The organism is Pseudomonas macauensis (assembly GCF_047902425.1).
Taxonomy (GTDB): Bacteria; Pseudomonadota; Gammaproteobacteria; order Pseudomonadales; family Pseudomonadaceae; genus Pseudomonas.
Window position 1 is genome coordinate 1293034 of record NZ_CP138377.1, and the last position, 112141, is coordinate 1405174.

Genomic DNA, 112141 nt, shown 5'->3' on the forward strand with positions numbered 1-112141 from the left:
ATGGTGGTCGGCACCATCCTGGCCGAGTTGCCGTCGTCCTTCCTCGACTCGCTGTTGAGCGAGATCGAAGTGCCAGCGAGGTTCTGATATGCGTGCGGGAAATCTGCGCTACCGGGCGGCTGTGCTGGACCTGTCGGACACCCTGCAGGCGGTGGAGGTTTGCCGCCGCTGGGTTGGAATCCGCAGCAAGGAAGGCACCGCGGCTCCGCCTGCCGTCGGCTTGCGGGCCAGCGTGCGAGTCGAGGTGCGGGCGCGGTTCAGCCCGGAGTTGGTTGCCGGGCGCTACCTGAAGCACGGCGGCCGACTGCTGTACATCAACGACGCCCGCGACTTCACCGGGGAGCGCGCAGAGCTGCTGATGAGCTGCGACGAGCTGGTAGGAGTGCCGGCGATGTTGAAAGCGGCACCAGCGGCAGCGCAGGTGCCTTGCCGGGTGTTCCTCGCCCACGGTGTCAAGCGTGTCGGTGACAACCTCGGGTTGAACGCCTACAGCACGCAGCTGGAGGCGGCGGTGATCGAAGTCGGCCGTCCCCAGCCGGGGGCGGAGTTCGTGGTGGGTGGTGCGACCTGGCGCGTCACCGGCCTGGTCGAAGATGACGACGACCGCATCGTGCGGCGGATGTGGGTGAGGCGCGTATGAGCATGACTGTCTCCATGCAGGGCTTCGAGGGTGGCGCCGAGCGTTTCGGCATCGACCCGAAGAAGTACCTGCGCATTGAGATCAACGCGATCAACCGCGCCGGCCGACGGATCCGGCGTGTCCTGCTGGTCGAGCCTATCTCGGCCGCCACCGGGATCCGCCAGGCGATTCTGCACGACCGCATCAGCTTCCGGACTGCGACCAGCAACGTGCCGCAGGGTCGCATCGTCCCGTCGTCGCATGGGATTCCCGCTCGTTGCTACAAGCACCGGGCAGCGGATCCTGACGGCACCGGGACGCGGGCGCGGATTCTCGTCGCCTGGTGGCAGGGAGAGAAGGTCGCCGCCGGCTTCATCAACCCGCGCAGCAAGCGGCGCCTGCCGCTGGCAACGCGAAGCGAGAAGGTCCGGAACATCGGGCCGAAGACCCGGAACAAGCACATCAAGACCTATCGGTACTCGTGGGGCCCGGTCCCGCAGAACGCGCAGGGGCCGTCCGCTGCTGCACTGATGGGGGCCGCAGTCGACGACGCGCGCCACGCTCTCGCCTCGGAGATCCTGGCCGAGGAATTCAACCTTGGACTCGATGGGGTGCTTTTCTGATGGCCGTCATCATTCACGCCACTGCCATCACGGATGAGCTGGTGGAGCGCCTGCGGTCGATCACCCTGGCCAACGGCTACCCGATTGAGATCCGCACGATCCTGCGCGGTAAGTCCATGGAGGACTGCCCGGACTCGGTTCCGCTGCCGACGGTCTCCGTGCTGCTGGCGGCGAGCAGTCAGGCGAACTCCGATAGCCCGGCGCCGACCATGCCGGGGCGTCGGGAGCGACAGCTGGTGCTGGAGCTGATCCTGGATTTCGCCGACTACGCAGACCGGGAACGGGATGTCGTGTTCGACCAGGCGGAGTGGTCAGTGACCAAGGCTGTTGGTGGCTTCGTTCATGGCCGCGCTCTGGCTGGCAAAGTCTTCTCGATGTCTGTCGCGGATGTCGAGTTCGACTATCCGACCCCGGCCCACACCCTCGGCGCCATGCGCCTCACCGTCGCGGTGGGGTACGTCGAGCGCTACTGATTCACCACCGACCCACCAGGCCGCCTACGGGCGGCCTTTCTTTTGGAGGCACCCATGCCGGAAGTCAACGTGATCAAACCCTTTGCCTATCAGGAGCCCGGTGCCAAGGCCCGCGTGGTCGAGGTGGGCAAGCAGCCGCTGTCCGAGGCCTGCGCTGCGCATGCTCGCAGCATCGGTGCCCTGGAGAAGGAGCCCGAGCCCGCTGCCGTGGCGCCCGCCACCGAAGGGATCAGCGCCGAAGAGCCCGCCGCCGAGGTCGCCCACGAAGAGCGCTCGGCCAAGCCGCGCAAGTAAACCCACCCATCCATAGGAGATCCACATGATTCTCACCCCGGACCGCTCTCTGATCGGCTACGGCCCGCTGGAGTCGAAGCGCTACCAGGCGCAATCGGGTTACAACGAGATCGGCAACAGCTCCGATCTGAAACTCGCGCACGCCACGGAAAAGAAGTCGCTGCCGAACTACCGCACCGGTGTCGGCAACAACAACAGCAAGACCCGCATCACTGCGGTGACCGGCAGCTTCACCCTGTACGACTGGACCCCATCCGCCCTGGCCTTCGCGCTGAACTCCGCAGTGCGTGGTGTCACCGCCGGCACCGTAACGGATGAGGTACACCCCACGGCAGGCACGGCAGGCGAGCACATCGTGCTGAACGATCTGCCGGATCCCACCCAGTCGTTCACCGTGAAGACCGCTGCGGATCTCGCGTTGGTTGCTGGCGAGGACTACCTGGTGACGCCATACGGCCTGCAGGTCACCAGTGGCAGCAAGATCGACGAGACCGGCATCAAGGTGACCTACACCAAGATCAAGGCCGATGTCATCGAGGTGTTCGCGGGCGCAAGCCTGGAGCATTCGTTGCACTTCTCCGGCCTCAACGACGCTCAGGACGGCAAGCCCTACGACGTGACGCTATATCGCGCCAAGTTCGACGTGGTGCAGGAGCTGCCCATCTCGGGTACTGGCGATTACCACCCGCTGGCGATCACCTTCGAGGCACTGGCGGACATCACTCGCGTCGGCGCTGGCCTGTCGCAGTTCTACACCATTCGCCAGGTCTGATGGCCTGGCAGGGCCAGGGAAGGCCCACCCCTGAATTCTCAGGCCTCGCGGATCGCGGGGCCTTTTTGTTTGTGAGGCCGCTATGGCAATCAAGGATCGCCTGATTCAGATCACCCTTGCCGCGCGCAACCTGTTCAGCGGCGAAGTCGAAAAGAGCAGCGCCGATGTCAGAGAGCTGCGGGAAGAGACCGAGCGGCTGAAGAAGTCCCTGGAGGATGACAGCCGCAGCCGGTCCATGGTGCGCAATCTCCGCGACACCCGCACCGCCTCGGCGGATCTGGAGCGCGCGATGCGCGATACCCAGGCCACCGTCGACGATCTGACCCGCGAGTTTGGCGACAATGAGCACGCCACGGCGGGCCAGCGCATCGCTCTGCGGGAGGCGCGCAAGGCTGCGGATGACGCGGCTCGCGCCTACAGGACCAACCAGACGGCTGTCCGCAACCTCACCGGCGCCCTGACGGCGGCCGGTATCAGTACCGAGGATCTGCAGGGCGAGGAGCAGCGTCTGACCCAGGCCATTGACCAGGGCAAGACGGCGCTCGGCGAGAAGCGCACCCAGCTGCGTGATGTGATTGCGGCAGAGAGAGCCGCAGGCCAGGCCGCCGACGAGCATCGCTCGCGGGTCGATGCCGTTCGCACGGCGATGGTCTCGGGGGTGCGTCAGGCGGCCCTGTACGCAGCCGGCTTCATCGGCGTCGAGGCTGCTATTGGCCTGGTGCGCAGTGGCATCGATGCGGTTCGCGGTGGCATCGCGTCGATGCTGCAGACCGGCGACCGCTTCGAGAACCTGCAGAATCGACTGGCCGCCCTCATGGGGTCAGTGGAAGGGGGGCAGAAGGCGACGGCCTGGATCAAGGCCTTTGCGAAGGACACGCCGCTGCAGCTCAGCGATGTGACCGATGCGTTTGCCTTGCTCAAGGCCTACGGCATTGACCCCATGAACGGGTCGCTGAAGGCCATTGAAGACCAGTCCGAGAAGCTGGGCGGTGGCATGGAGCGCCTGGAGGGCATCTCCTCCGCTCTCGGTCAGGCCTGGGCCAAAGAGAAGCTGCAGACCGAGGAGATCCTGCAGCTCGTTGAGCGTGGCGTGCCGGTATGGGACATGCTCGCCAAGGTGACCGGAAAGAACACGGCGCAGCTGCAGGACCTGGCCACCAAGGGCAAGCTCGGTCGTGACGTGATCAAGGCCCTCATCGATGAGATGGGGCGCAGTTCCGAAGGTGCCGCTGCCAAGGCCATGGGCACGCTGACTGGCCTGCTGAGCAACCTGAGCGACACCGCGACCGACTTCCTTGATCGGATCTCCAAGTCCGGAGCCCTGGAGTACGCCAAGACCCGGCTGAAGGATCTGTCCACGACCATCGCTCAGATGGATGGAGACGGCCGTCTGGATCGCTTGGCGCGGGCGCTGTCGGATGCCTTCGTGGTGGGCAGCCAGAAGATCCTTGAGTACATCGGCAAGCTCGGGGATGTTGATTTCACAAGCCTGGTGAAGAAGGCGGAGAACGTCGCCAAGTCCATCGGTCCTGCTGTTGATACGGTGGCCACCACCGGAAAAGTGGTAGTCGGCACGCTGACGACGGTATGGAACGGGTTTTCCCTGTTGGTCAGCTCCACCGCTGCGGCGCTGACGAAGGCGCTGCAGGTCACTATCGGCAACCTTGCACTCGGTGCCGGGCAGATCGCCGGGTTCTTTGGCGGGTCCGAGATCCAGGGCAAGGCAGAGGGGCTTTACACATTCCTTGGCGACCTGAGCCAAGGCTATGTCGATCAGGCAAAAACGGACCTCGGGCAGATCCAGGAAGCCTGGGATTTTCTCAATGACAAGGTGGAGTCCTCGGCAAAGGAGCAGACCACGACCACCAGCACCGAGCTGACTGCGCAGCAGCAGCTGTGGCAGGCACATGCGGATCACCTAGTTGCCAATCAAGGGAAGATCGCCGGCGGCTTCAAGGATGTGGCGGGGGCTATCGCGGCCATCGGTGCGGCAAAGTCGGTGCAGGAGCTGGAAGCCTTGCGTGCCAAGCTGCTGGAGTCGAGCCAGGCGGGCACGCTCAGTCAGCAGGACTATGCGAATGCCACGGGCTTGCTGAATACCAAGCTGAAGGAGCTGAAGGGGGCGGCAGGGTCTGCCGCTCTCGGTGTCTCCGATCTCAGCACCGGGCTGGAATCGCTCAAGGATGTGCAGGACGCCATCAGCAACGCCAAGACCTCGGTGGACATTCAGAACATCCGTACCGCCCTGAGCAAGCTCTACAACGATGGAACGATCAAGGCGCGGGAGTTCAACCAGGAACAGACCAGGCTGGCGGAGAAGGTCAAGGAACTCCGGCAGGCCGGTGCCGACGGTGGCCAGGGGATGGAGGACCTGGCCGAGAGCACCGACAAGGCCACCAAGTCCCTTGAGGAGCAGCGTAAGGAAATCGGCGCCAATATGGAGGCCAGCCGTAAGGGCTCTAAGGATGCCAAGGCGGATATGGAGGCCTTCGCTGGCTTCTTCGGCAGTGTGATGACCCAGGCGCGGCAGCCCCTGGCACAGCTCAGCGCTGAGGCCTTGGCGGCGTTCGACGCCCTGCGCGGCATTTCCAGCACGGACATCGCTATCGACACGAGCAGCCTGGATGCGACCAGCGCATCCATTGGGCGCGTGATCAAACAGTTGGAGGGGGTAAAGGCGTCGCTGAACCAGGTGGGGCTCGACGGCCTCTCGAAGTGGGCGTTGCAGCAGCAGCGGGACAGCCTTGAAATTCAGGCCGGCTACCTTGGCCAGAAGGCCGCCCTGCAGCGCCTGCTTGATGGCGTCGACAGCGGCAAGATGAAGCTGAAGGACTTCCTCTCTTCGGCCAAGGCGGCCCGCCAGGGGATGAGCCTGCTCAACGATTCGGACATGCGCACGTTGGAGAGTGCCATCGCTTCGGCCGAGGAGAAGGTCAAGCAGTTGGGCGAAGGGTCAAAGACCACCCTGGCCAGCTTGCGCGAGGAGTTGGCGGGGCTGCGCGGCGAGCAGGAAGCGGTGGATCGGTCCCGGTTTGCCAGTCGTCGCTCGGAGCTGCAGCAGCAGTATGCCGAAGCCCAGGGTAGCGGCGACCTGAACGCGGTGAAGAACCTCGCCGATGCCCTGGCCACGCTGCGCCAGATCGAGGTAGAGACCAATGTGAAGCGGCAGCAGGAGGAGCAGCAGAAGCGCGTCGACGCGCAGACCGCTGCTCGGGATGCTGAGGCCAAGCCGGCGGGATCTGCTGCCAGCCCGGCGGCCGAGCCAATGAAGATCATTCGTCTGGAGACGCCTCGCGGGCCGGTCAACGTGGGTGTGGAAGACGATGGCACGGCGCTGCTGGGCACCCTTGAACAATTCGGATTCAGGACGACGACACGATGATGCTCGATTCCGTAGCGCTGGATGACCAGTTCGAGTGGGTGGACGAATTCGACTGGGACCCGGTCGCCCAGGTGCAGGAGCGCTCCGTCACCGGCGTGCTGCTGGTGCAGGAGGGCGTCAAGGTCCATGGCCGGCCAATCACCCTGCAGTCGAATGATGGGGTCTGGACGCCACTGTCTGTGGTCCGGCAGCTGGAGATCCTGCGGGATCAACCAGGCCGCGTGATGCCGCTGGTGCTGCCGGATGGCCGGGAATTCTCGGTGATCTTCGACCGTACCAACGGTGCGCCGCTGTCGGCCAAGCAGGTGTGGCGCAAAGTGAACCCTGGTCCTGATGATGACTACGACGTGAACCTGCGGCTGATCACGGTGGCGCCGCCACCGCCAGCCCCCTGACGGGAGAACCCCATGCAACTGATCGCCTACTGGGTTGGCGGCAACGTAGTCGCCGCCGGCTCGTCGGAGGGCGCCGTCGCGGTGATGGACCAGCACGAAGCGCCGGGCCGCTGGAGCATCGATAACGTCCAGCCTCTGACGCCGGAGGAGCTGGGGCTGCCCGTCGAGGAGGGCGGAGGGGAAACCTTCGCCGAGGCCCTGGCGCGCTGTCAGGCCGAATCGCCTGCCGGTCGCCCTGGCTCGCGGCTGGCTCAGGTCCGCGCTGGCGAGGGCCGCGCCCAGCTGATCCTCTGGGACTACCCCGGCGCCTGACGGCGCCACACCTTCACCACACCCCGCTTCGGCGGGGTTTTTCGTTTCTGGCTGGAGCATTCCATGACCATCAGCGTCAACGACATCAAGCTGCTCAAGAGCCAACGGCTCACAGACGAGACTGACGGCGGCGGTCGCGCCACCGGCCAGGCCGTGGTCGACAGCGAAGTGAACAACGTCTTCCCCGACATCTCGCGTCTGGACCGCACCATCGGTCGCATCAGCTTGCGCAAGGTCTTCGCGGGCGTGATGTCGACCAACTCCGACGCCTACCTGGGCGCTCACGCGATCCTGACCGAGGCGCCGCAGGACCCGAACGTCTCGGTACTGCTGTTCAACACCGGCAGCCAGACCGATGAGCGCGCCGACGCGCGCAACGCCATCGAGTCGTTCGTGGTGCCGGCGGTGGCTGCGCAGTTCGAGCTGCTGGGCAACCAGCTGCAGGGCCAGCGCGCTATCGCCTGCATCCAGCGCGAGGAACAGCGGCAGCCGGAGATCGGCCAGGTGTACCAGCTGGTCAACGGCTCGCTGTCGCAGTACCTGCGCATCACCAATGTGGAGGCGCGGCTGGAGCAGTTCACCTACGACTACGGCAACGGCAACTTCGTGACCTTCACTCGCCGCCGTCTCGACCTGTCGATCTCTTCGCCGCTTCTCAACACCTTCGCCGGCGGCCAGCCGACTCCGGCCGGCACTGCGATGCCCGCCGGCAGCACCGGGGTAAAGAGCGCAGTCCTTACGACCCAGGTCGCGGACGCGGCGCATTACTTCGGTATCAGCCCGCTATCCCAGGGGGTCACCATGGGCGCCCTGAGCCTGCGAGTGAAGTCGGTCTATTCGCACCTGGTGCCGAGCACCACGCGCGAGAATGCGCTGATCGATCAACTGGCCGGCTATCAGCGGCGCCTGGTGCTGGCGGCTGGCCCGACCCGTAGCGTGACCCTGACCTTCGCGGCGGTCACCGGCGGGCAGTCTCGGGCCTTCCTCGGTACCGGCTGTGCGCCGGGGTCGCTGAGCCTCACCGTCAACGGCGGGACGTTCACCGACGACAGCGTGGGGGGCCTGCGCTTTGTCAGCGGCAGCAACTGGATCACCAGTGGGGCAATCGACTACGAAACCGGCGAGGTCAATGTCAGCCGCACCGGCGCGGCCTACACCGGCGCCGCAACCAGTACCTACCAGCCGGGCGCGCCTGCCACCGGTGAGACGGTCACCGGGGAGATCCCGATTGACCTGTCCAACCGTGGCTACGTGTACACCCTGAGCCTGGCCGACGCACCGCCCATGCCGGGCACGCTGGAGGTCAGCTACCTGGCGTTGGGCAAGTGGCAAGTGCTGCGTGACTGGGGCAACGGCGACCTGGTGGGCGAGGGGACCGGCACCATCGCGTTTGCCACCGGCTCGGTGTCGATCACCCTGAACGCCCTGCCGGATGTGGGCAGCTCGGTGATCTGGGCCTACGTCGGGCAGAACGCCGCCGCGCTGACCCAGCGCACCGGGGCGAGTGTGCCGGCGAAGGCGAAGATCGCCCGAGAGCTGCCCCACCAGGGGCTGCTGCCGGGCAGCTACTCGGCCACCTTCAAGGTGGGCGGGGTAACCAAGACCATCACCGACAACGGCAACGGCACCCTGTCTGGCTCGGGCGGGAACGGGGTCATCAACTACGCGGCGGGCAAGGTCAGCTTGGAGCTGTCGGCCACGCCGGATGCGGGCTCGGGTATCACCCACACCTACCAGCAGGGCAGCTTCACCGACACCCCCTTGGCTGTGACCTCCGACAGCAGCGGCATGTGCAGCGGAACCATCCCAGGGGCGCCGCTGAAACCGGGCAGCGTCCAGATCAACTGGGTGACCCGCCAGCGCGCGCCGGTGCCGGCGCTGAGCAAAGGCGTCATCGACGGTGGCAACACGCTGCCGGTGTATGAGTCGGAGGTGCTGGTTGAGAACTCCGTCACCGACAACGGTTCGGGCGCCTGGATCGGCCGCATTGGCAACCTCAACTATCAGACGGGCGCCTTCAGTCTGCAGGTGGCGCGGACCTACACCTTCAAGGAATACACCTACGCCACGAAGAAGAGTGAAAGCCAGTTCAGGCCTGACGAACTGATCCTGGTGGCCACCAACACGAGCGTGATGGAGTCGTTCGGCGGCACGCTGGCGATTCGCGCCCAATCCAACGGGCTGACCTATGGCAGCCAGACCGACAGCCAGACGGTGGCGCCGGTGACGCTGGACCTGCTGCCGGGCATCGCGGAGCCAATCCTGCCGGGTTCGCTGGTATTCACCTGGGCGGGGGAGACCTATGTCGACCGTTCGGGCGTGCTGTACAAGAACATCAACAGCCAGACCAATGCCGGCATCGCCGTCGGCTCCGTCGACTACGCCGGCCGGACTGCCACGCTCAGCACCTATAACGCGGGTGCGGCGGCAGCGGTGACGCTGCTGGCCTGCCTCACTACCAACGCTGGCTTCAGCGTCAACGCCATGGTGTTCCGCACGCCGGGTGCGCCGTTGCGGCCAGGAAGCATGCAGGTGACTGCCGTGCGCGTTGACACCGCGCAGATCGTCGTCGCCACGGCGGATGCCAACGGGGTCTTCAACCATGCGGTGATCAAGGGCACGGTGGATGCTTCCACCGGCATCGCGCGCCTGCGCTTTACCAGTGACCAGGCCGACCAGACCGGGGCGAGCGACATTCCGGTCATCCCGCTGCTGCTGCGCTACAACGCGGTGGTGTTTTCCAGCTTGCCCCTGGATGCCAGCCTTATCGGGCTAGACCCGGTGCGGCTGCCGGCGGACGGCCGGGTGCCGATCTACCGCGAAGCCGACGTGCTGGTGATCCACCACACGGCGGAGACCACGGTGGCCAGCCCGCAGCCGGGCGGGGTGCTGCAGCTCGGCCGGATGCAGCAGGCGGAGATTGCGGTGGTCGACGTGAACGGGGTGTCGATGAAGGCCGCCGGCTATGTCGCTGACCGGGCGCAGGGGCGCGTGACCTGGGCCAATCCGCTAGTGCTGCAGGATGCGGCCGGCAATCCGCTGACCTTGCCGTTGGTGGTGCGGGATCGGGTTGAGCACATGACGCAGTGCACGGAAGTGCAGGTCAGCGGTGAGCTGGCGATCAGTTCGCCAATGCCGTGGGATCTCCCGGCCGACGAGACCATGGTCTCCAGTGCGGTGAGCTGGGGCGATTTGCAGTCGCGGTATCACCACTGGTTCACCCAGAAGACCTGGAACCAGGGCGTGCCGAACTGGACCAGTGCGCCCATCGGTGAGACGACCACGGCCAACTACAACCTGCTCAGCTACCCGCCGCTGATCACCAACATGGGCGCCATCGACGGCAAGTGGGCGTTGGTATTCACCAGCGCCTCGGCGTTCCAGGTGGTCGAGGAAAAGCTGGGGGTGATCTCCACCGGCAACACGGCTGCCGACTGCGCGCCAGTCAACCCGGAGACCGGCACGCCCTACTTCACCATCCGCAAGGAAGGGTGGGGCGTCGGCTGGGCTGCGGGTAACGCGGTGCGCTTCAACACCGACTCCGCGCTGGGTCCGCTCTGGATCACTCGCACGGTGCTCAGTGGCCAGGGCGCGGTCGCGGACGATCAGTTCCGCCTGCAGATTCGAGGAGATGCTGACTGATGGCCACGATGTACTTGAACACCGATACAGGCGCGCCGGGATTGACGCTTGGGAATGGCGCGTCATTCTCGTTCAACGCCTTCAAGCTGATCCTGAAGGCAGTCCTGGTCAGCGGTTACGGCAGCAAGCCTGCGGCGGGGTGGGTGCTGGTTGCGGAGGGAACCAACTACTTGGTGCTGCGCAATGGCCCCGGCAGTGGCTACATCTGTTTCACCTTGACCGGAACGTCATTCGCGGTGCGGGTAACGATGGCGGCCACCTTTGATGGGGTGGTCAGCGACATCATCACTGGCCAGGGCGTGAAAACCGGCACGGCAGCGAACAATGCCGTGCCGCACTACCTTGCTCTCACCAGCCTCGCTCTTAATGCCCAGTACTCTTGGGCCTTTGTCGCCGATGCGCGGTCGGTTCTTATGACCGTGTACTGCTGGGGTGGCAACTCCAACGCGCAGTACGCAAACCTAACTGGTCAGGCTGATCAAGGCCTTACCCTGGCGTTCGGTGAGGACAGTGGTGGCAACTTCATGGCGTTGGGGGGAGTGAACACGACGAACTTCTCCTCGGCCACCAACGATCTTGGCAGCGGTGGCTTGACGGCACTGCGTGATCCAGCCACAGGGCTCCTCGTGGATACGGGAAGCATTGCACCCGTTACGCCGTTGTCGCAGGGCCAGGATACGGGGCAGACGGTCTACCCACTGGAGCAGGTTGACCTTGTGCGCTTCCCCTGGATGGTTGCCACCAAGGCGGCCGGCTTCATCCGTGGCCTGGCCAGGCAGCCGGCTTCCGTTGGATATCTGAATTACGCGCTCCGATCAGTGGGGCGCGGTTCGGTGTACACGGATATCACGAACGCCAATGCTGCTACCCCGTTTGACTTGGGGCCGGGCTTGTCGGTCGTGCCGCTCAAGGTCCGCTGGACGGTGGGCGGCCTCTACATGACCCTTGATGCGAGGTTCTGGTGATGGCGCTGACGGTAACGCATCTCCCGCGTGACCTCGGTCGGCTGCTGCCGCCCTGGGTGTCGTTCCGCTTCCGGATCCTGCTCGACGGCGAGGTTACGTCGACCAGGAAGTGGGTGGCCTTCTATCGTAGTGCGAGCCAGCTCAATCAGGTGTGCCTCGCGGTTGAGGCCCTGGACGGCGAATTCACCCGCTATGAGCGCGTCCTGCAGCAGGTCCTGACCGACCAGGGCAGTTGGATGGTTTTGGGTTGCGACGAGACGCCGCCGAAGAAAGTGCGGGCAGCGTATCTGACCATCTCCGCCGATGGCACCTACACCTTCAACATTACCTCCGGGGACGGCGGCGCGACCGGTGATCCTGGCACGCTGGCGGCGCGGGTGCGTGTGGAGGGCGCCCCGGTGACCGGGGAAGTGCTGGTGGTGGAAAAGCCCAGTAGCGGCCAATGGCGAATCGCTGGTTACGGCGAGGCACTGGGTGGCGACGGGGTGATCAACGTCCGCGTCACGGACGGCGATTGTTACGCCGTCGGCCTGGATGCCTGGGGTTTGACCTTCGCGCCGAACCTGCCCGTCACCATTGGCCAGGTCATCCGCCCGACGCTGTTTGTTGGGTGGGTGTACCACATCACCGAATCCGGTGTGCTCCCTGCCAGCGAGCCGGTCTGGTGGGATGAGAGCGTCGAAGGCCCCCAGCAGCTTGGCACGGCCCGCGCCGTGGTCGCCCGTTATCACCAGCCTCTGGCACATGGTCCGCTCCGCATCGAGGGCATCTGAATGCTGACTCTGGAAACGTCGTCGCGCTGGCAACCGGCGCGGCGCTGGCTGGATGGCCGGCGTGCTGCTGCCTGGAGGTTGACGACTGACTGCGAACAGGAAGTGTCCGGCCTCTGGGGCGCGGGCGAGGCGGTTGACCCGGCGACGCGGGTAGGCTGGGAGACGGTGCCGCAGGTCGACCTTCAGCCAGCCTCGGCTTGGAGTGAAGGCGCGGCGCAGGACGCGGGCGCCGGCAGCGCATGGAGCCTGGTATCGGAGAAGGACGGCACGCTGCGGTTGGCGTGGGACCGGTCGATCCGCCAGCAGGACGTTCGCCTGCGGCTGATCTACAACCCCCTGCCGCCGCGCGTGGACCTCGGCAACGGGCAGGGCTGGTATCGCTGCGACGAGCTCGGCCCGCGCCTGGATGTGGAGGCCGAGCGGCTTGCCAGCCTGTACATCCCGCCGGCCGGCATCGTGTCGTTCAACTTCGCCGGGCGCTACGTGCCGCCCGGTGCCGGTGTGTTCTTCAACTTCCGCTACGTGCCGCCGTCGCGTGCGATCCAGCCGGTGGATAGCGGCGCCGCTGTCCGCTTCACCCCGGCGCGCATCTTGGAGCAGATGCGCACCATGCCATGGGGTTGGGGCACTCCGGCCGATCCGACGCCGACCGGCATCGTTTACCCCGACTACCCGGGCCCCGTGGTGGTGATCGATCCACCGGACGAGCCCGACATTCTGGAGACTTACATGATCGCCAACACGGTGACCTTGGTGGTGCTCCCCAGCGGAGTCCCGGTGGACGCCACCAACATCCGCGTGGGGCTGGATATCGACTCCTTCGCTTGGACGTTCAGCGCTGAGCTGTTCGGGCGCACCTCGCTCAACCAGGTGGTGCCCGATGCGTCCGGCCCGAAGACGGTCGAGCTGACCATCAACGGTTGGACGTGGCGCTTCCTGGTGGAGCGCTGGAGCGGCAGCGGCAAGCATCCGGCGGAGACCTTCTCCATCAGCGGGGCCAGCCGAACCCAGCTGCTGGCGGCGCCGTATGCGCCCAAGCGCAGCGCAGTGAACTCGGTGTCGATCAACGCCCGCCAGGTGGTCGACGATCTGCTGCAGAGCACCGGCTTCACCGCGTCCTGGGACATCGTGGGCCTGGGGCCGCCGGACTGGACCTTGCCGACGGGCTCCATGAGCTACCAGGACCAGACGCCCATGGAGGTGATCCACCGGCTGGCCGAGGTGGTGGGCGGGGTGGTGCGGCCCGACGCGGCTGGCGATGGACTGACAGTGTTGCCGCGCTACCGCGAGGCGGTGTGGAACTGGGGCGCGGCGGTGCCGGATCGCATCATCGCCGGGGAGGTGGTGGCCGAGTGGGGCAGTGAGTGGAGCCCGCAGCCCAACTGGAATTTCGTGTACGTCAGTGGCACCAACCACGGCGTCGGCGTCCAGGTACGGCGCGCCGGCACTGCGGGCGATGAGCCGGCTGCGGATGTGCTGGACGACTGGATGACCAGCCCCGATGCGGCCCGCGCTCGCGGGATCTGCGAGCTGTCCAAGGGCGGTGGCCAGAGCATCGAGACCCGCCGTATTCCGCTATTCCACGTTGGCGACAGCGCGCCCGGGTTGGTACTACCGGCGATGCTGGCCGAGGTCCGGGACGAAGCCACGCCGTGGCGCGGCCTCGTCCTGGGTGTGGAGATCGCCGCCAGTGGCGTCGGGGCCAGCACGGTTTGGCAGACTCTCAAGATCGAACGGCACTACGGGAGCAGCTGATGGCGACAGTCAATCCATGGCGGCGCTTCATCGGGCTGCTGCCCGGTGGGCACAAGACGGTCGCGGAGGTGCTCAACGTCGACACCATCGCCGGCACCAGCCGCGTGCAGTTGCGCACCGGTGCCGAGCTGGTGGTGGCTGGCACGTCGGTCTCTGCCGGAAACAACGCCTTTCTGGCCGACGGCCAGGTGATCGGGCAGGCGCCGAACCTTCCGCAGTACGACATCGAGGTCTGAGGCCATCGGTCCGGACTGTAACCAAGCCCGCCGCCCGGCGGGCTTTTCATTTGGGAGATACCTATGACCATGCTGACGGCTGCCGTCGCTGGCGGCCAGAACGTGCGCGCCTTTCTCGATATGCTCGCCTGGGCGGAGGGGACCAGTATCAGCCCGGCAACCAAGAATGACGGCTACGACGTGATCGTGACTGGCATCAACGGATTGCCGGAGATCTTCACCGACTACAGCGATCACCCGTTTGCCAAGGGCCGCCCGAGCAAGCAGATCAACCGCCGTGGCCTGAAGTCCAGTGCTTCCGGGCGTTACCAGTTCATGCTCAAGGACTGGGCGCATTACCGGGCGCAGCTTGACCTGCCTGACTTCGGGCCGGGCTCGCAGGACCGCTGGGCAATCCAGCTGATCCGCGAGTTCAGGGCGCTTGATGATGTGAAGTCGGGTCGGATCCGCCAGGCCATTGCGCGGGTCGCTCCCCTGTGGGCCAGTCTCCCTGGCTCGAACCAACAGGACCAGCGTATGCGCTCGCTGGATGACTGCGTGCGGGTCTACCGGCTGGCTGGTGGAGTGGTGTCGGGATGACCCGCGCTCGCCTGGTGGCGGCCCTGGTGCTGGCGGTGGCGGTCTTCGCCGCCGGCTTCGGCTCGGCCTGGACCTGGAGATCCGCGCAAGCCGACGCGGATCTGGCGAGCCTTGGGCTGGCTCACGAAAAGGAGCGGGGCGAGATCAGCCAGGCGGTCGCCGCCGAGCTGCAGCGCCGCGCCAAGGACCGTCAGGAGCTGCAGGCGCAGTACGACGGCATCGACCAACAGCGCTACGGAGAATTGCGACGTGCTCAGAAAGTCAACGATCAGCTTGCTTTGGACCTTGCTACTACTCGTCGGAGGATGTACGCCGCCACTATCGCCAGTAGTGGCACCTCCGGTAGCGTGCGAGCCGGCTCCGGCTGTGCCAGCTTGGATGATGCAAACGGTTGCGCCGAACTTCAGGCAGAGACTGCAGCAGATCTTGCCCGTCTCGCCGCAGACGCTGATGCCTGTGCAATAGCTCTCTCAGCCTTTCAGGCCCGCGAAATCGCTCGCTGAAAAGCCAACGGAATCACGCATTTTTTCGGTGATTCGTCATGACGACTCCGTCATGACGCTAGAAAGCCTTGACAGGATTTGGTATCCTGCATTTCGAGAAATATATTTCCGCACTTGGCTCACAGGAGCGCGGAAACGGATACATCCGTTTCCGCGCTCCTGTGAGCGAAGATGCGCTAGGTGCAGGCACATTGAAATTTTCAATGCTACAACGTCCGAGAGACGGTGTTTAATGACTGTGCAGTTTTTCTGTTTTTTGCCGATGTAGAGTGGTGAGGCAAACGGCTGAACCATGCTGTTCTGACGCAATCAAAGCAACACACACCGTTTTGTTTCACCCTGAAAGCTTCGCTTTAGGCGCCTGAATCGCTCGCGCAACGATTGTTTACGCTTGTGAATAAGGCGAATCGCCCCTATGGAAAGGGGAGTAGCTCATAGACTGAGCTGTGGAGGTAGATATGTCTCAAGCCCTGCGTAAAGACACCAAACTGGTCATCCCGCGTCGCAACAAAGACGAAGTCGTGCGTGCGCGTCCGGCTATGGGCGATCATCAGCAGCAGGTAGACAACGCCTTCGCCATCGCTTTTGAGCGGTATGAAAAAGCCTTCGAGGATCTCGCTAAGGTTTGATCATGTCGGAAGAGTGCGAAGGGATCCGCTACCTATCTGTTGACGACCTCGTAAAACTCAACGAAAGGCTCATCCGGGCGCAAACCCCGTGTGAGCCTATCGGCATTCTGAAGCCCCATGAATTGGCGACTGCTCAGCAGCGGCCTGCCAATTACCGCTACTATCAGAAAACAGACGATGTGATCACTCTTGCTGCTGTCTTCGCAGACGGACTGGCGGTGGCTCACTGTTTCCTGAATGCGAACAAGCGCACAGCAGCTGCCGCTGCGATTACGTTCTTGCTGCTGAACGGGATCGAGGTCACTGGTCCTGACCAAGATCTCGTTGATCTCATGGTCGATTTAGTAAACCGTGACTGCACTGTCGAAGACGTAGAGGACTGGCTCGCTTATTGGGCAAGGCCGTTCGATGCCTACGAGCTTGTCGATAGTGACGCTTTTGAGCGTATGGCTGCGCGGATGGGCATCTGACTCACTGGTTCGAAGCTGCAGAAATTCTGAAAGGTTTAAAGCCGCTTCACTAAATGCGCGCCTTGGTTCTTCACGTTGCCAACGTCGGTGCTGACCCGGAACCATTCGAACGCCTCCGGTGGCTCGCTCTGCTGGAGTAGCATCTGCTCGGCGCGTTCCTTCGGTGTGGCCGGGTCCAACCATTCGGCCGCTAGCTCCGGAGTCAGCACCACCGGGCGGCGGTCGTGTACATCCACAAGCCCTCCGCGTGCCTCGTCAGTAATGATCGCGCATCCGTCGTGCGGGTTCTGCTCCTGCTCTCCGATGGGGAATTGGCCGATGGCGGCGGCCAGGCACGGCAAGCCGTCACGTCTCCGGATGTAGAAGGGAAGCTTCTTCTTCGGGTCAGCCTCGGCCGGAATCCACTCGAACCATCCATTGATTGGCGCGATTGCCCTGTGTGGCCAGATCGCCCTCCAATAGGCGCTGTGCGCCACCTTCTCCACGCGTGCATTGGACGGCAGCTTATTGTCTGTCGCCCAATGCGGGCGCCATCCCCAGCGCACCAGGTCACCGACCAGGGTGTCGCCCTCCATGTGCAGCAACATCAGCGGCTTTGATGGTGGAATGTTGTAGCGCGCCTCGATCTGCTGCCGTGCCATAGAAGGCCCTGGCAGGCGCATGATCGCCACCAGGTCAGCCCAGCTATCGAACTGCGTCACTCTTCCGCACATCATCAGTCTCCTGAATATGGCCAGCGCCTATCCCCGGCGCCCTTCGGCACAAACTCCCTTAGTTGGAACAGCTCCTGCCCATCACAGATGATCTTCAATCCTTCGACTACGCCGGCGACCTCTCGGTCAAATTGATTCACCCAGGCATAGAGCTTTGGTGGCTTCTCATCCTCGATGTTTCCGAGCAGCTTCTGGTCCAGGCCTCGGTAATGCCCTTCCGGGCCAACCTCTCCGACTACTTCGCCTTTGGCCAGTACTTGGTAGTAGCAACCGCGACACCAGTGCGACTCCCGCCGGATGTTGTGTTCCACCGCCCAGGAGTATTGGGTTAAGGCTCTGGTGAGCATGTCCTTGCGCTCGGCCAGAGAGATCAATCCTAGCTGGTAGATCTCATTGGCTTGGGCCAGCAGGTAGTGATAGTGCTCGTCGGCGTAGTAGAGGAAAGCAGTCGGGTCGCTCAGCGCGGCCTCCCAATAGGCCTTTGCGCGCCGGCGTTCTTGGTCGTGTTGGGTGTGGTACATGATGTGCCTCCCTTGGTGGCTGGAAGGCAATAATACTGTTTATTTGTACAGTATATGCGCTGCATGACCAGCGGTAGGGAGTGTCTGCAGAACGGGCGTAGAATGCGCGCCTTCAAATTGCAGGAGGTCACCTGATGAGCCGTTGGAATCTGGCACAGCGTCCCACCGAGGAGCGGCAGGCGATGGAGGATGAGAAGGCCCGTCTGTTCGAGTTCTGGCAGCAGAACCTAGACCGCGCGAAGGCTGATGCCGCCAAGATCCTGGCCGAGCGGGATCGGCGCAAGTCGAAGTGGAAGGACTGGGCGCACGACCAGATTGTGGCGATGTCGCCGCCGGAGTATCAGGAGCTGGTTAGAAGGGAAGTTGAGCGCTGATCTTGGCGTGTTTGGCTGCGGAAACAGGAGCGAGGGTTAGAGCCCTTTACCTACTGTTTCCTTTGCTTCTTGGTCAGCTGCAGTGCAAATCACACCCGCGACGATTGACGCGACGTTCCCCGAGTCCAGCATAAAATCGCTATCGAATTGAAATTCGCCACGGGTATCTAGGCTGACCAGCTTGCCCATCTTCGCGGCGCAGTCTTCTGCCGCCACATACCATTGGTAGATTTCGATACGCGAACTTTTTGTGTCGACCATCCTGCCGTTGATCACGGCAATAGCCTTGCCAGAGCGGTTGGTGGTGATTCGAAAGGATCCAGGTTGCGCGTCAAACTTCGTAGCTCCGCGATCGGAGCTGGCGAGGTTAACCCACTCTTCTGCTGTGGCGCTGAAAGGCGTGGACAGCGATACGCATAGGAGGGGCCAGGCCAGATGACGCATTTCGTAACCTCCATGTTGTTACGCCAGAATCAGGCCGAAGCCGATGCCTTTGCCCATCTGAAGTTTGGTCGAGAGATGGGGTGACTGATGACAGTTGACCCTGCTAACTGTCACCAAAACTGTCACTAGAAAATCGGGTGGCTTGAGAGAACCACCGTGGAATCTGGAGCGGGCGAAGGGAATCGAACCCTCGTCATGAGCTTGGGAAGCTCAGGTAATGCCATTATACGACGCCCGCTTGGGGGTGCCTTTTTACCAGAAGGCGGGGGCTTAGTGAAGCCTTGGGTAGCGAGCTGTGCCGGGGACGCTGCTTTCGTGCAGTGCCGGGTGCAATGAAAAACCGGGGGCGGTGGGTGGTGTCCGGCCCCCGGTGTCGTGCGCTGGCTGCATCAGCCCACCATGGCGGCAATCGGTACGCCCTGGGAGGTGGGCAGGTAGGCCGGGGCGAGCATGGGCTTGCGCTGGGGTTGGAGGAAGGCGAGGAGATGGTCGCGGGTTTCCTGCCAGCCTTGCTTGTGTTCCACGTCGATGAAGTGACCGACGTTGCGGATGGTGCGGAATTCGCAATCGCGGATCAGTTGCTGGAACAGGCGCGCGTCGGCCGGGCTGGTGTAGATGTCCAGTTCGCCGTTGAGGAACAGCAGCGGGATGTCGATGGACGAGAAGTTCTCCATGTAGCTTTCCGCGCTGAGCTGGAGCACCTGGCAGATGTGGAAGTGCATCTGCTGGTATTCGTGCTCGTCGAGGCTGCTGACGTGGCGGAAGTTGTAGCGCTTGAACAGATGCGGCAGGTAGCGGCCGATGGTTTCGTTGACCAGGTTGCCGACGTTGGGGCGGTCGCACGCGGAGAGGTAGTCCAGACCGCGGTGCAGGTAGTCGAGCATCGACGCGTTGAGCAGCGGCGAGAACGAGTTGATGACCGCCTTCTTGATGCGAGCCGGGCGCTGGGCCAGGGCGAGCAGGGTGGCGACGCCGCCCCAGGAGAAGGACATCACGACGTCGGCCTGGTAGTGCTCGATCAACCCCAGCAGCAGGGCTGCCTCGTATTCCTTGGTGATCGGTTCGCGGCAGTCGTTGTGGGGCTTGGAGCGGCCCGAGTACGGCTGGTCGTAGCAGACCACGTTGAAGTGGGGCTGCAGGTATTTCACCGTTTGCGCGAAGGAGGCAGTGGTCGCCAGCGAGCCATTGACCAGGATGATGGTCTGGCGCGCTTCCCTGTTGGCGTGGAACTCCGTGTGTACCCGATGTTGCTGAATCTCGACGACGGCGGTTTCCGGCCTCATGTCGTTTTCCTCCAGACGCAGGTCATAGGAACGCACCCACGATCGGATGCGAAGAAAGTACCCAGGCAGAGGAAAGCGCCTTGACGTGACAGCTTCGTGTCAAACGGCGAAAGTTAATATTTTCTTAATTTTCAATCAGTTACAGCGCCAACAGACAGCGTTCCGACACCGTTTCCAGTGCGGAATGAGGGCTCTTGACCAGGCAGGGAAGGGGCGGCGTGGGGAACGGCTGCCGCTGATGAAGCGTTCTTGGACGTTGTGCGTGACTCATTGGTCACGCTTGAGCCAGAGTTAAGCAGGCGGGGTTGCGCGATGCAACAGCCGGTACGTGATTGTTCGCAATCGCCGGCCGGGAATCCGACGAAGTGACATTTATCTTTGTGACTCGCCGGCGCTTTGGAGAAGGCCGATTACACTCTTTGTGTTAATCACTTCTTCCCGCCCGCAGATGAGCGTCGTTGACGTGCTCCTCTCAAGGCCGATACCGCGGACGGAGCGGGTCAATGGCACTGCACCCCATGCTGCGCAATCTGCAGGTCTTGCCGGCTGCCTGGCTGTGTGCGGTAGCCATGGCCGCGGATCGCTTCGGTTGCGAGGTGCCGATCCGCGTCGCTTATACCCGCAACCTGGTGTTCTTCCACGATGACGGTGGAGGCATCGACGCTGACCTGATCGCCGAGCTGGCGCGGCGCAGTGGTTGTCGGTTCGAGGCTTCGGTGCGGCCGCGCGACGAGATCTGGCGGATGCTGGAGAGCGGCGACCTGGAGATGGGCACCAGCGGGGTTGCCACGCCGCAGCGGCGCGCCTTCACTTACCTGCTGCCGTACGTCTACCTGCGCAACAAGCTGATCGTGCCGGCGGAGCTGGGCAACCTGCAGTCGCTGGAGGACTTCCACGATATGCCCGGTGCGCGCATCGGTGTGATCGCCGGCTACCGCCATGGCCCCTATATCGACGCCATGCTGCGCATCCTGCGGGGCGAGGGGCGGGTGGTGGAGTTTCGTGATGATACGGCGCGCTTCACCGCCTTGCTCAACGGTGGTGTGGAAGGGGTGATCGGCCATGAGCTGAACCTGGAGGGCGCCCTCGTCAATCGCCCTGAGCGCGAACGGTTCCGGGTGGTGGATGTGATGAGTGGGCCGGCCACGCCGCACCACCTGATGCTCTCGCGCAAGCGCTTCACCCCGGCGCAGAGCGCCGAATGGATGCGGTTGATGGAGGCGCTGTGGCTGGATGGCAGCCTGGCCAGGATCATGCAACGCAACACGTCGCCGGCCATGGCGACCGAACTTCTCGATAGCGGATATCGCTACGGCTCAACGGACAGAGGCTGGTGATGATGAAGGCATTCAAACGGGGCGTTCCGCTGCAGCTGCTGGTGGCCGGGGCCATCATCGTCAGCATGCTGGCGCTGGCGGGCGCGTTGCTGATACAGGGCTACCGGGGCGTGGAAGGTGCGCTGGTGTCGGCGGCGGGCGAGTCGGCCAGCCAGCTGGGGGCGACCATCAACGAGCGCATCCGCCGGCTGATCGACCCGGCGGAGAGCGCGCTGCGGCTGATGACCCATGACCCCATTTCGCAGACCGACAACCTGCCGGCGCGCCTGGAGCGCCTGCCGATGCTGGTGGAGAACCTGCGCGCCAACCGCACACTGAGCGCGGTGTACATCGGCTACCCGAACGGCGAGTTCATGCTGATCCGCGCGCTGCGCGTGCCCGAGGTGCGCCGCATCCTGCAGGCGCCGGATGAGTCGAAGTACCTGGTGCAGAGCCTGACCCTGGATGACCAGGGCGCACTGCGCGGCGAATGGCGCTTCTACGACAAGGACCTGCAGCTGTTGCGGGTGCAGGAGCGGCCGGACTACCAGTTCGATCCCCGGCAGCGGCCGTGGTATCAGGAGTCGCTCAACACCAGCAAGACGGTACTGACCCAGCCCTATGTGTTCTTCACCACCCGCGAGATCGGCCTGACCCTGGCGCACCGCAGTGTCGACGGTGCAGCGGTGATCGGCATGGACGCCTCGGTCAACGACCTCGGCGGCGAGATGGGCGACCTGCGCCAGACGGCCCACACCGAGCTGGCGGTGGTGGATGGCAAGGGCACGGTGATCGCCTATCCGGACCTGTCCAGACTGTTGATCCATCAGGGCGAGGACTTGCGCCTGGCGACCCTGGACGAATTGGGCGTGCCCAGCCTGACCCAGCTGAATGCCGCGTCGATCCCGGCCAGTACGCCCCAGGCTTTCGAGGCGGGCGACGAGGCCTGGTACGGCATCTGGGTACCGCTGTCGAACTTCACCAGCAGCGAGGTGCGTGTGCTGATCGCCATTCCGTCCGTCGAACTGCTGGCCGGCGCTCGACAACTGATGTTCAACCAGGCCCTGTGGAGTGCTGCGCTGCTGTCGGTGCTGCTGCTGATCGGCTGGTATCTGGGGCGCCGCATCGCCCGTCCGCTGACGGCGTTGGCCGACCAGGTGGGGGCGTTGGCCGCCTTCGATTTCGCCCGTCCCATCGGGGTGAAGTCGAAGATTGCCGAGGTTCGCGACCTGAGTCGGGTGATGGGCAGCATGTCGCGCACCATCCACAACTTCCAGGCCATTACCCTGACCCTGAGTCGGGAGACCCACCTGGACAGCATGCTCGAAGGGGTACTCTCGCGCCTGGTGGAGGCCACCGGCGTCATGGGCGGTGCCGTGTACCTGCTGGAGGACGAAGACTGCCGCTTGCGCCTGGCCTGCGCGGTGAACGGTGAGCAGTACCCGCAGTCGATGCTCATCGAAGGTTTCACCGAGGCACAGCTGGCCGAGCGGGTGGGGCAGGCGCTGGCCAATCGCGGGCAGTACATGGAGGTGTCGCTGCGCAATCGCAGCGATGAACTGCTGGGTGTCCTCGTCCTGCAACTGGCCGGGGAGGGCGCTCGCAGCCGCCAGCCGCGCCCGCAATTCAAACGCTTCGTCGAGGAGCTCTCCGGCGCCGCGGCTGTGGCCATCGAGACCCGCCAGTTGATCGAGGCCCAGCAACGCTTGCTGGACGCGATCATCAAGCTGCTGGCCGACGCGATCGACGCCAAGAGCCCCTACACAGGCGGCCACTGCGAACGGGTGCCGCAATTGGCGGACCTGCTGCTGCAGAAGGTGATCGACGCCCGCGATGGCGAGTACGCCAGTTTCACCATGAGCGACGCGGAGCGCTACGAGTTTCAGATCGCCGCCTGGCTGCACGACTGCGGGAAGATCACCAGCCCGGAGTACGTGGTGGACAAGGCCACCAAGCTGGAGACGCTGTACAACCGCCTGCACGAGGTCCGCACGCGCTTCGAAGTGATCTGGCGCGATATCGAGCTGGACTACTGGCGCGGCCTGGCGGCGGGGGACGACATCGGCCCGCTGGCGGCACGGCGGGACGCGCTGCATGAGGCGCTGCGCGAGGATTACGCCTTCGTCGCCCAGGCCAATATCGGCGGCGAATTCATGAAGGACGAGGATATCGAGCGCCTGAAGCGCATCGGCGAACGCCGCTGGCTGCGTCATTTCGACGATCGCCTGGGCATCTCCCGCGATGAGCTGGAACGCTTGCACGGCCGCCCGGAGCCCACCTTGCCGGTGGAAGAGTTCCTGCTCGCCGACAAGCCCGAGCACCGCGAGCACTGGGGCGAGCGCAAGCCACCGGTGGACCGGGACGACCCGCGCAACGTCTGGGGCTTCGACATGCGCCTGCCGCCCTATGCGAGCAACCAAGGCGAGTTGTACAACCTGGGAATTCGGCGTGGCACGCTCAACGAGGAGGAGCGCTTTAAGATCAACGAGCACATCGTCCAGACCTTGATGATGCTCACCACCCTGCCGCTGCCGCGCCACCTGCGCCGGGTGCCGACCATCGCCGCCAACCACCACGAGAAGGTGGATGGCACCGGCTACCCGCGCAAGTTGTCGAGGGAGCAGATGAGCATTCCCGAGCGGGTGATGGCGATCGCCGACATCTTCGAAGCGCTGACCGCCGCCGACCGCCCGTACAAGGCGCCGAAGACGCTGTCGGAATCGCTGAAGATCCTGGCCTTCATGGCCCGCGACCAGCATATCGATGCGGAGCTGTTCCGGGTGTTCCTGATCCAGGGGGTGTACCTGGAGTACGGCGCACGCTTCCTGCGGCCGGAGCAGATGGATGAGGTGGATGTGCAGGCGATGCTGCAGGTGCTGGAGGGGGTGAAGGCGTAGGGCGTACAACCGTTCGCGGTTGTACGCCGATACACCGAGCGCATCGTTGGCTCCATGGCAGAGCCCGGAGAGGTATGGCGCGTGGCTCCGTGGTCGGATTCGGAGTGCCCTGAACCCAAGGTCAAACGGCGTATAACGCCGAACGTTATACGCCCTACGCTCCCGGGAGAGGGGACTGTTCGGTGCAGGATGAAACCGTAGTGTCAGCCGGCACGGACGGCTCCCTCTCCCTGAGGGAGAGGGCTGGGGTGAGGGGGAAGCGCAGGCAGGGATTAACCCGGTAGAAGACAGTTGCTCCTACGCAAGCGTCACCTTCCGCAGCGACGCCTTGCAGGAGTGAGCTTGCTCGCGAACCGCCACTCAGCGCTTGGCGAGGTTCTGCGCGTAGCGGTTGATCTGCGGGTTCTTAGCCACGGTGCAGCTTTGCCCGGCGAGGAACTGTGAGGTCTTCAGCCATTGCTGCTGCGGGTAGTAGGCGAACACGTAGCTGCCGTTCTTCACCGTATCGATCAGCTTCTGCGCGACCTGCGGGCGTACCGCCGGGCAGCCCAGGCTGCGGCCCAGGCGACCGAGGCCGGGGACGACCTTCGGGTCGGCGTAGGCGGCGGCGTGCATGACGATGGCGCGTTCTTCGCTGTTGTCATTGAAGCCCGGCTCCAGGCCCAGCAGGCGCAGGGAGCGGCCGTGCTTGCCGGTGTAGGTCTGGCCGGTCTGGTAGAGGCCGATGGAGGACTGGTTGCTCTCCGGAAGGTTGGAGAAGGAGGTGGCCATGTCGTCACCACTCTTCTTGCCGTGGGCGACCCACTCCTCGAACAGCAGCTTGCGTTGCTTGAGGTCGAATACCCACAGGCGCTTGTCGCGGGATGGCTTGGAGTAGTCGATGACGGTCAGCAGCTGGTTGTCGCCGCCCAGCTGGGTGCTGGCGCACTGCAGGGCGTTGAGCGCCAGGCGCAGCGTTTCGGTGTTGGTGGCGGGCGCGAGGCGGTGGAGTTCCTCGGCCGTCGGCAGGCGGGCGGCGGACGCACTCTGCCAGCTACCGAACGCGAAGAGCGCGGCACTGGCGACAGTGATCCGGAAGATCCCCCGTAACTTCGAAAAAGTCAGCATGAATACGACATTCCCGTTGAATCGATATGGTTTTTTCTGGGAAACGCCGCATTGTGCGTGATTTTTGACCAGTGGTGTGGTTGTTTTTTAACCATTTACTAGCCCGCCTGTCGGTAAATGCGCGTGCTTGACGCTGTCGAACCCCGTCTGCTGCAGGAATGCCGGGCTGCGAAGTCGGCCTGTGGGCATTTCGGGAGCGGGTGCTGTTTCGAATTTCTTCGGCCACGGCGGCGGGCGCATGAGTGCCGTTGATCCGGACATTGGGGCATGGCCAGCATCAAGGCTGGCCTCCTGCTATCAAGCATAGCGGACGCGCGCCGCCACGGAGCTGTGGACGCTGAAGGCGATGCAAGGGAAATCCGGAGCGGTGCGCGGTGAAGGCTGCGCCGCTCCATGGCTTCAGTTGACCGGCTGGTTCTTGACCGGCTTCTGTTCCGCCGGCCGGTCGTTGGTGGTGATGACGGTGAAGTCCGGGTTGCTGCGCATGCTGCGGGTGGACGGCAGGTCGGTGATGATCAGGGTGCTGCCGACATCCATGCTCGCCATCAGGTTGCGCAGGAACTCGCGGTCCATACTGAACCTGCCCAGTTGCTCGGCGGGCGTCAGGCCTTTCTGCGGGTCGCTGACCTGCACGGTGGTCCAGCGCAGGCTGGGGTTCAGGCTGTCGATGTCGCTCTGGGTGGGCTTGGTCATCAGCGAGAAGGCGGCGACGCCGGTCTTTTCCTCCGGATGCTCGAAGGCCACCGGCGCGGTGCCGATCTGCAGGCCGCCACGGTAGACGTAGGCGCGTCGGTCGGCGCGGCTGATCAGTACGGAGAGCGGGCCTTTCTCCGCCCCCGGATCGCTCCAGAACGGTATCACCATGCCGCTGTCGTCATGCGGGCCGGCGGGGCGCCCGTCGCTGACGATGGGGGCGAGCAGGCCGGGATGGTAGACCTCCACCGGCGAGCTCTTGGCGTCGGAGATGATCACAGTGGTGGTGCTGAAACCGGTGACCTCGTAGAGCTTCTTGGCGAAGGCCATGGGCAGGCGAATGCAGCCGTGGGAGGCCGGGTAGCCGGGCAGGTTGCCGGCGTGCAGGGCGATGCCGTCCCAGGTCAGGCGCTGCATGTAGGGCATGGGCGCGCTGTTGTAGAGGTCGGAATGGTATTCGACCTTCTTCTGCAGGATGGTGAACACGCCGGTGGGGGTTTCCTTGCCTTTCTTGCCGGTGCTGACGGTGGCCACGCCGATGGCGATGCCGTTGCGGTACACGTAGGCGCGCTGTTCGGTGAGGCTGACCACCAGCGTGACCGGTCCGGCCGGGGAGATTTCCGGGTACCAGAGGAACTGCCCGGGCTTGAGCGTCTTCAGCGCCGCCTGCAGGTCGGACAGTGGCGAGGGCTTGCTCGGGGTTGCAACGGCGAAGCTGGCGCTCAGGGCGAGCAGCAGAGCGACCGACAGTTTCTTCATCACCTTTCCTTGGGACGCGGATTTTGCTGGAGCTTAGCCAAGCCGTGGCGGCGGCTGCAAACCGCCGGGCTGAACGGTCTGCGGGGCGATTGGCCGGGATTGCTGCTCAGGTGATCGTGGGGCGTACAAGCGTTTGCGGTGGTACGCCGATACTCCATACGTACCGTCCCGGGTCGGGTCAGGTGCGGAGCGAGTGTTGGTAGGAGTGAGCTTGCTCGCGAACAGGGTCAGCTCGCCGCTCAAATGTCAGCAGGTTCGCGAGCAAGCCCGCTCCTACGAGGTACATCTGCGCTTGGGTCGGCCCTCACCCTAACCCTCTCCCACGGGGAGAGGGGACCGTTCGGTGCAGGATGAAACCTTCGCGTCAGCCGGGGCGGACTGCCCCCTCTCCCTGAGGGAGAGGGCTGGGATGAGGGGAATGCGCAGGCACGGACTCCCCGGAGGGAGACAGTTGCTCCTAGAGGTGGCCGTTGGCGTGGGATCACCCCAGCTCGGCAATCTCCTGCGCCGTCAGCGCGCGGTACTGACCGGGCTGCAGTGCCGGATCGAGTCTGAGGCTGCCCATGCTCTCGCGGTGCAGGCGGGTCACCTTGTTCTGGAAGTGGCCGAACATGCGCTTGACCTGGTGGTAGCGGCCTTCGTGCAAGGTCAGGCGTGCCGCGCGCGGGGCGAGGATTTCCAGTTGGGCGGGCAGGGTGGTGAGGTCTTCGAAGGCGAAGTACAGCCCTTGCTCGAAGGTCTGAGCGTAGTGCGCTTCGATGGGGTCTTCAGTCTCGACGTAATAGACCTTGGGCAGCTTGCGTCCCGGCAGGGTCATGCGCCGGGACCACTGGCCGTCGTTGGTGATCAGCAGCAGGCCGGTGGTGTTGTAGTCCAGGCGGCCGCCGATGTGCAGTTCGTGCTTGTCCGGCTCGTCCAGCAGGTCGAGCACGGTGCGGTGCTCGGCGTCGCGGGTGGCGCTGACGCAGCCGGCGGGCTTGTGCAGCATGAAGTAGCGAGCGGGCTTGCCGGCTTGCAGCAGCTCCTCGTCCAGCTCCACCCGGCTGAACTCGCGGACTTCATGTTGGCCGTCGCGCACCACCTGACCATCGACGCGCAAGCGGCCTTCGGCGAGTAGTTGGCGGGCCTGCTGGCGGTTGAAGCGGGGCAGGTTGGCGATGAAACGGTCCAGGCGCATCAGCGGTTCTCGTCGGCGTCCTGGCCCTGCGGGGCGAGCCCGACGGCGCAGCGCGGGCAGAGGCAGGCGCGGTCGACCAGTTCGGGCGGGATGCGCTCCAGGGCGTTGCGCTCGATGCGCTCGCTGAAACACCAGCACGCCTGGCCTTCCAGCGCCGGGTCGGCCTGGGTGCAGCGGTTGGACTGGCCGCAGAGCGGGCAGCGGCTGGGATCGGGAGTGACGTCGTTCATGACCGGGTGGTGCGAGGCAAGACGGTGCGATGCGGGCGCACAGGGTGCAGCGCCCGTGCGCCTTGCGCAAGCGGATTCGGATCGGCGCGGCGGGCGCCGGTCAGGAGCCGCTCGGCGCGACCTCGATGCGTTCGATCCAGGGCTCCAGGCGCTGGCCGAAGGCGATCTGCGCGTTGAAGCGCTGCATCCGCTCGCGCTCTTCGTCCGCCTGCCAGCTCTCCTCTTCCAGCACCTGCCGCCAGCGATGCGGCACGTTGATGCTGTCCACGCCCAGGGCGCTGGCGGTGCCGCCGAGGGTCCAGATGTGCTCGTGGAACAGCGAGATCGGCCGCACCCGCCCATGCACGATCAGGTAGCGCTGGCGGTCCGGGTAGCGCTGGCGCAGGGCCTGCAGGTCGAGCCCGACGTCTTTCAGCAGCAGGCGGGTGGCGAACTTCTCCTCGCTCCTGAGGGCGTTCTGGCTGTCCTTGAGTTCATAGGCCCGCTTCGGGTTGCCCGGCGCCGCGGCAGCGGCCTGTTGCGCGGCATCCAGGCGTTTGCGCGCCAGTTGCAGTTCGCGCTGGTACAGCGGGCCGTCCAGTTCCAGCACCAGCAGGGCGGCGCGCGATTGCTGGCGGTCGAACTGGCGGGCGCTGTCGTCGTCCACCTGTGCGGGCATGCGGAAGCCGAGTCCGGCCATCTGTTTGGCCGTGATGCGTGGCTCCCAGGCGCGGCTGTGCGGGCCGGCGCTTTCGACTTCACTGGGGAAGCGCCAGTTCAGGCGCAGGCTCAGGCCACTGTTTTCGTTATGCCAGGTGCTGTTGTGCGCCAGTTCGCGCTGGCTCAGGTGCGACTGGCTGTCCGGCGTGCCGGTGCGGTTCCAGGCCACGCCGCCCAGGGCCACGGCGTTGACCAGCAGGATCAGCGAGACGCCGCCGAGCAGCGCATGGGTGCGGGTCCAGTTCATGGCTGATTCCCTCCCAGCAGCCCGTGGACATTACGCAGGCGGCGCAGCACGAGCAGGATCAGCACCGCACACAGGCCGAGCACGAGGAAGAACAGGTACTTGGGTATCACCGCCCACCACCAGTCGAAGAACTTGGTGTAGAGGAACACCACGAAGAAGGTCAGCCCGGTGTTCACCACCTCCGGCCATTCGCGACGCGCGCCGAGCCAGATGACCAGCGCCGAGGCGACGAAGCCGAGCACCTGGTAGAGGTTTTCCACCGTGCTGAAGCCCAGCGGCAGGTAGCTGCCGCCCCCCCAGTTGGCCAGCACCAGCATCGGCAGGAACAGCCCGAGCAGGCCGAACACCCGGTAGATCGCGGCGAAGCCATCGAAGCGCCCCTGGCCGATCAGCGAGGGCACGAGGAAGATCAGCAGGGCGGCGGGGAAGAAGTTTTCCGGGCGCTCGCCCACGTCCAGCCAGTAAACGCCGCTCCAGGTGCCGACCCGTGCGGCGACATAGCCCATCACGCAGATCAGCGCGGCGGCCAGCAACAGGCGGGCGTTGCAGGTGTAGGCCAGCAGCAGGGCGTAGGCGGCCCAGGGCAGCAGGGCCTTGTCCGAGGGGGTGATGTTGAAGATCTGCCCGATCATCACCACGTTCAGCACCAGGCAGGCGAAGGCCAGCATGGCGGCGAGCCTGGCGAAGTAGCCGGAGGCGTCGCGGCGCTGCAACGCCAGGGTCAGCAGCAGGCTGCCCAGGGCGGCGGCGATGAGAGTGACTACCTGGGCGGTTTCCGCGAACAGCCCCCAGAACTGGTAGAACAGGAAGAACAGGCTGGCCGCCAGAGCCAGCGCGCCGAGGAAGGAAGCCACACGCATGCCCAGGGACAGCCGGTGGTCCTGGCTGTCGCGGTCGATGTCGAAGCGCGCGCGGTAGTCGGCGAGCAGGCGTTGCTGGTGATCGTGCAGGCGTTCGCGTTGCGTGGCGTCGAGGATGAGCGCGCGCTCATCCTCCAGGCGCCGCAGTTCCCGGTCGAAGGCCAGGATGTCATCGACGCGGCGCTGCGCCTGCTGGTGGCTGAGTTCGGGCATGGCCGATCCTTGCGACGGGTGATGCTTGGACTCTAGCTCTTGCCGGGGAGGGCTTCCATGGGGTAGTCGGCCGGGGGCCGTGCAACGGGTTCGCGAGCAAGCTCGCTCCTACGAAGAGCTCACCGGCGCATGCCTGCAGGAGCGAGGGGGGCGCCCAGTTCTTGCTCGCGAACGAAGCGTGGGACCAACGAGATGCGCGGCCAGTCGAAAGACAGGAGCGTCCGGGGCGATGCGGCCGGCAGACTGCACCGACCTTCTTACAAGGAAACAACGTCATGTCCGAATTGCTGAGCTTCGCCAAGGGTGCGCTGGCCATGTTCTGGCTCGCCGCCGTCCTCAACCTGGTCTACCCGTTCGGCGAGTTGCATCGCCCGCTGCTCTGGGTGTCCGGCGTGATGCTGCTGGTGCATGTCGGGGAGGTGCTGCTGCTGGCGCGGCGCCGTTCGCTGGGGGAACAACTGCAGGTCCTGCTGTTTGGCGTGCTGCACCTGCAGAGTCGCCGTCAGCGCCGTCTGGAAACTGTAAACGGCTGATTTACCAAAGCTTTACTTTGCGCAATCGCACCGGCGCCTGGCCGAAATGTCTGATCCTGTGAGACCGGAAGAATCTTTGCCCCGCATTCCCGCGGGGCTGCCGGCTCGATTCAGGAGGCGCCATGCGTCGCATCTTCGCTGCTGTACTGCTCATCCTTCCGTTGACCGGTTGCGTGATTCACGAATACGACCACGATCGCGGCTGGCATGACCGCGACTGGAATGACCGCCCGCACCGCGATTACCGCCGGGACTACCACGACCGCGATCACGATCGCTACGAGGGCTGGAGTCGCTGAGCCGTGACCGTCAGGACGCGTCGCGAAACGCCGCGTCCTCCTCCAGCAACAACGCGACGAACTGGCTGGCCGCAGGCGACAGGCTGCGGCTGGCGTGACGCACCAGGGCGTAGGCAGAGCCGCGCGCTGAAGCGTCGTCGCGGTTGGGCCAGGGCAGCACAGCCAGGCGCCCGGCCTGAACGTCTTCGGCCACCACGTCCCAGGTGGCGAGGCAGAGTACGTCGCTGCCTTTCACCAATTCCTTGAGCATCAGCACGTCATCGCATTGCACGCTCAGCGGCTGCTCGCGCCCGAGGTTCCGGGCCAGGCGCTCCTGGGCGTCGCGCGGCAGGCGCGGGCCGGCCAGAGGGTAGTCGAGCAGGCGCTCCACGGACGGCTTCGTGTCGATCAAGGGATGCCCTGGGCGGCAGAACAGCACGCTGTGGTGTACCCGCAGCGGCAGGATGTCGAGGCGGCTGTCGCCTTCCAGCTCGCGGTAGTCGGCGATGAAGAGTTCGATTTCGTCGTCCAGCAGGCGTTGGTGCAACTTGCTCCAGTTCTCGATGGAGAGCAGCACCGACACCTTCGGGTGTGCGCTGCTGTAACGCGCGAGCACCTGCGGCATCAGCCGTGCGGCGGGGAAGGGGCCGGCGCCCAGGCGCAGTTCGCCGGTCTCCAGGTCGGCCAGTTGCAGCACGGCATTCCTCAGCGCGCGGTCGCCGGCCAGCAGGCGACGGGCGTGCTCCAGCACCAGCCGACCGTGGGCGGTGAGGGTCACGCCGCGCGGATTGCGATCCACCAGTTGGCAGTTCAACTGGCCTTCCAATGCCTGGATGCTCCGCGACAGGGCGGGTTGGCTCAGGCTCACCGCGTCGGCGGCGCGGGCGAAGTGGCCGTGTTCGGCGAGGGCGACGAAATGGCGTAGCTGGCGGAGATCGCTCATGCGCTTCCTGCATTGATTGTGAAATTGGAATGCATTGGAATTATTAGCGCGACGGCCGGCATAGTGCGAGCACAACAACAAATTCCGGAGTTCTCCGATGTCCCGCCTTTCCGCCGCCGTTCTGCTGGCCAGTTTCTGCCCCGGCCTGCTCGCCGCCGCCGAGCAGCCCAAGCCGCCCACCGAGTTCACCATCGCCGCCCAGCAGAAGGTGCGCGAGTCGCTGCCGTTCTCCGACCGCGCCGACTTCGACCGGGTGGAGAAGGGGCTGATCAAGCGCCCGGAGAACCTGGTGATCAAGAACGAGGACGGCAGCACCGCCTGGCAACTGGGCAGCTACGACTTCCTCAATGCCGGCAAGGACATCGACAGCATCAACCCGAGCCTGCAACGCCAGGCCCTGCTGAACCTGAAGTACGGCCTGTACAAGGTCGCCGACGGCATCTACCAGGTGCGCGGCTTCGACCTCGCCAACATCACCTTTGTCGAGGGCAAGAGCGGCTGGATCGTCATCGACACCCTGACCACCCCGGCCACCGCCAAGGCGGCCTATGCGCTGGTCAGCCAGGAGCTGGGGCAGAAGCCGATCCGCGCGGTCATCTATACCCACGCCCACGTCGACCATTTCGGCGGGGTGAAGGGGCTGGTGACTCCGGAGCAGGTCGACAAGGGCGAGGTGCAGATCATCGCGCCCAAGGGCTTCATGGAAGCGGCGATCAAGGAGAACGTGCTGGCCGGCAACGCCATGATCCGCCGCGCCACCTTCCAGTACGGCACCCTGCTGCCCAAGGGCGCGCAGGGCCAGGTCGACATGGCCATCGGCAAGGGCGTGGCGCGCGGGCCGTTGAGCATCCTGGCGCCGACCAAAGTCATCGAGGGCGACTTGCAGGAGCTGGAGATCGACGGCGTGCCGGTCACCTTCCAGAACACGCCGGGCACCGAGTCGCCGGCCGAAATGAACGTCTGGCTGCCGCAGCAGAAGGCGTTGCTGATGTCCGAGAACGTCACCGGCACGCTGCATAATCTCTACACCCTGCGCGGCGCCGAGACCCGCGACGCGCTGGGCTGGAGCAAGTACATCAACGAGGCGCTGCACCGCTACGGCGACAAGGCCGAGGTACTGCTCGCCTCGCACAACTGGCCGCGCTGGGGACACGACGACATCGTCCGTACCCTGGAAAAACAGCGTGACCTGTATGGCTTCCTGAACGACCAGACCCTGTACCTGGCCAACCAGGGCGTGACCATCAACCAGATCCACGAGCGCTTCCGGGTGCCGCCGGAGCTGGCCAACGAGTGGTACAACCGGGGCTACCACGGCAGCGTCAGCCACAACGTGCGGGCGGTGGTGAATAAGTACCTGGGCTACTACGACGGCAACCCGGCGACCCTCAACCCGATGGCGCCGGAGGACTCGGCGAAGAAGTACGTGGAGTTCATGGGCGGCGCCGATCACCTGCTGCAACTGGCGAAGCAGTCCTACGACAAGGGCGAGTACCGCTGGGTGGTCGAGGTGGTCAACAAGCTGGTCTTCGCCGATCCGTCCAACCAGGCCGCCCGCGACCTGCAGGCCGACGCCCTGGAACAGCTCGGCTACCAGTCGGAGAACGCCGGCTGGCGCAACAGCTACCTGGTGGCTGCGCAGGAGCTGCGCAACGGCGTACCGCGTGACCAGCCGTCGCTGCGGGTCACCAGTTCCGACGCCCTGGCGGCGATGGATACCGGCCTGTTGTTCGATTACCTCGGCGTGCGCCTGAACGCGCAGAAGGCCGAGGGTGAGGACCTGAGCATCAACCTGGTGCTGCCGGACGTGAAGGAACAGTACCTGCTGGAGCTGAAGAACTCGCACCTGAACAACATCAAGGGCGTGCAGAACGAGAATGCCGGGCAGACCGTCACCATCGATCGCGCCGACCTCAACCGCCTGCTGCTCAAGGAAGTCTCGCCGGTGCGCCTGGTGTTCGAGGGCAAGCTCAAGAGCTCGGGCAATCCGCTGCTGCTGGCCAAGCTGTTCGGCATGCTCGACGACTTCGACTTCTGGTTCGACATCGTCACCCCGCCGCAGAAGAGCTGATCTCACCTCCCTCCCGCCGACCGACAATGGCACAGTGCTTGATTGCATTGTGCCATTGTTTTTTTCGCGACCAGCTTGCACCATGCCGCTCCGGCGTACGCCCAGCCAGGCGTGCGTCTTCGCAGTCGAGAAGTCGCGATCGTGTCCAGCCGTTCCATCCGTACGTTGCGCCGTCATCGGCCCGCTGCCCTGCTCCTGGCGCTGGCGGTGTCGCTCGCCGTGCTGGCCGGCGCACAACCGGCCGCCTGGGACTTCCGCCTGATCGCGCAGCGCGCCGAATCGCTCTACGGTCCGCTGGGTGAAGGAAGTACGCGTATCGACGCCTGGCGCCGCCTGCTCGAGGAGTCCGCCGGCCTGCCCGAGGGCGAGCAGTTGCAGGCGGTCAACCGCTTCTTTAACGCGCAACTGCGCTTCACCGACGACATCAGCCTGTGGGGCGACGTGGACTACTGGGCGACGCCGGTGGAGGCGCTGCTCAAGGGCGCTGGCGATTGCGAGGACTTCGCCATCGCCAAGTACATCAGCCTGCGTCATCTCGGCGTGCCGGCCCAGAAGCTGCGTATCACCTACGTCAAGGCGCTGCGCCTGAACCAGGCGCACATGGTTCTGACGTACTACCCCCGCCCCGATGCGGTGCCGCTGGTGCTGGACAACCTGATCGGCAGCCTGTTGCCGGCCAGCCAGCGCACCGACCTGCAACCGGTGTACGCCTTCAACGGCGAAGGGCTGTGGCTGGCCAACGCCAGTGGCGGCAAGCAGGTCGGCGACAGCAAGCGGCTGTCTCGCTGGCAGGACCTGCTGAAGAAAATGAAAGCCGAAGGCTTTCCCCTGAACGAATGAGAGCGTGGAGACACGATGTCCCTGTTCAAACAATTGCTCATCGCCATCTGCCTGTTCCTGGTGGTCGCCTTCAGCGGCAGCTTCATGGTCAGCCTGGAAAGCTCCCGCGAGCAGTACGTCAACCAGCTGCGCTCCCACGCCCAGGACGCCGCGACGGCGCTGGGGCTGTCGCTCACGCCGAACATCGACGATCCGGCGATGGTCGAGCTGATGGTCAGCTCGATCTTCGACAGCGGCTACTTCGAGAGCATCCGCGTGGTCGACCTGGCCAGCGGCAAGGTGATCGTCGAGCGTACCGGCGTGCCGGACGCGGTGGCGGCCAGGGTGCCGCAATGGTTCGTCGCGCTGATCGACCTGCATTCGGCCGGCGGTGACGCCATCGTCAGCCGCGGCTGGACCCAGGCTGCGCGGGTCGAGGTGCTCAGCCACCCGATGTTCGCCATCGCCAAGCTCTGGCAAAGCGCGCTGGGCAGCCTGCTGTGGCTGGCCCTGTGTGGGGTGGCCAGCGGCGTGCTCGGGGCGGTCCTGCTGCGTCGCCAACTGAGGCCGCTGGATTACATGGTGGAGCAGTCCCACGCCATTGCCCGCCGCGAATTCCTCAGCGTGCCCGAGCTGCCGCGCACGCCGGAACTGCGCCGCGTGGTGCAGGCGATGAACCAGATGGTTGAGAAGCTCAAGGCGCTGTTCCAGGAGCAGGCCGAACGCAGCGAGCGGCTGCGCGACGAGGCCTATCTGGACAGCCTGACCGGCCTGGGCAACCGGCGCTTCTTCGATATGCAGTTGCACGCCCGGTTGAGCGCCGAGGACCAGGTCGGCAGCGGGCTGTTGCTGGTCCTGCGGGTGCGTGACCTGGCCGGCCTGAACCAGCGCCTGGGCGGCCAGCGTGTCGACCAGTTGCTCAAGGCGGTCGCCGATCAACTGCGCCTGGCCGGGCAGGGTCTTGGCGCCGGCCTGACCCTGGCGCGCAGCCGGGGCGGCGAGTTCGTGATGCTGGCGCCGGGGCTGATGCCCGAGGAGGCGCCGGCCCTGGCGATGCGCCTGGAGACCATGCTGGCGACCCTGGCCAGCACCGGGGCAAGCGATGTGAGCCCGGTGGCGAGCATGGGGCTGGTGCCTTTCGTTTCCGGTGAGTCGGCGCAGGCGCTGCTGGTGCTGGCCGATGAGGCGCTGGCCCTGGCCGAGCGTGAGGGGGAGCGCTGCTGGGCGTTCCTGCAGAGTGGGGCCAGCCCGGTCGCCGAAGAGCGCCATGCCTGGCACCAGTTGCTGGAGCAGGCCCTGGCACACAGGCGCTTCCAGTTGTATTTCCAGCCAGTGGTGGCGTGCAACGAGCCCACCCGGATACTGCACTACAAGGTGCTCTCGCGCCTGCCGGACGGGCAGGGCGGCCACATCGCCGCCGGACGCTTCCTGCCCTGGTTGGATCGCTTCGGCTGGACCGCGCGGCTCGACCTGCTGATGCTGGAAAGCGTACTCGCCGACCTGGCCCGCCACGACCGGCCACTGGCGCTGAACCTGTCGGCGGCGCTGCTGCGCGATGAGTGGGCCACCGGGCGGGTGTTTGACCTGTTGCGTCAGCATCCGCAGTTCGCCGGACGCCTGACCCTGGAGCTGGAGGAAGACCAGTTGCCGGCCCAGGCCGTGCTGGAAACCCTGACCCGCCGCCTGCATGAGCTGGGTTACAGCCTGAGCCTGCAGCATTTCGGTGGACGCTTCAGCATGATCGGCAACCTGGCTCGCCTGGGCCTGGCCTACCTGAAGGTGGACGGCAGCCACATCCGCGCCATCGACCAGGAGAACGACAAGCGCCTGTTCATCGAAGCCATGCAGCGCGCCGCACACAGCATCGACCTGCCGCTGATCGCCGAGCGGGTGGAGACGGCTGGGGAATTCCGCGTGTTGCGCGAGATGGGGATTCAGGGGGCGCAGGGACAATTGTTTGGCGGGCCTGCGCCGTGGTGAAGGTGTGCTGAATCCATGATCCGGACGTAGGGCGTACAACCGTTCGCGGTGGTACGCCGTTACACCGAAGGTATCGTCGGTTGCATGGTCAGGTTCGGAGTGCCCCGAGCGGCTCCGTGGTCGGGCCAGAAGTGCTCTGAGACTATGGTTAAACGGCGTATAACGTCGAGCGTTATACGCCCTACGCTCCTCGCCCACAGGCTTTGCAGGGCGCCTTTCCCTGCAAATGAAAACTGGGCCTCAGATCAGCCCCGTTTCCTCATCGTCATTGATCAACCGGGTCAGCCCGCCCAGGGCCTCACGGGCCTGGGTCCGGTTGAGCAGCTTGGAGCGCGCCGCCGGCGGCAGGTCGGTGATACGGATGACGCCCTTGGCGATCAGCACCGAGATCAGGTCGTCCAGCACCCGAATCATGTCCAGGTCGCTCTGCTTGAGGTGCAGCAGGCTGCTCTCGGCGGCCTGCCAGGCCAGGATGTCCGGATGGTCGGCCGGCAGCGTTCCGGTCATCCCTTCGAACTCGGCGTCTTCGACGCGCGCCAGTTTTCCTTCGGCGTTGCGCTGGATGTACAGCATCGACCCGTCCCCATTGTCGGATGTGAAAGTACGCCAGCGGCGCCATCGCAAAGGATGGCGCCGCTGGCGCGATGGCTGAGCCTGACTCTTTCGCTGCCTGGCGGCAACGGGGAATCAGTGATGCTCAGTCTTGACCACGGGATCGGAGCCCGCCACCAGTTTGTTGACGATCTCGGTGGAGGTCGAACCGTAGCTGGTCAGGTCAACGCCGCTCAGCTTGATGGTGACGTCTGCACCGCTGTTGACCTGGCCGGTGGTGCTCACCTGCAGGGTCGAGGTACTGGTGTCTACCTTCAGGTAGCTGAGGATGTCGTTCTGCGCGGCATCCGGCAGCAGGTCGCTGATGTCGATGCGGTCGCCTTCACCGGCATTGAAGTCGGTGATGGTGTCGTTGCCGATGTCGCCGGCCTTCCAGATGAAGGTGTCGGCACCCGCACCGCCGGTGAGGATGTCATTGCCCTGGCCGCCGGTGAGCTGGTCGCTGCCGGTGCCACCCAGCAGGATGTCATTGCCGCCCTCGCCGAACAGGAAGTCGTTGCCGCCCTGGCCGTAGAGGATGTCGTTGCCGTCGCCACCGTAGAGATTGTCGCTGCCGCCACGGGTGTCGCCGTCGACGTTGAACAGCGCATGGTTCTCCTTGATGAAGCTGTACATCTCTTCGGAGGTCGCGGCATGGCCGTTCTTCAGCTCCAGGAACGCCGTCAGTGCGCTGACACCGGAGCCCGCCGGCAGCTCGGCCGGCTTGACCGGGTTGCCGTTGACGCCCCAGGGCAGGTTGTCGGTGTTGATGCTGTCACCGAAGACGATGTCGTTGCCCGAGCCTGCGTGGACGGTGTCGTTGCCCGACGGCGCGAGGTCCGAGCTGCTGGAGCCGCCGTGCAGGGCCGCATTGAGCTGGTCGGCCTGGGTGACGATATCGACCTGGCCGACCGGGGCAGTGACCAGGTCGTTCCGGGTGATGTTGTCGATGGTGACGGTGGCGTTGTCGTTGTTGCCTTTGCTCGTGTAGTCGTTGAGCTCGAAGTCCAGGCGATAGGTGCCTTCGCCCACGGCGTTGGTGGTGAAGTTGCTGCCGCCGGTATTGAAGGCGATGGTGTGCTGCTCGACCTGATCCCAGCCGCCGTCGGCCCGCTGCTTCTCCAGGGTCCAGGTGAATTGGTCGCCCTTGGTCAGGTTCTTGGTGAAGTCGAAGCTGAAGGTCGAGGTCTTGCCCGCCGCGACCGACAGGTTCGAGCTGATGGCGCTGCTGGCGCCGCTCTTGACGTGGGTGTCCATCATCTGCAGCGTGCCGCCGCTAACGCTGACCGAGCCATTGCCGTCGGTGGCCTTGCTCCATCCGCTGGGCAGGCTGGCGCTGCCGCCCTCGAAGTCGAACAGGGTGGTGCCCTTGTAATAGGTCACGGAGCCCGCGCCGGTGACATTGGTGTTGTCGAAGTACTTGAGCGTTGCTTCGTTAACGTTGGTGCCGATGCCGATCGCACGGACCTCGCTGAGCGCCGACAGGTTGGCGAAGGCCTGCGTGGTGTTCTGCATCAGACTGCCGCTGCCGGTGGACTCGGTCGGGTCGCCGTCGGTGAGGAACAGCGTGACGTTCTCATTACCGTTCTGCTGCCCGTTGAACCAGTTCACCGCCTGGCCGAACGCCTCCTGGTAGTCGGTACCGCCGCCAGCCTGCAGGCCCTCGTACTGCGAGTTGCCGATGGCATCGGTCAACAGCTTGATGTTGGCATCGGTCAGGTCATTCACGCTGACCTTGATGCTGGCGGTGCTGTTGAAGCCGATCAGCGCGATGTTGATCACGCCATCGTGGCCCTTCAGCTGGTCGGCCAGTTTGAGCAGCGCGTCCTTGACCAGCTTCATCCGCGTGTCGTTGTAGTTCCAGGTACTCCACCCGGCCAGGTTGTCGCCCATGCTGCCGGAAGTATCGACGATCAGGGCGATGTTGTAGTTGGTGCCCGGCTGGGTGACGGTCAGGATGCCGCCCACATCGCCCAGGATCACGTCATCGCCCGGGCCGCCGGTCAGGGTGTTGTCGCCGTTGGGATCGGTGCCGGGGATCTGTACCTGGCCGACATGGATGTCGAAGCCGTGGGTCGCCGAGGTATCCACGCCACCATTGGCGGTGCCGCCGCTGTCCTGCACGGCGAAGTCGAAGTGCGCGTTGCTGCCCGCGGCGTCCGGCACGAAGGTCAACTTGCCGCTGGCGATGGCGCTGGGGTCGATGGCCTGGCCGGCCACGACCTTGCTGCCGTCGAGCCACAGGGTGCCGGTATCGGGCAGGGACTTGATGATGACCGCCTGCAGGCCCTGGGACTGGCCGTCCGCGCTGTCGTTGAAGGCGAAGTCGTTCAGCCCGAAGGTATAGGTCTTGCCGGTGTAGATGCTGGCCGTGGCATCTGCCGACAGCGGCGCGTCGTTCACCGAGTTGACGTTCAGGGTGATGGTGTTCGGCGTCGGATCGAAGGCACCAGCGCTGTCCTTCACCGAGAAGGTGAAGTCGGCGTAATGGTTGCCGCTGGCGTTGGCCGCCGGGGTGAACACCAGGCCGCCCAGCTGGCTGGCGGCGATCACCTGGCCGGCGACCACGGCTACACCGTTGAGGGTCAGGCTGCCGGCGGTCGGCAGGCCGTCGATACGTACGGCGCTCAGGCTGTCGCCCTGGTCCACGTCAGTGAAGCCGAAGTCGGCGGCGCTGAAGGTGCGGCTGCTGTCCTCGTTGAGGGTGATGCTGTTGTCGGCGCCACTGGGGGCGTCGTTGACCGCGTGTACCTGGATGTCCAGCGGCAGGGTGGTGGTCGCCTGGTCGTGGTTGCTCGCCTCGGTGGAGGTGGCGTTCACCTGCAGGGTAATAGTGCCGTTGGCATTGGCCGGCGGGGTGAAGGTCAGGGTGGAGAGGTTCCAGCCGGTGACGTCCACACTGCCGTTGCTGGCGTCGGCGGTGAAGCTGTGGATGCCGTCGCTCAGGATGGCCCCATTGGGGATGCCACTGATGCTGATCGACAGGCTTTCCGAACCGTCGGTATCGACCAGCGCCGCGTTGATCTTCGACAGCGGGATGCTGCTGTCTTCGTTGCCCTCGTTGGGCCCGAAGACGGTGTAGTGGCCCTGGCCATTGCTGCCGACCAGGTCGCCCAGGCGCTCGCCCGCACCGGTCAGCTCGCCGGTGTTGTGGTAGACCAGTGCGTTGCCGGTGCCGAGGGTCTGCGCCGCGCTGCCGTTGTCGGACATCTTGAGGTTGTAGCTGCCCGGGCCGCTCTGGTTGTGCTGGTAGAGCGCGAGGGTGTAGTAGCCGCTCTCGGTGGGCGTGAAGGTGCCGCTGAACTGGCCGCTGGTGCCGCCCCAGGTGGCTTCGGCGACGTTGGTGCCGCCGACGACCAGGCGGATGCTGTCATCGCCTGTACCGCTGAAGGTATAGGTGTGGCCGGCCTCAAGGAAGATCAGGCCGCTGACCTTGTTGGCGGTGCCAGCGCTGACGCTGGAGTTGCTCACGCTGTTGATCGAGCCGCTGCTGTTGGGCGTGCCGGCACCATCGATGACCGATTGCAGGGTGGAAGGCGCGGCGCCGCTGCCGTTGCTGCCCAGGGCGAGCCCAGCCCAGCTTTCCAGGGTCAGGCCGGTGGCCGGAGGATGGCCGCTGCTGCTGTCCAGGCTGAGGTTCGGCTTGTCCGCCACGGCGATGACGGTCACGTTCACCGTCGAGGTGGAGGTACCACCTTTGCCATCGCTGATGCTGTAAGTGATGGTATCGGTGCCGCTGAAGTTGGCCTTCGGCGTGTAGGTGACGGTGCCGTCGTCGTTGATCACCAGGGTGCCGTTGTTGGCGCTGGCTGCGGTGACGGCCAGCGGGTCGCCGTCCACATCGCTGTCGTTGTTCAGCACGTCGATGGTGACGGAGCTGTCCTCGTTGACGGTGGCGCTGTCGGGGGTGGCAACCGGGGCGTCGTTCACCGGGGTGACGGTGAGGTTCAGTGTCGAGCTGCTGCCGGTGTTGGTGGTGTAGGTGATCTCGGGGACCGAGCCGTTCCAATCCTTCGCCGGGGTGAAGCTGTAGTTGCCGTCGCTGCCCAGGGTGAAGCTGCCGACGCCGCTGATGGCCGCGCTCTGGCCGGCGTTGAAGCTGCCGTTCACGCCCGCGATGCTGAAGCTGGCGACGCTGAGGACGTTGTCCACGTCGTGGTCGTTGGTCAGCACGTTGCCGCTGGCAGGGGTGTCTTCGGCGACGGTTTTGCTATCCGGGGTCAGAACCGACGGATCGTCCACCGGGGTGATGTTGGCGAAGCTCAGGTCGGCGGTGGCGGTCAGTTTGCCGTCGCTGACGGTGTAGGTCGCGGTCGGCACCGGGCCGTTGTAGTTCGGCACCGGGGTGAAGGTGAAGCTGCCGTTGCTGTTGATCACCAGCGAGCCGACGCCATTGATCGTCGCGGTATCGCCGGCGGCGTAGTTGTTGCCGCCAATGGTGAAGCCGGTGACGGTCAGCTTGTCGCCGTCGACATCACTGTCGTTGGTCAGCACGTTGCCGGTGGCCTGGGTGTCTTCAGTGATCGGAGTCGGGCCGTCATTCAGGGCGATCGGCGCGTCGTTCACCGGAGTGACATCGATCGTCACGATGGATTCGACATAACCGCCGTTGCCATCGCTGATGCCCACGGTGAAGCTGTCGGGGCCGTGGTAGTTGGCGTTCGGCGTATAGACGTACTGGCCGGTCGCGCTGTCCAGGGTCAAGGTGCCGTTGGCCGGCTCCTTGCCGCTGACCACGGCGTAGCTGAGGGTATCGCCGTCGATGTCGCTGGCCGAGATCTGGCCGGGGATCGAGGTGTCTTCCGGCCCGCTGACGGCCTGGTCGGCGGTGGTGGGAGCATCGTTCACCGGGGTGACGTTGATGTAGACGGTGGCAGTGTCGATGCCGCCGTGACCGTCATGGACGCCATAGGTGAAGGAGGCCTGGCCGGTGAAGTTCGGCGCCGGGGTAAAGATCAGCTGGCCGCCGACGACGTCGAACGTGCCATTCACCGGGTTGCTGACCATGTAGACGGAGAGGTGATCGCCGTCTACATCGGTGTCGTTGCCGGTCAGAGCGCCGAAGTCGCCAAAGTTGAAGGTCAGCGGCGTGTCTTCGGCGACGGTGAAGTGGTCATCGTGCGCCACTGGCGCATCGTTAACCGGGGTGATGCTGACGTCCAGGGTGCTGCTGAAACCGGTATTGGTGGTGTAGGTGACCTGGGGCACCGCACCATTCCAGTCGGGCAGCGGGGTGAAGCTGTACTGGCCGTCGGTGCCCAGGGTGAACTCGCCCTTGCCGGCGATATTGACCACGGAGCCGGCGGCATAGCTGCCGGGCAGGCCGGCGATGCTGAAACTGGCGACACTCAGCAGGTTGTCGACGTCCGAATCGTTGGTCAGCACGTTGCCCGTGGCGGGGTGGTCTTCTTGTGCGCTGCCAGTGTCGGCGACCAGCACGGAGGGGTCATCCACCGCAGTGACGGTGATATGCACGGTACCGGTGGCGACGTTGCCGTTGCCGTCGTGAATCCCATAGGTGAAGGAGGCCGGGCCGCTGTAGTTGGCCGTTGGGGTGAAGACCAACTGGCCGCCGACGATGTCGAGCGTGCCGTTCACCGGGCTGCTGATCATGTACACGGAGAGATGGTCGCCGTCGGCATCGGTATCGTTGCCGGTGAGCGCGCTCAAGTCACCGATGTTGAAACTCAGCGGGGTGTCTTCGGCGATGGTGAAGTGATCGTCGTTGGCAACCGGCTTGTCCTGCACCGGAGTGACGGTGATGTCCAGCGTAGAGCTGCTGCCGGTATTGGTGGTGTAGGTGATCTGAGGGACCGAGCCGTTCCAGTCTGCCGCCGGAGTGAAGCTGTAGTTGCCATCGCTGCCCAGGGTGAAGCTGCCGACACCGCTGATGGTCGCGCTCTGTCCGGCGGTGAAGTTGCCACTCACGCCAGCGATGCTGAAGCTGGCAACGCTGAGGACGTTATCCACGTCGTGGTCGTTGTCCAGTACGTTGCCGGTGGCAGGATTGTCTTCGGCAACGGTGTTGGTGTCCGCGGTCAGTAGCGACGGGTCGTCCACCGGGCTGACATCGGCGAAGCTGAGTTCGGCGCTGGAGCTCAACTGGCCGTCGGTGACGGTGTAGGTCGCACTGGGCACCGGGCCGTTGTAGTCCTGGGCTGGAGTGAAGGTGAAGCTTCCGTTGCCGTTGATCACCAGCGAGCCTACGCCGTTGATCGTCGCGGTATCGCCGGCGGCGTAGTTGTTACCTCCGATGCTGAAGCCGGTGACGGTCAGCTTGTCGCCATCGACATCAGTGTCGTTGCTCAACACGTTGCCGGTGGCCTGAGTGTCTTCGGTGACGGCGCCCGAACCATCGTTCCGGGCGACCGGAGCGTCGTTCACCGGAGTGACTTCGATGTTGACCACCGATTCGACCGAACCGCCCTGGCCGTCGCTGACGACTACGGTGAAGCTGTCGGTGCCGTTGTAGTCCTTGCTCGGGGTGTAGGTGTACTCGCCGGTCGCCGGGTTCAGCACCAGGGTGCCGTGAGCCGGCTCAGTGCCCGGTTTCAGGGTGTAGTTGAGCGTGTCCTGATCGACATCAGTGGCGACGATCTGGCCACTGATCGGGGTGTCCTCGGCGGTGGTCTTGGACTGGTCTTCGGCAACCGGCGCGTCGTTAACCGGGGTGACTTCGATGTTGACCACCGATTCGACCGAACCGCCTTGGCCGTCGCTTACCACCACGGTGAAGCTGTCGGTGCCGTTGTAGTTCTTGACCGGGGTGTAGGTGTATTCGCCGGTGGCCGGGTTCAGCTCCAGGGTGCCGTGTTTCGGCTCGGCGCCGGACTTCAGGGTGAAGCTGAGCGTGTCCTGGTCGACGTCGGTGGCGACGATCTTGTCGCTGACCGCGGTGTCCTCGGCGGTGGTCTTGGATTGGTCTTCGGCGATTGGCGCGTCGTTCACCGGAGTGACTTCGATGTTGACGACCGACTCCACCGAACCGCCTTTGCCATCGCTCACCACCACGGTAAAGGTGTCAGTGCCGTTGTAGTCCTTGGCCGGGGTGTAGGTGTATTCACCGGTGGCCGGGTTCAGCTCCAGGGTACCGTGCTTCGGCTCGGCGCCGGACTTCAGGGTGAAGCTGAGCGTGTCCTGGTCGACGTCGGTGGCGACGATCTTGTCGCTGACCGCGGTGTCCTCGGCGGTGGTCTTGGACTGGTCTTCGGCAACCGGGGCGTCGTTCACCGGAGTGACTTCGATGTTGACGACCGACTCCACCGAACCGCCTTTGCCATCGCTCACCACCACGGTAAAGGTGTCAGTGCCGTTGTAGTCCTTGGCCGGGGTGTAGGTGTATTCGCCGGTGGCCGGGTTCAGCTCCAGGGTGCCGTGTTTCGGCTCGGCGCCGGACTTCAGGGTGAAGCTGAGCGTGTCCTGGTCGACGTCGGTGGCAACGATCTTGTCGCTGACCGCGGTGTCCTCGGCGGTGGTCTTGGACTGGTCTTCGGCAACCGGGGCGTCGTTCACCGGAGTGACTTCGATGTTGACGACCGACTCCACCGAACCGCCTTTGCCATCGCTCACCACCACGGTAAAGGTGTCAGTGCCGTTGTAGTCCTTGGCCGGGGTGTAGGTGTATTCGCCGGTGACCGGGTCCAGCTCCAGGGTACCGTGCTTCGGCTCGGCGCCGGACTTCAGGGTGAAGCTGAGCGTGTCCTGGTCGACGTCGGTGGCGACGATCTTGTCGCTGATCGCGGTGTCCTCGGCGGTGGTCTTGGACTGGTCTTCGGCGACCGGCGCATCGTTCACCGGGGTGACTTCGATGTTGACCACCGACTCCACCGAACCGCCTTTGCCGTCGCTTACCACCACGGTAAAGCTGTCGGTGCCGTTGTAGTCCTTGCTCGGGGTGTAGGTGTACTCGCCGGTCGCTGGGTTCAGCACCAGGGTGCCGTGAGCCGGCTCAGTGCCCGGTTTCAGGGTGTAGTTGAGCGTGTCCTGATCGACATCAGTGGCGACGATCTGGCCACTGATCGGGGTGTCCTCGGCGGTGGTCTGCGACTGACCGGCAGTAACCGGCGCGTCGTTCACCGGGCTGACATCGCCGAAGTTCAGCTGCGCGGTATCGCTCAGCCGGCCGTCGCTGACGGTGTAGGTCGCGCTCGGCACCGGGCCGTTGTAGTTCTGCGCCGGGGTGAAGGTGAAGCTGCCGTCGGTGTTGATTACCAGCGAACCCACGCCACTGACGCTGGCGGTCTGGCCTGCGGCGTAGTTGTTGCCGCCGAAGCTGAAACCGGTGACGGTCAGCGCATCGCCGTCGACGTCGTGGTCATTGGTCAGCACGTTGCCGGTGGCCGGGGTGTCTTCGGTCACGGCAGCCGGGCCGTCGTTGGCGGCCTCCGGGGCATCGTTCACCGGGTTCACGCCGACATTGACGGTGATGGTGTCGCGGCCGCCCTGGCCGTCACTGACCACCACGGTGAAGCTGTCGTTGCCGTTGAAGTTCTGCCCGGGAGTGTAGGTGTAGGTACCGTCGGCGTTGACCACCACGGCGCCATTGCGCGGGGCCTCGCCCAGATCGAAGCGCAGCGGATTGCCGTCCGGGTCGTTGGCGCGCAGCCGGCCGCTGACCGGGGTGTCTTCATCGGTGCGAAGGGTGGCGTCCTGGCCTCGCGGGTCGTGGTTCGGTCCGCGCTGGTTCTGCGCGCCCTGCTCCTGCTGTTGCCGGCCGCCGGCCTGGCCATTGTTTGCAGTGCCGAAGCCGATGTTCGGGTCGACCCGGCCACCCGTCTCGCCGAGCATCACGAAGCTGTGGCCGCCGCCCGCAGCGCCGGAGCCACCGGTGGACGCCGACGGACCTGCCGCGGTGGGCGCCAGGGCCTGGGTCGGGTCTAGGCCGGCGGCGATGGCTTTCTGCAGGTCCTCGGTGCTCGGAACAGAGAGTTGTGCTTGCGCGTGCGCGGGCGCGGGCGCCACGTGCGGCAGGTCGGCGCCGCTCCACTGGCTGTCGCGGCCCAGGTCGACCACGCGGCCGTTGCCGGTATCCAGGGTCACGGCGCCGGCGGCGCCCGTGACCAGCTGCTCACCCTGGTAGATGCGGTCACCCTCGACCAAGACGCGCTGGGCGCCTTCGGGAGATACCGCGACTACTTGCCCGATGATGCTTTTGACGACGGCGACGACGCTGCTCATGCACTTCTCCTGATGAGGCTTACCTGGTGTGCCGGCCGGGCGGCCGTTTTCCGTATCGGCGCCAGGGGCATTCCTTGTCATTCAGAGCGAAATATTTGGCGTCAGTAAATTGGCTTTATGTCAAAACGAAATTGCTTATATGCCAATCTATTGACCATTCGCGTGCCATCCTAAACAATTGGCAAATCGATGTCACTTTGATATCGAAGCGCCGCCCCAAATATTTTTCGTGAAATGGGTCACGTTTCCCGATGGGTCCTTGCAGCGTATTCGCCGGTCTTTTGACGCGCTTTGCGGCAATCGAATCGCTGCCGCAATCTCACTGATAAGGATGTTTTCCTCATGCGTCTGCGATTCGCTCAAGTAGTGCCCTTTGCCCTGTCATTCGTGCTTCCCGCCCATGCCGACACGCTCAACCAGGCGATGCAGAAGGCCATCGACTACCACCCGGAAATCCAGGCTGGCGTGAACAGTCGACTGGCCGCCGACAAGCAGCTGCGCGCCGCCCAAGGTGGCTATCTGCCATCGGTCGACCTGCTCGGTGGCTACGGTCGCGAAGGCACCGATTCGCCCACCACCCGCGCCGAGGGCAATGACCACTGGAAGACCATGAGCCGAGGCGAGTCCAGCCTGCGCCTGCAGCAGATGGTGTTCGACGGCTTCGCCACCTCCAGCGAAGTGGGCCGCCAGCAGGCCACCGTGAACTCCCGCGCCTACGCGCTGCTGGGCACCTCCGAGCGCACCGCGCTGGAAGTGGCCCAGGTCTATACCGACGTGCTGCGCCGCCAGGAGATGGTCCGTCTGGCCGAAGCCAACCTGAAGCGCCACCAGCAGGTATACGACCAGATCAGCCTGCGCAGCGCGCGCGGCGTCGGTCGCCTGGCCGACCAGGACCAGGCCGAGGCACGCCTGGCCCAGGCGCAGAACAACCTGTTCACCGAGAAGACCAACCTGGCCGACGCCCGCACCAACTACTTCAGCGTGGTGGGCAGCGAGCCGGTGGACCTGGCCGACCCCTCCGGCCTGAACGGCCAACTGCCGGCGGACCTGCAGGCGGCGCGCCGCCAACTGCTGGAAAACAGCCCGATCCTGCGCTCAGCGGAGTCGGACGTGGCGGCGGCGGAGAAGCAGTACGAAGCCGCGAAGTCGACCTTCTATCCAAGATTCGATGCAGAACTTTCCCGCGGTGCCGATAACAACATCGACGGCGATCCGGGCCACAACAACGAATGGCAGGCCATGCTGCGCATGCGCTACAACCTGTTCGCCGGCGGCAGCAACAAGGCCGAGCTGGAAGCCAAGTCGTACCAGGCCACCCAGGCACTGGATATTCGCAACAACGCCCTGCGCCAGTTGAATGAGGAACTCGGCTTGTCCTGGAACGCCCTGGAAAACGCCCGCGAGCAGCTGCCGATCGCCCGCCAGTACGTGGACTACAGCACCCGTGTGCGCGAGGCCTACCAACAGCAGTTCACCATCGGTGAGCGCACCCTGCTCGACCTGCTGGACAGTGAGAACGAACTGTTCAACGCGTCGCGTCGCGCGGTTGACCTGAAGTACACCGAACTGTTCACCCAGTACCGCATCAAGGCCACCCTGGGCGAGCTGCTCAAGAGCCAGGGCGTGGTGGCGCCGATGGCGACCGTGGTGAGCACCGACGTCAAGCCGCAAGTCCAACTGCCGGGCCTGAACTGATCAGGTCCCCGGCCTTAACCCAGCCAGCCCCAACCTAGAGTGCTCCCGCGTGGATCAAGAAGTCAGTCGAGTTTCCTCACGTCACGATCCGCGCGGTCTGCTCGATGACCCGCTGCTGGACAGCCTGCTGACGCTCTGCCAGCTGCACCAGAAGCCGGCCAGTCGCGCCATGCTCACCAGCGGCCTGCCGCTGCCCGAGCAACGCCTGACCGCCGAGTTGCTGCCGCGCGCAGCGGCCCGCGCGGGCTTGCAGGGACGCCTGTTGCAACGGCGCCTGGAGCAGATTCCGGCGCTTGCGCTACCGGCCATGCTGCTGCTGCGCGAGGGACGTTGCGCGGTGCTGCTGGGTTGGGAAGGTGAGGGCCAGGCGCGCCTGCTGCTCAGCGAGAGCGACGGCGGCGAAGTGCGCGTGTCCCGCGAGCTGCTGCTGGAGGATTACAGCGGCCAGGCATTCTTCGCCCAGCCGCAGCACAAGTTCGACCTGCAGCACGGGGAGCTCATTCCCCGCGCCAAGAGCTGGTTCCGCGACACCCTGAAGCGCTCGCGCTGGCTGTATGTCGACGCCGTGGCCGCGAGCCTGCTGATCAACCTGATCGCCCTGGCCGCACCGCTGTTCGTGATGAACGTCTACGACCGCGTGGTGCCCAACCAGGCCGCCGCTACCCTCTGGGTGCTGGCCATCGGCATCAGCGGCGCCTACCTGTTCGACCTGCTGCTCAAGACCATGCGCGGCCTGTGCCTGGACCTGGCGGGCAAGAAGACCGACCTGATCATCTCGGCGACGCTGTTCGAGCGTATCGTCGGCATGAGCATGAAATACCGGCCCGCGCGGGTCGGCAGCTTTGCGCAGAACATCCACGAATTCCAGACGCTGCGCGACTTCCTCAACTCGCTGACCCTCACCACCCTGATCGACCTGCCGTTCACCCTGCTGATCCTGCTGGTGATCGGCATCATCGGCGGGCCGCTGGTGTTCGTCCCGCTGGTGGCCTTCCCGCTGGCCGCGGGTCTTGGCTGGATGCTGCAGAAGCCGCTGGTGGAAACCATGAACCGCACCATGGCGCTGTCCGCCGAGCGCCAGTCGAGCCTGATCGAGACCCTGGCCAGCCTCGACGCGGTGAAGGTGAACAACGCCGAGAGCGAGCGCCAGTACCTCTGGGAACAGACCATCGGTACCCTGAGCCGCCTGGAACTGCGGGTGAAACTGCTGTCGTCCCTGGCGATGAACAGCACCGTGCTGATCCAGGCGCTGGCCGGGGTGGTGATGATCATCGGCGGCGTCTACCTGATCATCGCCGGCGACCTGTCCATGGGTGGCCTGATCGCCTGCTACATGCTCAACGGCCGCGCCCTCGGCCCGCTGACCCAGCTCTCCGGGCTGATCCAGCGCTACCAGCAGGCGCGCCTGTCCATGGAGACCACCAACCAGATGATGGAACTGCCGCAGGAGCGAAGCGCCGACGAGCGTCCGCTGACCCGCTCGCAACTGCGCGGCGGCATCGAGATGCGCGAGCTGGATTTCGTCTACCCGAACCAGCAGGTGGCGGCGCTGCACGGCATCAACCTGCAGTTCCGTCCTGGCGAGAAGGTCGGCATCGTCGGCCGCAGCGGCTCGGGCAAGAGCTCCCTGGCCAAGCTGATCGTCGGCCTCTACCAACCGGACAAGGGCAACCTGCTGGTGGATGGCGCCGACGTGCGCCAGCTGGACATCAGCGAGCTGCGCCACAACATCGGCTACGTGCCGCAGGACATCAGCCTGTTCAGCGGCACCCTGCGCGACAACCTGGTCTGCGGGGCGCGCTACGTGGATGACGAGCGCGTGCTGGAGGTGGCCGAGCTGACCGGCGTGAACGAGTTCGTCCGCCTGCATCCGCAGGGCTACGAGCTGCAGGTCGGCGAACGCGGCCTGAACCTGTCCGGTGGCCAGCGGCAGAACGTCGCCCTGGCCCGTGCGCTGCTGCTCGATCCGCCGATCCTGCTGCTCGACGAGCCCACCAGCGCCATGGACAACGCCGGCGAAGAGCGCCTGAAGCAGCGCCTGCATTCGATCATCGGCGACAAGACGCTGCTGCTGGTCACCCACCGCGCCTCCATGCTCAGCCTGGTGGACCGCCTGGTGATCATCGACAAGGGGCGCATCATCGCCGACGGCCCGAAGGACGTGGTGATGGACGCATTGAAGAAGGGGCAGATCAGTGTCGCTTGATCCCAAAGGCAGCATTCGCCACAGCATCGGCGGTTATTTCAAGGGCGGCGACAACCTCTCCGGCCAACCGCTTCCCGAAGTCAGCAAGGCGCTGGTGGAAGACGCGCCGCGCGTGGTGCGCCTGACCATCTGGGTGCTGATCGGCTTCGTCCTGTTCCTCGGCCTGTGGGCGCACTTCGCCAAGATCGATGAAGTCACCCGTGGCGAAGGCAAGGCCATTCCCTCGTCCAAGGTGCAGAAGATCCAGAACCTGGAAGGCGGCATCGTCTCGCAGATCTTCGTTCACGAAGGCGAGGTGGTGCAGGCCGGCGAATCGCTGATGCGCCTGGACCCGACCCGCTTCCAGTCCAACGTCGGCGAGACCGAGGCCGACCGCCTGGCCATGTTCCTGCGGGTGGAGCGGCTCTCCGCGGAGGTGGAAGACCGCGCGCTGAACATTCCCGACGACGTGCGCGCCAAGGTGCCCGGTCAGGCCAGCAGCGAAGAGGCGCTGTTCCACAGCCGCCAGCAGCAACTCAAGGACGAGGTCGCCGGCCTTGAGCAGCAACTGGTGCAGAAGCAACAGGAGCTGCGCGAATTCGTCTCCAAGCAGGCGCAATACCGCAACAGCCTGGAACTGCTGCGCCAGGAAATCTCCATGTCCGCGCCGCTGGTGGCGCAGGGCGCCATGTCCCAGGTGGAACTGCTGCGCCTGAAGCGCTCGGAAGTGGAAAACCGTGGCCAGCTCGACGCCACCACCCTGGCGATTCCCCGCGCCGAGGCGGCGGTGAAGGAAGTCGAGCGCAAGGTCGCCGAGACCCGCTCGCGCTTCCGCAGCGACGCCCTGAAGGAGCTCAACGAGGCGCGCACTGAACTGAGCAAGGCCGAGGCAACCGGCAAGGCGCTGGAGGACCGGGTCAGCCGGACCCTGGTTACCTCGCCGGTGCGCGGCATCGTCAAGCAGCTGCTGGTCAACACCATCGGCGGCGTGATCCAGCCGGGCAGCGATCTGGTGGAAATCGTCCCGCTGGACGACACCCTGCTGGTGGAGGCACGCATCCGTCCGCAGGACATCGCCTTCCTGCGGCCGGGGCAGCATGCGATGGTCAAGTTCACTGCCTATGACTACACCATCTACGGCGGGCTGGAGGCGGACCTCGAGCAGATCGGCGCGGACACCGTCACCGATGACGATGGCAACAGCTTCTACCTGATCAAGCTGCGCACCCGCAAAAGCCACCTGGGCACCGATGACAAGCCGCTGCTGATCATCCCCGGCATGGTGGCCACGGTGGACATCATCACCGGCAAGAAGAGCATCCTGAGCTACCTGCTCAAGCCCATCCTGCGGGCCAAGGCGGAGGCGTTGCGGGAGCGGTGATCGACTTTGCATCCGCTCCTGCGGGCTGGGTTCTCCGGTTTCGTAGGAGCAACTGTCTTCTACCGGGTTGATCCCTGCCTGCGTCTCCCCCTCACCCCAGCCCTCTCCCTCCGGGAGAGGGAGCCGTCCGAGCCGGCTGACGCCAAGGTTTCATCCTGCACCGAACAGTCCCCTCTCCCGCTTGCGGGAGAGGGTTAGGGTGAGGGGCCTTTGATCTTGTAGGAGCGGAATCTGTCTACGATGCTTTTCGCTCGGGTGTTTTTGCGCCGCTTCGGTGTGCTCGGGGCGTATCTGGTTTCGCCTCTCGGCGAGTCCCTTTGTCAAACGTCGGATAGCCGCCTTCACAAAAGGAACTCGCCCGAGGGGGCGAAACGAAATCTCCCAGCACACGCCGAAGCGGCGCAAGAACACCGAACAAGACGAACAACTAACGCCGCCCCAGCCCAGTAAAAGGCGCCGAGCCATCAATATGCAACGGTAAACCGCTGCTGATGATGATTGGCCTGCTCGGCCTCGTCGATCATCGCCACCGCCAGGTCCGGCAGGGAGATGCGGCTTTCGCCCTTGTCATCGAACAACACCTGGTCGCCACCGATGCGGAAGCTGCCGGTGCGGGTTTCGCCGTCGAGCAGCATCGCCGGGCTGAGGAAGGCCCAGTCCAGTTCCTTCTCCGCTCGCAACTGGTCCAGCGCATCGGCCGCGCCCAGTGCACCTTGCTTCCATTGCTCTGGGAATTCCGGGCTGTCCACCAGGCGCTGGCCGGGGGCGATCTCCAGGCTGCCGGCGCCGCCGAGCACCAGCAGGCGCTTCACGCCAGCGGCCTTCACTCCGTCGAGAATGGCGCGGCTGCCTCTGGCGTGGGCATCGCGGATGTCCGGATTACCCCAGCCGGCGTTGAAGGCGCTGATCACCACGTCCTGGCCGGCGACGGCGCGGGCGACCTGGGACGGATCGTAGACATCGGCTTGAACCACCTTCAGGTGCTCGCGCGCCGGCAGTTTCGCGGGGTCGCGTACCAGGGCGCTCACCTGATGACCGCGACGCAGGGCCTCTTCGAGGAAGTAATGGCCAACGTGGCCGGTGGCGCCGATCAGGGCAATGTTCATGGAATCACCTTCTGTGGGATGGAGTGCCGCATCTCGGCGGCGGGTGATTCATCTTCGGCGCGCGGCGGGCGGCGATAAAGCCGGGCAGGCGGCATGCACTCGTAAGCCTGGCTTAATAATCAGTCCTTGATGTCGTCGTTCATCAGGCTCAGTCCCCGGGCCACGGCCAGGGCGATGAACAGTGCGCCCATGATCGCTTCGCTACCCGCCAGCAGGCGCGCCAGGGGCAGGGTCGGGGCGATGTCGCCGTAGCCGATGGTGGTCAGCGTGATCATGCTCAGGTAGATGAAGCTGTCCAGGTGCAAGGGGCCGTTGCCGGTGAAGCTGTGCGGCCAGATCTGCTCGATCATGTTGTAGGCGAAGGCGAACACCAGCACGAAGTTCAGGTACAGCGAACACAGGCCATAAAGCAGTTCCGCGGTGACCGGGCGCTCCCGGGTGACGCGGCGGAACAGCGCCGCCACCATCAGCAAGTAGAAGCACATCTGTGGAATGCCCTGGTGTAGCCAGGGGCGCAGAGACCAGTCGCCGGGGATGAACAGCATTCCCAGGCTGACGATGCCGGCCAGGCTGACGACCACGAACAGCGGGCTGCGGTTGCGCAGGGAGTTGAGCGAAGCCAGCACCATCAGGACCAGGCTGCCGAGCTCCAGGGGCAGGGGCGGCGAAGGGAAGGCCAGCACCGCCATGACCAGCACGATGCTGCCCAGCAGCAGGCGGAAGCGGTAGTGCAGCAGGAAGCGTTTCAAGGTGACGAGGCCCGGGAGTCGAGGGTGCGCCAGTCTGGTTGAAAACGCTGTCTGTCCGCCATGCCGGTCCTTAGGAATCGAAGAGTTTCTGTACCACCGAGAAGTCCTGCTCACCATGGCCCTGCTTGACCAGCAGGCGATACAGCGCAAGTGCCAGGCTGCCCATCGGTGTGCTGTTGCCGCTGACCTGGGCGGTTTCCTGGGCGAGTCCGAGGTCCTTGGTCATCAGCGAGGCCATGAAGCCACCAGTGTAGCCGCGCGCGGCGGGTGCGTTCTCCATCACCCCAGGCCACGGGTTGTACACCTCCAGCGCCCAGTTGCCGCCGGAGCTGCGGCGCATGATTTCCGACAGCACCACCGGGTCGAGCCCGTTGGCGGCGCCCAGGGCGAGGGACTCGGCGGTGCCGATCATCAGCACGGCGAGCAACTGGTTGTTGCACACCTTGGCCACCTGTCCCGCGCCGTCGCCGCCGGCGTGGAAAATGTTGCGGCCCATGGCGGAGAACACCGGGCGGGCGCGTTCGAGCACCTCGGCGTCGCCGCCGACCATGAAGGTCAGGGTGCCGGCCACGGCCCCGCCGGTGCCGCCGGAGACCGGCGCATCGAGCATCGGGATGCCGCGCTCGGCGGCGGCCTGGTGGACCTTGCGCGCGGAGGCGGGGGCGATGGTGGAGCATTCCAGCACCAGGGTGCCGGGAGTGATATGCGTCAGCAGGCCTTCGGCGCCCAGGTAGAGCCCCTCGACGTGCTGGCTGGCCGGCAGCATGGTGATCACCAGGTCGGCGCCGTCGACCGCGTCATGGGCGCTGCGCGCCGCGCTGGCGCCCTGGGCGACCAGGCCGTCGATGGCGCTCTGCACCAGGTCGAACACGCGCAGCAGGTAGCCGGCCTTGATCAGGTTGGCGGCCATGGGGGCGCCCATGTGGCCGAGGCCGATGAAGGCGATGGTTTGCATGCTGGTTTCCTCCTGTTGGACCACAGGCACTCCAGCGCTTTTGCTCTTCGTAGGAGCGAGCGTGCTCGCGAACAGCCCCGCAGCGGGGGTGGGTTTGCGAGGCCGAATCCGTTCCCGACGGATTTCGGCATTTCCCACATCCCTGTGGGTCACAAGCTCGCTCCTACAGGGGAAGGGACCTAGAGATCCGCCAGCGGATGCTCGCCCTCCCAGGTCGCGTCGAAGTGCGCATTCACCACTGCATCAGGTATGGCAGCGATATCCGGCCAGTGCCAGTGCGGGGCGTTGTCCTTGTCGATCAGCCGGGCGCGCACGCCTTCTGGGAATTCCGGGTGGCGGCAGCAGTTCAGGCTCATCGCGTACTCCATGCGGAACACCTCGGCCGTCGACAGATGGCGCGCGCGACGAATCTGTTCCCAGACCAGGCGGGCCGTCAGCGGGCAGCCGGACACCAGGGTCTTCGCGCCCTTGGCGATCAACGCATCGCTGTCCTCGGTGAGCGGGGCCAGCGCGTGCCAGGCCTCCACCACATTGGCGCAGTCCAGCAGCGCATCGATGCGTTCGCGGCGAGGCAGCAACTGGGCTTGCGGCAGTTCCCCGCGGACTTCGTGCTCCAGCGCCTGGAGCAGGCTGTGCAACTGCACGGCGGGCTGTTCGCGCCAGTTCAGCTGCACCAGGCCTTCGATCAGGTCGTCCTGCTGGGTGTCGAGCAGGAAGCGGTCGGCCAGGTCCAGGTCCAATGCGTCGCGGGCGTTCATCTGCGTGGCGGTCAGCCCGAGGAACAGGCCGAGGCGGCCGGGCAGGCGGGCGAGGAACCAGCTGGCGCCGACATCCGGGTACAGGCCGATGCTGATTTCCGGCATGGCCAGGCGGGTGGACGGGGTGACGATGCGTACCCCGGCGCCCTGCATCAGCCCCATGCCGCCGCCCATCACGTAGCCGTGGGCCCAGCAGATCAGCGGTTTGCCGTAGCTGTGGATGAGGTAGTCCAGGCGGTATTCGTCGGCGAAGAAGCGGCGGGCGAGGGTAGGCACCCCGCCGGGCTGCTCGCGGCAGGCGTCGACCAGCTTGCGCACGTCGCCGCCGGCGCAGAAGGCCTTGCCGCCATTGCCGCGCAGTACTACGCAGGCGATCTGCGGGTCGTTCTGCCAGACGCCCAGCTGATGGCTCAGCGCTTCGATCATCGGCAGGCTCAGGGCGTTCAGGCTCTTCTCGGCGTCGAGGGTGGCGATACCAATGCGAAAGCCGTGCAGGCCGGGGCGCTCTTCGAACATCACGTTCATGGTCAGTCCCTTACTGGTTGCGCCAATGCGGCTCGCGTTTTTCCAGGAAGGCGTTGACGCCTTCGCGGGTGTCGTCGGCATCGAACAGATCGACGAAGCGCTCGCGCTCTTCCGGCAGCCAGGTGGTCGGGCCGCGTTCGCGGGCGCCCTGGATCAGCGGTTTGATGGTGCGTACCGCGACCGGGCTCTGGCGGGCGACCTTGGCCGCCAGCAGCAGGGCGGTGCCGCGCGCTTCGCCGGTATCCACCACCTGCTCGACCAGGCCGATGCGCAGCGCGGTGTCGGCGTCGACGCGCTCGCCGCAGAGGATCATGCGCTTGGCCCAGCCTTCGCCCACCAGCCAGGGCAACGCCTGGGTGCCGCCGGCGCAGGGCAACAGGCCCACGGCGGCTTCCGGCAGGGCCATCTGCGCCTGGCGCTCGGCGATGCGGATGTCGCAGGCCAGGGCGCATTCCAGGCCGCCGCCCATGGCGTAGCCGTTGATCGCGGCGATGGACACGCCACGGAAGTCGCGCAGCGCCTCGAAGGCTTCGCCGAAGCGGCGGGCCATCTCGCGGGCACGGGCCTTGTCGCCGTCGGCGAACATGTTCAGGTCGGCGCCGGCGGAGAAGAATTTCGGGCCCTGGCCGGTCACCACCAGGGCGTAGATGTCATCGTCGCGGTTGAGGTGCTCGATCACTTGGCGCAGGCCGATCAGCGAGTCGCGGTCCCAGGTGTTGGCTGGCGGATGATTGATGGTGATCAGCGCGGTGTGGCCGTGCTTTTCCACGGTCAGCTTGTGGGTCAGGTCGAAGACTCCGGGCTTGTAGGGCTCGAGGGCGTTGCTCATGGGCATCTCCTTGTCGGTGCCGCCGGCGGGCGGACGTATGTGCCTGGACTCTAGGCGCGCGCGATGGCGCGCGTCCATGTCCTATCTGTTCGATTGCGTCCGCGTGGGCGGGCGGTTTTTCCAGTGCGGCAGTTGTGTGCTTTTCGTAGGAGCGAGCTTGCTCGCGAACCAACCCCGCTGCGGAGACTGTTCGCGAGCAATAACGACGGCGTCCCCCTCGCTCCTACAGGAAAGGCGTCAGAGCAGGCGATCCAGCATTCCACCCTGTTCCAGCAGGCGGCGGGCGACGATCACCCGCATGATCTCGTTGGTGCCCTCCAGGATCTGGTGCACGCGGCTGTCGCGCACCCAGCGCTCCAGCGGGTAGTCATTGAGGTAGCCGTAGCCGCCGTGCAGTTGCAGCGCCTCGTTGCACAGGGCGAAGCAGCGGTCGGTGGCGAAGCGTTTGGCCATGGCGCAGTACAGGGTCGCCTCGCCGTCCTTGTGGTCCAGCTTGTGGGCGGCCAGGCGCACCATCTGCCGGCTGGCGGTGAGGTCGGTGAGCATGTCGGCGAGCTTGAACTGCAGCGCCTGGAACTCGGCCAGCGCCTTGCCGAACTGCTTGCGCTCCTCGACGTAGCGCAGCGACTGCTCCAGCGCCGCCTGGGCCGCGCCCAGGGAGCAGCTGGCGATGTTCAGGCGGCCGCCGTCCAGGCCTTTCATGGCATAGACGAAGCCCTGCCCTTCCGGGCCGATGCGGTTGCCCGCCGGGATGCGCACGCCCTCGAAGGTGATGGTGCGGGTCGGCTGGGCCTTCCAGCCCATCTTGTCCTCGTTGCGGCCGTAGCGGATGCCCTCGGCGTTGGCCGGCACCAGGAAGCAGGAGATGCCCTTGGCGCCGTCCACTCCGGTGCGTGCCATGACGATCAGCACGTCGGTACTGCCGGCGCCGGAAATGAAGGTCTTGGCCCCGTCCAGCACGTACTCATCGCCGTCGCGGCGGGCGCGGGTGCGCAGGTGCGCGGCGTCGGAGCCGGCGTCCGGCTCGGTGAGGCAATAGGAGGCCAGGTGCTCGCCGCCGATCATCCCCGCTAGCCACTGATCCTTGAGCGCGGCGTCGCCGAAGCTGGCGAGCATCCAGGTGGCCATGTTGTGGATGGTGATGTAGGCGGTGGTGGCGACGCAGCCGGCGGCCAGCTGCTCGAAGATCAGCGAGGCGGACAGCCGCGACAGCCCCAGGCCGCCATCCTCCTCGGCGATGTAGAGGCCCAGGTAGCCCTGCTCGGCGGCGCGGCGGATCACCTCCACCGGGAAGTGGTGCTGGCGGTCCCAGTCGGCGGCGTGGGGGGCCAGTTCGCGGCTGGCGAAGGCGCGGGCGCTGTCTACCAGCAGGCGTTGTTCTTCGGACAGATCGAAATGCATGCAGCTACCTCGGATTGTTCTTGTCGGCCACATCGTCGCGCGGTGCGCGAATTTTCATCGGTTATAGCCGTTGCGTGGACGGCTGTGGATTGACGATCTTGCTCGGGGGATGGACGATCTTGGCATTCACGAGCGCGGAATCCTCGCCATGTCCCGTCCCCTCACCTCATCCTGGCCGCTGCCCCAGCAGGGCGTTCGCTTCATCACGCCGCCGCGTCTGCGCCGGGCGTTGGACCGTCATCCACTGGGCCAGGCCTGCTATCCACTGGCGCTGGGCTATTACCCGGCGGCGGTGGGGCACCGCATGGAGCGGGAGAATCCGGACGATCACCTGTTGATCTACTGCAGCGCCGGCCACGGCTGGCTGGAAACAGCGGATGGACGATTCGAGGTTGCTGGTGGTGATCTGCTGGTGCTGCCCAAGGGCCGCGCCCATGCCTATGGCGCCGATGCGCAGCGGCCCTGGTCGATCTTCTGGGTGCACCTGGATGGCCGGCTGGCAGAGGAGTTCCTGCGTCCGCTGGGCAAGTCGCCGCGCTTGCGGGTTGGGGTGCAGCCTCGTCTGCTCGGCGAATTCGATGCACTGCTGGCGTTGCGCCGGCAGGGCCTGAGCCTGCCGCACTTCATCCACGCCGCGCACTTGTTGCAGAGCCTGCTGACCTCCCTGGCCCTGCGCCCGGTGCGGGCGCGGCTGAAGTCCGGGCGCGTGCTGGATGTGGAAGCAGTGCAGGCCCTGATGCGCGAACACCTGCATGACGCGCTGAACCTCGACGAACTGGCCGCGCAGTTCCGCCTGTCGCGATTTCACTTCGCCAAGACCTACCGGGCGCTGACCGGGCAGGCGCCGATCCAGGACTTCATCCGCCTGAAGATGACCCACGCCTGTCGCCTGCTCGACCAGGGCAACCTGGAAGTGCGCCAGGTCGCCGAGCAACTGGGTTACGCCGATGCCTATTACTTCTCGCGGCTGTTCAAGCGCGTGGTGGGCATGGCGCCCAGTCATTACCGGGCGCTGCATACGGGCTAGTCCCGGCGCGCGGCGCCTTGACTTGACCGGGGCGCTTGCTTAGCGTGCCGGTTCGTTTTACCAGGCAGACGCACCATGACGAATGAAGATCGGATCAAGCTGGAAGCCAGCTGGAAGGAAGCCCTCCACGAGGAGTTCGAGAAGCCCTACATGAAGCAGCTGGGCGAGTTCCTCCGCGCGGAAAAGGCCGCCGGCAAGGTGATCTTCCCGCCCGGTCCGCTGATCTTCAATGCGTTGAACACCACGCCGCTGGACCATGTGAAGGTGGTGATCATCGGCCAGGACCCCTACCACGGTCCCGGCCAGGCCCACGGCCTGTGCTTCTCGGTACAGCCGGGCGTGCCGACGCCGCCGTCGCTGCAGAACATCTATAAGGAGCTGCAGCGCGACCTCAACCTGCCGATCCCCAACCACGGCTATCTGCAGCATTGGGCCGAGCAGGGCGTGCTGCTGCTCAACACCTCACTCACCGTCGAGCAGGCCCGCGCCGGCTCCCACGCCCAGGCCGGCTGGCAGCTGTTCACCGACAAGGTGATCGAGGTGGTCAGTCAGCGCTGCGAGAACCTGGTGTTCCTGCTCTGGGGCTCCCATGCGCAGAGCAAGCAGAAGCTGATCGACGCGCAGAAGCACCTGGTCCTCAAGTCGGCGCACCCCTCGCCGCTGTCGGCCTACCGGGGCTTCCTCGGCAACGGACATTTCAGCCGCACCAACAAGTTCCTCGAACAGCACGGCCTGGCGCCCATCGACTGGTCGCTGCCGCCGGTCTGACGGCGCGCCCGCAAAAAAAGAGGCCCGCACGAGGCGGGCCTGGAGAAATCGCCGGAGAACTCAATCCGGCGAGCGTGGCACTTACTCCGTTGCCTCGGCGCGACGTTGCCAGAGACGGAAACAGGGTTCGGCGAGGAACAGCACCAGCAGCAGGCGCAGTACCTGCAGTGCCGTCACCAGTGGTACCGAGAGTTGCAGCGCCTCGGCGGTCAGGCTCAGCTCGGCGATGCCGCCGGGCATCATGCCGAGCATCAGTGACTGGTGATCCAGCGGCCCGAGCCAGCCGATCAGCTCCGCCACCAGCGCCGCCGCCAGCATCATCCACAGGGTGCAGGCCAGGCTGCGGCCGATGAAGGCCGGGGCATTGCGGAAGAAACTGCGATTGAAATGACAGCCCAGCGCGCTGCCGATCAACCATTGGCCCAGGGAGCTGCTGCCCGCTGGCAGGCCGATCTGCAGATCGGCGGCGATGGCGGCGACGGCGCTGACCAGCAGCGGCCCGAGCAGCCAGGGATTGGGTTGGCGCAGCTTCTGCAGGACCAGTGCGACCACGGCGCCAGCCGGCAGCAGCAGGGCCAGCCAGCCCCAGCTGACAGTAACGGAGTGCGCGCTTGGCGGCGGGGTATCCAGCAGCCAGGTGAAGGCCGCCGGCACCAGCAGAACCACCAGTAGCAGGCGCAGGCTCTGCGCCGCCGCCACGCGGCTGGACTGCGCGCCGTGGCGCAGGCCGAGGTTGACCATCTCGCTGGCGCCGCCGGGCATGCTGGAGAAGAACGCCGTGGCGCGATCCTCGCCGGCGCGCCGCAGCACGGCGATAGCGGCAAGGCTCGACAAGGTGGTGGCCAGCGCGCCGAGCACCACGATGGCGCCATGTTCGAGCACCTGCTCGACCACCGCCGGGGTGAAGTGCAGGCCGATCCCGGTGCCCACCACCCATTGCCCGGCCTTGCGTGCGCCGGGCACTTCCGCGAGCGGCCAGTCGAGCAGGCAGCGGCTGAGCATCACCGCCAGCAGCGAGCCGATCATCCAGGGCAGCGGCCAGCCGACCAGAGAGGCCAGCCAGCCGCCAAGGGCGCCGATCAGGGGCGTTGCCCAGAACAGGCGCCAGTTCGCCAGCTTATGCATCCGCCAGCTCGACCGTTGCGCGACGGCTGCGCTTGCGCCAGGCGCGGTACAGCGGCAGGCCGAGCATGAGCACCACCAGCGCCCAGGTGCCGAGGGTGATCGGGCTGGACCAGAGGATGCCCAGTTCGCCGTTGGAGATCGACAGCGCGCGGCGCAGGTTCTGCTCCATCAGCCCGCCGAGGATGAAGCCCAGCAGCAGCGGCGAGAGCGGGAAGTCCAACTTTCGCAGGATGTAGCCGAGGATGCCGATGGCGACCATCAGGAACAGGTCGAAGGTGGTGGCATGCACGGCGTACACGCCGATCGCGGTGATGATCGCGATGCCTGGCACCAGCGCCCAGTTCGGCACCGAGAGGATACGGGTGAACACCCGGACCATCGGCACGTTGAGGATGATCAGCATGACGTTGGCGATGAACAGCGAGGCGATCAGGCCCCAGACGATGTTCGGCTGTTCCTGGAACAGCAGCGGGCCGGGGGTGATGTTGTACAGGCTGAGCGCGCCGATCATCACCGCCGTGGTGCCCGAGCCGGGCACGCCGAGGGTCAGCATGGGCACCAGGGCGCCGCACGCCGCGCCGCCGATGGCGGTTTCCGGTGCCGCCAGGCCGCGCATGTCGCCCTTGCCGAACTGGCCCTTGTCGCCGGCCAGCTTCTTCTCGGTCATATAGGCCACGGCGCTGGCCAGCGTCGCGCCTGCGCCGGGCAGTACGCCCATGATGAAGCCCAGCACGCCACAGCGCAGGTTGACCACGAAGACCGAGGCCGCTTCCTTGACGTTGAACAGCATGCGTCCGCTGGCCTCGACCATCTTGTGGCCGTGGTGGGTCTTCTCCAGCAGCAGGAGGATCTCGCTCACCGAGAACAGGCCCAGCACCAGCACCACGAACTGGATGCCGTCGGAAACGTGGATGCTGTCGAAGGTGAAGCGGTACACGCCGCTGTTGGCGTCGATGCCCACGCTGGACAGGAACAGTCCGAGCAGGGCGGCCAGCAGGGTCTTCAGCGGACGGTCACCGGCCAGGCCGCCGAGGGCGACGATGGCGAACACCATCAGCACGAAGTATTCCGCCGGGCCGAAGGCGATCGCCCATTTCGCCAGCAGCGGGGCGAACAGCACCATGCCGCAGGTGGCGATGAAGGCGCCGATGAACGAGCTCCAGGCCGACAGCGACAGGGCCACGCCGGCCAGACCCTTGCGGGCCATGGGGTAGCCGTCGAGGGTGGTCATCACGGTGGAGGCTTCGCCGGGGATGTTCAACAGGATCGAGGAAATCCGCCCGCCGTACTCGCAGCCCAGGTACACGGCGGCCAGCAGGATCAGCGCTGACTCCGGCGGCAGGCCGAGGGCGAAGGCTACCGGGATCAGCAGGGCCACGCCGTTGATCGGACCCAGGCCCGGCAGCAGGCCGACGACGGTGCCGATCAGGGTGCCGATCAGCGCGGTGATGAGGTTGTAGGGCGTCAGGGCGACACCGAAGCCCTGGCCGAGATAACTCAAGGTATCCATGACTCAGTCCTCAGAGCAGGGGTTCGAGGATGCCCAGCGGCAGCGGGACATCCAGGGTGCGGTCGAACAGCAGGTACAGGCCGATGGCGAGCAGCGTCGCGGTGACCACGCTGGCCACCGGGCGGCCGCCGTAGATCAGAGCGATGAAGGTGCCGACCAGGGCGCTGGCCGGGATGAAGCCCAGCGGTTCGAAGAGGCCGGCATAGACCACCAGCAGGGCAACGCAGAGCACCACCTTGGCCAGCAGCGCGCCTTCCAGCGCGGGCTCGTCTTCCTCGCGCTTGATCGGCGTCGGACGGGCGATCAGCCAGGCCAGGCCGGCGGCCATCAGGCCCAGGCAGAGCAGGGGGTAGGCGCGCGGGCCGACCGGTTCGTAGGAGAAGGGCGCCTGGTAGTTCCAGGCGATCAGGGCGAAGGCGACGCAGGCGAGCAGCCAGGCGCCGGCGAACAGCCGCTGGAAGAGGCTGGTTTGCGACATGGGATGACTCCTTGCGTCGGCGACCTTGGGCGGCCGCCGACGCCGCGCGGGGCGTTACTGGATGAGGCCGAACTCGCGGGCGAGCTGCTTATACTGGGTGACCTGCTGCTTCACGTAGGTATCCAGCTCCGGCCCGGTCATGGCGAAGGGGAACAGCTCGCGCTGGTCGCGCAGCTTGGCGAAGTCTTCCGAGGCCAGCAGCTTGTCGAAGGCGCCTTTCCAGAATGCGTAGTCCTCGTCGCTCACCTTCGGGCCGACGTAGAAGCCGCGCACCACCGGCCAGACGATGTCGTAGCCCTGTTCCTTGGCGGTGGGGATGTCGGTCATGCCCTCATCCTTCAGGCGCTCCTCGGCGAATACCGCCAGCAGGCGCATCTTGCCTGCGCGGATGTGTGGCATGGAGTCTGAGATGTCGGTGCTGCCGACCTGGATGTGCCCGCCCAGCAGCGCCGTGGCGATCTCACCGCCGCCTTCCAGGGCGACGTAGCGCAGTTGCTTGGGGTCGATGCCGGCGGCCTTGGCGATCAGCGCGGTCTGCATCCAGTCCTGGCTGCCGACGGTGCCGCCGGAGCCGATCACCACCTTGCTCGGGTCGGCCTTCAGCGCCGCGACCAGATCACCGAGGTTCTTGAACGGCGAGTCCGCCGGCACCGCGATGGCGCCGTAGCTGGTGCCTACCGCCGCCAGCCACTTCACCGCGTTCTCGTCGAAGCGGCCGAACTTGCCCTGGGCCAGGTTCAGCAGCGAGCCGCTGGAGAAGGCGGTGATGGTGTTGCCGTCGGCCGGTCGCTGGGCGACCACCGCGTTGTAGGCCACGGCGCCAACGCCGCCGGGCATGTAGGTGACGCGCATCGGCTTGGACAGCAGCTTCGAATCCATCAGGGCGCTCTGCGCCAGCTTGCAGGTGAGGTCGAAGCCGCCGCCGGGGGAGGCCGGGGCGATACATTCCGGGCGCTTGGGCTCGGCGATCAGGCTACCGGCGAACAGCAGGGTGGCGCCGGCGAGGGTCAGGTTGCGCAGGACGGTGGACATGGGGCAATTCCTCTCTTGTTGTTGTTGGTTTACCAGATCGCCAGGGAGTAGCTGAGGTAGATACGTGTCTCGTCGGCGTCCCGCGCGAAGCTCGAACGGTAGGTGGCGTTGCGCACGCGCACGGCTACGTCCTTGAGCGGGCCGCTCTGGATTACGTACTTGATGTCGGTGTTGCGTTCCCATTCCTTGCCGTGGCCGTCCATGCCATTGATTCTGGCATCGTCGCCGCTGACGTAGCGATTCATCAGGGTCAGGCCGGGAATCCCGAGGCCGGCAAAGTCGAAGTCGTGGCGCAACTGCCAGGAGCGTTCCTCGGCGTCGGCGAAGTCGCCGACCTGCACGAAGTTCACCAGGTACGGGTTGCTGCCGTCGATGTAGGGGAAGGCGGTGTCGCCGTTCATCTGCTGCCAGCCGAGGCTGAGCTTGTTGGCGCCCAGGGCGTAGCCGAGCATGCCGTTGAAGGCGCGGTTGTCGATCTCCCCGCCACGGGCTGCGCCCTGGTCATCGCTGACCGCCAGGCGCAGGTCGGCGCTGAATTTTCCGGGGCCGAGCGGGTAGCTGGCGAGCAGGCCGACGAAGTGCTGACGATAGACGTCGTCCAGGGAGGCGTAGTGGTAGCGGCCAGTGAAGTGGTCGGTGAGTTTGTAGTCGCCGCCGGCCAGGTCGTAGTGGTTGCCTTCGGCGCTGCCGCCGGAAAAGCGCTTGTTCTTGTTGTTCAGCGCCAGGTCCTGCCAGTCGGTGGAGTCGCGGTCCCTGGCCTTCTCCAGGCGGCCGCCGGTGAAGTCGAGGCCGGGCAGGTCGGTGGAGTTGAGCAGGCCGCCTTCGAAGGTCTGCGGGAACAGGCGGCTGTCGTTGGGTTGCAGCGTCGGCAGGTCGGGGATCAGGCTGCCGATCTTCAGCTCCGTCTCGGAGACCTTGAACTTGGCGGTCAGGCCGAGCTTGCTGTACTCATCGGCGGCGCGCCCGTCGTCGTGGGTCGGCAGCAGGCCGGTGCCGGTGCGGTCGGGCGAGGAGTCGAGCTTCAGGCCCAGCATGCTCATGGCGTCGAGGCCGACGCCGATGGTGCCGGGGGTATAGCCGGACTGGAAATCGAGGATGAAGCCCTGCGCCCATTCTTCGCGCTTGGACTGGCCGCTGCCGTCGCGAAAATCACGGTTGAAGTAGATGTTCTGGGTGCTGAGCTTGGCGCTGCTGTCTTCGATGAAACCTGCGGCATCGCACAAGGGGGCGACACCGGCGAAGGCCAGCACGGCGCTCGCGTGGGCAGGGGACAGGCAGGGGAAAAACGGCTTGCGGACAGCCAGTGCAGCCTGGGGCTGGGCAATGGTCATCTGTGGTCTCCGGTTCTTGTTGTTGTCACGAAAGGGCACCACGCCGCCTTTCGCTCTGAGCAGTCTTCGCCGCTTGGGGGCGATGCTAACGGGCTAAGCTTTCACCAGGCTTTCAGTTCCCTTTCGCAGTGTTTTCAGCGAATTTCCCCCATTCACAGGGGCTTGCGGATGGGTAAACTGCCGGCCAAATCCTGTAGCCCCGAGGGGTAGAAGCGCGTGCGAATCCTCCTGGTCGAAGACCATCCCCAACTGGGCGAAAGCGTCGCCCAGGCGCTCAAGGGCGCCGGCTGGACCGTGGACCTGCTGCAGGATGGCGTAGCCGCGGACCTGGCCCTGGCCAGTGAGGATTACGCCCTGGCGATCCTCGATGTCGGCTTGCCGCGGCTGGACGGCTTCCAGGTGCTGGCACGCCTGCGCGAGCGCGGCAAGACCCTTCCGGTGCTGATGCTCACCGCTCGTGGCGAAGTGCGCGATCGCGTCCACGGGTTGAACCTGGGCGCCGACGATTACCTCGCCAAACCTTTCGAGCTGACCGAGCTGGAAGCACGGGTAAAAGCCCTGCTGCGGCGCAGTGTGCTCGGCGGTGAACAGCAGCAGCGCTGTGGCGAGCTGGTCTACGACCTCGGCGCGCGGCGCTTCACCCTGGCCGACCAGGCAATGAACCTGACCTCCCGCGAGCAGGCCGTGCTGGAGGCGCTGATCGCCCGGCCGGGGCGGGTGATGAGCAAGGAGCAACTGGCCGCGCAGGTGTTCGGCTTGGACCAGGACGCCAGCGCCGATGCCATCGAAATCTACGTGCACCGCCTGCGCAAGAAGCTCGAAGGCAGTTCAGTGCGCATCGTCACCTTCCGGGGCCTGGGCTACCTGCTCGAGGCGCAGGATGGTTGAGCCGCGCCGCTGGCGTTACCCCGGCGCCGGCAGCCTGCGTGGCCGGCTGCTCTGGCGGCTGGGTGGGATGTTGCTGGTGCTGCTGCTGATCGGCAGCGCAGTGACCTACTGGCGGGCCCGCCATGCCGCCGACATCGCCTACGACCGCACCCTGCTGGCCTCGGCGCGTGACATCGCCGACGGGCTCTACGCCAGCGACGGCACCCTGCGCGCCAACGTGCCCTATGTGGCGCTGGACAGTTTCGAGTACGACAGCGCTGGTCGCATCTTCTACCAGGTGATCGATCCCCAGGGACGGATGATTTCCGGCTACGAGAGCCTGCCTGCGCCACCGCCGGAGACGCCACGTACCGATGACTACCCGGCGCTGGCCAAGTTCTACGACGCCCAGTACCAGGGGCAGGGCGTGCGGGTGGTCAGCCTGCTGCAGCCGGTCAGCCAGCCGACGGTCAACGGCATGGCGGAAATCCGCGTGGCGGAAACCCTGGGCGCCCGCGAGCGGCTGGCGCGCAACCTGCTCGGCGACACCCTGTTGAACCTGGCGCTGTCGGCCATCGCCGCGCTGCTGATGGTCTGGTACGCGGTGAGCGCCGGCCTGCGCCCGCTGGATCGCCTGCGCGCGGCGGTGGAGGAGCGGCAGCCGGATGACCTGCGGCCGTTGCCGGTGGTGCGGGTGCAGCGTGAGCTGCGTCCGCTGGTGGCGGCGCTCAACCACTTCACCGTGCGCCTGCGTGGGCTGTTCGACCGGCAGTCGCAATTCATCGCCGAGGCCTCGCACGAACTGCGCACGCCGCTGGCGGCGCTCAAGGCGCGGCTGGAACTGGGCCTGCGCGAGCAGGATCCGCAGCAATGGCGTGCCACCCTGGTGGATGCCGTGCAGAACACTGACCGGGTGACCGGGCTGGCGAACCAGCTGCTGTCCCTGGCGCGCGTCGAAAGCGGCGCGCGCGCCATCGCCGAAGGAGCAGGGGAGGACATCGATCTCAGCCAGCTGGCGCGGGAGCTGGGCCTGGCGCTGGCGCCGCTGGCCTATGCGCGGGGTGTCGCGCTGGCGCTGGAGGCGGACGATCCGGTGTGGGTGAAGGGCGATCCGACGCTGCTCAACGAACTGCTCAGCAATCTGGTGGATAACGCCATTGCCCATGCTCCGGCGGACGGCAACGTGATCATCCGCGTACTGTCGCCGGCCGGCCTGGAAGTGGAGGACGACGGTCCGGGGATTCCGTTGGAGGAGCGCGACAAGGTGTTCCGCCGCTTCTACCGCCGCCGCCAGCAGGGCACCGGTCTGGGGTTGGCCATCGTCGGCGAGATCTGCAGCGCGCACCGCGCGCGTATCGAGCTGGCGCAGGGCGAGCTGGGTGGATTGCTGGTGCGGGTGAGCTTTCCGACGGAAAACCTTTGAGCCAGAAACGCGAAACCCGCCGGTAAGGGCGGGTTTTGGGGGGGATATCGTGGACAAGGTCCACTCCTACGAGAGCTGACGCTGCGAAGTCTCAGGCAGGTCCGGCCCCTGTAGGAGCGAGCTTGCTCGCGGACCCGCCTGACAGCGGAGTCGCAGGAAACCCTGGTTCGCGAGCAAGCTCGCTTCTACGAAGAGCAGGAACCTCGCGGGCGTTTCCCGTTACTGCAGCATGCTCATCGCGGCTTCCATCGCCGCCGAGAGGTCTTCGTCTTCCTTGAGGCTGGCGTTGGGGTCCAGGCCGAGCTTGGCGAAGGCCGGGATGCTGCTCCAGTCCAGCTCGGTGAAGGGGTGATTGCTGCCCAGGTAGCTCTGCAGGGTGGCGACCTGGACGATGTCCACATAGTCGACCTTGACCGAGTCGCGGTTGAAGTCCAGGTGCTGGCCCGGCACCGAGGCGATTGGCGCGGGGAAGTCCCAGGCCTTGAGGATGCGGTCGCCGATGATCGGATGGATGCGCTCGATCACATGGTTGAGGCTGATGGAATCGGCCAGCAGTTCGCTGTGCTCCTCGGCGTAGGTGAGGATCGGCAGCGCGCCGATCTGGTGCACCAGGCCGGCGAGGGTGGCCTGGTCTGGCGCCAGTCGGGTGTAGTGACGGCACAGGGCGTGGCAGATGCCGGCGATCTCGGTGCTCTTGTTCCAGACTTCGCGCATCTTGCGGTCGACCACGTCGGAGGTGGCCTGGAACATCTGTTCCATGGCAAGGCCGGTGGCCAGGTTGCAGGTGTAGTTCATGCCCAGGCGGCCGATGGCCATCTGCAGGTCGGTGATTTCCTTGGTGGTGCGCAGCAGCGGGCTGTTCACCACCTTGATGATGCGCGCGGTCAACGCGGCATCGTTGCCAATCACCTTGGAGAGATCCTGGATGCTGCTGTCCGGGTCTTCCGCCGCCTCGCGCACGCGCAGCGCGACTTCCGGCAGCGTTGGCAGCACCAGTTCATCGTTCTCGATGGCCCGCAGCAGATCCTGTTGTACTTTGTCGGCAAGCTTGCTCATGGCACTTCCTGATTGGGTCTGATGACGCTTCTTAGTGAGTCGTGTTGCCGGGCAACCCGTAGGGACGGGCTGCATTTTGCACGGCGGCGCATGACGCGTCGGTTAGGTGGATCACCAAATGGTATTTCTCACACCTAGCCTTGTGCCGGGCTCCCCACCCGGCAGCGTTCAGCGCTGAATCTCGCGGTCGCTGTCCAGGGTGTAGGGCAGGTCCAGCAGTTGCAGGGGCTGGCCTTCGGCCTCGCCCAGGCGTACGCGGCCATCGGTCACGGCGTCGTCCTGCAGCACGGCCAGCAGCTCCACGCCTTGTGCGGCCCGGGCGGCCAGCACCACTTCGCCGACGCTGGTGCTGTGCACCGGCGAGAACAGTTCGCGGCCCGGTTCCGGCAATTCGTCGCCGTCCAGCAGCAGGCGGTGCAGGCGGCGCTTGAGGCGGCCGAGGTACTGCATGCGCGCGACGATTTCCTGGCCGGTGTAGCAGCCTTTCTTGAAGCTCACGCCGCCGACGGCCTGCAGGTTGATCATCTGCGGAATGAACAGCTCGCGGGTACTGCCGAACACCTGGCCAACGCCGGCGCGGACCTGGCCGAGCAGCCAGTCGTTGAGGCTGCCGTGTGCCAGTTGGGCGCCCAGTCGCTCGCGCAGCTCGGTGGCGCGCGACGCCGGTACCCAGAGTTCGACGCGGCCATGGCCGAGACCGATGGCGATCAGACCGTCATGGCGCGCCACCTGATCGGCCTGGCCGTTCAGCGTCAGGCCCAGCTCGGCGAGCAGGGCATCGGCGCCGCAGAGTCCGAAGCGCGTCCACAGGGCGCTGTCGTCCGACAGGCTGGCCTTGGAAAACACGGCGTACTTCTTGAGGTCGGCGAGCTGGCTTTCCAGCAGGTCGCTGGCCATCGCCAGCAGGTAGCCGTCAGCCTCGGCGAGGATGCGGAAGCTGGAGGTCATGCGTCCCTTGGGGGTGCAGCGCGCGCCGAGGCTTGCGGTTTCGGCGTCCAGGTAGCTGAGGTTGCAGGTCAGCTGGCCCTGGAGGAATTTGGCGGCGTCCACGCCGCGCACGGCGAGAATCCCTTCGTGATCGAGTTCGGTGAAGGAAGCGGAGGCAGTCATCACGATTCGCTGGAAGAAAGTTAGGGGCCTCATGATAGAGCCCGGACCGAGGCTTGTCAGCGGGTGCCGGGAGCCGGGCCGCATGCGTATAATGCCGCTCGGCTCGCGCCGGCCCGTGGCGGTGCGAGCGATCCGATGTAATCGCCCGCTGTTATTCGAGGTACCTGCAGATGACCGACGAAATCGAACTCAAACGCCTGTTCTGGCACAGCCGCCGTGGCATGCTGGAGCTGGACGTGCTGCTGGTGCCTTTCGTGCAGGAGGTCTACCCCGGCCTGCCGGCAGAGGACCAGGCACGCTTCCGCAAGCTGCTGGAGTGCGAGGACCAGGACATGTTCGGCTGGTTCATGCAGCGCGGCGAGCCGGAAGATGCCGACCTGCGCCACATCGTTCGCATGATCCTGGACCGTGTCCAGCCGAAGTGACCCCTTCGAATGCCGCTGGCGACCGTCCATCGGGTTGCTGGCGGCCTATCTCGGCGGGCAGTCGCTCGCCGTCCTGGCGTTGCTGCTCGCCGCCATTCCCGTTTCCCTGAGTCTGCTCGGCCTGCTGGCCTGTGCGCTGCACGCGTGGTACGTCCTGTCGCGCCAGGTGCTGCTGCGCTCCGCGGCGTCCGTGCGCGCCTTGCGTCACGGTGCGGAGGGGTGGCAGGTGTGGAGCGAGCGGGATGGCTGGCAGCCGGTGCGGTTGGCGCCGGACAGCCTGGCGCTGCCAGCGCTGGTCGTGCTGCGTTTCCGCCGTCCCGGCCAGTGGCTGGCGCGCAGCGTCTGCGTGCCGGCCGATGCCCTGGCGCCGGATATTCACCGGCGCCTGCGGGTGAGGCTGCGCTTCAGTCGGAATAGGTGGGCGGTGCCAGGATAGTGTCGCGGGCTTCGGGCAGCAGGTCCGGGTAGTCGAGGGTGTAGTGCAGGCCGCGGCTTTCATGGCGCTGCATGGCGGAGTTGATGATCAGCTCGGCCACCTGGGCCAGGTTGCGCAGCTCGATCAGGTCGCGGCTGACCTTGTAGTTCGAGTAGAACTCGTCGATCTCGTCCAGCAGCAGGCGCACGCGATGCTGCGCGCGGGCCAGGCGCTTGTTGGTGCGCACGATACCGACGTAGTCCCACATGAAGCGCCGCAGCTCGTCCCAGTTGTGCGCGATGATCACGTCTTCGTCCGAGTCGGTCACCTGGCTGGCATCCCAGCTGGGGAGGGCGGTGGGGGCGGGCGCACGGGCGAGCTTGTCGACGATGTCGGCGGCAGCGGAGCGTGCGTAGACGAAGCACTCCAGCAGGGAATTGCTCGCCATCCGGTTGGCGCCGTGCAGTCCGGTGAAGGTGGTCTCGCCGATGGCGTAGAGGTTCGGCACGTCGGTGTGGCCGTGCTGGTCGACCAGTACGCCACCGCAGGTGTAGTGCGCCGCGGGCACCACCGGGATCGGCTCGCGGGTGATGTCGATGCCGAAGTCCAGGCAACGCTCGTAGACCGTGGGGAAGTGCTCGCGGATGAACTCGGCCGGCTTGTGGCTGATGTCCAGGTAGACGTAGTCGATACCCAGGCGCTTCATCTCGTGGTCGATGGCGCGGGCCACGACATCGCGCGGCGCCAGTTCGGCGAGGGCATGGAAGCGCTGCATGAAGCGTTCGCCGTTGGGCAGGCGCAGCAGACCGCCTTCGCCGCGCAGGGCTTCGGTGATCAGGAAGCTCTTGGCCTGCGGGTGGTACAGGCAGGTCGGGTGGAACTGGTTGAATTCCAGGTTGCCGACGCGGCAGCCGGCGCGCCAGGCCATGGCGATGCCGTCGCCGGAGTTGCCGTCCGGGTTGCTGGTATAAAGGTAGACTTTGCTGGCGCCGCCGGAGGCGAGCACGGTGAAGCGCGCACCGAAGGTATCGACCTCGCCGGTGTTGCGGTCCAGCACGTAGGCGCCCAGGCAGCGCTGACCCTTCATGCCGAGCTTGCGCTGGGTGATCAGGTCGACCGCGACCCGCTGCGACAGCAGTTCGATGTTCGGCCGTTGCCGCGCCTGTTCCAACAGGGTGTTGAAGATGGCGGCGCCGGTGGCGTCGGCGGCATGGATGATGCGCCGATGGCTGTGGCCGCCTTCGCGGGTCAGGTGGAATTCGAAGCCGCCGTCCTCGCGCCCCGGTTCGTGGTCGCGGGTGAAGGGGACGCCCTGTTCGATCAGCCACTGGATGGCTTCGCGGCTATGCTCGACGGTGAATTTCACGGCGTCTTCGCGGCACAGGCCGGCGCCCGCGACCAGGGTATCCTCGACGTGGGACTCGACGGTGTCGGTGTCGTCCAGCACGGCGGCAACCCCGCCCTGGGCCCAGAAGGTCGAGCCCTGGGACAGTTCACCCTTGCTCAGGACGGCGATGCGCAGGTGCGCCGGCAGCGTCAGGGCGAGCGTCAGGCCAGCGGCCCCGCTGCCGATCACCAATACATCATGCTGGAAGTGCTGACCCATGTCCGGCTCCACCAAAAAGGCGCCCTAGTATATAGAAGGGTGTCACGGCACAATACTGGCGAACCGATGACACCGAAGGCGCCTGCAGCGTACGGCAGTCGCAGGGCGGACTCCAAGGACTCCCGCTCATGCCGTGAAGCCAGGCTCGCCGGCGTTGCATCGAGAGTGACGGATCGTGGCAAATCGCCGGAACTTTTTTAGTCGTTCCGGTTCCAACGCGGAATACCTTAAGTCGCTTTCGCGCAGGCTCGGACTGCGCGGAGAGGGTGCGGGTGTTTCGCCCGATACAGTTGAATTCAACGGGCTTCGGACGCATGTCTGGGTCCGATTGCCGCCAATGTGAAAAAACTGTGCGGCGCATGCTTGGAGGGGAGAACTTTTGCAGACGTCCCGAGTCTATCTTGGCAGGACGATTCACCAGGGTGCTCGAAGCTCCTCCAGGTTCGTAGAGGAGCATTCATGCTAACCCAGGAACAGGATCAACAACTGGTTGAACGGGTACAGCGCGGAGACAAGCGGGCATTCGATCTGCTGGTGCTGAAGTACCAGCACAAGATTCTCGGGCTGATCGTGCGTTTCGTGCATGACGCCCAGGAAGCCCAGGATGTCGCACAGGAAGCATTCATCAAGGCGTATCGCGCCTTGGGTAACTTCCGAGGCGACAGTGCCTTTTATACCTGGCTGTACCGTATTGCCATCAACACCGCGAAGAACCACCTGGTGGCGCGCGGTCGGCGTCCGCCGGACAGCGATGTCACCGCGGAAGACGCGGAGTTTTTCGAGGGCGACCATGCCCTGAAGGACATCGAATCGCCGGAAAGAGCCATGCTGCGGGATGAGATCGAGGAAACAGTCCATCGCACCATTCAGCAGTTGCCCGAGGATCTGCGCACGGCATTGACCCTGCGTGAGTTCGAAGGCTTGAGTTACGAAGATATCGCCACCGTGATGCAGTGTCCGGTGGGAACGGTCCGCTCACGGATCTTCCGTGCGCGGGAAGCGATCGACAAAGCTTTGCAGCCTTTGTTGCATGAAGAAGTCTGAATACAGCGGCAACAGCCAAGAGAGGTACCGCTATGAGTCGTGAAGCCCTGCAGGAGTCGCTGTCCGCTGTCATGGATAACGAAGCGGATGAGCTTGAGCTGCGGCGAGTGCTTGCAGCCTGCGGCGAGGACGCCGAATTGCGGGCCACCTGGTCCCGTTATCAACTGGCCCGTGCCGTGATGCATCGGGAGCCGGCGCTGCCAAAGCTGGATATCGCTGCCGCCGTGTCCGCCGCCCTGGTCGATGAAGCCGCGCCGGCGCCGGTAAAGAGCAATCCGTGGCGCAACGTTGGCCGCCTGGCGGTCGCCGCGTCGGTGACCCTGGCCGTGCTGGCCGGTGTTCGCCTGTACCACCAGGACAGCGGTGTCGCCAACGGCCTGGCCCAGCAGGCCCCCGCCACCCAGCAGATCGCTCTGCCGCAGGTGCAGGGTCCGGCGGTTCTGGCAGGCTACACTCAGGACGAGGCGCCGCAGGTGATCACCAATGCCCGGGGTGGGCAGACCACCTGGCATGAGCAGCGTCTTCCGGGTTACCTGCGCCAACATGCGCAACAGTCCGCCGTAAGCGGCACTGACAGCGCTCTGCCTTACGCACGCGCCGCGAGCCTGGAAAGCCGCTGATTTTGCGACCTTAAGGAGCGACATGCGCGCGACGACAGCACTGCTGTTCATCCTGGGCGGTCTGCTGGCTCTGCCAGTCCAGGCCGCCGATGCGTTGGACTGGATCAAGCGCCTCTCCGAGGCGGATCAGCAACAGAATTTCCAGGGCACTTTCGTCTACGAACGCAGCGGCACTTTCTCGACGCACGATGTCTGGCATCGGGTCGATGCCGATGGTTCGGTGCGCGAGCGCCTGGTGCAGGCCGACGGGCCGCGCCAGGAGGTCGTGCGGGTCGACGGCGCCACCCAGTGCGTGGGTGGCGGCATGGCCGGACAGGTGTCGGTGGGCGAGCTCTGGCCTTCGCACAAGCTGAACCCGCAGGATCTGTCCTCCTGGTACGACATTCGCGTGGCGGGTGAGTCGCGTGTCGCCGATCGCCCTGCCGTGGTGCTCGCGGTGCTGCCGCGCGATCAGCACCGCTACGGTTTCGAGCTCCATCTGGACAAGGAAACCGGCCTGCCGCTCAAGTCCCTGCTGCTCAATGACAAGGGGCAGATCATCGAGCGCTTGCAGTTCACCCGTATCGATCTGACAGCCCCTGACGATGCCGAGCTGCAGCCGACCTCAAGCTGTCAGCCGGTCAAGGAGCTCAAGAGCGCCAGCGTGAAAACCGGCTGGCATTCGGAGTGGGTTCCTCCGGGGTTCACCCTCAACAGCACCCTGCAGCAGCGCAGCCCGGTCTCGAACGACCAGGTGTTGTGCCTGGCCTACGGGGATGGACTGGCGCGCTTCTCGGTGTTCCTTGAGCCGCTGCATGGCGCCAAGGTCGACGATGCGCGCACCCAGTTGGGCCCGACGACGGTGGTATCCCGGCGTTACGCCAGTGAAGATGGCGGCACCATGGTGACCGTTGTCGGCGAGATACCCAGCGGTACGGCTGAGCGGGTGGCGCTGTCCATGCGGCCAGCGGGAGCCCAGCCAGAGTGATCGAGGAGCAGGGGAGGGTGGTAGCGGTCGAGTCCGGAGCTGTCTGGGTCGAAACGCTGCGCCGCTCCACCTGCTCGGGATGTTCAGTGAACGCCGGCTGCGGCCAGGGTATCCTGGGGCGGTTGGGTGTCGGTAACCGGCGCGGCCGCGTGCGCGCCTTGTCTTCGCTGAAGCTTGCGCCTGGCGACGAAGTCGTGTTGGGCGTGGGCGAAGACCTTCTCCTGAAGAGTGCCCTGCTCTTCTATCTTTCCCCTCTGCTTGGACTTTTCGCGCTTGCACTACTGGCGGCGCGGCTCGGTTTCGGGGAACCTCTGGTCATTGCGGCCGGGCTCGCGGGATTCCTGTTGGCCTGGCTGCTCGTGCGTCGCCTGGGGCGACGTCATTCGGATGATCCGGCGATGCAACCGGTTGTGCTGCGTGCGCTGGTCGGTGGGCCGCTCGGCCCGGTTTAGTGTCTTTCCCAATCAACATCACGGGAGCTGTAGTCAATGCAAACCCTGAAACGCAGCATGGCTGCGCTGATTGCCCTGCTGGCCCTGAGCCTGTCGGTCACTGCGCGTGCCGAACTACCGGACTTCACGCCGCTGGTCGAGAAGGCGTCGCCGGCAGTGGTCAACATCAGTACCACGCAGAAGCTTCCGGACCGCTCCAATGCCCAGATGGGCATTCCGGACCTGGACGGCCTGCCGCCGGGCCTGCGAGAGTTCTTCGAGCGCAGCATTCCCCGTGGCCAGGGCCAGGCGCCCCGTGGCCAGCAGCGCGAGGCGCAGTCCCTGGGTTCGGGTTTCATCATTTCCGATGATGGCTACATCCTTACCAACAACCATGTGGTGGCCGACGCCGACGAGATTCTCGTGCGTCTGTCCGACCGCAGCGAGCACAAGGCCAAGCTGGTGGGCGCCGATCCGCGCAGCGACGTCGCCGTGCTGAAGATCGAGGCCAAGAACCTGCCGACCCTCAAGCTGGGCGACTCCGACAAGCTGAAGGTGGGTGAGTGGGTGCTGGCCATCGGTTCGCCGTTCGGCTTCGACCATTCGGTGACCGCCGGTATCGTCAGCGCCAAGGGCCGCAGCCTGCCGAACGAGAACTACGTGCCGTTCATCCAGACCGACGTGGCGATCAACCCGGGCAACTCCGGTGGCCCGCTGCTGAACCTGCAAGGCGAGGTCGTGGGTATCAACTCGCAGATCTTCACCCGTTCCGGCGGCTTCATGGGGCTTTCCTTCGCGATCCCGATCGATGTGGCGATGAACGTCGCCGATCAGCTGAAGAAGGCCGGCAAGGTCAGCCGCGGCTGGCTGGGCGTGGTGATCCAGGAAGTGAACAAGGATCTGGCCGAGTCCTTCGGGCTCGACAAGCCGTCCGGCGCCCTGGTCGCGCAACTGGTCGAAGACGGTCCGGCAGCCAAGGGCGGCCTGCAGGTGGGCGACGTGATCCTCAGCCTGAATGGCCAGACCATCAATGAATCGGCCGATCTGCCGCACCTGGTGGGCAACATGAAGCCGGGCGACAAGGCGGCCCTGGAAGTCATCCGCGATGGCAACCGCAAGACGCTGAACATGACCATCGGCAACCTGCCGGACGAGGATGACGAAGTCGCCGCCGTCGAGGGCAAGGGCGCCGAGCGCAGCAGCAACCGCATGGGCGTGACCGTGGCGGAACTGACTGCCGAGCAGCGCAAGTCGCTGGATATCAAGGGCGGCGTGGTGATCAAGGAGGTCCAGGGTGGTCCGGCGGCGATGATCGGCCTGCGTCCGGGGGATGTGATCACCCACCTGAACAATCGTGCGGTGGATTCGTCCAAGACCTTCTCCGAGATCGCCAAGTCTCTGCCGAAGGATCGCTCCATCTCCATGCGCGTACTGCGCCAGGGCCGTGCGAGCTTCATCACCTTCAAGCTCGCCGAGTAAGCTCGGCACCGAAAAAGGGCGGTCTTCACCGCCCTTTTTCATGCCTGTCCGTCCGGCGCAGGCGTGGCGGATGGTACGGGATTCAAGTAAACTCCCCGGCTATTTTTCGGCGGATTGCCGCCTTCAGCCTTTCGAGTGTGTTCAGCCGTGAGTGACCTGAGTCATATCCGCAATTTCTCCATCATCGCCCATATCGACCATGGCAAGTCGACGCTGGCCGACCGCTTCATCCAGATCTGCGGCGGCCTGTCCGACCGCGAGATGGAGGCGCAGGTCCTCGACTCCATGGACCTGGAGCGTGAGCGCGGCATCACCATCAAGGCGCACAGCGTCACCCTTCACTACAACGCGAAGGACGGCAAGACCTACCAGCTGAACTTCATCGACACCCCCGGCCACGTCGACTTCACCTATGAAGTCAGCCGCTCGCTGGCGGCCTGCGAAGGCGCGCTGCTGGTGGTGGATGCCGGCCAGGGCGTGGAGGCGCAATCGGTCGCCAACTGCTACACCGCCATCGAGCAGGGCCTGGAAGTCATGCCCGTGCTGAACAAGATGGACCTGCCGCAGGCCGATCCGGACCGCGTGAAGGACGAGATCGAGAGCATCATCGGCATCGACGCCACCGACGCCGTGGCCTGCTCGGCCAAGAGCGGCATGGGCGTGGAAGACGTGCTCGAGCGTCTGGTCAGCGCCATTCCCGCGCCCGAGGGTGAGATCGAGGCACCGCTGCAGGCGTTGATCATCGACTCCTGGTTCGACAACTACCTGGGCGTGGTCTCTCTGGTGCGCGTCAAGCATGGCCGCGTCAAGAAAGGCGACAAGATCCTGGTGAAGTCCACCGGCAAGATCCATCAGGTGGACAGCGTCGGCGTCTTCACCCCGAAGCACACCGAGACTCCGGACCTCAAGGCTGGTGAAGTGGGCTTCATCATCGCCGGCATCAAGGACATCCTGGGCGCGCCGGTGGGCGATACCCTGACCCTGTCCAACACCCCGGACGTGGAAGTGCTGCCGGGCTTCAAGCGCATCAAGCCGCAGGTCTACGCCGGCCTGTTCCCGGTCAGCTCCGATGACTTCGAGGACTTCCGCGAAGCGCTGCAGAAGCTGACCCTGAACGACGCCGCGCTGCAGTACGAGCCGGAAAGCTCTGAGGCCCTGGGCTTCGGCTTCCGCATCGGCTTCCTCGGCATGCTGCACATGGAGATCATCCAGGAGCGCCTGGAGCGCGAATACGACCTGGACCTGATCACCACCGCGCCGACCGTGATCTTCGAGATCGTGCAGAAGAACGGCGACACCCTCTATGTCGACAACCCGTCCAAGCTGCCAGACCTCTCGTCCATTGACGAGATGCGTGAGCCGATCTGCCGCGCCACCATCCTTGTGCCTCAGGAACACCTGGGCAACGTCATTACCCTGTGCATCGAAAAGCGCGGTGTACAGCGCGACATGCACTTCCTCAGCGGCCAGGTCCAGGTGATCTACGATCTGCCGATGAACGAAGTGGTGCTGGACTTCTTCGATCGCCTGAAGTCCACCAGCCGAGGCTATGCTTCGCTGGACTACAGCTTCGATCGTTTCGAGCCGGCCAACCTGGTCCGTCTCGACGTACTGATCAATGGCGAGAAGGTCGACGCCCTCGCCCTGATCGTCCACCGCGACAACGCGCCCTACAAGGGCCGTCAGCTGGTGGAGAAGATGAAAGAACTGATTCCGCGGCAGATGTTCGACGTCGCGATTCAAGCGGCCATCGGTGGGCAGATCATCGCCCGTTCGACGGTCAAGGCGCTCAGGAAGAACGTGCTGGCTAAGTGCTACGGTGGTGACGTGAGCCGTAAGCGCAAGCTGCTGGAGAAGCAGAAGGCTGGTAAGAAAAGGATGAAGCAGGTCGGTAGCGTGGAGATTCCGCAGGAAGCCTTCCTCGCTGTGCTCAAAGTGGACAGTTGAACCCTATGACGCTGAATTTCCCGCTGTTGCTGGTGATTGCCGTTGCTGTGTGCGGCGTTCTCGCCCTGGTGGACCTGGTGCTGTTCGCACCGCGCCGCCGGGCAGCCATTTCCGCCTACGAAGGCACGGTCGGCGAGCCTGACCCGGAAGTGCTGGAAAAACTGAACAAGGAACCGGTGCTGGTCGAGTACGGCAAGTCGTTCTTCCCGGTACTGTTCATCGTGCTGGTGCTGCGCTCCTTCCTGGTCGAGCCGTTCCAGATTCCGTCCGGCTCGATGAAGCCGACCCTGGAAGTGGGCGATTTCATCCTGGTGAACAAGTTCGCCTATGGCATCCGCCTGCCGGTGCTGGACACCAAGGTGATCCCGGTGGGTGATCCGCAGCGCGGCGATGTCATGGTGTTCCGCTACCCCAGCGACCCGAACATCAACTACATCAAGCGCGTGATCGGCGTTCCCGGCGACACCATCCGCTATACCAGCGACAAGCGCCTCTACGTCAACGATCAGCTGGTCGCCGAGAAGCTGATGGGCGAGGAGCCGGGCAGCCTGGGCAGCGTGACGCTGTACAAGGAAAAGCTGGGCGACGTAGAGCACCTGATCCGCAAGGAAATGACCCGTTACCGTGTCGAGCCGGGCAGGCAGTGGAAGGTGCCGGCCGAGCACTACTTCATGATGGGCGACAACCGCGACAACTCCAACGACAGCCGCTACTGGAACGACCCGAAGATCCCGAAGGACCTGCTGGGCATGGTTCCGGACCGCAATATCGTCGGCAAGGCGTTCGCGGTTTGGATGAGCTGGCCGGAGCCCAAGCAGCGCAACCTGCCGAATTTCTCGCGAGTGGGCGTGATCCACTAAAGTTGTGAGATGTTCGAAGCCTTCGGGCGGCGAACAGTGCTAGAAACCCGGGCGGGGCTGCACGCGGGGAGCGAGGCAGCCCCGCTTGCACTTGGACCCGCCGCGGTTGGCGGACAATAAGAACGATACCGACATGAGGTCGATATGAAGTACGCACGTTCGCAGAAGGGCATGTCGTTGCTGAGCTGGCTGGTGGTCCTCGCCGTGGTGGCGTTCCTGGCCAGCGCAGCGTTCAAGGTGTTTCCGCACTACATGGATTACTACGCCATCGAGAAGGCCATCACCTCGGTGGAAACCGACAAGGCCGCCGAAGTGCGCACTGTCCCTGAGTTCTACTCTTACGTGGACAAGGCGCTGATGCTCAACAACATCCGCGACCTCAAGCTGGACGACGCGCTGGATGTGAAGCTCGAGAACAACGAGTTCCGCGCCCACCTGAAATACGAAAAACGTGAGCCGCTGGTACAGAACATCGACCTGGTGGTGAAATTTGACAAAGAATTCCGTGTACGAATGCCGTGAGTAACAGTCTGGATCGACTCGAGCGCAAGCTTGGCTATACCTTTCGCGACCAGGACCTGATGGTCCTGGCGCTGACGCATCGCAGTTTCGCCGGGCGCAACAACGAGCGTCTGGAGTTCCTGGGTGACGCCATCCTCAACTTCGTCATCGGCGAAGCCCTCTTCACCCATTTCCCCCAGGCCCGTGAAGGCCAGCTGTCGCGCCTGCGCGCGCGACTGGTGAAGGGCGAGACCCTGGCCCTGCTGGCCCGCGGTTTCGAAATCGGGGATTACCTGCGCCTGGGCTCGGGCGAGCTGAAGAGCGGCGGGTTCCGCCGTGAGTCGATCCTGGCCGATGCCATGGAGGCACTGATCGGCGCCATCTACCTGGATACCGGCATGGACTCCGCCCGCGAGCGGATCATGGCCTGGCTCGGCCCGCAGCTGCGCGAGCTGACCCCGGTGGATACCAACAAGGACCCCAAGACCCGCCTGCAGGAGTTCCTGCAATCGCGCGGGTGCGAGTTGCCGCGCTATGACGTGGTGGATATCCAGGGCGAACCGCATTGCCGCACCTTCTTCGTCGAGTGCGAGGTTGCCCTGTTGAATGACAAGACCCATGGCCACGGCGGTAGCCGCCGCATTGCCGAGCAGGTGGCCGCTGCCGCCGCGCTGGCAGCCCTGGGCGTGGAGAATGGCCATGAGTGATCACGAGCAAGACCAGCACGACCCATCCGAGCACGATGAAGCGGGAGTCGTTCGTTGCGGCTATGTCGCGATCGTCGGCCGCCCCAACGTGGGCAAGTCGACCCTGCTCAACCACATCCTCGGCCAGAAGCTGGCCATCACCTCGCGCAAGCCGCAGACCACCCGCCACACCCTGCTGGGCATCAAGACCGAAGGTGACGTGCAGGCGGTGTACGTCGACACCCCCGGTTTGCACAAGGACAACGACAAGGCGCTCAACCGCTACATGAACCGTTCGGCCAGTGCCGCGCTGAAGGATGTCGATGTGGTGATCTTCGTCGTAGACCGCAATCGCTGGACCGACGAAGACCAGATGGTCTACGACAAGGTCAAGTACGTGAGCTGCCCGGTGCTGCTGGCAGTGAACAAGGTCGACCGCATGGAAGACAAGGGCGAGCTGCTGCCGCACCTGCAGTGGCTGGCCGAGCAACTGCCCAACGCCGAAGTCGTGCCGATTTCTGCCCAGCACGGGCAGAACCTGGATGTTCTCGAGGGGCTGGTCGCCGAGCGGCTGCCCGAAAGCGAGCATTTCTTCCCCGAAGACCAGATCACCGATCGCAGCAGCCGCTTCCTCGCCGCCGAACTGGTGCGCGAGAAGATCATGCGCCAGTTGGGCGCCGAGCTGCCGTACCAGGTCACGGTAGAGATCGAAGAGTTCAAGCAGGATGGCCCGATCCTCCACATCCACGCGTTGATCCTGGTCGAACGTGATGGCCAGAAGAAGATCATCATCGGCGAGAAGGGCGAGCGCATCAAAAGCATCGGCCAGAACGCCCGCAAGGACATGGAGGTGCTGTTCGACTCCAAGGTCATGCTCAACCTCTGGGTGAAAGTGAAGGGCGGCTGGTCCGACGACGAGCGCGCGCTGCGTTCGCTGGGCTACGGCGACCTCTGATCGACCAAGCCCCGCGAGCCGCTCGCGGGGCGAACCTTCCGGCGCCTGAGTGCGCCCGCTTCCCGACTCCCACTCCAGGCGCAGCGCCATGAGCCTCGCTTCTCCCGCCCAAGCCGCCTTTGTCCTGCACAGCCGCGCGTACAAGGAAACCAGTGCGCTGGTGGACTTCCTCACGCCGCAAGGCCGGCTGCGGGCCGTGTTGCGCGGTGCGCGGGGCAAGGCCGGCGCGCTGGCGCGGCCGTTCGTACCGCTGGAAGCCGAGTTCCGCGGGCGCAGTGACCTGAAGAATGTCGTTCGCCTGGAAGCCAACGGCATTCCCAATCTGCTCAGCGGCGAGGCGCTGTTCAGCGGCCTGTACCTGAACGAGCTGATGATCCGCCTGCTGCCGGCGGAAGACCCGCATCCCGCGCTGTTCGAACACTACCGCGCGACCTTGCCGTTGCTGGCCGCCGGCAGCCCGCTGGAGCCGCTGCTGCGCGCCTTCGAATGGCGGCTGCTGGACGAACTGGGTTATGGTTTCTCTCTGGACAGCGATATCGTCGGCCAGCCGGTGGCCCCCGACGGTCTTTACCGCCTGCTGCCGGATTCCGGCCTGGAGCCGGTCGGCAGCCTGCAGCCGGGGCTTTTCCATGGCGCCGATCTGCTGGCGATGGCCGAGGCCGACTGGAGCGCTCCGGGCGCGCTGGCGGCAGCCAAACGTCTGATGCGCCAGGCCCTGGCGCCCCATCTGGGCGGCCGGCCACTGGTCAGCCGCGAGTTATTCATGAATCGCAAGGACAACTCCCGTGACTGAAGCCAATCGTATCCTGCTGGGCGTGAACATCGATCACGTCGCTACCCTGCGCCAGGCCCGTGGCACCCGCTATCCCGACCCGGTGAAAGCCGCGCTGGACGCCGAGGAAGCCGGCGCCGATGGCATCACCGTGCACCTGCGCGAAGATCGCCGGCACATCCAGGACCGCGATGTGCGCGTGCTGGCCGAAGTGCTGCAGACCCGCATGAACTTCGAAATGGGCGTCACCGAAGAGATGATGAAGTTCGCCGAGATCATCCGTCCGGCCCACGTCTGCCTGGTTCCGGAGACTCGCCAGGAGCTGACCACCGAGGGCGGCCTGGACGTTGCCGGCCAGGAAGCGCGCATCCGCGAGGCGGTGCAGCGGCTGTCCGCCGCCGGTTGCGAGGTGTCGCTGTTCATTGACCCGGACCAGCGGCAGATCGAGGCCTCTGCGCGTATCGGCGCGCCGGCCGTCGAGCTGCATACCGGCCGTTACGCCGATGCCCACACCCCCGCCGAAGCTGCCCATGAGCTGGCGCGCATCCGCGACGGCGTGGAGTTCGGCCTGTCCCACGGGCTGATCGTCAACGCCGGCCATGGCCTGCATTACCACAATGCCGAGCCGGTGGCGGCGATTGCCGGGATCAACGAGCTGAACATCGGCCACGCCATCGTCGCCCATGCGTTGTTCGTGGGCTTCAAGCAGGCGGTGGCGGAGATGAAGGCGCTGATCGTGGCGGCGGCGAATCGTTGATCGGCACTTCGAGCCAATGACGGCGCAGGCGTCGAGGTAGGGTGTAACGGCGTACAACCGCGAACGGTTGTACGCCCTACGCCAGGGGGTGGTTCGGCGTAGGGCGGATAACGTTCGACATTATCCGCCGTTTAGCCGTCGCATCCGTTAACCTCGGATTCGACCTGGGGGCGTCAGGGCTTGCGCGCGACCAAGGTGGCACGCAGCGGCGCCGGCAGGCCTTCGAGGGTGCGGCTATGGTCGTTCGGATCGAGGAAGTCCGGCAGCGACTGGTAGCGCATCCATTCCGTCGCACGCTGCTCTTCCACCGAGGTGCGGCTGATGTCCACGCTGCGTACGTCGGTGAAGCCCGCGCGGCGCAGCCACAGCTCCAGCGCCGGCACCGACGGCAGGAACCACACGTTGCGCATCTGCGCGTAGCGGTCTTCGGGCACCAGCACGGTGTTCACGTCGCCTTCCACCACCAGGGTTTCCAGCACCAGTTCGCCACCCCGGCGCAGGCAGTCCTTGAGCGCCAGCAGGTGGTCGATGGGCGAGCGGCGGTGGTAGAGCACGCCCATGGAGAACACGGTGTCGAAGCCTTCCAGCTTTTCCGGCAGGTCTTCCAGGGCGAAGGGCAGGTGCCAGGCCGGCAGGTCCGGCAGGTAGCGCTTCATGGCGAGGAACTGGCAGAAGAACAGCCAGTTCGGGTCGACACCCACCACGCTGCGCGCCCCGGCGCCAAGCATGCGCCACTGGTAGTAGCCGTTGCCGCAGCCGACGTCGAGGATGCGCTTGCCCACCAGGTCGATGTGCGGCGAGACGCGCTGCCACTTCCAGTCCGAGCGCCATTCGGTATCGATGTGCACGCCGAACAGGTGGAAGGGGCCCTTGCGCCAGGGGATCAGCCCTTGCAGGGCGAGCTTGAGCTGCTCGCGGGTGTCCTCGTCGCAGGCGCCTTCCAGGTTGAAACGTTCGCGCAGCTCGACGGCCGCGGCTTTCAGCTCGGGCAGACGATCCACCGCCGCCAGCCAACGCTCGAGGTCGCCATGGCCGTCGTCGACCTTGGTCGCCAATTGTGCGGGCAGCGAGGCGGCCCAGGATTCCAGCGGTGTGCCAGCCAGTTCGAGGCTGAGGCGGTCGAGGTCGAAACGGTCAATCATGGTAGGGCAATCAGGGAAGCGAAGTTGAGGCATTGGAACCAGGGCACGACCTTGGAGAATCCCGCGGCCAACAGGCGTTCGCGGTGGGTCTCCAGGGTGTCGGGGCGCATGACGTTCTCGATGGCGGTACGCTTCTGGGCGATTTCCAGTTCGCTGTAGCCATTGGCGCGCTTGAAGTCGATGTGCAGGTCGGTGAGCAGCTCGTGCTCCTGCTCGTCGGCGAAGCGCAGCTTTTCCGAGAGGATCAGCGCACCGCCCGGCAACAGGCTGTCGTGCAGGCGGGTGAGCAGTGCCAGGCGTTGTTCGGGGGCGATGAACTGCAGGGTGAAGTTCATCGCGATCAGCGAGCAGGGTTTGAGCTCCATGCTCAGGATGTCCGCCTCGATCAGCTCGACCGGCAGCAGTTCCTGGTACATGGCGTCCTGGGCGCGCAGGTATTCGCCGCAGCGCTCGATCATCGGGGCGGAGTTGTCCACGCCGATCACTCGGCAGCCTTCGGTCCTCACGTGGCGGCGCAGCGCCTGGGTCACCGCGCCGAGGGAGCAGCCGAGGTCGTACAGCACGCTATTGGGTGCGGCGAAGCGCGCGCCGAGCACGCCGATGTTCTCGACGATGGTGGGGTAGCCCGGCACCGATCGCTTGATCATGTCCGGGAAGACGCGCACCACGTCCTCATTGAAGGTGAAGTCGGGAACCTGGGTTTGCGGCTGGGCGAAGATGCGGTCGGATTCGCTCACGCTGGATGGGGCCTCGTTACGCTGAACAGGCAACAGGGCGCGGCGCGCCCGGTTTGCCGGGGCGCGCATTGTAGCCGAGGCGCCCAGTGCGCCCAAGCTTCAGCCGATAAGGGTCACTTGAGCTGGTCGGAGAAGTATTCGCCGGCGCCCTGCAACGGGCCGAGCGGATTCTTCTTGTCTTCCCGGCGGCGGATGTTCGGTTCGCCGTTGCTGGTCTTGTGCACCACCACGTCGTCGATAAGCACGAATACCGGGCGGAACGACCAGCCCTGGACCTCCCGGCGCTTGCGGAAGTTGAAGATGTCCGCCCAGAAGCTGCCCACCCGCTGGCTGTCGGTCTTGCTGAAATCGAAGGCATAGCCGACGCAGCGATCCTTGGCCTGCAGGCAGGTGATCAGGCCGTCAGGCAGGTAGTCGATGGGAATGTTGGGTTGCACGAACATCAACCGCACGTCGATGAACGAGAGCATCTTGGCGTTGCCCTGGGACAGCGGATCGAAGCCCAGCGCGTAGAGCTGAGACTTGGTGGTCTTGCCCGTCTCGACCTGGTTGAAGCGGCTCTGTGCATCCTGGTAGTCCAGGAAAGGTGACTGCACTTCCGCACGTTCGCTGGGCAGCAGGCTGCCACAAGCCGAGAGCATCACGCACGCTCCCAGCAACATCATCGAGCGAACTACTGCACGCATGGAGCTCCCCTTAATCGCGGTCTCTTGTAATTGATCTATAGCCGATGCCCAAGCGCTGTGCCGGACTTTTCTCACGCACTGAAAAGCCTATTCCACAGCCACTCCGTATCCTTGCATCAGCGGTTTCCACTGTTCGTTCCGGCGAAACTCGCGCAGGCCGTCGTCGAGCTCGGCGAGGCGCTCCTTGACCGACTCCAGGCGCGGGTTGAGAGCGACGTACATAGGACGTTTATCGGCCAGTTGCCCGGCGGCACGAACCTGCCCGGACAAGCGGTGACGATGCAGGTAGTGCTCGACGATCTGGCTGTCCTCGAGCAGCACGCTGATGCGGCCGAGCAGCAGCTTCTGGATGTTGCGCTCCAGCACCCGCTCGCCGCTGAGCACTTGTACCTGCTCGTGATCGTCCAGGTGGCTGTCACGCCAGGCGTCCAGTTGCGCGCCGTAGGAGTAGCCCTGGGCAAGGCCGATGGACTGGTCGTCCAGCGACGCCGGGCCCTGGTAGTGCCACTGGCTGTCGGCGCGGGTGTAGAAGCGCATGGTCACCCAGCCGATGGGCTCCTGGCCGATCGCCAGGCTTTCCGATTCTTCCGGGTAGGCGCCGACCACGCCGTCCACCAGCCCTTCACGGGCCATCTGCAGGGCGCGTGGCCAGGGCAGGGGTTCGAAGGCCGGGGGCTGGTTCAGGATGCGGGTCAGGGCTTCGAGCAGGTAGCCGGGCTTGTCCGGATTATCCGGGCAGATGTAGGGGCACCAATCGTCGCCGGCCAGGCGCAGCGGCTCGTCGGCATTGGCGATCAGTGCGTTGCACAGGAGCAGAGCCGGCACAGCGAAACGCAGCATGTCAGACTCGGGTAGTGGACTGTCCCAAGGAGTATGGCAGAGCCTGATGACGACTTGTGACGGATGCCGCGATGCCGAACTGGCCCAGCCAGTAGGTGAGCATGATGGCGTAGGAAGAGCCGTCGAAGGCGCCGACGAAGCGGCTGATGCCGATCATCGCGTCGGAGCTGACGAACAGCAGGGCGCCCACGGCGGCGAGGTTGCGGCTGGCGGCCGGCAGGTCGGCGCAGCCGAGGCGGGCGATGGCGCGCCAGAGCATGCAACTGATGGTCAGGCTGTAGAGGGCGATCGGCAGCAGCAGCGGGCCGAGGCCCCGGCTGTAGAGCAGGGCGAACAGACCGCCCCCCAATAGCGCAGCGAACAGCAGGCCCGCTGGTGCCAGGCGGCGAGTATCACCGAGGTAGGCGGTCAGATAGGCCAGGTGCGCCAGCAGGAAGGCAGCGAGCCCCGGGACGAAGGCATTGACCGGCCATTCCAGCAGGATGTCGCCGAGCATCGACAGCACCAGGCCCAGCGCGACCCAGCGTCGATAGGCGTCGGCCGGCGTGCTCAGCACCCAGAACAGCAGCGTGAGCACTGGCAGCGGCTTGCACAGCATGCGCAAGGGCGGCAGGTCGAAGGTGACAGCAAGCAGGTAGGCGATGCCGCTGATGAGTGCCAGAAATGCCCAGCGCATGGGGTTCCCTCCCTTGGAAATGAGCGTCCACTGTGCCGCAGTACGCGCTACCTCCACAGGCCGCAGGCGTCAGCGCGAGCGGCTTATGGCGCCGGGGTCAGCGTACGGCAATGGGGCAGACGAAGGTCTGCGCAGGCGCGACTTCCGGCTCCCAGGGGCGGCGATAGGCCAGTTCCAGTTTGTCCTCGCCGGCGCCGGTCACGCGGAAGCGCCAGGTGGACTCGCCGGCGCTGCCGACCAGGCCTGCGTCTTCCGGGTTGCTGTAGACCTCGGGGCCGAGGCTGCGCAGCAGGCCATTGGCGGCGTTGCGCATTTCCCAGCGGAAACCGGTGGTGGGGTTGCTCGGCAGGATCAGGACCAGCTCCTGGCCTTCGTGCAGCTTCAGGGGCTTGCAGTCACTGGCGTCTTCCAGGGTGACCACGGGTTTGGACTGCCCGGCGCAGCCGGCGAGCAGGGCCAGGGAGAGGGGGAGCAACAGGCGGTACGACGGCATGACGACTCCTGGGGTGGGGACCAGACTGGCCGCAGGATATCGCAATCGGGGGAGGAGGGAAGAAGACTACGCGATGGCTGTCCTCCTGTAGGAGCGGACTTTGTCCGCGATGCTCTTTGTTTTGTGTCGGTATTTCTGCGTCGCTTCGGTGTGGGCTGAGAGATTTTGTTTCGCCTCTCGGCGAGTCCCTTTTGTCAAACGCCACAAAAGGAACCAAAAGGTCTTGCCCCTCCATCCGGTTTTTCGCTTGGGGCGAAAAATGCCCTCGTTGAACCGAAGTTTCAGGGGCACGCCGCGAAGGGCCATCCTTGGCCCATCGCGGCTCTCGCGACATCCATGTCGCTCAACCCCTGAAACTCCGATTCAACGAGGCCTCCTGAAAGGGGCGCTCCGGAGTTCGCTGAGATTTCTCTGGAAGTCTTCAAGCGCTGGAGCCAGAGCCTTTGCGGTGCGCGCTTGTGCAGGAGCGGACTCCGTCCGAGATTTGCCCAGCGCCAATCAATCAGCCGGGAAACAACACCTTCGCCACATCGCCATAACGACGGGCGAAATGCACCGTCAGGCCTTCCTTGAGGTACTCCGGAAGTTCCTCGAAGTCACCACGGTTGGCTTCCGGCAGGATCAGCTCGTAGATCTTCTGCCGGCGTGCGGCGATCACCTTCTCGCGCACGCCGCCGATTGGCAGCACCTGGCCGGTGAGGGTCAGCTCGCCGGTCATGGCCACGCCTTTCTTCGGCGCCTGGTTGCGCGCCAGGGACAGCAGGGCGCTGGCCATGGTGACACCCGCGCTGGGGCCGTCCTTGGGCGTGGCGCCCTCGGGCACGTGCAGGTGGACGAAGGCCTGGTCGAAGAAGCTGGTGTCGCCGCCGTACTTGTTCAGGTGCGAGCTGATATAGCTGTAGGCGATTTCCGCCGACTCCTTCATCACGTCACCCAACTGGCCGGTGAGCTTGAAACCGCGATTGAGCGTGTGGATGCGTGTGGCTTCGATCGGCAGGGTGGCGCCGCCCATGCTGGTCCAGGCCAGGCCGGTGATCACGCCGATGCCGGAGAGCAGCTGTTCGGTGCGGAACACCGGCATGCCGAGGTAGTCCTCCAGGTCCTTGGCGCCGATCTTCACCACCGATTCCGGGTCTTCCAGCAGCTTCACCACCGACTTGCGCACCAATTTGCCGAGCTGTTTTTCCAACTGGCGCACGCCTGCCTCGCGGGCGTAGCCCTCGATCACCGCGCGCAGGGCCGCGTCGTTGATCGACAGGCGGTTCTTCGGCACGCCAGCCTTTTCCAGTTGCTTGGGCCACAGGTGGCGCTTGGCGATGGCCAGTTTTTCCTCGGCGATGTAGCCGGACAGGCGGATCACCTCCATGCGGTCGAGCAGCGGGCCGGGGATCGAGTCCAGGGTGTTGGCGGTGCAGACGAACAGCACCTTGGACAGGTCCAGGCGCAGATCCAGGTAATGGTCGAGGAATTCGACGTTCTGTTCCGGATCGAGCGTCTCCAGCAGCGCCGAGGCGGGGTCGCCCTGGTAGCTGCTGCCGAGCTTGTCGATCTCGTCGAGCATGATCACCGGGTTCATCACCTGAACGTCCTTGAGCGCCTGCACCAGCTTGCCGGGCAGGGCGCCGATGTAGGTGCGGCGGTGGCCCTTGATCTCCGCCTCGTCGCGCATGCCGCCGACGCTGAAGCGGTAGAACGGCCGCCCCAGGCTTTCGGCGATGGATTTGCCGATGCTGGTCTTGCCCACGCCGGGCGGGCCGACCAGCAGCACGATGGAGCCGGCGATCTCACCCTTGAAGGCACCCACGGCGAGGAACTCGAGGATGCGCTCCTTCACGTCGTCGAGGCCTGCGTGGTACTTGTCGAGCACCTTGCGCGCGTGTTTCAGGTTGAGCTTGTCGGTGCCCAGCAAGCCCCAGGGCACCGAGGTGGCCCAGTCGAGGTAATTGCGGGTGACAGCGTACTCGGGCGAGCCGGTCTCCAGGATCGACAGCTTGTTCAGCTCCTCTTCGATGCGCTTCTGCGCCTGCTCGGGAAGGACCTTGCCCTCCAGGCGGGCGCGGAATTCGTCGGAATCGGCGCTCTTGTCGTCCTTGGTAATGCCCAGCTCCTGCTGGATGATCTTCAGTTGTTCCTTGAGGAAGAACTCGCGCTGGCGTTCGCCGATCTTGCGGTTCACCTCGGCGGACAGCTCCTTCTGCAGGCGCGCGACCTCCACTTCCTTGCGCAGCAGCGGCAGCACCTTCTCCATGCGCTTGAGGATCGGCACGGTATCCAGCACTTCCTGCAGCTCGGCGCCCGGCGCGGTGGTCAGTGCAGCGGCGAAGTCGGTCAGCGGCGACGGATCGTTCGGGTTGAAGCGGTTCAGGTAGTTCTTCAGCTCTTCGCTGTACAGCGGGTTGAGCGGCAGCAGTTCCTTGATTGCGTTGATCAGGGCCATGCCGTAGGCCTTCACCTCGTCGCTCGGGTCGCTGGGGGTATGCGGGTACTCCACTTCCACCAGGAAGGGCGGGCGGTGGCGCTTGATCCAGCCACGGATGCGTACCCGCGACAGGCCCTGGGCGACGAATTGCAGCTTGCCGCCCTCGCGGCTGGCATGGTGCACGCGCACCAGAGTGCCGTGCTCGGGCAAGCTGTTGGGATCGAAGTGGCGCGGGTCGTCCGGCGGGTTGTCCATGAAGAACAGCGCCAGGCTGTGGTGCTCGGTCTTGGCCACCAGCTCAAGGGTTTCCGCCCACGGCTCCTCGTTGACGATCACCGGCAGCACCTGCGCCGGGAAGAACGGGCGGTTGTGGATCGGAATGACATAGACCGTGGTCGGCAGGCTCTGGCCGGGCAGCACGAGCCCGGTGTTGCTGACCTCTTCGGCGCTATTGATATCGTGAATCTCGTCGTGGTCGCTCATGAGGCACCTGACTGATTGGACATGACAGTCTAGATGGGGAAGCCGGAGCGGGGTTTCAATCCCATGTTTTGAGTGGATGTTTCGAGTCGATGTTGCAGGAGATTGCTTACGGCCGGATTAGCGGGCGCGGCCGCAGGAAGTCGCTGGGCGGCCGGCCGAACTGGCGGCTGAACATGGCACTGAAGGCGCTGGGCGTGCTGTAGCCGACTTCCAGCGCCACGCTCAGCACGCTCTCTCCCAGCGCCAGGCGCTCCAGGGCCGCCAGCAGGCGCGCCTGCTGGCGCCATTGGCCGAAGGTCAGCCCGGTTTCGCGTAGGAACCAGCGCTGCACCGTCTTGGCGTCCACGTTCGCCTGCCGCGCCCAGTCGGCCAGGCCGGCGTGCTCGCCGGGGTGGCGCTGGATGGCCTGGCAGAGCGCGCGCAGGCGCGGGTGCGCCGGCAGCGGCAGGTGCAGCGGCAGCACGGGTTCTTCGCGCAATTCATCCAGCAGCAGGCCGAGGACGCGGCCGTCGCGGGAGTCCGGCGTCACTTCGCCGCTGATCGACAGTGCGGCCAGGATCAGCTCGCGCAACAGCGGCGACACCGCCAGCACGCAGCAGCTCTGCGGCAGGTGCGGGGCGCTGTCCGGCTCCACGTAGAGGGTGCGCACCTGCACGTCGCCGACCATCCGCGTCCAGTGCTCGACGCCGGCGGGTATCCACAGGCCACGATTGTCCGGCACCACCCACTGGCCGCTGGCGCTGCCCACCACCAATACGCCGCGCACCGCATAGAGCAACTGCGCGCGGTGATGGCTGTGGGCCGGTACTTCATGGCCGTCGGGGAAGTCCAGGGCGACGGCTGCGACCGGGCTGGCGGCCCGCTCGTCGCCATGATCCAGCACTGAGCCGTCTGGGATGTCCTTTTTACGCATCTGGCTGCCTGTTTATCGTTAGACGGCCACTTTCACCCATCGCTAGGCTGCTGGCCAGTCCCTATTCCTGCCTCGATGATCTTCGCCATGACCGATATGTCTGCCATCGCCGAACAACTGGCGCGCATCGCCCGCCTGCTCGAACAATCCCTGCCGCAGCGCTCCGAGCTGGCGCTGGAGGAGGGTGCCATTGCCCACTTGTGGGAATACCGCCAGGGCCAGCCGCGCCTGATGCCGGTAAGGGAGCCGGCGTTGATCGCCTTCGACGACCTGCGCAACGTCGACCGGCAGAAGGCGCTGATCGAGCAGAATACCCGCCAGTTCGTTGCCGGCCGCCCGGCCAACAACGTGCTGCTCACCGGCGCACGCGGCACCGGCAAGAGCTCGCTGGTGAAGGCCTGCCTGCACGCTTTCCAGGCCGAAGGACTGCGCCTGATCGAGGTGGACAAGGAGCACCTGGCCGACCTGCCGCTGATCATCGACCTGCTGCGTAATCGCCCGGAGCGCTTCATTCTGTTCTGCGACGACCTCTCCTTCGAGGACGGCGAGACCGGCTACAAGGGCCTGAAGACGGTGCTCGATGGCTCCGTGGCCGGGCAGTCCGGCAACGTTCTGATCTACGCCACCTCCAACCGTCGCCACCTGCTGGCCGAGCGCGCCGAGGACAACCTGGCCTTCCAGCGCAGCGAAAGCGGCGAGCTGCATCCCGGCGAGGCGGTGGAGGAGAAGGTGTCGCTGTCCGAACGCTTCGGCCTGTGGATATCCTTCTATGCGTTCAGCCAGGAGCAGTACCTGGAGGCGGTCGCGCGCTGGCTGGAGTCCCACGGCCTGGGTGGTGTGGAGCAGCTCGAGTGGGAGCAGGCTGCTATCCGCTGGGCGACCCATCGTGGTTCAAGGTCCGGGCGGATCGCTGCGCAGTTCGCCCGGGATTACGCCGGGCGCCGGCCGTAGATATGGCGGAAGGCCATGCGGCGCCGAGGTGCAACCCGACGAGCTGAAACTGGGCAGGTAGGTGCAACTCGCGTAACATGCGCAAAATTTGATCAGTTCGCGCCATGTTCGAAACCCGCCTCGCCCGTCTGTCCGACCAGACTCATCGCCATGCCCACGACCATCACCAGTTGGTGATGTCGCTCAGTGGCCGTGCGGAGTTCGAGGTCAATGGTCGGGGCGGCGAGGTCTGCCGGATGCGCGCCTGCCTGGTGCCGGGGGATGTGGGGCACGAATTCGCCGGCGTGGGTGACAACCATATGCTGATCGTCGACCTCGACGAGGCCAGCATCGGCGAGCAGGACCGTGACCTGCTGGCGCGTCTGTTCGAGGCGCCGCGCTATCCGACCCTGGATGCCGATTTCCAGAACCTGCTCAGTTATGCCGGCGCCGAGATCGCCCGCTACGGCAACGACCCGCTGCTGGCCCGCGCCCTGGGCGGCGTGCTGCTGCGCGCCCTGCACCTGCGCCTGTTCGGCGAGGTGGCGGCGCCGCGCGGTGGCCCCCTGGACCTGGAGCGACTGGATGCCTATATCGGCGAGCACCTCGCCCGGCGCATCACGGTGGCCGAGCTGGCGCAGGTCGCCTGTCTGAGCCCCAGCCAGTTCCATGCGCAGTTCAAGGATCGGGTCGGTCTTACGCCCCATCAGTACCTGCTGCGCCAGCGCCTGGACCGGGCCGCCCGTCTGCTGCGCGAGAGTGATCTGCCGCTGGTGCGGGTGGCGGGGGAGTGCGGCTTCTCCAGTCAGAGTGCGCTGACCACCACCATGCGCCGTTACCTGGGACTGACGCCGGGCAACCTGCGACGCAGCTGAATTCCTCGTTTCCGGTCGATTCCAATGCTGACCAAATGGTCAGCTGGCGCTCTGCCGGTGTCGGAGTCTTTTGCAAGAAATCCGGAGTTTTCAGCAAGAAATCCATGGGTGCAACCCATAGAGTCCGCCAACCGCGTTGCTGGTAGTCCAAGGTGCAACCCGGTCAGACCAAGAACAACATCCAGCTCGATACGCGGGAGGGCAGCATGCCCATCACCGGTTTTGTCTTCGCCTGTAGCGCGCCTGCACCTGGCTGCGCCACTCTCTCCACGGCCCGGCCCGCAGTGCCCGCCCGTGGTCTCGCGCTGTCCGCCCTCGGACCAGTGGCGCAATCGACTCCCCAGCTTTCTGTACAATCCGCGCCCTCGTGCGCCGGCCACCCCCTGCCGCTTCTCAATGCGCGCGTGAGCACAGTTCTGAACGACTCCGGTGAATGCCACCGCCTGCCCCGTATCGTGTGGCGCGCAGGGCTTCATCGGAGTGCAGGCGTCATTTCCGGCGCCTGAAGGATCACCGGGCGTCGCCCGGTAAACGGCCCGCATCTCGCTTATCCGCGAGGTCGGGACGAAGGTCGCCGTGGTGAGACGGCGGCCGCAGGACATCGCCAGCATGGACGAGGGCGGGCCTGCGTCGGGATGCGTAGCGGTTCGGTGCCCGTTGGCGCCACGCGCAACCCGGTTTGCCTGTGAGCAAGCGCTAACCGGTCGGCGTCAACCACGCCGGCTGCCAGTCAAGGGCACGCGTTACCCAGCGTGCCTGGATAAAAACAAGCTGCAGGGGAGTCCCCATGAGCGTCAACACGCCAACACTGATCACCTTCGTGATCTACATCGCTGCCATGGTTCTGATCGGCTTGGCCGCCTATCGTTCCACCAACAACTTCTCCGACTACATCCTCGGTGGCCGCAGCCTCGGCAGCTTCGTCACCGCGCTCTCGGCCGGCGCCTCGGACATGAGCGGCTGGCTGCTGATGGGCCTGCCGGGCGCCATCTTCCTGTCGGGCATCTCCGAAAGCTGGATCGCCATCGGCCTGATCTGCGGCGCCTACCTGAACTGGCTGTTCGTCGCCGGCCGCCTGCGCGTGCACACCGAGCACAACGGCAACGCCCTGACCCTGCCGGACTACTTCAGCACCCGCTTCGAGGACAACAGCCGTATCCTGCGCGTGATCTCCGCGCTGGTGATCCTGGTGTTCTTCACCATCTACTGCGCTTCCGGCATCGTCGCCGGCGCCCGCCTGTTCGAAAGCACCTTCGGCATGTCCTACGAGACCGCCCTGTGGGCCGGTGCCGCCGCGACCATCGCCTACACCTTCGTCGGTGGCTTCCTGGCGGTGAGCTGGACCGACACCGTGCAGGCCTCGCTGATGATCTTCGCGCTGATCCTCACCCCGATCATCGTGCTGTTCGCCACCGGTGGCGTGGAGCCGACCTTCGCCGCCATCGAGCTGAAGGACGCGGCCAACTTCGACATGCTCAAAGGCGCTTCCTTCGTCGGCGTGATCTCGCTGATGGCCTGGGGCCTGGGCTATTTCGGCCAGCCGCACATCCTGGCGCGCTTCATGGCCGCCGATTCGGTCAAGTCGATCCCGGCTGCCCGCCGCATCTCCATGACCTGGATGATCCTCTGCCTGGGCGGCGCGGTTGCCGTGGGCTTCTTCGGCATCGCCTACTTCCAGGCGCATCCGGAGCAGGCTGGCGCGGTCGGTGAGAACCACGAGCGCGTGTTCATCGAACTGGCGAAGATCCTCTTCAACCCGTGGATCGCCGGCGTGCTGCTGTCTGCCATCCTCGCCGCGGTGATGAGCACCCTGAGCTGCCAGCTGCTGGTGTGCTCCTCGGCGCTGACCGAAGACTTCTACAAGGCCTTCCTGCGCAAGAACGCCAGCCAGCTTGAGCTGGTGTGGGTCGGCCGCGCCATGGTGCTGCTGGTGGCGCTGATCGCCATCGCCCTGGCCGCCAATCCGGAAAACCGTGTCCTGGGCCTGGTCTCCTATGCCTGGGCCGGCTTCGGCGCCGCCTTCGGTCCGCTGGTGCTGTTCTCCGTGCTGTGGAAGGGCATGACCCGCAACGGCGCACTGGCCGGCATCATCGTCGGTGCGCTCACCGTGATCGTCTGGAAGCAGTTCGGCTGGCTCGGCCTGTACGAGATCATCCCGGGCTTCATCCTCTCCAGCGTCTCGATCGTGGTGTTCAGCCTGATCGGCACCGCCCCGTCCAAGGCGATGATCCAGCGTTTCGAGGCCGCCGAGGCCGAGTACGCGGAAGCCACTCAGTCGGCCGGCACTCCGGTGACCAGCCGCTGAGTCGTCGCTGAATGAGAAAAGGCCGCGCTCCCGAAAGGGGCGCGGCCTTTTTGCTTTTCGTAGGAGCGAGCTTGCTCGCGAACCGCTTGCTGCCTTGGGTGTCCGGTGGGTTCGCGAGCAAGCTCGCTACAGGCTCAGCCTCGGCTCCGAGGCTCTTGTAGGAGCGTGCCATGATCTCACGCAGACAAAAAAGCCGCTCCTCGGAGCGGCTTTTTTCAATGTGAAGCGTGTCCACCGCTCAGCGCCGCCGCATAACGCCAGCAGGCAAACAGGCAAAGCAACAACCCGGCCACCGCCAGCGCGCCGCCGACGTAGCCGATCCATTCCAGTCCCACGCCCGCCGCCACGCGGCTGCCCAGCAGGGCGCCGCCGCCGATGCCGACGTTGTACAGGCCGGAGAACATCGCCATGGCCACATCGGTGGCGTCGTGGGCCAGCTGCAGCACCTTGGCTTGCAGCGCCAGGCCGAAGCAGAGGATCGCCGCGCCCCAGAACAGGCTCAAGACCAGCAGCGCCACCGGCGAATGCGCCAGCGGCAGGAGCAGCAACAGGCTGGCGCCGAGCACGGCGATCGCGATGCAGGGGAAGACGCGCGGGAAGCGTTCGCTGTAGCGGCTGAAGAGGATCGAACCGAACAGCCCGGCGCCGCCGAACAGCAGGAGCAGCAGGGTGGTGCGCTGGCTGTCCAGCGCCGCGACTTCCCGGGCGAAGGGCTCGATGTAGCTGTAGGCGGTGAACTGCGCGGTGATCACCAGCACGGTGAGCACGTACATCGACACCAGCGCCGGGCGGCGCAGCAGCAGCGGCAGGCTGCGCAGGGAACCGGAGTTCTGGCTCGGCAGCAGCGGCAGCGAGCGCGCCAGCCAGAGCACCACCACCACCGAGACACCGGCGATGGCGAGGAAGGTCGCGCGCCAGCCCAGCGCCTCGCCCAGTACGCGGCCCAGCGGAATGCCCAGCACCATTGCCAGGATGGTGCCGGTGGCGAGCAGGCCGAGGGCTTTCGCCTGCTGGCCCGGCGGCGCCACGCGCACGGCGAGCGAGGCGGTGATCGACCAGAACACCGCGTGGGCGAAGGCGATGCCGAAGCGGCTGAGCATCAGCACGCTGAAGTTCCAGGCGACGCCCGAGAGCAGGTGGCTGCCGATGAACAGGCAGAAGATCACCACCAGCAGGCGGCGGCGCTCCATGTTGCGGGTCAGCAGCATCAGCGGCAGCGAGGTGAGGGAGACCACCCAGGCGTAGAGGGTGAGCATCAGCCCGGTCTGTTCCGGGCGCATGTCGAAGCTGCGACCGATATCGCTGAGCAGCCCCACCGGAACGAACTCGGTGGTGTTGAAGATGAAGGCGGCGAGGGCCAGGGCGATGACGCTCAGCCAACTGCCGGTGTGGGTGGGTTGCGTGCTGCTCATGGGAATCCTGAGGTGAGGTGGGGCTCAGGCCGAGTCCCCCGGCCATGCGCGGTGCGCTCCGGAGCCGATGGGGTGGAGTGCGGGCGGGCAAAGAGGAATCGTTATAGGTATGGGGGATGCGGCGGATGTGATTCTACCCACGGCCGCCGCGCCGTGCACGGCGAACGCCCACCTGTGCGGGCGCAGCGGCAAACGCCTCGACCAGCCTCAGGCGGCGTTGTCGATCAGCGGATCGGCTGCCTGGGCCGCTTCCTCGGCCAGCCAGTCGAGGAAAGCGCGCACCGGCGGATGGCGCTCGCGGCCCGGCACGCAGAGCGCGGTATAGCGGGCGCCGGGGACGTTGATTTCCGGGCGGTAGGGTACGAGAAGTCCTTTCTCCACGGATTCCGAGACCAGCAGCGAACTGGCCAGCACCAGCCCCTGGCCGGCGATGGCCGCCTGCAGGGCGTAGAACTCTTCCTCGTATTCGCGCTGGATCGCCTGGGTCAGCAGGCACTCCTCGCCGGCCGCCGCGCACCAGGCCTTCCAGCCGCGTTCGTAGAGCTCGGAGTTGTACCAGCGCACGCTGATCATCTCCGGCACTTCCACGTCGGCGGTGGCCACCAGCGCCGGTGCGCCGTACACCGCGAAGCGCTCGCCGAGCAGGAACTGGCTGTGCATGCGCGGGTAGTCGCTGAAGCCGTAGCGGATCGCCAGGTCGACACTGGCGTCCTGCTGCAGGTCGAGCAGTTCGCACTGGCTGTCCAGGCGCAGGCGGATGTGCGGGTAACGGGCGTAGAAGCGCCCCAGGCGCGGCACCAGCCAGAGCGCGGCGAAGGCCGGTGTGGTGGAGATCGTCAGGCTGCTGGCGCTGCGCTGTGGGCGCAGGCTGTCCACCGACTGCGAAACCTCCAGCAGCGCGCCGTGCAGGCTGCGGAACAGTCGTTCGCCGGCTTCGGTCAGGCGCACCTGGCGCGGCAGGCGCTCGAACAGCGGCAGGCCCAGCCAGTCCTCCAGCGCGCGGACCTGATGGGACACCGCCGTGGGTGTCACCGAGAGTTCCTGGGCGGCGGCCTTGAAGCTCAGCTGGCGCGCGGCGGATTCGAAGGTGCGCAGGGCGGGCAGCGGCAGGTTGGCGAACATATGGCTCTCCATGGATGAGCTGCATTCATCTCGGCGGAGTTTCCCTCAGTTGTCCGCAAGGCGACCGGAAAATAGCTTTGGCGGCAAGGCAGAGGTGAATTCGAGACCTCTGCAGTGTATACCAACTCGAGGAGCTATAGATGAACAGAATTCTTGCCATTCACGCCAGCCCGCGCGCCGAGCGCTCTCATTCCCGGCGCCTGGCCGAGAGTTTTCTCGCCGCACTACCGCAGGCCGAGGTCACGCGCCGCGAGGTCGGCCGCGCCAGCCTGCCGCACGTCAACGAAGCCTTCATCGCGGCGGCCTTTCATCCCGAGCCGAACCATCGCCCGCTGACCATGCAGGCCGACCTGGCGCTCAGTGATGAACTGGTGGACGAGTTGTTCACCCACGACCTGCTGGTGATCTCCACGCCCATGTACAACTTCAGCGTGCCCAGCGGCCTCAAGGCCTGGGTCGACCAGATCATCCGTCTCGGCCGCACCTTCGACCTGCACGTGAATGATGACGGGGCCGAGTACGAACCGCTGCTCAAGGGGCGCAAGGCGCTGATCGTCACCAGCCGTGGCGGCGCCGGCATGGGCCCGGGCGGCGAGCTGGAGTGGATGAACCATGCCGACGCCTGGCTGCGCGTGGCGCTCGGCTTCCTCGGGATCGAGGATGTACGGGTGATCGCCGCCGAAGGCGAGGAGGGCAATCCCGATGCCTTCCAGGCGTCCTACCAGCAGGCCGAGCGGGAACTGGCCGATCTCGCCGAGAGCGAGTGGGTGAGGGCGTGATGGCCTGGGCGATGCTGATGGTGGCGGCGGTGTTCGAGGTGATGTTCGCCGTGTCGATGAAGTACGCCGAGGGCTTCACCCGGCCGTTGCCCACCGTCGTGACGGTGCTGGCGGTGATCGGCGGGATCTTCTTCCTCACCCTGGCGATGCGCCAGTTGCCAGTCAGTATCGCCTACCCGATCTGGACGGCGATCGGCACCCTGGGCACGGTGATGTTCGGCTTCCTGCTGCTGGGCGAGGCGCTGACCCTGACCAAGTTGCTGTCGGTAGCGCTGATCATTGCCGGGGTGGCCGGGCTGCGGGTCTGACGGCTTGGTGTTAAGGTGCGGCGGATTCTCACCTGTCGAAGCCGGACCATGACTGAAAAACCGAAGAACCCGCTGCACGGCGTGACCCTGGAAGCCATCCTCAACCGCCTGGTCGAGCAGTACGGTTGGGAGGGGCTGGCCAAGCGCATCGATATCCGCTGCTTCAAGAACGACCCGAGCATCAAGTCCAGCCTGACCTTCCTGCGCCGCACGCCTTGGGCGCGGGAGCAGGTGGAGGGGTTGTACGTGAAGACCGTCCAGGGCAAATAACGGCGCGGCTTTTCGTAGGGTTCAGGGATGTATCTGCGCCGGGGTGTTTGACGTGGATGGCGTCGGCCAGCGAACTCAGAGCTTTTCGTAGGAGCGAGCTGGCTCGCGAACCCGGCTGGACACTCATGGCGTCCGGCTGTTCGCGAGCAAGCTCGCCCCTACAGGGCTGGCATCGGTGTTTACCGCCAACTCACCCGCAGATTGTCGATCGGCGTCTGGCACCCGGTGCTGATCCCCGGTTCCAGGTAACTCGCCAGCATCGGCGCCATGCCCTTGAGCACCTGCACAGGCAGGGCCGAGGTGAACTTGAAGTTGTCCGACTCGCTGCCGGCCACGTAGGCGGTGAGGGTGCCGAAGTGGCGTGGGCCGAGGTAGAACACGAAGGTCGCGGTGCGGTTCATCGCCTTGGAGCTCTTCACCCAACCGCTGCGGGTCACGCTCTCGATGCGGTTGTCGCCGGTGCCGGTCTTGCCGCCCATCACCAGGGCGCTGCCGTCGGCCAGCTTGAAGCTGCCGGACAGGCGCCGCGCGGTACCGGCGTCCACCACCTGGGACAGTGCGGTGCGCAGGGCCTGGGCCACTTCCGAGCGCATCACCTGGCGACCGGTGTTCGACTGCGGGCCGAGGCTGGCTTCGTACGGCGTGTTGGCGGCGAAGCGCAGGCTGTCGATGCGCAGGGTCGGTAGGCGCACGCCATCGTTGAGGATGATCCCCATCAGCTCGGCCAGCGCCGCCGGGCGGTCGCCGGAGCTGCCCAGCGCAGTGGCCAGCGACGGCACCAGGTGGTCGAAGGGATAGCCCAGGCGCTTCCACTGCTCATGCAGGTCGAGGAAGGCTTCCACCTCCAGCATGATGCGGATGCGCTTGTCCCGTGCGTACTTGTGCCGCGACTTGAACAGCCAGCCATAGACCTGTTTGCGTTCTGCCACGCTGGCCGCCACCGCGTCGTTGAAGGTGGCCGCCGGCTGCCGCTGCAGGTAGCCGAGCAGCCAGAGTTCCAGCGGGTGCACGCGGGCGACGTAGCCCTGGTCGTTGAGGTCGAAGGCGCCTGGACCATAGTGCGTGTAGAGGTCGGCGATGCGCTTGTCGGTCAGTTTCTCGCCCACGTACTTGCCTTTCTTCAGGCGGTCCTGGAGGAAGGTGGTGAAGGTCGGCAGGTCTGCCTGCGGTTGCAGGTAGCGGTGGATCGCCGCCAGCCGCACCGGCCAGGCGCGCAGGCCGTCGAGGAAGGTGTCGAGGCGGTCATCGGTGGTCTTGCCCTTGTATTTCTGCCAGAAGCGCAGCAGGTAGACCTGGCTTTCCTTGTCGACGAAGCGGTTGAGGTAGTCCTCGCGCCGCGGGTCCTTGTCGTTGGCCAGTACGGCGACCTTGCTGCCTTCGTTGGAGTACATGTCGTGACGCACCAGGTCGCGCAGCAGGCGCACGAAGGGCAGGTTGATCGACTCGCGCAGGGCATCCTGGATGGTCGGGATGCGGCCGTTGTCCTCCTTGCGGAAGTTGCTGAAGGTGTGGATGCCGCCGCCGGTGAAGAATGCCTCGTAAGGGCTGGCGGAGTACTTGCGTTGCATGGCCGCACTGAGCATGTCCGGCAGGTTGCGGTCCTTGGCGGCGATCAGGTAGTCGATGGCCCAGCGGCTGAGGAAGTCGATGGGCTCCACCTGCACCTTCTTCAGGTCGGCGGTGCTCATCGGCGCGTACTGGTCGTGCAGGTCGGCGATGGTTTCCAGGTAGGTGGACAGCACCCGCAGCTTGGCGGTGGAACCCAGCTCCAGCTTGCTGCCTTCGTTGATGTCGAACGGCTGCTCGGTGTTGTCGGTCTGCACGCGCACGCGATTGCCGCTGGCGGTGCGCTCGAACAGGGTGAAGCTGTAGCGCACGTCCTTGGTCTTGTCCTCGGAGAGCAGGTGCTCGCCGAACAGCCCGATCTGCGCGGCGAACTCCGGATCGGAGAGGTGCCGCAGGTAGGCGGTGACCTGTTCCTGCAGCTCGTGCTGCAAGGTGGTGGTGAAGGACAGGTCGAAGCGGTCCAGGTCGTACAGCGGCACGTCGAGCATCCCGGCCAGGCGGGTACGCGCCAGGGTCACGCCCTTGTTGTTCTCCAGCGGGGTGACGGTGGGCTGGTTGCGCGGGTCGCGGAAGACCAGTTTCTGTTTCAGCGCCGTGTCGCTCAGCGAGGCGGAGACGACCCCGGATTGGGCGAGCAGCCGCAGGTAGCTGTCGGTCAGCCCGGACAGCTGGTCGCGGCCACGGGCCAGGTACCAGGAGGGGCGGCGGTGGGCGATCATCAGCGAGATGACCTGGCGCAGCGCCTTGCCCTGTTCGGCCAGCGAAACACCGCTGGCTGGCGGTGCGCTGAGGAGTTGGTTGACCTGCTGGTAGTCGGCGCCGTACCAGATCCACAGGCCGTCCGGCAGGCCGCTGACTTCGCCATAGCCCGGCTGTGCCGAGAGCGGCACCGAGTTGAGGTAGGTGAGCACCACGTTGCGCCGCGCCGCCAGGTTTTCCGCGCCGCCCAGGTAGGTGCGCACGCTGGCCGACGCCATCTGCCGCAGCTTGTCGGTGATGGAGTTGGTGCGGCCGTCCTCGGAGTGCCGGTACTTCTCGATCTGCGTGGCCAGGGTGCTGCCGCCAGGGGCGTGGTTGCCCATGCCGACCAGCTTGCCCACCTGAGCCAGCGAGGCCTGGGTGAAGCGGCTCCAGTCGATGGCCGGGTTCAGATAGGGGCGCTGGGTGTCCAGCAGGTCGCGGTTCTCGATGAACAGCAGGCTCTGCACGATCAGCGGGGAAATGCTGTCGAAGTTGGCGTACAACCGCTGCGGGTAGCGGAAGGCGTAGATCGGCAGGCCGCGGCAGTCGGCGATGTCCACGCCGGCCTGGATCTTCTCCGGATACGGCGGGAACAGGCCGTGGCCGGCGTATTGCATCAGCGGTTCGGAGAAGCGCGCCTGGCTAAGGGTGATGAAGTTGCGTTGGTGCAAGCGGTCGAGGAAGGTCGGCAATTGCAGGTAGCCGAGCCTGCGGTCGAACGGCCCGCTCTGTGGGTACACCACCGCGCTGCTGGGGCCTTGCGACAATTGCCAGGTCAGCTCGCCGGCGTAGCGCGCCAGCTCGCGCGCCTGCAGCTTGGAGGTGTGCGCCTCATAAAGCAGCGCGGCACCGATGGTGGCGAGCAGCGGCAAGAGGAAGAGAAATAGCAGCAGGAAACGGTGATGGTGAACTTTCGTCGGGGAAATACCGGGCTCCGAGCGACCCGGTTGAGCTGCATCATTATGCGTACCGGAATGCTTCGAGCTATCCATTTCACGACCTGCCCATGCTCAAACCACAGCCTAGGTAAGCGGACTCCGCCCACGTGACGACCGGCGCCCCTCCCGACGCCGCGAAAGCCCTGAGATAGCGGCTTTCCTAATTTCCAGCGTAGTAGGCGGCGAAAATTCTGCGCGCCGCGCTGCACCCTTCCGCGCCCGTCGGATTGATTTGCCGACGGCCAGCAGGTGCAATAGGCGGGTCTGCCAGGTTTTTGCCGTACTGTACCCCGGCCTTGGCAGCCCCTGATTTCTTCGACAGGACTTTCCGGCCATGCGTTCGTTTTTTCTGCCCGTCGCGTCCCTGCTGCTGATCTCGCTCAGCGCCATCGCCGCGCCCATGCCGTTCTACAAGTGGCAGAGCAAGCTGGACGGCCGCTATGCCTGCCAGCAGACCTCGCCGGGGGACGGCTGGCAGAAGATCGGCGGGCCGTTCCGCGACGCCGGTTGCCGCGAGATGCTGCCGCAGACCCCGCCGCCCAAGGGATTGGCGGTGCCCAAGGGGTGGAAGACTCAGTGACGGGGCGCGGTAGGGGATACTTTTCTTGCTTCGATCTCTGGGCGGTTCGCGAGCAAGCTCGCTCCTACAGGTATGCCCCGGCGCGCTTTTCGTAGGAGCGAGCTTGCTCGCGAACCGCCTGACGCCGCAGTCGAGATTCGTAAGGCATGGCTCACCGGATGCTCAATAGGAGGATTCCATGACCGACCAGAGCGCCCGCATTCGCCACAGTTGGCAGGCCAACGCCGACGCCTGGACCCGTGCCGTACGCGAGCAGCGCATCGAGAGCCGGCGCCTGGTGACCGACGCGGCGATCCTCGACGCCGTCGCCGCAGGGCCGGCACGCCGCGTGCTGGACATCGGTTGTGGCGAGGGCTGGCTATGCCGGACCCTGGCGAGGCGGGGCAGCGAGTGTGTGGGGGTGGATGCTTCCGCGCCGCTGATCGAGGCCGCTCGCCAGTCGGGCGGTGGGCGCTTCGAGGTGATGGACTACACCGGGCTGATCACCGAGGGCGAGTCCCTGGGGCGCTTCGATACGCTGGTCTGCAACTTCGCCCTGCTCGACGAATCCATCGCGCCGCTGCTCCTGGCCCTGCGCGAGCGCCTCGAACCCGCCGGCCGCCTGCTGATCCAAACCGTGCATCCCTGGTCCGCCTGCGGCGACGAACCCTACGCCGATGGCTGGCGGCTGGAGACCTTCGCCGCGTTCGGCGAGGCCTTCAGCGCGCCGATGCCCTGGTATTACCGCACCCTGGAATCCTGGCTGACGCTGCTCGCCGCCACTGGCTGGGGTGTGCGGCAACTGCGCGAGCCGCGCCATCCGGAAAGCGGCAAGCCCTGCTCGTTGCTGCTGGACTTGCAACCGCTGGCCGGCTGAGTACGACCGGGTTGCACCTGGCGCGACGAATCCTCCCTACGCCTTTGGTCAAAAGGCACCCTTTTGGGGCAGACGTCTCCGGCGGACTTGTGTAAATTCGGCAGCGACCTCAGCCGTGGTCCACTCCCGCAATGCCCACGTCCACTCCACAAGAGCGGGCAGCCTCTTGCGGTGTGCCGTCCTGGAATCACCAGAATCTTCCGCCCCCTGTGCCGACCGGCGCGGTGGCGAAGCTTTTTTCCGGCGTTTCCGCATCCCGACTGTACTTCGAGTCCGCAGCTGATATTCCCCAAGAACAAAATGAGGTTGCATCACCATGTCGTCCCACGATCTCCAGCGGGATCTCAATGAGCGGCACATCCGTCTCATGGCCCTGGGCGCCTGCATCGGCGTCGGCCTGTTCCTCGGCTCCGCCAAGGCCATCCAGATGGCCGGCCCGGCCATCATGCTCTCCTACATCATCGGCGGTCTCGCCATCCTCGTGATCATGCGCGCCCTTGGCGAGATGGCCGTGCACAACCCCGTGGCCGGTTCCTTCGCCCGCTACGCCCAGGACTACCTCGGCCCACTGGCCGGCTACCTGACCGGCTGGAACTACTGGTTCCTCTGGCTGGTGACCTGTGTCGCGGAAATCACCGCGGTGGCCATCTACATGGGCATCTGGTTCCCTGACGTGCCGCGCTGGATCTGGGCGCTGGCCGCGCTGGCGAGCATGGGCACCATCAACCTGGTGGCGGTGCGTGCCTTCGGTGAGTTCGAGTTCTGGTTCGCCCTGATCAAGATCGTCACCATCGTCGCCATGATCCTGGTCGGCGGCGGCATGATCATGTTCGGTCTGGGCAACGACGGCATCGCCACCGGCATCTCGAATCTCTGGAGCAATGGCGGCTTCATGCCCCACGGCATCACCGGCGTGCTGATGTCCCTGCAGATGGTGATGTTCGCCTACCTGGGCGTGGAGATGATCGGCCTGACCGCCGGTGAAGCGAAGAACCCGCAGAAGACCATCCCCGGTGCGATCAACTCGGTGTTCTGGCGCATCCTGCTGTTCTATGTGGGCGCGCTGTTCGTGATCATGTCGATCTACCCGTGGAACGAGATCGGCACCCAGGGCAGCCCCTTCGTGATGACCTTCGAGCGGATGGGCATCAAGACCGCCGCCGGCATCATCAACTTCGTGGTGATCACCGCCGCGCTGTCGTCCTGCAACGGCGGCATCTTCAGCACCGGCCGCATGCTCTACAGCCTCGCCCAGCATGGCCAGGCCCCGGCCGTGTTCGCCAAGACCTCCAAGGGCGGCGTACCGCGTAACGCGCTGCTGCTGTCCATCGCTGCGCTGCTGCTGGGCGTGCTGCTGAACTACCTGGTGCCGGAAAAGGTATTCACCTGGGTGACCTCCATCGCCACCTTCGGTGCGATCTGGACCTGGGCGATGATCCTGCTGGCCCAGCTGAAGTTCCGCCGCGGCCTCTCCGCCGCCGAAGCTGGCAAGCTGCAGTTCAAGATGTGGCTGTACCCGGTCAGCTCCTACCTCGCCATGGCCTTCCTGGTGCTGGTGGTGGTGCTGATGGCCTTCTTCGAGGACACCCGCATCGCGCTGTACATCGGCCCGGCCTTCCTGGTGCTGCTGACGGTGCTGTACTACGCGCTGAACCTTGCTCCCAAGACCGAGCAGGGCGGTGCCGCCAGCCGTGCGTGAGTGACGGTTGAGTGAATGAAAAGGGCCTCTTCGGAGGCCCTTTTCTTTTGCGCGCCGACTACCAAAGGATCAGGATTCGTAGGGCGTATAACGTTCAACGTTATACGCCGTTTGACCTTGGCTTCAGGACACTCGGATTCAACTTGGAGTCGCCGTTTCAGAGCGCTCCGAACCTGACCACCGAGCCGACTGAATGCACGGTGTATCGGCGTACAACCGCGAACGGTTGTACGCCCTACGCACGCGGATATTCCTTCGTTTATACCGTCAACAACGGCGGCATCGGGCAATCGAGGATATCCGCCACCGCGCGCATCAGCTCCGCCTCGCTGACGTTGATGCGACCATCCTGCTCGACGCAACGGGCCATGGCCTTGAGCAGTTGCGGCTTCTGCAGCGGGCGCAACTGTTCCAGTTTCTTCAGCGCGGCTTCCAGCTCCCGCAGCTGGCCTCCAGCCGGCAATGGGCGGGGCGCGAAGGGCAATCCGCTCCAGGCATCGGTGAAGGCCTGCTCGGTCTGCGCATCGCCGGTTTCGCCGGCGCGGGCGAGGAAGGCCAGCAGCACGGCGGCCGGCTCCTCCAGTTCCGCCAGCGCCACGTTGCCGATCTTCGCGCTGCCGGGGCGCAGGTTGCGTTCGACGATCCGCAGCAGGGTCCATTCCAGCAACTTCACCTTGCCGTCGAACTTGATCAGCAGGGCCATGTTTTCGCGCAGGCCGGTAAAGCCCTGGGTGTCGAGCTGCTTCAGCGCCGGCATGGCCAGGTCCAGCAGCGGCAGGCGCTGGCCGGGGTCGAGGTGCAGCAGCGACTCTTCCAGCAGGTCGAGCTGCAGCGCCAGGCTCAGGTCCAGGCGCGTCTTGAGCTGCTCCAGCTGGCGGCCGCGCAGGCCGGGTTCGCTGTCCAGCAGCAGACCGTAGATCAGCGCCTGGGCGCCTTCGGTGTCATGGGCGGCGCGTTGCAGGCGTTCGTCCAGGCGCTGCAGGGTGCCTCGGGCTTCCTGCAGATGAGCGACCGTAGGGGCGCCGACGGCGGCGACCGCCACGTCGACGGCGCTGGGCTGATAGGCCTGGCCGGTGACGGCGGCGGTCCAGGCGTCCTTGTTCATCAGTGCCACGTCCAGGCGCGGCTCGAATTTCGGGTAGATCCCGTTCCAGCCCGGCTCGACGCGGCGGATGCGCTCCTTCAGCGGCGGGTGGGTGTCGAACCAGCTGCTGCCGACGCCGTCGCCGAAGTACATGTGGCTGAACTCCGCGGCGCGCGGGGCGCTGAGCAGTGCGCCAAAGGGATTGCTGCCGATCTTCTTGAGCGCGCCAGCGATGGTGGAGGGATCGCGGGTGAACTGCACCGCCGAGGCATCGGCCAGGAACTCGCGCTGACGGCTGACCGAGGCCTTGATCAACTGGCCGAAGAAGGTGCCGACGTAGCCCAGTACGTAGAGCACCACGCCGCAGCCGATGACCAGCAGCACCGCGCTGCCGCCACCGTCCTTGTCGTTGCCGCTACTGCGGCTACCGACGCGGATGCCGGTGCTGGTCTCGTTCCAGCCACGCAGCAGCATGCCGCCGATCAGGCCGAGCAGGAGGATGCCGTGCAGCAGCGCGGTAAGGCGCGTGTTGAGCAGCATGTCGCCGTGGTGGATATGGCTGAATTCGTGGGCGATCACGCCCTGCAGTTCGCTGCGCTCAAGCTGCTCGATGGCGCCGCGGGTGATCCCGATCACCGCGTCGCGTGGACTCAGGCCGGCGGCAAAGGCGTTGATCGAGGCGTCTTCCAGCACATAGACCGGCGGCACCGGTGAGCCGGAAGCCAGGGCCATTTCCTCGACGACGTTGAGCAGCCGGCGTTCGTCGGCATTGCTGGCGCTGAGGTTGAGCAGCCGACCGCCCAGACTCTCGGCCACCACCTTGCCGCCGGCACTCAATTGCACCTGCTTGTACAGCGCCCCGAGGACGACCACGCTGATGATCACGGCGGCCACCGCCAGGTACAGCTCGGGGTCGGGCAGGGAAGCGCGCGAGGTCAGGTGCAGCGTCGGCTCACCCAAATGCCGCCAGAGCCAGCCCAGGGCAAAGCTGGTGATGGTCACCAGGCAGACCACCGCGACGGCCAGCAGCAGGACCAGGCGCCCGGTCTGCCGCCGGGCGCGGTCCTGGTGTTCGAAGAAGTTCATCGCGCTTCAGATCAGAAGGCGACTTTCGGCGCGGCCTGGATTTCCTTGCTGTCCTCGAACTCCAGCAGGCTGGCGTCCTTGCTGTGGCCGTAGGTGGTGGCCAGGACGTTGGCGGGGAAGGACTGGCGGTAGGTGTTGTACGCCATCACCGAGTCGTTGTAGGCCTGGCGGGCGAAGGCGACCTTGTTCTCGGTGCTGGAAAGCTCCTCGCTGACCTGTTGCAGGTTCTGCGAGGCCTTGAGGTCCGGGTAGGCTTCCAGGGTCACGTTGAGGCGGCCCATGGCGCCGCCCAGGGCGTTCTCGGCGGCGGCCAGCTGCGCCATGCGGCCGGCGTCGCCGGGCTGCTCGGAGGCGGCCTTCAGACCTGCGACCGCCGCGTTGCGGGCGGCGATCACCGCCTCCAGGGTCTCGCGCTCATGCTTGAGATAGGCCTTGGCGGTTTCCACCAGGTTGGGGATCAGGTCGTAGCGGCGCTTGAGCTGCACTTCGATCTGGGCAAAGGCGTTCTGATAGCGGTTGCGCAGCGCCACCAGGCGGTTGAACACGCTGATCAGCAGGAAGACCACGCCGGCGATGATAGCCAGGGTGACGATCGACGAAACGCTCATGGGATGTCCTTATCGGCAGGCGATTGAGCCTCGATGATAGCGGAAAGCCGGCAGGGCGTTAGGTAACTTCTCACGTCTCGCTGCGTTGATTCGCTGGCGCTGCTGCGGCGCTTTTCTGAACGACGAAGGGCCTCCGAAGAGGCCCCTGCAGCGTGGCGCGAGGATCAGCGATCGAGGTACTCGGCGGTGGAGATCACCTGCGCATAGGCGAAGGCGAAGGCTGCCATGTAGGCCGCATGGACCTGGGCCGCCGGCACCTTCACGCCATTGAATTCCAGGTCGAGGGTGGCGCAGGCGTCGTGCAGCACGGTCACCTCGTAGCCGAAGTCGGCGGCGGCCCGCACTGCGCCGTCCACGCACATGTGGCTCATGTGACCGACCACGACGACGGACTCGATGCCGTGCTGGTCGAGGATCGCCTTGAGGTCGGTGCCGCGGAACGAGTTGACGAAGTGCTTGAGCACCACCGCTTCGCCGGGCAGATTGGCGACCTTCGGGTGAATCTGCGCGCCTTCGCTGCCGGGGGCGAAGAAGGGGGCGTCATCGCTTGCGAATTCGTGGCGGACATGCACCACCAGGTCACCGCGCTCCCGGAAGGCGGCGAGCACCTTGGCGGCCTGGTTGGCGGCGGGCTCGATGCCGACCAGCGGCCATTTGCCGGCGGGGAAGTAGTCGTTCTGGATATCCACTAGGATGAGCGCTTGCTTTGCCATTTCCGAATCCTCGGTGAGTGGGAAGTGGAGCCAGTATTGGCCATCCCGCGCCGGTGCGGGATCAGTCGGAACGACAATAACAGGGGGTAAAGTGACAATGGTTGGGCAAAGGCGCGTCGTCGAGATCGGCCTGCTGATCTATCCCGGTGTGCAGGCGGCGGCGCTGCACGGGCTGACCGACCTGTTCGCGGTGGCCGAGCGCATCTCCAGCGAAGAGGCCGGCGACCAGTTACCGGCGCTGCGGGTCAGCCACTGGTCCGGTGAGGAAGGCGCCGCGCCCAGGCGCATCTTCGATACCCATCCGGACCTGCCGTCCGACGCGGACAGCCCCCTGGTCGCCGTGCTGGTGCCGCCGTCGCTGTTCGGCCTGCCGGACGCCACGCCGGTGCGCCATCTCACCCAATGGCTGGCCGCGCGCCACGCGGACGGCGCCATTGTCGGCTCGGTGTGCATCGGCGGTTTGCTGGTGGCCGAGGCCGGCCTGCTCGACGGGCGCTCCGCCACCGCCCACTGGAGCGGGGCCGAGGCGTTCGCCCGGCGCTTCCCCAAGGTGCGACTGGAGGCGCACAAGCCGATCGTCGACGATGGTGACCTGATCACCTCCGCTGGCCTGATGGCCTGGTCGGAAGTCGGACTGCGCGTGGTCGACCGCCTGCTCGGGCCCAGCATCGCCTCGCGCACCGCACGCTTCCTGGTGGTAGAGCACAGCGACAGCGCGCAGCAGTGCGGCAGCAACTTCGCACCGCTGCTGGGGCATGGCGACGCGGCGATCCTCAAGGTCCAGCACTGGCTGCAGGGCAACGGCGCGGTAGACGTGAGCCTGCCCGCGATGGCCGCCCGCGCCGGGCTGGAGGAGCGTACCTTCCTCCGCCGCTTCCGGGCGGCCACGGGGCTCAAACCCACCGAATACTGCCAGCACCTGCGGGTGGGCAAGGCGCGGGAGATGCTGGAGTTCACCAACGGCACGGTGGATCACATCGCCTTTACGGTCGGCTATCTCGACCCGGGCTCGTTCCGCAGCACCTTCCGCAAGATCACCGGGATGTCGCCCAGCGACTACCGCAAGCGCTTCGGCGCCAAGCAGGCCGAGGTTGCCGTCAGGGACTGACCGAGCTCGCCGCTTCCATCTGCTGCACCAGCAAGGGTGCGTATTCGGCGTCGGTCATGGCGGGATGCACCTGCAGGTTCATCAGGTCGGTCCATTGCAGCATCCAGCGCTGCACGTCGAGGGGATTCTCGGCTTCGGCCAGGCCAAAACCCATCATGTGGCCCATGGCGTGCCAGCGCCCGACCAGCTTGACGTTGGCCGGCGGCTGGCCGCCGGTCTGCAGGAACCGCTGGATGACCTTGTCGCGGTTTTCCATGGGAATGGTCCAGTGCACCAGATAGAGCATGTCGCACCTCAGGCCCGGGTCCGGGCAGGCAAGATTCGCGGACCCGAATCGGCACCGCTGCCAGGGTCGCGCCCGTGTATCCCAGGCGTTACAGCCTCTGGCTGGGAGCGGTTTCCTCCTCACAGGCATAGCAGCCGGGCCGGCGCCGGCCATGGCCGCTGATCGGCGATGCGCGGGGCAGTCGATCGACGGTCAGATCCAGCGATCGTTCTGCGCCGTGCGCTCGCCGCCGGCGTCGCCGGTGTTCAGCACTCCGCGCGGTTCGATCAGCATCACCTGTACCTCATGCTCGGCGTATGGCTTGTGCTCTACGCCACGGGGCACCACGTACAGCTCGCCGGCGCGCAGGGTGAGCGGACCGTCGCGGAAATCGATGCGCAGCTCGCCGTCCAGCACGATGAAGGTCTCATCGGTATCGGCGTGGCTGTGCCAGACGAAATCGCCGTGCAGCTTCACCACCTTGAACTGGTAGTCGTTCATTTCCGCGATCACCCGGGGCTGCCAGGTTTCGTGGAGGCGCGAGAGCTTGTCCCGCAGGTTGATCGGTTGGCGCTGGGTCATGCTGTGCTCCTTGGAATCAGTGCTCCGACAGTACGGCCGTGGCGGCAATCGGTCTTGCAGGAAATTGCGCTTCGATCGCCCCTGCATTGACCGCAACCGGTTGTCGGAGCGGTCCTCGATGCCGACAATCGGTAGCTCAGAAGGAGGGTCCGCACCATGGCGCAGAACATTTACGACAACCCTGAATTCTTCGCCGGCTACGCCCAGTTGCCGCGCTCGCAGCATGGCCTGGATGGCGCGCCGGAATGGCCGACGCTGCGCTCGCTGCTGCCGCCGCTGGAGGGACTGGACGTGGTCGACCTTGGCTGCGGTTACGGGTGGTTCTGCCGCTACGCGGCGCAACAGGGCGCGCGCACGGTGAGCGGCCTGGATGTGTCGCAGAAGATGCTCGAGCGGGCGCGGGAGACGACCGACGCGCCACAGGTGAGCTACTTCCACGCTGACCTCGACCAGCTCGAATTGCCCACCGCGGCCTTCGACCTGGCCTACAGCTCGCTGACCCTGCATTACCTTGCGGACCTGCCGCATTTCTTCCGCAACGTGCACGACGCACTGCGCCCCGGCGGCAACCTGGTGTTCTCCATCGAGCATCCGATCTACATGGCCTCGCTCAAACCCGGCTGGATCGTCGACGCCGACGGTCGCCGCTACTGGCCTGTGGACCACTACCAGGACGAAGGCGAGCGCCACACCGACTGGCTGGCCAAGGGCGTGCTCAAGCACCACCGCACCCTCGGCAGCGTTCTCAACGCGGTGATCGGCGCCGGACTGAGACTACGGCACGTCGAGGATTGGGGGCCGA

Annotated in this window: 101 protein-coding genes and 1 tRNA gene (2 of these 102 running past the window's edge); 58 read left to right on the forward strand and 44 right to left on the reverse strand. The window is 65.4% G+C overall.

Going from position 1 to position 112141, the window contains the following annotated elements; genetic code table 11:
* The 18 genes from SD196_RS06120 to SD196_RS06205 all read left to right on the forward strand — a co-directional run.
* Positions 1–87, forward strand: the 3' portion of a protein-coding gene (locus SD196_RS06120; protein WP_416311163.1) for a hypothetical protein. It extends 471 nt beyond the left edge of the window; only the last 87 of its 558 coding nucleotides appear in the window; the start codon falls outside the window, past its left edge; its stop codon occupies positions 85–87.
* Position 88: 1 nt separating this feature from the next.
* On the forward strand, positions 89–640 hold the full coding sequence (locus SD196_RS06125; RefSeq protein WP_416311164.1) for a hypothetical protein: 552 nt from the start codon (positions 89–91) through the stop codon (positions 638–640).
* 2 nt (positions 641–642) lie between these two features.
* Positions 643–1242, forward strand: a complete 600-nt coding sequence (locus SD196_RS06130; protein WP_416311165.1) for a hypothetical protein — start codon at positions 643–645, stop codon at positions 1240–1242.
* Positions 1242–1715 carry a hypothetical protein gene (locus SD196_RS06135; RefSeq protein ID WP_416311166.1) on the forward strand — a complete coding sequence of 158 codons (474 nt, stop codon included), beginning with the start codon at positions 1242–1244 and terminating at the stop codon, positions 1713–1715. Before SD196_RS06130 ends, SD196_RS06135 begins: the two co-directional genes overlap by 1 nt.
* 54 nt (positions 1716–1769) lie before the next feature.
* Complete coding sequence (locus SD196_RS06140) at positions 1770–2009, forward strand: hypothetical protein (protein WP_416311167.1); 240 nt, start codon at positions 1770–1772, stop codon at positions 2007–2009.
* 25 nt (positions 2010–2034) lie between these two features.
* Complete coding sequence (locus SD196_RS06145) at positions 2035–2781, forward strand: hypothetical protein (protein WP_416311168.1); 747 nt, start codon at positions 2035–2037, stop codon at positions 2779–2781.
* Between the two features lie 82 nt (positions 2782–2863).
* Entirely contained in the window at positions 2864–6163 is a 3300-nt protein-coding gene (locus SD196_RS06150; RefSeq protein ID WP_416311169.1) for a tape measure protein, read from the forward strand.
* The gene (locus tag SD196_RS06155; protein WP_416311170.1) at positions 6160–6558 is read left to right on the forward strand and encodes a hypothetical protein; all 399 of its coding nucleotides are present in this window, start codon (positions 6160–6162) and stop codon (positions 6556–6558) included. The genes SD196_RS06150 and SD196_RS06155 overlap by 4 nt, the downstream gene beginning before the upstream one ends.
* 12 nt (positions 6559–6570) lie before the next feature.
* Positions 6571–6870 carry a hypothetical protein gene (locus tag SD196_RS06160; protein ID WP_416311171.1) on the forward strand — a complete coding sequence of 100 codons (300 nt, stop codon included), beginning with the start codon at positions 6571–6573 and terminating at the stop codon, positions 6868–6870.
* Between the two features lie 63 nt (positions 6871–6933).
* Positions 6934–10512, forward strand: a complete 3579-nt coding sequence (locus SD196_RS06165) for a hypothetical protein (protein ID WP_416311172.1) — start codon at positions 6934–6936, stop codon at positions 10510–10512.
* Entirely contained in the window at positions 10512–11477 is a 966-nt protein-coding gene (locus SD196_RS06170; protein WP_416311173.1) for a hypothetical protein, read from the forward strand. The genes SD196_RS06165 and SD196_RS06170 overlap by 1 nt, the downstream gene beginning before the upstream one ends.
* Entirely contained in the window at positions 11477–12250 is a 774-nt protein-coding gene (locus SD196_RS06175; RefSeq protein WP_416311174.1) for a hypothetical protein, read from the forward strand. Before SD196_RS06170 ends, SD196_RS06175 begins: the two co-directional genes overlap by 1 nt.
* The gene (locus SD196_RS06180) at positions 12251–14005 is read left to right on the forward strand and encodes a hypothetical protein (protein ID WP_416311175.1); all 1755 of its coding nucleotides are present in this window, start codon (positions 12251–12253) and stop codon (positions 14003–14005) included.
* Entirely contained in the window at positions 14005–14241 is a 237-nt protein-coding gene (locus tag SD196_RS06185; RefSeq protein WP_416311176.1) for a hypothetical protein, read from the forward strand. Before SD196_RS06180 ends, SD196_RS06185 begins: the two co-directional genes overlap by 1 nt.
* Before the next feature lie 63 nt (positions 14242–14304).
* Complete coding sequence (locus SD196_RS06190; protein ID WP_416311177.1) at positions 14305–14820, forward strand: glycoside hydrolase family 104 protein; 516 nt, start codon at positions 14305–14307, stop codon at positions 14818–14820.
* Entirely contained in the window at positions 14817–15323 is a 507-nt protein-coding gene (locus SD196_RS06195; RefSeq protein ID WP_416311178.1) for a hypothetical protein, read from the forward strand. Before SD196_RS06190 ends, SD196_RS06195 begins: the two co-directional genes overlap by 4 nt.
* 458 nt (positions 15324–15781) lie before the next feature.
* The gene (locus SD196_RS06200) at positions 15782–15952 is read left to right on the forward strand and encodes a hypothetical protein (RefSeq protein ID WP_416311179.1); all 171 of its coding nucleotides are present in this window, start codon (positions 15782–15784) and stop codon (positions 15950–15952) included.
* Between the two features lie 2 nt (positions 15953–15954).
* The gene (locus tag SD196_RS06205) at positions 15955–16422 is read left to right on the forward strand and encodes a type II toxin-antitoxin system death-on-curing family toxin (RefSeq protein WP_416311180.1); all 468 of its coding nucleotides are present in this window, start codon (positions 15955–15957) and stop codon (positions 16420–16422) included.
* Positions 16423–16457: 35 nt separating this feature from the next.
* Here SD196_RS06205 and SD196_RS06210 read toward each other — a convergent pair whose 3' ends face one another.
* Both SD196_RS06210 and SD196_RS06215 read right to left on the reverse strand, forming a co-directional pair.
* Positions 16458–17135, reverse strand: coding sequence for an SOS response-associated peptidase (locus SD196_RS06210; protein ID WP_416311717.1), 678 nt, complete (start codon positions 17133–17135; stop codon positions 16458–16460).
* Between the two features lie 2 nt (positions 17136–17137).
* A complete protein-coding gene (locus SD196_RS06215; RefSeq protein ID WP_416311181.1) occupies positions 17138–17656 on the reverse strand; it encodes a hypothetical protein in 519 nt (172 codons plus the stop codon).
* 134 nt (positions 17657–17790) lie between these two features.
* Between SD196_RS06215 and SD196_RS06220 the strand changes: the two genes are divergently transcribed.
* Positions 17791–18030, forward strand: a complete 240-nt coding sequence (locus SD196_RS06220; RefSeq protein WP_416311182.1) for a hypothetical protein — start codon at positions 17791–17793, stop codon at positions 18028–18030.
* 36 nt (positions 18031–18066) lie between these two features.
* On the opposite strand, the gene SD196_RS06225 is transcribed toward SD196_RS06220, so the two are convergent.
* The 3 genes from SD196_RS06225 to SD196_RS06235 all read right to left on the reverse strand — a co-directional run bounded on the left by SD196_RS06225 (position 18067) and on the right by SD196_RS06235 (position 19757).
* On the reverse strand, positions 18067–18474 hold the full coding sequence (locus SD196_RS06225; protein ID WP_416311183.1) for a hypothetical protein: 408 nt from the start codon (positions 18472–18474) through the stop codon (positions 18067–18069).
* 164 nt (positions 18475–18638) lie between these two features.
* Positions 18639–18712, reverse strand: a tRNA-Gly gene (locus SD196_RS06230).
* Positions 18713–18863: 151 nt separating this feature from the next.
* A complete protein-coding gene (locus tag SD196_RS06235) occupies positions 18864–19757 on the reverse strand; it encodes an alpha/beta fold hydrolase (protein WP_275610499.1) in 894 nt (297 codons plus the stop codon).
* 503 nt (positions 19758–20260) lie between these two features.
* Here SD196_RS06235 and SD196_RS06240 point away from each other — a divergent pair.
* Complete coding sequence (locus SD196_RS06240) at positions 20261–21094, forward strand: substrate-binding periplasmic protein (RefSeq protein WP_331316591.1); 834 nt, start codon at positions 20261–20263, stop codon at positions 21092–21094.
* 2 nt (positions 21095–21096) lie between these two features.
* The gene (locus SD196_RS06245) at positions 21097–23970 is read left to right on the forward strand and encodes an HD domain-containing phosphohydrolase (protein WP_416311718.1); all 2874 of its coding nucleotides are present in this window, start codon (positions 21097–21099) and stop codon (positions 23968–23970) included.
* A 360-nt stretch (positions 23971–24330) separates the two neighbouring features.
* On the opposite strand, the gene SD196_RS06250 is transcribed toward SD196_RS06245, so the two are convergent.
* The 6 genes from SD196_RS06250 to SD196_RS06275 all read right to left on the reverse strand — a co-directional run bounded on the left by SD196_RS06250 (position 24331) and on the right by SD196_RS06275 (position 29955).
* Positions 24331–25077 carry a murein L,D-transpeptidase catalytic domain family protein gene (locus tag SD196_RS06250; protein WP_275610501.1) on the reverse strand — a complete coding sequence of 249 codons (747 nt, stop codon included), beginning with the start codon at positions 25075–25077 and terminating at the stop codon, positions 24331–24333.
* Between the two features lie 399 nt (positions 25078–25476).
* Positions 25477–26529: a L,D-transpeptidase gene (locus SD196_RS06255; protein ID WP_343574500.1), complete on the reverse strand. Its 1053-nt coding sequence runs from the start codon at positions 26527–26529 to the stop codon at positions 25477–25479.
* A 481-nt stretch (positions 26530–27010) separates the two neighbouring features.
* A complete protein-coding gene (locus SD196_RS06260; protein ID WP_275610503.1) occupies positions 27011–27706 on the reverse strand; it encodes a pseudouridine synthase in 696 nt (231 codons plus the stop codon).
* A complete protein-coding gene (locus SD196_RS06265; protein ID WP_275610504.1) occupies positions 27706–27936 on the reverse strand; it encodes a cysteine-rich CWC family protein in 231 nt (76 codons plus the stop codon). Before SD196_RS06265 ends, SD196_RS06260 begins: the two co-directional genes overlap by 1 nt.
* Positions 27937–28036: 100 nt before the next feature.
* Positions 28037–28882, reverse strand: a complete 846-nt coding sequence (locus SD196_RS06270) for a DUF4824 family protein (protein ID WP_416311184.1) — start codon at positions 28880–28882, stop codon at positions 28037–28039.
* Entirely contained in the window at positions 28879–29955 is a 1077-nt protein-coding gene (locus SD196_RS06275; RefSeq protein ID WP_416311185.1) for a DUF2157 domain-containing protein, read from the reverse strand. Before SD196_RS06275 ends, SD196_RS06270 begins: the two co-directional genes overlap by 4 nt.
* A gap of 275 nt (positions 29956–30230) precedes the next feature.
* On the opposite strand from SD196_RS06275, the gene SD196_RS06280 reads away from it, so the two are divergent.
* Both SD196_RS06280 and SD196_RS06285 read left to right on the forward strand, forming a co-directional pair.
* Complete coding sequence (locus tag SD196_RS06280) at positions 30231–30488, forward strand: DUF1145 domain-containing protein (RefSeq protein WP_275610507.1); 258 nt, start codon at positions 30231–30233, stop codon at positions 30486–30488.
* 122 nt (positions 30489–30610) lie between these two features.
* Positions 30611–30787 carry a hypothetical protein gene (locus SD196_RS06285; protein ID WP_275610508.1) on the forward strand — a complete coding sequence of 59 codons (177 nt, stop codon included), beginning with the start codon at positions 30611–30613 and terminating at the stop codon, positions 30785–30787.
* A gap of 10 nt (positions 30788–30797) precedes the next feature.
* On the opposite strand, the gene SD196_RS06290 is transcribed toward SD196_RS06285, so the two are convergent.
* A complete protein-coding gene (locus tag SD196_RS06290) occupies positions 30798–31709 on the reverse strand; it encodes a LysR family transcriptional regulator (protein WP_275610509.1) in 912 nt (303 codons plus the stop codon).
* A gap of 97 nt (positions 31710–31806) precedes the next feature.
* On the opposite strand from SD196_RS06290, the gene SD196_RS06295 reads away from it, so the two are divergent.
* The 3 genes from SD196_RS06295 (at position 31807) to lapD (ending at position 36579) form a co-directional block, all read left to right on the forward strand.
* Entirely contained in the window at positions 31807–33780 is a 1974-nt protein-coding gene (locus SD196_RS06295; RefSeq protein ID WP_275610510.1) for an alkyl/aryl-sulfatase, read from the forward strand.
* A 189-nt stretch (positions 33781–33969) separates the two neighbouring features.
* Positions 33970–34620 (forward strand): cysteine protease LapG, encoded by a 651-nt coding sequence (lapG, locus tag SD196_RS06300; protein WP_416311719.1) that lies wholly within the window; start codon positions 33970–33972, stop codon positions 34618–34620.
* Between the two features lie 15 nt (positions 34621–34635).
* A complete protein-coding gene (lapD, locus tag SD196_RS06305; RefSeq protein ID WP_416311186.1) occupies positions 34636–36579 on the forward strand; it encodes a cyclic di-GMP receptor LapD in 1944 nt (647 codons plus the stop codon).
* 240 nt (positions 36580–36819) lie between these two features.
* On the opposite strand, the gene SD196_RS06310 is transcribed toward lapD, so the two are convergent.
* Positions 36820–37152, reverse strand: coding sequence for a tryptophan synthase subunit beta (locus tag SD196_RS06310; protein WP_275610512.1), 333 nt, complete (start codon positions 37150–37152; stop codon positions 36820–36822).
* A gap of 114 nt (positions 37153–37266) precedes the next feature.
* Complete coding sequence (locus tag SD196_RS06315) at positions 37267–46347, reverse strand: retention module-containing protein (RefSeq protein ID WP_416311187.1); 9081 nt, start codon at positions 46345–46347, stop codon at positions 37267–37269.
* A gap of 342 nt (positions 46348–46689) precedes the next feature.
* Between SD196_RS06315 and SD196_RS06320 the strand changes: the two genes are divergently transcribed.
* The 3 genes from SD196_RS06320 to SD196_RS06330 are packed head-to-tail and all read left to right on the forward strand — an operon-like array spanning position 46690 to position 51608.
* Positions 46690–48042 carry a TolC family outer membrane protein gene (locus SD196_RS06320; protein ID WP_275610514.1) on the forward strand — a complete coding sequence of 451 codons (1353 nt, stop codon included), beginning with the start codon at positions 46690–46692 and terminating at the stop codon, positions 48040–48042.
* Between the two features lie 49 nt (positions 48043–48091).
* Entirely contained in the window at positions 48092–50248 is a 2157-nt protein-coding gene (locus SD196_RS06325; RefSeq protein WP_275610515.1) for a type I secretion system permease/ATPase, read from the forward strand.
* 13 nt (positions 50249–50261) lie between these two features.
* Positions 50262–51608 carry an HlyD family type I secretion periplasmic adaptor subunit gene (locus SD196_RS06330; RefSeq protein ID WP_416311720.1) on the forward strand — a complete coding sequence of 449 codons (1347 nt, stop codon included), beginning with the start codon at positions 50262–50264 and terminating at the stop codon, positions 51606–51608.
* 464 nt (positions 51609–52072) lie between these two features.
* On the opposite strand, the gene SD196_RS06335 is transcribed toward SD196_RS06330, so the two are convergent.
* From SD196_RS06335 to SD196_RS06360, 6 genes are all read right to left on the reverse strand, one after another.
* The gene (locus tag SD196_RS06335; protein ID WP_416311188.1) at positions 52073–52714 is read right to left on the reverse strand and encodes an NAD(P)-dependent oxidoreductase; all 642 of its coding nucleotides are present in this window, start codon (positions 52712–52714) and stop codon (positions 52073–52075) included.
* A gap of 119 nt (positions 52715–52833) precedes the next feature.
* On the reverse strand, positions 52834–53463 hold the full coding sequence (locus SD196_RS06340) for a potassium channel family protein (protein WP_275610518.1): 630 nt from the start codon (positions 53461–53463) through the stop codon (positions 52834–52836).
* A gap of 70 nt (positions 53464–53533) precedes the next feature.
* Positions 53534–54418 carry a 3-hydroxyisobutyrate dehydrogenase gene (gene mmsB / locus SD196_RS06345; RefSeq protein ID WP_275610519.1) on the reverse strand — a complete coding sequence of 295 codons (885 nt, stop codon included), beginning with the start codon at positions 54416–54418 and terminating at the stop codon, positions 53534–53536.
* A 179-nt stretch (positions 54419–54597) separates the two neighbouring features.
* Entirely contained in the window at positions 54598–55701 is a 1104-nt protein-coding gene (locus SD196_RS06350; RefSeq protein ID WP_416311189.1) for an enoyl-CoA hydratase/isomerase family protein, read from the reverse strand.
* Positions 55702–55711: 10 nt separating this feature from the next.
* The gene (locus SD196_RS06355) at positions 55712–56530 is read right to left on the reverse strand and encodes an enoyl-CoA hydratase (RefSeq protein ID WP_275610521.1); all 819 of its coding nucleotides are present in this window, start codon (positions 56528–56530) and stop codon (positions 55712–55714) included.
* 237 nt (positions 56531–56767) lie between these two features.
* Positions 56768–57931 carry an isobutyryl-CoA dehydrogenase gene (locus SD196_RS06360; RefSeq protein WP_331316563.1) on the reverse strand — a complete coding sequence of 388 codons (1164 nt, stop codon included), beginning with the start codon at positions 57929–57931 and terminating at the stop codon, positions 56768–56770.
* 148 nt (positions 57932–58079) lie between these two features.
* Between SD196_RS06360 and SD196_RS06365 the strand changes: the two genes are divergently transcribed.
* Both SD196_RS06365 and ung read left to right on the forward strand, forming a co-directional pair.
* Positions 58080–58958: an AraC family transcriptional regulator gene (locus tag SD196_RS06365; RefSeq protein WP_275610523.1), complete on the forward strand. Its 879-nt coding sequence runs from the start codon at positions 58080–58082 to the stop codon at positions 58956–58958.
* 75 nt (positions 58959–59033) lie between these two features.
* Positions 59034–59726, forward strand: coding sequence for a uracil-DNA glycosylase (ung, locus tag SD196_RS06370; protein ID WP_275610524.1), 693 nt, complete (start codon positions 59034–59036; stop codon positions 59724–59726).
* A gap of 81 nt (positions 59727–59807) precedes the next feature.
* Here ung and SD196_RS06375 read toward each other — a convergent pair whose 3' ends face one another.
* Genes SD196_RS06375 through SD196_RS06395 form a run of 5 tightly spaced genes read right to left on the reverse strand, consistent with a single transcriptional unit; the run spans position 59808 to position 65202 of the window.
* Positions 59808–60851 (reverse strand): AbrB family transcriptional regulator, encoded by a 1044-nt coding sequence (locus tag SD196_RS06375; RefSeq protein WP_275610525.1) that lies wholly within the window; start codon positions 60849–60851, stop codon positions 59808–59810.
* Positions 60844–62361 (reverse strand): tripartite tricarboxylate transporter permease, encoded by a 1518-nt coding sequence (locus tag SD196_RS06380; RefSeq protein ID WP_416311190.1) that lies wholly within the window; start codon positions 62359–62361, stop codon positions 60844–60846. Before SD196_RS06380 ends, SD196_RS06375 begins: the two co-directional genes overlap by 8 nt.
* A 10-nt stretch (positions 62362–62371) precedes the next feature.
* A complete protein-coding gene (locus SD196_RS06385; protein WP_275610527.1) occupies positions 62372–62839 on the reverse strand; it encodes a tripartite tricarboxylate transporter TctB family protein in 468 nt (155 codons plus the stop codon).
* Between the two features lie 54 nt (positions 62840–62893).
* Positions 62894–63871, reverse strand: coding sequence for a Bug family tripartite tricarboxylate transporter substrate binding protein (locus SD196_RS06390; protein WP_275610528.1), 978 nt, complete (start codon positions 63869–63871; stop codon positions 62894–62896).
* Positions 63872–63900: 29 nt separating this feature from the next.
* Entirely contained in the window at positions 63901–65202 is a 1302-nt protein-coding gene (locus tag SD196_RS06395) for an OprD family porin (protein ID WP_416311191.1), read from the reverse strand.
* A 216-nt stretch (positions 65203–65418) separates the two neighbouring features.
* Between SD196_RS06395 and SD196_RS06400 the strand changes: the two genes are divergently transcribed.
* Positions 65419–66090: a response regulator gene (locus SD196_RS06400; RefSeq protein ID WP_275610530.1), complete on the forward strand. Its 672-nt coding sequence runs from the start codon at positions 65419–65421 to the stop codon at positions 66088–66090.
* The gene (locus SD196_RS06405) at positions 66083–67492 is read left to right on the forward strand and encodes a sensor histidine kinase (protein ID WP_370600853.1); all 1410 of its coding nucleotides are present in this window, start codon (positions 66083–66085) and stop codon (positions 67490–67492) included. The genes SD196_RS06400 and SD196_RS06405 overlap by 8 nt, the downstream gene beginning before the upstream one ends.
* Positions 67493–67711: 219 nt before the next feature.
* On the opposite strand, the gene SD196_RS06410 is transcribed toward SD196_RS06405, so the two are convergent.
* Together SD196_RS06410 and SD196_RS06415 are read right to left on the reverse strand one after the other, a co-directional pair.
* The gene (locus SD196_RS06410; protein ID WP_275610532.1) at positions 67712–68548 is read right to left on the reverse strand and encodes an HDOD domain-containing protein; all 837 of its coding nucleotides are present in this window, start codon (positions 68546–68548) and stop codon (positions 67712–67714) included.
* 168 nt (positions 68549–68716) lie between these two features.
* The gene (locus tag SD196_RS06415) at positions 68717–69658 is read right to left on the reverse strand and encodes a YgfZ/GcvT domain-containing protein (RefSeq protein ID WP_343574452.1); all 942 of its coding nucleotides are present in this window, start codon (positions 69656–69658) and stop codon (positions 68717–68719) included.
* A gap of 170 nt (positions 69659–69828) precedes the next feature.
* Here SD196_RS06415 and SD196_RS06420 point away from each other — a divergent pair, with 170 nt between their 5' ends.
* Both SD196_RS06420 and SD196_RS06425 read left to right on the forward strand, forming a co-directional pair.
* Positions 69829–70083 (forward strand): succinate dehydrogenase assembly factor 2, encoded by a 255-nt coding sequence (locus tag SD196_RS06420; protein ID WP_275610534.1) that lies wholly within the window; start codon positions 69829–69831, stop codon positions 70081–70083.
* Positions 70067–70519, forward strand: a complete 453-nt coding sequence (locus tag SD196_RS06425) for a protein YgfX (RefSeq protein WP_416311192.1) — start codon at positions 70067–70069, stop codon at positions 70517–70519. Before SD196_RS06420 ends, SD196_RS06425 begins: the two co-directional genes overlap by 17 nt.
* On the opposite strand, the gene nadB is transcribed toward SD196_RS06425, so the two are convergent.
* A complete protein-coding gene (gene nadB / locus SD196_RS06430) occupies positions 70488–72104 on the reverse strand; it encodes an L-aspartate oxidase (protein ID WP_275610536.1) in 1617 nt (538 codons plus the stop codon). The two genes, SD196_RS06425 and nadB, sit on opposite strands and share 32 nt — an antisense overlap.
* Before the next feature lie 459 nt (positions 72105–72563).
* On the opposite strand from nadB, the gene rpoE reads away from it, so the two are divergent.
* The 12 genes from rpoE (at position 72564) to pdxJ (ending at position 83123) form a co-directional block, all read left to right on the forward strand.
* Complete coding sequence (gene rpoE, locus SD196_RS06435) at positions 72564–73148, forward strand: RNA polymerase sigma factor RpoE (RefSeq protein ID WP_015476086.1); 585 nt, start codon at positions 72564–72566, stop codon at positions 73146–73148.
* Between the two features lie 32 nt (positions 73149–73180).
* Positions 73181–73768: a sigma-E factor negative regulatory protein gene (locus tag SD196_RS06440; RefSeq protein ID WP_275610537.1), complete on the forward strand. Its 588-nt coding sequence runs from the start codon at positions 73181–73183 to the stop codon at positions 73766–73768.
* Between the two features lie 22 nt (positions 73769–73790).
* The gene (locus SD196_RS06445) at positions 73791–74735 is read left to right on the forward strand and encodes a MucB/RseB C-terminal domain-containing protein (protein WP_331316546.1); all 945 of its coding nucleotides are present in this window, start codon (positions 73791–73793) and stop codon (positions 74733–74735) included.
* Positions 74732–75187, forward strand: coding sequence for a SoxR reducing system RseC family protein (locus tag SD196_RS06450; protein WP_416311193.1), 456 nt, complete (start codon positions 74732–74734; stop codon positions 75185–75187). Before SD196_RS06445 ends, SD196_RS06450 begins: the two co-directional genes overlap by 4 nt.
* Positions 75188–75223: 36 nt before the next feature.
* Positions 75224–76645, forward strand: a complete 1422-nt coding sequence (locus SD196_RS06455) for a DegQ family serine endoprotease (protein ID WP_331316542.1) — start codon at positions 75224–75226, stop codon at positions 76643–76645.
* Between the two features lie 147 nt (positions 76646–76792).
* Positions 76793–78592, forward strand: coding sequence for a translation elongation factor 4 (gene lepA / locus SD196_RS06460; protein WP_416311194.1), 1800 nt, complete (start codon positions 76793–76795; stop codon positions 78590–78592).
* A gap of 5 nt (positions 78593–78597) precedes the next feature.
* The gene (lepB, locus tag SD196_RS06465; protein ID WP_371233693.1) at positions 78598–79452 is read left to right on the forward strand and encodes a signal peptidase I; all 855 of its coding nucleotides are present in this window, start codon (positions 78598–78600) and stop codon (positions 79450–79452) included.
* Between the two features lie 144 nt (positions 79453–79596).
* The gene (locus SD196_RS06470; RefSeq protein ID WP_275610543.1) at positions 79597–79974 is read left to right on the forward strand and encodes a DUF4845 domain-containing protein; all 378 of its coding nucleotides are present in this window, start codon (positions 79597–79599) and stop codon (positions 79972–79974) included.
* Positions 79971–80660: a ribonuclease III gene (gene rnc / locus SD196_RS06475; protein ID WP_207887202.1), complete on the forward strand. Its 690-nt coding sequence runs from the start codon at positions 79971–79973 to the stop codon at positions 80658–80660. The genes SD196_RS06470 and rnc overlap by 4 nt, the downstream gene beginning before the upstream one ends.
* On the forward strand, positions 80653–81594 hold the full coding sequence (gene era / locus SD196_RS06480; protein ID WP_275610544.1) for a GTPase Era: 942 nt from the start codon (positions 80653–80655) through the stop codon (positions 81592–81594). The genes rnc and era overlap by 8 nt, the downstream gene beginning before the upstream one ends.
* An 88-nt stretch (positions 81595–81682) precedes the next feature.
* Positions 81683–82387 carry a DNA repair protein RecO gene (recO, locus tag SD196_RS06485; protein WP_343574429.1) on the forward strand — a complete coding sequence of 235 codons (705 nt, stop codon included), beginning with the start codon at positions 81683–81685 and terminating at the stop codon, positions 82385–82387.
* Complete coding sequence (gene pdxJ, locus SD196_RS06490; protein ID WP_370600856.1) at positions 82380–83123, forward strand: pyridoxine 5'-phosphate synthase; 744 nt, start codon at positions 82380–82382, stop codon at positions 83121–83123. The genes recO and pdxJ overlap by 8 nt, the downstream gene beginning before the upstream one ends.
* A 173-nt stretch (positions 83124–83296) precedes the next feature.
* Here the strand turns inward: pdxJ and cmoB are convergent, their stop codons facing one another.
* The 8 genes from cmoB to SD196_RS06530 form a co-directional block, all read right to left on the reverse strand.
* Complete coding sequence (cmoB, locus tag SD196_RS06495; RefSeq protein ID WP_416311195.1) at positions 83297–84265, reverse strand: tRNA 5-methoxyuridine(34)/uridine 5-oxyacetic acid(34) synthase CmoB; 969 nt, start codon at positions 84263–84265, stop codon at positions 83297–83299.
* Positions 84262–85002: a carboxy-S-adenosyl-L-methionine synthase CmoA gene (gene cmoA, locus SD196_RS06500; RefSeq protein ID WP_275610548.1), complete on the reverse strand. Its 741-nt coding sequence runs from the start codon at positions 85000–85002 to the stop codon at positions 84262–84264. The genes cmoB and cmoA overlap by 4 nt, the downstream gene beginning before the upstream one ends.
* Positions 85003–85115: 113 nt before the next feature.
* On the reverse strand, positions 85116–85688 hold the full coding sequence (locus SD196_RS06505; protein ID WP_275610549.1) for a hypothetical protein: 573 nt from the start codon (positions 85686–85688) through the stop codon (positions 85116–85118).
* A gap of 87 nt (positions 85689–85775) precedes the next feature.
* On the reverse strand, positions 85776–86528 hold the full coding sequence (locus SD196_RS06510; protein ID WP_331316533.1) for a substrate-binding periplasmic protein: 753 nt from the start codon (positions 86526–86528) through the stop codon (positions 85776–85778).
* A gap of 1 nt (position 86529) precedes the next feature.
* Positions 86530–87204, reverse strand: coding sequence for a lysoplasmalogenase (locus SD196_RS06515; protein ID WP_275610551.1), 675 nt, complete (start codon positions 87202–87204; stop codon positions 86530–86532).
* Positions 87205–87301: 97 nt separating this feature from the next.
* Positions 87302–87697, reverse strand: coding sequence for a protease inhibitor I42 family protein (locus SD196_RS06520; RefSeq protein ID WP_275610552.1), 396 nt, complete (start codon positions 87695–87697; stop codon positions 87302–87304).
* 502 nt (positions 87698–88199) lie between these two features.
* Positions 88200–90599 carry an endopeptidase La gene (gene lon / locus SD196_RS06525; RefSeq protein ID WP_331316527.1) on the reverse strand — a complete coding sequence of 800 codons (2400 nt, stop codon included), beginning with the start codon at positions 90597–90599 and terminating at the stop codon, positions 88200–88202.
* Between the two features lie 106 nt (positions 90600–90705).
* On the reverse strand, positions 90706–91512 hold the full coding sequence (locus SD196_RS06530; RefSeq protein ID WP_331316525.1) for a helix-turn-helix transcriptional regulator: 807 nt from the start codon (positions 91510–91512) through the stop codon (positions 90706–90708).
* An 87-nt stretch (positions 91513–91599) separates the two neighbouring features.
* Here SD196_RS06530 and SD196_RS06535 point away from each other — a divergent pair, with 87 nt between their 5' ends.
* The 3 genes from SD196_RS06535 (at position 91600) to putP (ending at position 95622) form a co-directional block, all read left to right on the forward strand.
* Positions 91600–92463: an ATP-binding protein gene (locus SD196_RS06535; RefSeq protein WP_416311196.1), complete on the forward strand. Its 864-nt coding sequence runs from the start codon at positions 91600–91602 to the stop codon at positions 92461–92463.
* Positions 92464–92567: 104 nt separating this feature from the next.
* On the forward strand, positions 92568–93317 hold the full coding sequence (locus SD196_RS06540) for a helix-turn-helix domain-containing protein (protein ID WP_416311197.1): 750 nt from the start codon (positions 92568–92570) through the stop codon (positions 93315–93317).
* A 787-nt stretch (positions 93318–94104) separates the two neighbouring features.
* Positions 94105–95622 (forward strand): sodium/proline symporter PutP, encoded by a 1518-nt coding sequence (putP, locus tag SD196_RS06545; protein WP_275610557.1) that lies wholly within the window; start codon positions 94105–94107, stop codon positions 95620–95622.
* 215 nt (positions 95623–95837) lie between these two features.
* On the opposite strand, the gene SD196_RS06550 is transcribed toward putP, so the two are convergent.
* Both SD196_RS06550 and SD196_RS06555 read right to left on the reverse strand, forming a co-directional pair.
* Positions 95838–97034, reverse strand: a complete 1197-nt coding sequence (locus SD196_RS06550; protein WP_416311198.1) for a sugar transporter — start codon at positions 97032–97034, stop codon at positions 95838–95840.
* 207 nt (positions 97035–97241) lie between these two features.
* Positions 97242–98156: a LysR substrate-binding domain-containing protein gene (locus SD196_RS06555; protein ID WP_370600859.1), complete on the reverse strand. Its 915-nt coding sequence runs from the start codon at positions 98154–98156 to the stop codon at positions 97242–97244.
* Between the two features lie 140 nt (positions 98157–98296).
* On the opposite strand from SD196_RS06555, the gene SD196_RS06560 reads away from it, so the two are divergent.
* The 3 genes from SD196_RS06560 to SD196_RS06570 are packed head-to-tail and all read left to right on the forward strand — an operon-like array spanning position 98297 to position 99513.
* Complete coding sequence (locus SD196_RS06560; RefSeq protein WP_275610560.1) at positions 98297–98935, forward strand: FMN-dependent NADH-azoreductase; 639 nt, start codon at positions 98297–98299, stop codon at positions 98933–98935.
* Complete coding sequence (locus SD196_RS06565) at positions 98935–99243, forward strand: DMT family transporter (protein WP_275610561.1); 309 nt, start codon at positions 98935–98937, stop codon at positions 99241–99243. Before SD196_RS06560 ends, SD196_RS06565 begins: the two co-directional genes overlap by 1 nt.
* A gap of 48 nt (positions 99244–99291) precedes the next feature.
* On the forward strand, positions 99292–99513 hold the full coding sequence (locus SD196_RS06570; RefSeq protein ID WP_275610562.1) for a VF530 family protein: 222 nt from the start codon (positions 99292–99294) through the stop codon (positions 99511–99513).
* Positions 99514–99692: 179 nt separating this feature from the next.
* Here the strand turns inward: SD196_RS06570 and SD196_RS06575 are convergent, their stop codons facing one another.
* Positions 99693–102812, reverse strand: coding sequence for a transglycosylase domain-containing protein (locus SD196_RS06575; protein ID WP_416311199.1), 3120 nt, complete (start codon positions 102810–102812; stop codon positions 99693–99695).
* 280 nt (positions 102813–103092) lie between these two features.
* Here SD196_RS06575 and SD196_RS06580 point away from each other — a divergent pair, with 280 nt between their 5' ends.
* From SD196_RS06580 to SD196_RS06590, 3 genes are all read left to right on the forward strand, one after another.
* Complete coding sequence (locus tag SD196_RS06580; RefSeq protein ID WP_343574397.1) at positions 103093–103338, forward strand: hypothetical protein; 246 nt, start codon at positions 103093–103095, stop codon at positions 103336–103338.
* 178 nt (positions 103339–103516) lie between these two features.
* Positions 103517–104194: a class I SAM-dependent methyltransferase gene (locus tag SD196_RS06585; protein ID WP_416311200.1), complete on the forward strand. Its 678-nt coding sequence runs from the start codon at positions 103517–103519 to the stop codon at positions 104192–104194.
* 316 nt (positions 104195–104510) lie between these two features.
* Positions 104511–105893, forward strand: a complete 1383-nt coding sequence (locus tag SD196_RS06590) for an amino acid permease (protein ID WP_275610565.1) — start codon at positions 104511–104513, stop codon at positions 105891–105893.
* A 259-nt stretch (positions 105894–106152) separates the two neighbouring features.
* On the opposite strand, the gene SD196_RS06595 is transcribed toward SD196_RS06590, so the two are convergent.
* From SD196_RS06595 to SD196_RS06605, 3 genes are all read right to left on the reverse strand, one after another.
* Entirely contained in the window at positions 106153–108063 is a 1911-nt protein-coding gene (locus SD196_RS06595; RefSeq protein ID WP_416311201.1) for a M48 family metallopeptidase, read from the reverse strand.
* Between the two features lie 11 nt (positions 108064–108074).
* A complete protein-coding gene (locus tag SD196_RS06600; RefSeq protein ID WP_331316503.1) occupies positions 108075–108671 on the reverse strand; it encodes a LemA family protein in 597 nt (198 codons plus the stop codon).
* A gap of 164 nt (positions 108672–108835) precedes the next feature.
* On the reverse strand, positions 108836–109384 hold the full coding sequence (locus SD196_RS06605) for a cysteine hydrolase family protein (protein ID WP_331316501.1): 549 nt from the start codon (positions 109382–109384) through the stop codon (positions 108836–108838).
* Between the two features lie 97 nt (positions 109385–109481).
* Between SD196_RS06605 and SD196_RS06610 the strand changes: the two genes are divergently transcribed.
* Positions 109482–110492 (forward strand): GlxA family transcriptional regulator, encoded by a 1011-nt coding sequence (locus SD196_RS06610; protein WP_275610569.1) that lies wholly within the window; start codon positions 109482–109484, stop codon positions 110490–110492.
* Here SD196_RS06610 and SD196_RS06615 read toward each other — a convergent pair.
* On the reverse strand, positions 110482–110778 hold the full coding sequence (locus SD196_RS06615) for a DUF3303 domain-containing protein (protein WP_275610570.1): 297 nt from the start codon (positions 110776–110778) through the stop codon (positions 110482–110484). The two genes, SD196_RS06610 and SD196_RS06615, sit on opposite strands and share 11 nt — an antisense overlap.
* A 192-nt stretch (positions 110779–110970) precedes the next feature.
* Positions 110971–111339, reverse strand: a complete 369-nt coding sequence (locus SD196_RS06620; protein WP_275610571.1) for a cupin domain-containing protein — start codon at positions 111337–111339, stop codon at positions 110971–110973.
* Between the two features lie 156 nt (positions 111340–111495).
* On the opposite strand from SD196_RS06620, the gene SD196_RS06625 reads away from it, so the two are divergent.
* Positions 111496–112141 carry the 5' portion of a class I SAM-dependent methyltransferase gene (locus tag SD196_RS06625; protein ID WP_331316496.1) on the forward strand. It continues 83 nt past the right edge of the window, so the window shows 646 of its 729 coding nt (coding positions 1–646); the start codon lies at positions 111496–111498; its stop codon lies off the right edge, out of view.

What these genes read in the sequence shown, in the direction of transcription:
- SD196_RS06225 (WP_416311183.1), bottom strand. Translation starts at nt 18,474, where the DNA reads ATGCGTCATCTGGCCTGGCCCCTCCTATGCGTATCGCTGTCCACGCCT.
- lapD (WP_416311186.1), top strand. Translation starts at nt 34,636, where the DNA reads ATGTCCCTGTTCAAACAATTGCTCATCGCCATCTGCCTGTTCCTGGTG.
- SD196_RS06585 (WP_416311200.1), top strand. Translation starts at nt 103,517, where the DNA reads ATGACCGACCAGAGCGCCCGCATTCGCCACAGTTGGCAGGCCAACGCC.
- SD196_RS06410 (WP_275610532.1), bottom strand. Translation starts at nt 68,548, where the DNA reads ATGAGCAAGCTTGCCGACAAAGTACAACAGGATCTGCTGCGGGCCATC.
- SD196_RS06255 (WP_343574500.1), bottom strand. Translation starts at nt 26,529, where the DNA reads ATGAAGAAACTGTCGGTCGCTCTGCTGCTCGCCCTGAGCGCCAGCTTC.
- SD196_RS06200 (WP_416311179.1), top strand. Translation starts at nt 15,782, where the DNA reads ATGTCTCAAGCCCTGCGTAAAGACACCAAACTGGTCATCCCGCGTCGC.
- SD196_RS06215 (WP_416311181.1), bottom strand. Translation starts at nt 17,656, where the DNA reads ATGTACCACACCCAACACGACCAAGAACGCCGGCGCGCAAAGGCCTAT.
- SD196_RS06260 (WP_275610503.1), bottom strand. Translation starts at nt 27,706, where the DNA reads ATGCGCCTGGACCGTTTCATCGCCAACCTGCCCCGCTTCAACCGCCAG.
- SD196_RS06205 (WP_416311180.1), top strand. Translation starts at nt 15,955, where the DNA reads ATGTCGGAAGAGTGCGAAGGGATCCGCTACCTATCTGTTGACGACCTC.
- putP (WP_275610557.1), top strand. Translation starts at nt 94,105, where the DNA reads ATGAGCGTCAACACGCCAACACTGATCACCTTCGTGATCTACATCGCT.
- SD196_RS06245 (WP_416311718.1), top strand. Translation starts at nt 21,097, where the DNA reads ATGAAGGCATTCAAACGGGGCGTTCCGCTGCAGCTGCTGGTGGCCGGG.
- SD196_RS06270 (WP_416311184.1), bottom strand. Translation starts at nt 28,882, where the DNA reads ATGAACTGGACCCGCACCCATGCGCTGCTCGGCGGCGTCTCGCTGATC.
- SD196_RS06565 (WP_275610561.1), top strand. Translation starts at nt 98,935, where the DNA reads ATGGCCTGGGCGATGCTGATGGTGGCGGCGGTGTTCGAGGTGATGTTC.
- SD196_RS06605 (WP_331316501.1), bottom strand. Translation starts at nt 109,384, where the DNA reads ATGGCAAAGCAAGCGCTCATCCTAGTGGATATCCAGAACGACTACTTC.
- SD196_RS06335 (WP_416311188.1), bottom strand. Translation starts at nt 52,714, where the DNA reads ATGAACATTGCCCTGATCGGCGCCACCGGCCACGTTGGCCATTACTTC.
- SD196_RS06150 (WP_416311169.1), top strand. Translation starts at nt 2,864, where the DNA reads ATGGCAATCAAGGATCGCCTGATTCAGATCACCCTTGCCGCGCGCAAC.
- SD196_RS06250 (WP_275610501.1), bottom strand. Translation starts at nt 25,077, where the DNA reads ATGCTGACTTTTTCGAAGTTACGGGGGATCTTCCGGATCACTGTCGCC.
- SD196_RS06380 (WP_416311190.1), bottom strand. Translation starts at nt 62,361, where the DNA reads ATGGATACCTTGAGTTATCTCGGCCAGGGCTTCGGTGTCGCCCTGACG.
- SD196_RS06375 (WP_275610525.1), bottom strand. Translation starts at nt 60,851, where the DNA reads ATGCATAAGCTGGCGAACTGGCGCCTGTTCTGGGCAACGCCCCTGATC.
- SD196_RS06155 (WP_416311170.1), top strand. Translation starts at nt 6,160, where the DNA reads ATGATGCTCGATTCCGTAGCGCTGGATGACCAGTTCGAGTGGGTGGAC.
- SD196_RS06600 (WP_331316503.1), bottom strand. Translation starts at nt 108,671, where the DNA reads ATGAGCGTTTCGTCGATCGTCACCCTGGCTATCATCGCCGGCGTGGTC.
- SD196_RS06560 (WP_275610560.1), top strand. Translation starts at nt 98,297, where the DNA reads ATGAACAGAATTCTTGCCATTCACGCCAGCCCGCGCGCCGAGCGCTCT.
- SD196_RS06170 (WP_416311173.1), top strand. Translation starts at nt 10,512, where the DNA reads ATGGCCACGATGTACTTGAACACCGATACAGGCGCGCCGGGATTGACG.
- SD196_RS06355 (WP_275610521.1), bottom strand. Translation starts at nt 56,530, where the DNA reads ATGAGCAACGCCCTCGAGCCCTACAAGCCCGGAGTCTTCGACCTGACC.
- SD196_RS06185 (WP_416311176.1), top strand. Translation starts at nt 14,005, where the DNA reads ATGGCGACAGTCAATCCATGGCGGCGCTTCATCGGGCTGCTGCCCGGT.
- SD196_RS06365 (WP_275610523.1), top strand. Translation starts at nt 58,080, where the DNA reads ATGTCCCGTCCCCTCACCTCATCCTGGCCGCTGCCCCAGCAGGGCGTT.
- SD196_RS06515 (WP_275610551.1), bottom strand. Translation starts at nt 87,204, where the DNA reads ATGCGCTGGGCATTTCTGGCACTCATCAGCGGCATCGCCTACCTGCTT.
- SD196_RS06420 (WP_275610534.1), top strand. Translation starts at nt 69,829, where the DNA reads ATGACCGACGAAATCGAACTCAAACGCCTGTTCTGGCACAGCCGCCGT.
- SD196_RS06145 (WP_416311168.1), top strand. Translation starts at nt 2,035, where the DNA reads ATGATTCTCACCCCGGACCGCTCTCTGATCGGCTACGGCCCGCTGGAG.
- SD196_RS06320 (WP_275610514.1), top strand. Translation starts at nt 46,690, where the DNA reads ATGCGTCTGCGATTCGCTCAAGTAGTGCCCTTTGCCCTGTCATTCGTG.
- SD196_RS06135 (WP_416311166.1), top strand. Translation starts at nt 1,242, where the DNA reads ATGGCCGTCATCATTCACGCCACTGCCATCACGGATGAGCTGGTGGAG.
- SD196_RS06615 (WP_275610570.1), bottom strand. Translation starts at nt 110,778, where the DNA reads ATGCTCTATCTGGTGCACTGGACCATTCCCATGGAAAACCGCGACAAG.
- SD196_RS06455 (WP_331316542.1), top strand. Translation starts at nt 75,224, where the DNA reads ATGCAAACCCTGAAACGCAGCATGGCTGCGCTGATTGCCCTGCTGGCC.
- SD196_RS06535 (WP_416311196.1), top strand. Translation starts at nt 91,600, where the DNA reads ATGACCGATATGTCTGCCATCGCCGAACAACTGGCGCGCATCGCCCGC.
- SD196_RS06315 (WP_416311187.1), bottom strand. Translation starts at nt 46,347, where the DNA reads ATGAGCAGCGTCGTCGCCGTCGTCAAAAGCATCATCGGGCAAGTAGTC.
- SD196_RS06125 (WP_416311164.1), top strand. Translation starts at nt 89, where the DNA reads ATGCGTGCGGGAAATCTGCGCTACCGGGCGGCTGTGCTGGACCTGTCG.
- recO (WP_343574429.1), top strand. Translation starts at nt 81,683, where the DNA reads ATGAGCCTCGCTTCTCCCGCCCAAGCCGCCTTTGTCCTGCACAGCCGC.
- SD196_RS06550 (WP_416311198.1), bottom strand. Translation starts at nt 97,034, where the DNA reads ATGAGCAGCACGCAACCCACCCACACCGGCAGTTGGCTGAGCGTCATC.
- SD196_RS06595 (WP_416311201.1), bottom strand. Translation starts at nt 108,063, where the DNA reads ATGAACTTCTTCGAACACCAGGACCGCGCCCGGCGGCAGACCGGGCGC.
- SD196_RS06390 (WP_275610528.1), bottom strand. Translation starts at nt 63,871, where the DNA reads ATGTCCACCGTCCTGCGCAACCTGACCCTCGCCGGCGCCACCCTGCTG.
- SD196_RS06470 (WP_275610543.1), top strand. Translation starts at nt 79,597, where the DNA reads ATGAAGTACGCACGTTCGCAGAAGGGCATGTCGTTGCTGAGCTGGCTG.
- SD196_RS06520 (WP_275610552.1), bottom strand. Translation starts at nt 87,697, where the DNA reads ATGCCGTCGTACCGCCTGTTGCTCCCCCTCTCCCTGGCCCTGCTCGCC.
- SD196_RS06415 (WP_343574452.1), bottom strand. Translation starts at nt 69,658, where the DNA reads ATGACTGCCTCCGCTTCCTTCACCGAACTCGATCACGAAGGGATTCTC.
- SD196_RS06530 (WP_331316525.1), bottom strand. Translation starts at nt 91,512, where the DNA reads ATGCGTAAAAAGGACATCCCAGACGGCTCAGTGCTGGATCATGGCGAC.
- SD196_RS06195 (WP_416311178.1), top strand. Translation starts at nt 14,817, where the DNA reads ATGACCCGCGCTCGCCTGGTGGCGGCCCTGGTGCTGGCGGTGGCGGTC.
- SD196_RS06610 (WP_275610569.1), top strand. Translation starts at nt 109,482, where the DNA reads ATGGTTGGGCAAAGGCGCGTCGTCGAGATCGGCCTGCTGATCTATCCC.
- SD196_RS06440 (WP_275610537.1), top strand. Translation starts at nt 73,181, where the DNA reads ATGAGTCGTGAAGCCCTGCAGGAGTCGCTGTCCGCTGTCATGGATAAC.
- SD196_RS06385 (WP_275610527.1), bottom strand. Translation starts at nt 62,839, where the DNA reads ATGTCGCAAACCAGCCTCTTCCAGCGGCTGTTCGCCGGCGCCTGGCTG.
- rpoE (WP_015476086.1), top strand. Translation starts at nt 72,564, where the DNA reads ATGCTAACCCAGGAACAGGATCAACAACTGGTTGAACGGGTACAGCGC.
- SD196_RS06220 (WP_416311182.1), top strand. Translation starts at nt 17,791, where the DNA reads ATGAGCCGTTGGAATCTGGCACAGCGTCCCACCGAGGAGCGGCAGGCG.
- era (WP_275610544.1), top strand. Translation starts at nt 80,653, where the DNA reads ATGAGTGATCACGAGCAAGACCAGCACGACCCATCCGAGCACGATGAA.
- SD196_RS06140 (WP_416311167.1), top strand. Translation starts at nt 1,770, where the DNA reads ATGCCGGAAGTCAACGTGATCAAACCCTTTGCCTATCAGGAGCCCGGT.
- SD196_RS06165 (WP_416311172.1), top strand. Translation starts at nt 6,934, where the DNA reads ATGACCATCAGCGTCAACGACATCAAGCTGCTCAAGAGCCAACGGCTC.
- SD196_RS06620 (WP_275610571.1), bottom strand. Translation starts at nt 111,339, where the DNA reads ATGACCCAGCGCCAACCGATCAACCTGCGGGACAAGCTCTCGCGCCTC.
- SD196_RS06570 (WP_275610562.1), top strand. Translation starts at nt 99,292, where the DNA reads ATGACTGAAAAACCGAAGAACCCGCTGCACGGCGTGACCCTGGAAGCC.
- SD196_RS06130 (WP_416311165.1), top strand. Translation starts at nt 643, where the DNA reads ATGACTGTCTCCATGCAGGGCTTCGAGGGTGGCGCCGAGCGTTTCGGC.
- SD196_RS06510 (WP_331316533.1), bottom strand. Translation starts at nt 86,528, where the DNA reads ATGCTGCGTTTCGCTGTGCCGGCTCTGCTCCTGTGCAACGCACTGATC.
- SD196_RS06555 (WP_370600859.1), bottom strand. Translation starts at nt 98,156, where the DNA reads ATGTTCGCCAACCTGCCGCTGCCCGCCCTGCGCACCTTCGAATCCGCC.
- SD196_RS06350 (WP_416311189.1), bottom strand. Translation starts at nt 55,701, where the DNA reads ATGAACGTGATGTTCGAAGAGCGCCCCGGCCTGCACGGCTTTCGCATT.
- SD196_RS06190 (WP_416311177.1), top strand. Translation starts at nt 14,305, where the DNA reads ATGACCATGCTGACGGCTGCCGTCGCTGGCGGCCAGAACGTGCGCGCC.
- lon (WP_331316527.1), bottom strand. Translation starts at nt 90,599, where the DNA reads ATGAGCGACCACGACGAGATTCACGATATCAATAGCGCCGAAGAGGTC.
- SD196_RS06505 (WP_275610549.1), bottom strand. Translation starts at nt 85,688, where the DNA reads ATGCGTGCAGTAGTTCGCTCGATGATGTTGCTGGGAGCGTGCGTGATG.
- SD196_RS06360 (WP_331316563.1), bottom strand. Translation starts at nt 57,931, where the DNA reads ATGCATTTCGATCTGTCCGAAGAACAACGCCTGCTGGTAGACAGCGCC.
- SD196_RS06180 (WP_416311175.1), top strand. Translation starts at nt 12,251, where the DNA reads ATGCTGACTCTGGAAACGTCGTCGCGCTGGCAACCGGCGCGGCGCTGG.
- SD196_RS06310 (WP_275610512.1), bottom strand. Translation starts at nt 37,152, where the DNA reads ATGCTGTACATCCAGCGCAACGCCGAAGGAAAACTGGCGCGCGTCGAA.
- SD196_RS06285 (WP_275610508.1), top strand. Translation starts at nt 30,611, where the DNA reads ATGCGTCGCATCTTCGCTGCTGTACTGCTCATCCTTCCGTTGACCGGT.
- mmsB (WP_275610519.1), bottom strand. Translation starts at nt 54,418, where the DNA reads ATGCAAACCATCGCCTTCATCGGCCTCGGCCACATGGGCGCCCCCATG.
- cmoB (WP_416311195.1), bottom strand. Translation starts at nt 84,265, where the DNA reads ATGATTGACCGTTTCGACCTCGACCGCCTCAGCCTCGAACTGGCTGGC.
- SD196_RS06445 (WP_331316546.1), top strand. Translation starts at nt 73,791, where the DNA reads ATGCGCGCGACGACAGCACTGCTGTTCATCCTGGGCGGTCTGCTGGCT.
- nadB (WP_275610536.1), bottom strand. Translation starts at nt 72,104, where the DNA reads ATGGGTCAGCACTTCCAGCATGATGTATTGGTGATCGGCAGCGGGGCC.
- SD196_RS06575 (WP_416311199.1), bottom strand. Translation starts at nt 102,812, where the DNA reads ATGGATAGCTCGAAGCATTCCGGTACGCATAATGATGCAGCTCAACCG.
- SD196_RS06540 (WP_416311197.1), top strand. Translation starts at nt 92,568, where the DNA reads ATGTTCGAAACCCGCCTCGCCCGTCTGTCCGACCAGACTCATCGCCAT.
- SD196_RS06590 (WP_275610565.1), top strand. Translation starts at nt 104,511, where the DNA reads ATGTCGTCCCACGATCTCCAGCGGGATCTCAATGAGCGGCACATCCGT.
- SD196_RS06290 (WP_275610509.1), bottom strand. Translation starts at nt 31,709, where the DNA reads ATGAGCGATCTCCGCCAGCTACGCCATTTCGTCGCCCTCGCCGAACAC.
- SD196_RS06175 (WP_416311174.1), top strand. Translation starts at nt 11,477, where the DNA reads ATGGCGCTGACGGTAACGCATCTCCCGCGTGACCTCGGTCGGCTGCTG.
- SD196_RS06160 (WP_416311171.1), top strand. Translation starts at nt 6,571, where the DNA reads ATGCAACTGATCGCCTACTGGGTTGGCGGCAACGTAGTCGCCGCCGGC.
- lepB (WP_371233693.1), top strand. Translation starts at nt 78,598, where the DNA reads ATGACGCTGAATTTCCCGCTGTTGCTGGTGATTGCCGTTGCTGTGTGC.
- SD196_RS06405 (WP_370600853.1), top strand. Translation starts at nt 66,083, where the DNA reads ATGGTTGAGCCGCGCCGCTGGCGTTACCCCGGCGCCGGCAGCCTGCGT.
- ung (WP_275610524.1), top strand. Translation starts at nt 59,034, where the DNA reads ATGACGAATGAAGATCGGATCAAGCTGGAAGCCAGCTGGAAGGAAGCC.
- SD196_RS06265 (WP_275610504.1), bottom strand. Translation starts at nt 27,936, where the DNA reads ATGAACGACGTCACTCCCGATCCCAGCCGCTGCCCGCTCTGCGGCCAG.
- SD196_RS06210 (WP_416311717.1), bottom strand. Translation starts at nt 17,135, where the DNA reads ATGTGCGGAAGAGTGACGCAGTTCGATAGCTGGGCTGACCTGGTGGCG.
- SD196_RS06240 (WP_331316591.1), top strand. Translation starts at nt 20,261, where the DNA reads ATGGCACTGCACCCCATGCTGCGCAATCTGCAGGTCTTGCCGGCTGCC.
- SD196_RS06280 (WP_275610507.1), top strand. Translation starts at nt 30,231, where the DNA reads ATGTCCGAATTGCTGAGCTTCGCCAAGGGTGCGCTGGCCATGTTCTGG.
- SD196_RS06395 (WP_416311191.1), bottom strand. Translation starts at nt 65,202, where the DNA reads ATGACCATTGCCCAGCCCCAGGCTGCACTGGCTGTCCGCAAGCCGTTT.
- SD196_RS06295 (WP_275610510.1), top strand. Translation starts at nt 31,807, where the DNA reads ATGTCCCGCCTTTCCGCCGCCGTTCTGCTGGCCAGTTTCTGCCCCGGC.
- SD196_RS06580 (WP_343574397.1), top strand. Translation starts at nt 103,093, where the DNA reads ATGCGTTCGTTTTTTCTGCCCGTCGCGTCCCTGCTGCTGATCTCGCTC.
- SD196_RS06275 (WP_416311185.1), bottom strand. Translation starts at nt 29,955, where the DNA reads ATGCCCGAACTCAGCCACCAGCAGGCGCAGCGCCGCGTCGATGACATC.
- SD196_RS06235 (WP_275610499.1), bottom strand. Translation starts at nt 19,757, where the DNA reads ATGAGGCCGGAAACCGCCGTCGTCGAGATTCAGCAACATCGGGTACAC.